Raw genomic sequence first — 115343 nt, 5'->3', positions numbered from 1 at the left:
ATCTGAAAAAATTTCATCCAGGTCATAGCAGACGAATTCTCCCAATTGATAAGGATTTGAAGAAACCCAGGCCAGTTTTTTCTGCGGTGAGAATATGACAGCATGGTGAGCCAAAAGCTGGTTAATGGCCTTTTCATTTCCATAGCCTATTTTTTCACCTTTTAAACCTGATCTTTCTCTCAGGATGGCTGCCATTTTCTCCGGATTCAGTTTTTTGTGGTTCCAAAGAAGCTCCTGAAGTTTTTCATATCGGTACTCGGAATGGCTTTCCCTGATATGTTTTTGGTTTCTTTTATCATCCTTATAAGCTTCCGACTGAAAATGATTGGTACAGAAAACCTTACCTGAGTTCTGGACTTTGTACACGCCAAAATTCTTCGGAGACACTTCAATGATCACTGCACTTTTATCATTGGCGCTTCCTACCAGAATAGATTCGGAGACAAAAACTTTTCTTCTTTTAGCAATGGCAATGGCTTCATCAATGGTTTTGGCATACTGTAGAATTTCCCTGGTTACCAGGGAGATTGGTGTTTTTGCTGTTAACGGGATCTTAGATTTTCCGGCATTAATGGTCACCGTAATTCCTTCTTTATTCATCCCCGAAACTACTCCTATCATCCCGGGCCAGCTTACGGACATATAAGGAATGCCTTGTTCCGGTTCTACGAATTCCACTAATTTATTTTTGGCAAAATCGTCGCCTACATAAAAATCAAAATTCCTTCCGATGAGCAGGTCTCCGTCTTCCGTATTTTCATTCCAGACTGCCAGTGAAGTACATCCTACCATCGCCAGGTCCTGCAATGCATGCCCGATATCGTGAGCACCGTGCAGGTACAGGCTCCTTAAGTATTTGGATGCAATAAAGTTATATTGATCTGATGAATATTGAGACAAGCCATATAATTCGGCCTGGTAATCTTCCCTTACATTAAGATACATTTTCCTATTGTACCATTTCAGGAAGCCTCTCAGAAGCTTCTGCTTAAATTTCGAGGGCACAAATCCTTCCACTTTGGAAAAGAAAATCTCTTCCTGCTTCTGCATCTGGTACTGAGTTAATGCGCCGTTATTATATCCAAGCTGCAAAGGGTTTCCTTTAATATAAAGCTCCCAAAGCTGCTGCCTGTTTTTGGTAAGATAATTCTCCTGATAACTGAAAGTGGAATCATTAATCTTATTGACCTTGGGGATTTCCAAAGCATATTTCTGAATATCAGGGACATGCTTTACAGATCTTGAAACACCACAGGAGATAAGATTGAGAATAAGGAAAAGACTGAGAGACAGCACTCTGAAATTTCTACTGAAGAGCCTTTCCTTGCAGAATTCTTCAGTCTGAGTTCCTGATCTCAGAATAACAGGTGTATAATTATTTGCTTTCACCTTGATCCACCATTTGTTTCAGACGTTCATCAATAAGTTCTTTTCCTAAAATTTCGGCACAGGTAATGAAAGCTCCTATGGTTACTCCCAGAATTCCGTGCATATTCACCGTTTGCCCTGTCAGGAACAGGTTATCAATTTTCGTTCTTGGGGAGACCATTGTTTTTAGGGGATTTTCTGAATTTTTAATGTATCCGTACATATTTCCGTCAAAACTGCCAATGTAATCACGGTATGACAAAGGAGATGATGTATAGATATTTCTGATTGCCTGTCTTAGACCCGGAATTTTCTTTTCCAGAGCATTAATCAATATCTCTGCTTTCTCCTGCTTGAATTTTTCGTACCGCACTCCTCTTTCATGCTGGTCAGCAACTGTATTTCCCGTATCTTCCCAAGCTTTGACCTCTTCAAAATCCATATAAGAAATAGCGGTTAAGCTTTCCGCAAATTCAGGATCATGCTTTGAAGGGGTAGATGAAAGCATATAGGTATCAGGCCATGTTTCCTGAGTGTAGCGATACGTACTCCATACATGTTCTTCGGAAGAATGGTGATAAATATTATAATTAAAAACCGGGATCGTATGAGGCTTCAAAACCAGGTAAACGCTGAAACACGAAGGTACAGGCTCCCAGCTCATCACTCTGTTCAGGAAAGATTTCTTTAATCTCTCTTCGCCCATCAGTTTAATGGTGGAACGGATCTCTATGTTTGAAATAAACTTTTTGGCTGAATATTCTTTTCCCGTTTTTGTTTTTACTGAGGTAAGTCTGTCGTTCTCATTGAAGATCATTTCAGAAACTTCGGAATGTTTGTGTACCTCAGCACCATACTGCCTCAGCTTTCTGATCAACAACTTGGAGATCTGGCTTCCTCCTTTTATGCATTTATAGGCACTCTGGATGTATGAATTCACCGTTAAAGCATGAACATAGAAAGGAATATTTTCAGAATCCCCTCCGTAAAGAAAGTTGGATCCCAGCAAAACCGACTGCAGCTTTTTATCTGAAGTAACGGATTCTATGAATCTTTTGGTGTTAAGATGAAGGATTTCACTGTCATAATTATCTTTTCCGATCACATTATATCTCGGAAACTGACTGCATACATACTGGATCTCTTCGCAGTAGCTTTCCAGATTTTCTTTTTCATTGGGAAAAAATTCAGCCAATTGCTGTACAAAATTATCGTATCCCTGGGCATGGGGATATTCAATTCCTTCATCTCCAAAGGTAATTTTGTCGTAGCCGTCTTCGTTCATTTTATGGATCTCCAGATCATCCATGATCTCGAGATAGGAAAAATACTGGTGAAGATTCTGGCCTTTGGAAAGCCCGCCCAGATAATGAACACCGGTATCAAAGATCAGCTTATCCCGTGAAAAGGTCTGCAAATTCCCGCCATACTGGTTATTTTTCTCCAAAATACAGACCTTCAAGCCTTCTTTCGCTAAAACAAGAGCTGAAACAAGGCCTCCTAATCCACTTCCGATCACAAGTATGTCGTATTCTTTTTTCAAAGGAGAATCAAATTTGTTAAACTCAAAGGTCGCAAAGATTTTTTTTAATGCTAACTGTTTTTAAGATCGCAAAGGCGTTATCACTTAGCAAAGAAAAACTTAATGATCTTAACTTCTAAGAATGTTTTATGGTTTTAGTTCACTTTAAGGCTTAAAATTAGAAAAATTAATCAATATCATCCCAAAAATCGAAATAATTGAACCATTGAAGGGGATATTTTTTTATCATGGACTCAAGGTTCTGAACATAGGAGTTTAAAAGTCCCTGTGCATCACGTTTTTTAACATTTTGCACCACTCTTGCAAACAGATGGTAATGGAGGTTTTTCTCTTTCATCACATACACATATACTACGGGAACCCCGAGCCGAGAAGCAATAAGAAAAGGACCTGCCGGAAATTTTGCCCTTTTGCCCAAAAGATCAGCCTCCAGATATTTTGAACCTTCGAAATATCTGTCCCCCGTAAAGCAGATCAGCTCATTGTTGGAAAGTGCCTGGTTAATATCAAAAATATGCGACATATCTTCTTTCACGTAGATGAATTTGATATTGCTTTTTTTAACGGCAACACTGTCCAGGTATTCTTTTATGACAGTAACTTCCTGATCTGTGGTTACTAAATTGATCTGGCAGTCAAAGTCGATATCGGCAAAAAAATGTTCAGCGATCTCAAAATTGCCTATATGAGCACTGATAAGGACACCGCCTTTTTTTTCATTTAAAAGATTTTTCAGGTTTTCAATCCCGTCAAATTCATAGGTAAAACGGCTTCTCAACCCTACTGAAATAGCTGTTTTATCGATGAGTACCTTCCCAAAAACAAAATAACTCCTGAATATTGATCTCTGAGATCTCCAAAAATCATATTTCAGTCTTTTTCTGAAATAATAGAAGATGTAACGGTTGCTTTTTTTAAGGAACAGAAAGTAGTAAGAGGCTACAAAGTACAGTACGGCATAGGAACTCCGGATGCCGATATTTCTAATACACCAGACAAATATTTTATATCCTAATATTGTCCCTTTAGATTTACCTTTCCACTTGTTCATACTTTAATTTAACAATTTAGCAATGTATCAATTTACCAATCTAGTGGCGTAAACAGAGTCTGAACAGTATTTTTATTGGTATATTCTTAGATCGTTATATTGGTAAATTTTCTAAGCGTTTTTTTCAGCGATTTTATTTTCGATCGTTGTGTAGAAATCATCAAAAGTGACCATTTTTTTAAAGTCCGCTTCTCCCAGTTTAACCCCGAAATTAGATTCGATCACCACAACCATATCAATATAATCCAGGCTGTCTAAGCCCAGTGTATTTTTAAGGTTTGCTTCATTGCTGATTTCGTCGCCGTCCACCTCGAATTCATTGATCAGAAAATCATTAACAATGGCAACAATTTTTTCCCTTTCCATGTATTTAATCAAATTTTTTAACAATTAATGCGGAATTGGTTCCCCCAAAGCCGAAAGAATTCGACAAAAATACGTCAATTTTTTGACTTTTCGTTTCGGAGATCAAATTTATCTTTTTCGCCTCATCATCAGGGTTTTCCAGATTGATATTCGGTGCTACGAAGTCATTCTGCATCATCAGTATAGAATAGATAACTTCGCTTGCCCCTGCCATCCAGCATTCATGTCCCGTCATAGATTTGGTGGAACTTACGGGAACTTCTCCGCCGAAAATCTCATAGATGGCTTTTGCTTCATTGGAATCACCAATCGGTGTAGAGGTTGCGTGGGCATTGATGTAATCTATATCGTCAGTTGCTAATCCGGACTGTTTCAATGCTCTGTCCATCGCCAAAGCAGGCCCGTCCACATTAGGAGTGGAAATGTGTCCGCCATTCGATGAAAACCCATAGCCTATAATCTCGGCAATAATAGGTGCGCCTCTTTTCTGAGCAGATTCTAAGCTTTCAACAATTAACGTTGCTGCACCACCACTTGGGATCAGCCCGTCTCTTCCTGAGTCAAATGGCCTTGATGCTTTTGCCGGCTCATCTTCTCTTACTGAAAAAACACCTAATCCGTCAAAACTGGCCATGGAATATGTATTGGTTTCCTGTGCACCGCCACATACGATCATATCCTGCATTCCGCTTTTGATCATCATATAGGCCAGCCCCAAAGAATGGGATCCGCTTGCACAGGCCGCACTGATGGTAAGGTTAATTCCTCTCAGCTTAAATATGGTGGAAAGATTCATTGTCACTGTAGAATTCATAGACTTGAAGATGGCTCCTGAACCCATCAATGTGGTATCTTTTTTTTCTCTGGCAATATCAATGGATTCTATCACTGCCTTGGAAACACTGTCGTTCCCATATAAAATCCCAACCTCATGGTTATCAAGATAATCCTGATCAAGACCGGCCTGCTTTAAAGCATCGATGGTAGCAAGATAGGCATACTCACTTTCTTCTCCCATGCTTATGCGCTGCCTCCTGTTCAGATGGTTTTTCAGGTCCGGTTTCGGGACAACGCCGGTAAGGCCCGATCTGAAACCAAACTCTTTTCTTTCTTCTACTAAAGCAATACCGGATCTTCCCTGGTAAAGGGAGTCTTTAACTTCTTCCAAAGAGGTCCCGATGCAGGAATAGATTCCCATTCCGGTAATTACAACCCTGTTTTCCATTCTGTTAAATTTAACAATCTATTTAAAATGTACCAATGTATCAGTTTACCAATGTATCAATGACATTTTCCTTCGTCAACGTGACAAGATTGGTAGATTGGTAAACTGATACATTGGTAAATTGTTACATTAATTAAGAGTAAATTCCGCCATTAATATTAATGACTTCTCCTGTGATGTATGAAGCTTTTTTTGAGGCTAGAAAGGCTACTAAATCTGCCACCTCTTCTGCTTCTCCAAATCTGTTTGCGGGGATCATTGCTTTCAGTTCATCTTCATTGAATTCCTGTGTCATATCTGTTTTTATGAATCCCGGCGCCACGGCATTTACCGTTATATTTCTTTTAGCTACTTCCTGAGCAAGAGCTTTTGTAGCTCCTACCAATGCTCCTTTTGCTGCTGAATAATTAGTCTGTCCTGCGGTTCCCTTCACTCCTGAAACGGAAACCATATTGATGATCCTGCCATATTTATTACGTAACAATTTCTGAATAAAGAAGTTCGTTACATTGAAAAAGCCATTCAGACTGGTATTGATCACACTGTTCCAGTCTTCATTTTTCATCCACATGAATAATCCGTCTCTTGTAATACCGGCATTATTTACAATAACCTCTACAATTGCATCTGAATTTTTCTCCTGCCATTCTTCCAGCACTTTTTGGGTTTCTTCGGCATTTCCTACGTCAAACTTTAAAATCTCTCCGGTAGCTCCAAGTTCTTCAACTTTCGCCAGTGTTTCTTTTGCGGCCGCTTCATTGGAAGTATAGTTGATCAGCAGATGATAATTTTTCTCTTCAGCCAATTTTATACAGATCGCTCTTCCTATACCTCTGGAACCTCCAGTTACAATTGCACATTTCATGGGTTAGTTTTTTTACTTTTTCAATCTTTTTATTACAGACAAGCTTCTTCAAAAGATAGTTACATGGTCTTTAAATATTTTTTTACTTCTTCAAGATAAGGATACATCACCATATCATCCGAGAAGGCAGGAATAATTTTTCTTATCTCATCATACAATGTTTTTGTAGAAGAAGATACTTTATCCTGAAAGCCAAGATATTCAATGGCCTGAATAATAGTAATGGCTTCGATAGTCAATACTTCAAAAGCATTTTCTATCACTTTTCTGCAGATCACCGCAGCATTGGTCCCCATGCTTACAATATCCTGGTTATCATTATTATTAGGTATGCTGTGGACATACATTGGGTTTGATAACATCTGGCTTTCAGCAGTAGTAGACGTTGCCGTAAACTGAACTCCCTGCATCCCGAAATTAAACCCTAATTTACCTAAATTTACAAAGGGGGGCAAAATTTCGTTAATTTTCGAATTTAACAGGTAATTTAGCTGCCTTTCAGCTAGCATCGTCAGCTTAGCAGCTACCAACTTCAATTTGTCCATCTCCAGAGAGATATAATCTCCATGAAAATTCCCGCCATGATACACATGCTGATCTTCCATATTGATGATCGGGTTATCATTGGCAGAATTGATCTCATTTTCAAGCACTTTCTCTGTATACTCAAGGGTATCCAGCACAGGCCCTAAGATCTGAGGGACACATCTTAAGGAATAATACTCCTGAACTTTATCTTTGAATACTTTTTCCTGCTCTTCAAAATGGGTATAAAGGTGATCTTCCCTTTTTCTGATCAGTTTACTGTCAGATAAATGAGCTCGCATTCTTTCCGCAATTTTCTGCTGCCCGTAATGCTTTTTTGTGCCATTTAACGCTTCTGATAAATGATCATCGTATGCCTGAACAATTTCATTGATGGCACAGGAAAGCTTTATGGAAATATCGATCAGCTGATTGGTTTTACAGGCATTTACTATTCCTATTCCTGACATCACCGATGTCCCGTTCATTAAAGCCAATCCTTCCCTGATCTCCACTTTTACAGGCTCTAAGCCTTCTGTATCAAATACTTCCTTTGTTGATCTTCTTTCTCCTTTATAGAAGACTTCGCCTTCACCAATAAGGACTAATGCCAGATGCGCCAACTGGACCAAATCCCCGCTTGCGCCTACTCCTCCATGCTCAAAGATCAATGGTGTAATATTTCTGTTAATTAATTCTTTAAGTAGATTAATGACGGAGACATGCACTCCTGAATTCCCTAATGATAATGTATTCAGTCTCGCCAGCATACAGGCTTTTACTTCTGCGGCAGGCAATGGGTTTCCGATTCCTGAAGAGTGGCTTCTGATCAGGTTATACTGTAACTGATGCTTGTCTTCATCATTGATCTTAAACTGAGCCATCGGCCCAAAACCGGTATTGACACCATATATTACTTTATTTGTTGAAAATTCTTTTAAAAACTGAAAACTCGCGTTCACTCTGGTCAAAAGCGCATCATCCAGTTCTATATTTTCATTTTCAATAATGATCTTCTGAAAATCCTTCAGCCCTAAAAATTTATTTATTTTCATCAATTAAAGTAATAATAGATAATTTTATAAGATATTAATTAATTGTCATTAATTTTGCGGCAAAGATATAAGTTATTATTAAAATAAAAAATCAAAGATGAACAAAGAATTTGTTGATGTTCTCGTAATTGGAGCAGGGCCTTCCGGATGCGTATCTTCTTCATACTTAAAGAAGAACAACGTCAACGTAAAGGTTGTTGAAAAAACAAAATTCCCCAGATTGGTAGTAGGCGAAAGCCTGATTCCAAGGGTAATGGATCATTTTGATGAGGCCGGGCTTTTCCCCGCTCTGGACAAAATGGGTTTTGAGAAAAAACTGGGTGCCCGCTTCCTGAGGGGTGACGAGGTCTGCATTTTTGATTTCAGTGATAAATTCGGAGAGGGATGGGACTGGACGTGGCAGGTACCGAGAGCTGATTTTGATAATACACTGGCACAAGAAGTCATTAATAAAGGAATTGATCTTGAATTCGAAACCGAGGTTACTGATATCAAGTTTAATAGCACCAATTCTATCACTACTGTGATCAATAAAAACGGGGAAGCTAAAGAAATCCATGCAAAATTTGTCATTGACTCCAGCGGCTACGGCAGGGTTTTACCCCGTTTGCTTAATCTGGAAAAACCATCTAAACTTTCTCCTCATTCCGCAATTTTTTCTCATGTGAATGACATTAACCGTGAAGAAGGTGTGGAAGGAACCCTTATCTCTTTTGATATCATTGAAACCGAAGTCTGGCTTTGGGTAATTCCTTTTTCGGACGGAAATACCAGTGTAGGAATTGTAGGTCCTACAGATTATATTGAAAAATTATCTGAAAACGGAGATACAACGGAGGCCTTGAGAAAAGCAATTTCTTTATCTGATTATTATGTAAAACGTTTCGGGGATGTGGATTTCCTGTTTGAACCAAAGCACCTGAAAGATTATTCGTGTTCTGTGAAGAAATTATTCGGAGACGGATTCGCATTAACGGGTAATGCTTCAGAATTTTTGGATCCTGTATTCTCTTCGGGAATGGCTTTTGCAACGGAATCGGGGATGCTTGCCGCAAAATTAGCCTTACGGCAATTGAACGGTGAAACCATAGACTGGCAAAAAGAATATTCTGATTATATATTATATGGAGTGGATGTTTTTACTACATATGTAAAAGAATGGTACACCGGAAATCTTCAGGAATTATTTTTCCACAGGCCTGAAAATGAGGATGTAAAAAGAAAGATCTGCGCCGTACTGGCAGGATATGTCTGGAATAAGGATAATCCGTTTGTAAAGAAACACGACACAGTCATTAAAAACCTTGCGAATCTCATTAGAATGGAGAAAGAACAACAATAAATAGTTTCGGCGGCCTTTGGCCGCCGAAACTATGAATTAAATCATCTTAAATCAATAAAAGTTACAGGTTTTCTGCTGTTTGGATTGTTAACAATTTTAAACAATGCTTCAAAATCTACTATCTCAATTTTAGGGCTCACTCTCAATTTGGCACGGAAATGATCCCTGATTTCATTCACAAATCCTTCATCTTCATTCTCCGTACTTACTTTAATAATGATCTCATCCAAACCGATCTCATTGGACTGAATAACGATCTGATAACATAAAATGGCACTGAAATCATTCAGAATATCATTCATGGCAGGCGGATATAAAGTAGTTCCCTTATATTTGATCATCTGTTGTTTCCTGCCAATCACCGGCCCCAGACGCATTGTATTTCTTCCGCATTGACAAAGTTCATGATGAGCTTTTACAATATCTCCTGTTTTAAATCTTAATAAAGGAATGGCTTCCACTCCTAAAGTAGTGATCGTCAACTCCCCGGAATCTCCTTCCTTTACGGGGTTTTCATTATCATCAAGGATTTCTGTAATGATCAGTTCCGGGTGATGGTGCCCGCCAACCTGAAACTCACATTCCGTAAAGGCCGTGCTCATTTCTGTAGAAGCATAGGTTGAAAAAAGCCTGATATTCCACTTTTCTTTTATCTTTTGCGAAAGGATATTATCCGTAAAATCCTGGTTCTTGATGCTTTCCCCGATGCAAACTGCTCCATAAACGCTCGAGTTTTTATAATCCAGCCCGTGCTTTTCAGCATAATCGATCATTTTCAATAAAAAAGAAGGAACCGTGATCAGGTATTTAGGCTTATATCTGAATATAGAGTCCCATTGAAGCTCCGGGATCCCGGGGCCCATTCTCACGACGCTGGCTCCCATTTTCCTTAATCCTAAAAAATAAGCAAGACCCGCCATAAACCTCTTATCGATAGTAGTGATCATCTGCACTACATCCCCTTTCTGTATTCCGGCACAGGCAAATGAAATAGCCTCATTATATGCCAGCCTTTCAAGATCATTATCTGATAAGCCGAAAGTAACCGGATCACCTAAAGTCCCTGAAGTTGTACTGTAGTCCACAATTTTTTCATCAGGAATACAGAAAAAGTCATGGTTATATTGCTGAAGATCGTTTTTCGTAGTGGTCGGGATTTTCTGCAGATCTTCTAAAGATTGAACATCCGAGATATCGATAGTATTCTCTTTAAATAACCTTTGGTAAAAAGGAGAATGGTTATCTAAATAAATTAAAAGTTCCCTGAGTTTTTCCTCCTGAAACTTTCTAATTTCCTGAATAGTTGATTTTTCAATTGATGGATAAAATTCCAATGGCTTTAATTTTAAGCAACAAATTTATTAAAACTTAAATATACTTCTTTTATTCTTTTCCCATAGATCACACGATTTCCACAGATAATTGTGTCTAAAATCTGCGCTATCTGCTCAATCTGCGAGATAAATAAAAAGCTGCTGTCAATATTAATCTCAACCTTTACAACCATTCTGGAAGTGAAGTTTTTAATAGACAGAACCTAAATAAAACATATATCATAAACCGACAAAATTCACTAAATTTGCAAACTTAATTAGTCATCGATTTTTGAGATATTTACAATGAGCCAATTTAAAGAATATAAAAACCTCAACCTTATTGATATAGCCGAGAATGTATCGGAATTCTGGAAACAAAATAAAACATTCAGTAAAAGTGTTGAAATTCGTGAAGGGAATCCTGAATTTGTATTTTATGAAGGTCCGCCTTCAGCAAACGGAATGCCCGGAATTCACCACGTAATGGCAAGAGCGCTGAAAGATATTTTCTGCCGTTTCCAGACCCAGAATGGGAAGCAGGTTTTCCGTAAAGCGGGCTGGGATACACATGGGCTTCCTGTGGAACTGGGTGTAGAAAAAGAATTAGGAATCACGAAAGAAGATATTGGCAAAAAAATCTCCATTGAAGATTACAACAAGGCATGCCGTGAAGCGGTAATGCGTTACACGGACGTGTGGAATAACCTTACGGAAAAGATCGGATATTGGGTAGACCTTGATGATCCGTATATCACCTACAAGTCAAAATATATGGAAACTGTATGGTGGCTGCTAAAGCAGTTGTACACTAAAGATCTTTTGTACAAAGGCTATACGATCCAGCCTTACTCTCCAAAAGCAGGAACAGGACTTTCTTCACACGAGCTTAATCAGCCGGGAACTTACCGTGATGTTTCGGATACTACCATTGTGGCTCAGTTCAAAGTAAAAAAAGAATCTTCAGAATTATTCAGTAATGTTGACGGAGAAGTAAGCATCCTGGCATGGACGACCACACCATGGACTTTGCCTTCCAATACTGCACTTGCCGTAGGAAGAGACATCGAATATTACCTGGTTAAAACATTCAATCAATATACTTTCGAACCTATAACAGTTGTTTTATCAAGAATGCTTTTACCAAAAGTATTCGGTAAAAAATATGCTGAAGGAACCGAGGAGGATTTTGCCGGCTACACTCCGGAAAGCAAGATTATTCCATACACAGTTTTAAAAGAATTTACCGGAGAAAAACTTGCCGGAACCCAATATGAACAGCTGATCCCGTGGTTTACTCCGGATGAGACTCCTGAAAAAGCATTCAGAGTGATCTTAGGAGATTTCGTAACGACAGAAGATGGTACGGGCATCGTTCACATCGCTCCTACTTTTGGTGCCGATGATGCCAGAGTGGCTAAAGAAGCCGGAATTCCGCCAATGTTGGTGAAAGATGAAAATGACAACCTTGTTCCATTAGTAGATCTGCAAGGTAAATTCATTGTTGGGGACAATGTCCCGGAAGTATTCTCAGGAAAATATATCAAGAACGAATATTATGATGAAGGAACCGCCCCTGAAAAATCCTGGGATGTAGAGTTGGCGATCCTTTTAAAAACTGAAAACAAAGCCTTCAAGGTAGAGAAATATGTTCATAGCTACCCACACTGCTGGAGAACTGATAAGCCTGTACTATATTATCCTTTAGATTCATGGTTTGTAAAAATGACTGCCGTAAAAGACAGGCTGGTCGACCTAAATAAAGAGATCAACTGGAAACCAAAGGCTACAGGAGAAGGACGTTTTGCGAACTGGCTGGAAAATGTCAACGACTGGAACTTATCCCGTTCAAGATACTGGGGAATCCCATTACCCATCTGGAGAACCGATGACCTGAAAGAGGAAATGATCATAGGTTCCGTAGAAGAATTATACAACGAGATCGAAAAATCTGTTGAAAATGGATTGATGGCGGAAAACCCGTTCAAAGGTTTTGTGACCGGAAATATGTCTGAGCAAAACTATGCTCTGGTTGACCTCCATAAAAATGTGGTTGACCAGGTAGTTCTGGTTTCGGATTCCGGAAAACCGATGAAACGTGAAAGCGATCTTATTGATGTTTGGTTCGATTCAGGAGCTATGCCTTATGCACAGTTGCATTATCCTTTCGAGAATAAAGAATTAATTGACAACAATAAAGCCTTCCCTGCGGATTTTATCGCAGAAGGAGTTGACCAGACCCGTGGATGGTTCTATACGCTTCATGCGATCGGAACTGCCGTATTTGATTCGGTGGCATACAAAAATGTAATGAGTAACGGGCTTGTTCTGGATAAAAACGGCCAGAAAATGTCAAAACGTTTAGGAAATGCTATCGATCCGTTCGAGACACTTTCCGTTTATGGGCCGGATGCAACGCGTTGGTACATGATCTCCAATGCAAACCCTTGGGAAAATCTGAAATTTGATATTGAAGGAATTGATGAAGTAAGGAGAAAATTCTTCGGAACGCTTTATAATACCTATTCATTCTTTGCTTTATATGCGAATGTTGACGGGTTTAACTATTCGGAGAAAGAGGTGGAAAACCGCCCTGAAATTGACCGTTGGATCCTTTCCGAACTCAATCTTTTAATTAAGGAAGTAAAAGCATTCTACGAAGATTATGAACCGACAAGAGTAGCAAGGGCGATCAGCACTTTCGTGAACGATAACCTGAGCAACTGGTATGTAAGATTATGCAGAAGACGTTTCTGGAAAGGAGATTATACGGAAGATAAGATCTCTGCTTATCAGACGTTATATACCTGCCTTGAAGTAGTGGCTAAATTATCAGCACCCATTGCTCCGTTCTTTATGGATCAACTGTATCAGGATCTGAATAAGGTAACCGGAAAAAAAAATTGCCAATCCGTACACCTCACAGACTTCCCTGTTGCAGATGAAAGCCTGATCGATCAGGATCTGGTTGAAAAGACGCATTTGGCCCAGAACATTACCAGTATGGTTTTCTCCTTAAGAAAGAAGGAAAACGTAAAAGTACGCCAGCCATTACAAAAAGTATTGGTTCCTGTATTGGATTCCAAAACGGAAGAGCAGATCCTGGCAGTTGCAGAACTGATTAAACAGGAAGTAAATGTAAAAGAGTTACAATTGATCAATGCAGAGGAAGCCTCTCATTTAATTGTAAAACAGATAAAACCTAATTTCAAAGCGCTCGGCCCTAAATTAGGAAAAGACATGAAAACGGTTGGAGGAGCAATTGCCGATTTTTCTCCGGAGCAGATCTCAAGCCTTGAAAAAGAAGGAAAAATAGATGTTCAGGGATATGAGATCACCCTTGAAGACGTTGAGATTTCCACTAAAGATATTCCCGGCTGGACGGTAACTTCTGATGGAAAAACAACTGTGGCATTAGATTTGACGTTAACTGACGAGTTAAAATCTGAAGGGATTGCAAGAGAGTTCATTAACAGAATTCAAAATCTAAGAAAAGACAAAGATTTTGACCTGACTGACAGAATTAATATCTTCATGGAAGAAAGCTCACCCTTCCTTCATGATGTTCAGAAAAATGAACAATATATTTCATCAGAAGTCTTGTCAAATAAAATAGAAATTGTATCTTCACTTTCAAATTTTAACGAAATCGAAATAGATGAAGTTACTTTTAAAGTAAATGTTGAAAAATATTAACGTTTAATTGTTGTATTTCAAATTCCATTTCATAAATTTATTAAAAAAGAGAAAAGAACATGTCAGACGAAAGAGTAAGATATAGTGATGCTGATTTACAGGAATTTAAGAAAATCATTCACGAAAAGATTGCAAAAGCAGAGAAAGATTTAACATTGATCAATGAAAGCTTTATCAATGACCAGAATAATGGGACAGATGATACTTCCCCTACTTTCAAAGCTTTTGAAGAAGGTGCAGAAACACTCAGCAAAGAGCAGAATGCAATTTTGGCAGGAAGACAGGAAAAATTTATTCGTGATCTGAAAAATGCTTTGATAAGAATTGAAAATAAAACTTACGGAGTTTGCAGGGTAACCGGAAAATTAATTCCTAAGGAAAGGCTTCTGGCTGTTCCCCATGCTACATTGAGCATTGAGGCGAAAAATATGCAAAAATAGCCGTAAGGCCAACAAATAATTTTGGGTTTATATTGTATTCTTTAAATACTTTATAAACCTGATTTTTAATATATATCCATGAGCGAATATTTGATTTTAGGGATCATCCTTGTTATTGTTTTATGGTTTTTCAACAGAGAATGGATCAAAAACAGATTCTTTCCGGACAAACAAAAGAACTATACGATCGATGATCAGTTTAACTCTGATAAACGTGAAAGAGAGAAAGAAATAGATAAGCTTTTAAGCAAAATGGGCAAAAACGGCATCAATGACCTATCTCCCAAAGACAGGAAAAGGCTTGATGAATTGTCTAAAATGTAAAAATCCAGACCGATAAAAATGGAATCTATAATCGTACACACCAAAAATGCAATGGAACTTAATGCTTTGAAAAGTGTTTTGAAAGAAATGAACATCCGTTTTGAAAAATTCCATACCAAAAATACTCATCATAATCAGAAGACAATCAAGAAAATTGTCGATAAGAAAAATGAGAAAATAGCAAAACCTTCTAAACCAAAAGGATTGTAATAAAATCGCAGAAAAAGGCGATTCCTTAAGACCTACAAAACAATTCTATTCTCCCTTATGAAAAAGATATTAGCTGTAACTTTCCTTATACTATTAATTGATCAGGCTTCAAAAATTTATATTAAAACCCATTTTAACCTGGATGACAGCATCTCTGTTTTTCCGGGCTTCAAGCTTACTTTCGTAGAAAATCCCGGTATGGCCTACGGACTTCATTTTGGGGGGATCATTGGCAAATATTTCCTTGTCATTGTAAGAATATGCCTGATTGGAGGGATGGTCTACCTTTTCAAAAAATGGCTTCAGAGAGGCGAATCGAATTATCTCCTGATTCCTATGGCAATGATCTTTGCAGGAGCAATAGGCAATCTCATCGACGGAATGTTTTACGGACTGATATTCGACAGCGGAACCGTCTATGATCCCAGCATCGACCGATGGATCGGCTATGGCGGAGTTTCTAAGTTTGTTCCTTTCGGAGAAGGATACTCTACCTTCATGAAGGGCTGTGTGGTTGATATGCTCCACTTTCCTCTGGTAGACTGGAATGTGCCTGAAAATGTACCGCTAATCGGCGGAAAGCATATTGAGTTTTTCAAATATATTTTCAATGTTGCGGACTCAGCAATCACCATAGGGGCAGCTTTATTATTAATTTTCAGAAAAAAAGCTTTCCCAAACGGCCTTGAATTTTAAAAGAATCCTCACAGATGAAAAGATTAATCAAAACTCTGTTTAAAATTTTCCTGCTTTTTATGATTGCAGGAATTATTTTTATTGCCTTCGCCAATTACAGCATCAAAAAACAAAGTGATCCGTTTGTATCTTTCAACATTTCGGAAATTCCCGTGGCTAAAACAGCTTTACTTCTCGGGACCAGCAAAACCCTGAGCAACGGAATGCCTAATGCTTATTTTTCTAACAGGATACAGGCTGCCACAGATCTGTATAAAAGCGGAAAGATCCAATACATCATCGTAAGCGGAGATAACAGTAGGAAAAATTACAATGAACCTGAAGATATGCAGCTGACTTTGATGCAGCATGGCATTCCACAGGACAGGATCTTTATGGATTTTGCAGGGTTCAGGACTTTGGATTCTGTGGTAAGGGCAAAGGAGATCTTCGGGCAGACAAACCTGGTCATTATTTCACAAAAATTCCATAATGAAAGGGCTGTGTTTTTAGCCAGAAAGAATGGAATAGAAGCTTATGGTTATAATGCGCCGGATGTTAATAAATATGCAGGGCTGAAAACCAATGTGCGTGAATATATTGCCAAAGCGAAGGCATATTGGGATCTTGTTCTGGGTGTTGAGCCTAAGTTCGGTGGGGATAAAATTCTGATTCCTTAATATTTTTTCTACCGCAGATCAAGCAGATTACGCAGATTTTTTGTCAACACTCATAAATTTATTGAATAATTTCAGCTTTATTTCATCCACAGATTTGCACAGATAAATATATACAAACATCTGTGTAAATCTGTGAGATCTGTGGGAGGAAAAAAGTATCCAAAACCATTTTTTTAATTAAAACATAGAAAATCCACGTAAACCCATTAAATTTGCAATTCATTAATTTTTATAAATAATTAAACAATGTCAAGAATTCTTACCGGCATTCAAGCCACCGGAACCCCACACCTTGGAAATTTATTAGGTGCTATTATTCCTGCAATTGAGCTATCAAAACAGGAAGGAAACGAATCTTTTTTATTTATTGCAAATCTGCATGCTTTAACGCAAATCAAAGATGCAGCGGTTTTAAAACAGTATACCTACGAAATAGCTGCGGCTTGGCTTGCTTGTGGGCTGGATACGGAGAAAACATATTTTTACAGACAAAGCGATATCGCCGAAGCCTGTGAACTCTCTTGGCATTTATCATGTTTTTTTCCTTACCAGAGATTAACGCTTGCTCATTCTTTCAAAGATAAGGCAGACAGGCTTCAGGATGTGAATGCCGGCCTGTTCACCTACCCTATTTTAATGGCTGCGGACATTTTATTATACGATGCAGAGATCGTACCTGTAGGGAAAGACCAGCTTCAGCATCTGGAAATTGCACGTGATGTAGCTGTGAAATTCAATAATCAGATGGGAGATATATTGGTACTTCCACAGGCTGAGCTTCAGGAAGACACTAAATATGTTCCGGGAACGGACGGGCAGAAAATGTCTAAGTCCAGAGGGAATATCATCAATATTTTCTTACCTGAAAAAGAGCTAAAAAAGCAGGTAATGAGCATCGAAACAGACTCTAAAACCCTTGAAGAGCCGAAAGACCCTGAGACTGATAAAGTTTTTGCGATCTATCAGCTGGTTGCTACTCCTGAACAGACCGAAGAATTAAGAGCAAAATATCTGGCCGGCAATTTTGGTTATGGACATGCCAAAGCTGAGCTTTTAAATTTAATTCTAACCCGTTTTGCCAAAGAAAGGGAAACATTTAACTATTATATGACCCACCTGGAAGAGCTGGAAGCAAAGCTCCAGGAAGGGGCAGAGAAAACAAGGCCGATCGCTTTGGAAACCATCAAAAGAGTGAGAGGAAGTTTAGGAATTTAATAGCTTCTTCTCGTTACCCATAAAAAAAAGCCTTTCCAATGGAAAGGTTTTTGTCTTCTATATCTTTTCGAACTCCCTCTTTTCTTCGGAAGTAAGATTCATATCATCCATGAGTTTATCTTTAGACGGCTTGAGGGTCACAAAATAAAACACTATAAGAGCGGATAGCATAAGAAATGCCAGGTTATATTCCATCATATAAAATATGACCCCGGACATCGCCGGCCCTTCAATAAGAGCAAACCTTATAATCAGTGCCTGCCGGATCTTTGTAATTTTAACTGACAAAGGATCTTTAAGCTCTATTCTATTTCTGAATGAGTGATACAGGAAATTACTGGCAAAAATACCGGCGATCATAAGTGTTACCATCAGAATGAGAAGCGGATTCCTGAAATCAAAATCGAAACTTTTTCCGGGTTCCATCATATACATCATCCCTCCTACTATCACCATACCAGCCAGCAGGGCAAAGAAAATCGTATTGGCTTGCTTTAAAAATGAAGCCGGGCTCATGTTATTATACTGAGTTTCCATATTATAAATAATTTTTTATCTGTAAAAGATGTTTAACAGTTTTCAGGCCTTCTTCCTGCCTGTTCTCATTTAAGGCATCAAAAAAAATCACATCTATCCCGTACCTTTGTGCGCCCACTACATCCGCAATCCAGTCGTCTCCTATCAGCATGCTCTCCTCTTTAGTAGCATTAGCCAGCTCTAAAGAATATTTAAAAATCGCAGGATCAGGTTTCCTTACGCCTACAGAATCAGCACTGGTTATGGTATTGAAGTATTTTGCAATTCCTGACAAAAGGCATTTTCTTTCCGTTACCTCCTGAAAACCGTTGGAAATTACATGCAATGTATAGTTTTTAGACTTTAAATATTCTAAAATAGATTCTGCTCCTTCCACCAGTTTGTTATGATTAAGAATCTTATCTAAAAAATGCTCTTCAAAGTACATCGAAAGTTCTTCATCATCTACGCCGAAATGTTTAAAAGTATCATAAAAACGATGTTTTCTTAAATATTCTTTATCAATAAGACTATCTCGTATCTTCTCCCAAAGGTTCTCATTGATATCATGATATACAGCATGGAATCCCTCAAAGTCGATGGCATACTTCAAGGTGATTTCCAGTTTTCCGAAAAGGTCTTTGATGGTAAGATAGGCATTTCTGCGGTGATCCCAAAGCGTATTGTCGAGATCAAAAAAAATGTGCTGAATTTTCATACAGCACAAAATTACTCAATTTAATTTTTGGAAATCGGATAATTCTTATTCCTGGTCTTTACTACTTCCAGGTTTTTCGAAAAACTGAGCAAAAAATCAACGGTTTGTTTTTTCGGTTTCAAAGTTTTCACTTTTAAGGAATCATTTTTTTTCATAGGCGAACGTATGTTTTTCCTTAAAACGAGAAATAATAAGAATTATTATCTTGTGAGTATAATATTATTCTCATCCATGATTTTTCTCAGGTTGATGAGGGCATACCGTACTCTTCCAAGGGTTGTATTAATGCTCATATCCGTATGGTCTGCGATTTCTTTAAAGCTTAACCCGTCAAAAAACCTCAGCTTGATCACTTCCTGCTGATTTTGTGGCAGAAACTGCAGCATTCTCAGGAGGTCTTCCTGGATCTGATTGGTTACCAGCTGATCTTCGATATTCTCCGAAGGCTCTCTTATCAGGTCGAAAATAGAATATTCATCCGTTTCAAAAGTTGTTTCTGAAACTTTGATATTTTTGGATCTCAATCTGAAATAATCAATAATAAGATTATGTGCGATTCTTTTTGCCCAAAGGATAAACTTTCCTTCTTCGTTATAACGCCCTTCTTTCAACATGATGATTATTTTCATGAAGGTATCCTGAAAAACGTCGTTGGCAAGGTCTTCATCATTAATTTTGTAAAAAATGAATGTAAACAGTTCTCTCTGATGACGATGAATAAGAGTTGATAATGCTTCTTCGTCTCCTTTCTGATAAAGGGAAATTAACAGGCTATCCGATTTTGATTTCATAACTTTCTTCTCAATATAATATACTTGTAGACAATTTAACTTCCAGATATTTTATCTGGCTTCAACTGCATATACAAAACAATTTTATAGAGTAAAGTCTAATCAATAGGCGGTACATTTATTTGTGGATGTAAATATAATAATTTTTTAATAACTGTTAATCAATTATTAAATTTTTCCAAAAAATATTTAAAAAAAATCATTTAAACATATCATGAATAAATACCGTTGGAATATTTAGTGTGAAATTAACATTTATACCTTTAAGCTGCTTGCCGTTCAGTTCAGCATTTCCGATAGGAAAAGCATACCCTCCGGTAAGATCCAGAATCCCGAAAAGAGTAACCCCAACCTTTGGTGCCAGATATTTATTAGTACCTTCCGCCCCTACTAAAAAATAATAGGAATGATAAAAATCCACATCTTTTTGAAAATTGAGCAATACATCCACCTGCAGTTTCGGCATGATCGCAAATTTGGAATTCGTAGAGCCCATTAACGCAGAACCACCCAATCTGTATATCACATCATCATTCTTAAGAAAAAGCAACTTCCCTCCCACTTCTCCAAAACTCTGATTCTGGTACACATATCCTGCACTGATCATTTTATGCATCGTATATTGGGCGTTTGAAAATGTTCCCAGGAAAAATACAAACAGAGCGGTTATTGCCAAACGAAAGTTCATCATCATAAATTTATTTAAGTGTAAAAATAAAAAAAACTGCCTTATCCGGTAGATAAAGCAGCCTTTTATTTATACTTTGTGAAGAAATTAAATTCCGAAAGAAGCTTTAATTTCGTCTACTTTGTCCAGTTTTTCCCAGGTAAAGAATTCAAGATCTTTCAGGGTAATCTCACTCTTTTGTCCTTTATTGAAGGTTCTGTCTGCCACATAATGCTCTCTCCCCATATGCCCGTAAGAAGCGGTTTCCTGATAAATAGGATTTCTCAGTTTTAGGTTTTGCTCAATAGCATAAGGTCTTAGATCAAAGATCGAAGAAACTTTTTTAGCGATTTCCCCATCATTAAGACCAACTTTTGAAGTTCCGTAAGTATTGATGTATAACCCACAAGGCTCAGCAACACCAATCGCATAAGAAACCTGTACCAAAACCTCATCAGCAACACCAGCCGCTACTAAGTTCTTGGCAATGTGCCTTGTTGCATAAGCAGCACTTCTGTCTACTTTTGAAGGATCTTTTCCTGAGAAAGCACCCCCTCCGTGAGCTCCTTTACCACCGTAAGTATCAACGATGATCTTTCTTCCCGTAAGTCCTGTATCTCCGTGAGGTCCGCCAATTACAAATTTTCCGGTCGGGTTGATATGGTATTTGATCTGATCATTGAATAATGCCTTGATCTCTTCTTTTTGCTTAGCAACCACTCTCGGAACAAGAATATTCTTGATATCCTCACGGATTTTGTTCAACATTTCTTCTTCACTCCCGAAATCATCATGCTGGGTAGAAACTACGATAGAATCAATTCTTACCGGCTTATGATCGTCAGAATATTCAATTGTAACCTGGCTTTTTGCATCCGGACGAAGGTAAGTGATGTCTTTATTTTCTCTTCTGATCGCAGAAAGTTCTTTAAGAATAGTATGTGCCACATCCAAAGCTAAAGGCATATAGTTTGCCGTCTCGTTTGTAGCATACCCGAACATCATCCCCTGGTCTCCCGCACCCTGTGCATTAGCTTTACTTTCAAAAGATTCATCCACTACTGCTCTGTCAACTCCCTGATTGATATCCGGTGACTGCTCATGGATCGCAGAAATTACCCCACATGAATCTCCATTGAACATGTATTCACCTTTTGTATACCCGATTCCGTTGATCACCTCTCTGGCAATAGTCTGCACATCAAGATAAGCATCAGATTTCACTTCTCCGGCCAAAACTACCTGTCCTGTTGTAACAAGGGTTTCGCATGCCACTTTTGAGCTTTTATCATATGCAAGGAAATGATCGATTAGAGCATCGGAAATCTGATCGGCGATTTTATCCGGATGTCCTTCTGAAACTGATTCAGACGTAAATAAATAAGACATATTATTCTTTGTTTTTAGATTAAAATTGATGAAGAAAAATGTGAATAAACTGCCTGGAAAGCTCAAAAAAGAAATACTGTTTTAGCATTTTTTTATAGAGGTTGCAATCAGGACAAATTTTTCCTCGTTAATAAACGTTGGCAAATTTAAGCACTATTTTCCTAATACTCAAAATTTTTGCGCGTTAATTATAATTTTCTTTAAATTAATGATTTATACCTTTTTGAAAGAAAAAAATTATTGCGGCTTTATGCTTACAAATTCCTTTGGATTTTCGTTATAATTCAGTTTTTCTTTCAAAGAAGCCTTAATAGAGCCTGATAATTCATCAATGATCTTTTGTTTAAATGTCGGCTTATAATAGATAATACTTATTTCTCTGTATGGAAAAGGTTTCTTAAACCTGAATACATTCTTTTTCTGTTCTTCGGACAGCTGGCTTAATGCTAATTCCGGCAAAATACTTATTCCCCCTACTTTGTCCACCATATGCACCAGTGTCTGGATATTGGATGCCAGGAAATCCAGATTTTTAGGCTTTAAAGTATTTTCTTTCAAATGACAGATATTTTCAAACTGGTTCCTTAAACAGTTTCCTTCTTCAAGAAGCCATACCTTTTCAACATTTAATTCTTCAGGAATGATGTAAGAATTTTTCTTATTGGCTTCCGTATTCGAACTGTAAATCATCAGTTCTTCATTGAACAGAAAATCCTGATAAAATTCGTCAGCACTGTCATAAGGAGTAGAAATAATTCCTGCGTCCAGCTCTCCGGCTTTCAGAGCCTTAATAATATTATCCGTGGTCATTTCCTTTACATTCATCTGGATTTTCGGATTCTCTTCCAAGAACCTGAAAATCTCGGTAGGCAATATAAAAGATGAAACCGTAGGAATGATTCCCAGGTTAATTGTTCCGCCTAAAATATTATTCAGCAGGTTGGCTTTATTCTTTAGTTCATTGACAGATTCTATAATTACCTTAGCCTGATCTATGATCTGCAATCCTACATCTGTAGTACGGATAGGGTGTGTAGTCCTGTCAAATACCTTTACATCCAGTTCATCCTCAAATTTTTGTATCATTGCACTCAGGGTAGGCTGCGTAATAAAACATGCCTGTGCCGCTTTACCAAAATGTTTATACTTATCTACGGCGATAAGATATTCCAATTGCTGAATGTTCATTTGATTAATATTATCTATTACAAAGATATGATGTTTTTGCTATTGGCAATTAAAAATTGAGGTAAATTTGAGAAATTATTATGTTTAATCACCCTCTTTAAAAGAGAAAGCAGTATTCAAATCATAACTATATGGATTCTAAAAAATTAACATCAGGCAGCGGCGCTCCATACTATGAGCACCAGGATTCCCAGACAGCGGGTCCAAGAGGACCGGTATTGCTACAGGATTTTATGCTGCAGGAGAATCTGGCCCATTTCGTAAGGGAAAGAATCCCGGAAAGAATTGTGCATGCTAAAGGAAGCGGGGCATATGGGAAATTCACCGTAACCCATGATATAACAAGGTATACCAAAGCAAAATTATTTTCAAAAGCAGGAAACACCTGTAAAATGTTTGCCCGCTTTTCTACTGTAGGAGGCGAAAAAGGAAGTGCAGATACGGCAAGAGATCCGAGAGGGTTTGCCTTAAAATTTTATACGGAGGACGGGAACTGGGATCTGGTAGGAAACAACACTCCGGTATTCTTTATTAAAGATGCTAAAAAATTCCCGGACTTTATCCACACCCAGAAAAGAATCCCTAAAACCAATCTGAAAAGCGCCACCATGATGTGGGATTTCTGGAGCCTGAATCCGGAATCCCTTCATCAGGTCTTAATCCTGATGTCTGACAGAGGTACCCCTTACGGATATAGGCATATGCATGGCTTCGGTTCCCATACTTTCTCCATGATCAATTCCGATAATGAAAGAGTCTGGGTAAAGTTCCATTTGAAAACAAAGCAGGGAATTAAAAACTTCACCAACGAAGAGGCCGTAAAAATGGCAGGCGAAAATCCGGACTTTGCCCAGGAAGATCTTTGCAATGCCATTGAAAATGGGGATTTTCCTAAATGGACCCTGTACATTCAGGTAATGACCGAAGAGCAGGTAAAAGAATTCAGATGGAATCCGTTCGATATTACCAAAGTATGGTTCCAAAGTGATTTTCCACTCATTGAAGTTGGTGAAATGGAGCTGAATGAAATCCCGGCTAATTATTTTGCTCATGTAGAGCAATCTACATTTTCCCCAAGCAACCTTATTAATGGTATAAGTTTTTCTCCGGACAAGATGCTCCAGGGAAGATTATTCTCTTATCCGGATGCACACCGGTACAGAGTAGGAGTCAACGCTCATCAATTAGAAGTGAACCGGTGCCCGTTTGTGGTCAACAATTATCAGAGGGATGGATTTATGGCCGACTCCCAAGATTATGGGGATCAGCCCAATTATTACCCGAACAGTTTTGATGATATCAAACCGGATCCAGCGTATAAAAGTTTTGATTATGAACTGGACAGCACTCATGTGGCTCATTATAACAGGAATGAAAATGATGATGATCACTATACCCAGCCGGGCCTTTTATATACAAAGGCAATGAATGCTGAAGACAGGGAACACCTCATTCATAACATCGTTGAAAGCATGAAAGGGATTGACGGGCCAAAGAAAAATGAGATCATCAACCGGCAATTATGTCATTTTTTCAGAGCAAACATTGAGCTTGGCATGAAAGTAGCTTTGCAACTAAATATTAATATAGATGCAAATATGATGAATCACGCAAAATAAGCATCTTGAATAATAATTCAAATTAAAAGGAAAAAAAGTCAACATTTTTTCCTTTTTTTTGTAAAAAATTCATAATTTGCAGACGAAAGGATTTTAAAGTGGAAAATGGACTACAAAAACACATTATTAAAAAAGGAAGATAAATTATCTATAATTACAATAAACAGACCTGAAAGTTTAAACGCATTAAATGCCGAAACCATTCAGGAAATCAGTACATTACTGGACGAATTGAAGGCCGATAACTCCTGCAGAGTGATCATCATTACAGGAAGCGGCGAGAAGTCCTTTGTTGCCGGTGCTGACATTAAAGAATTTAGTGATTTCGGACAGGAAAAAGCAGAAGAACTGGCCAGAAACAGCCAGAATATCCTGTTCAACAAAATTGAAAATATGTCTAAACCCGTAATTGCTGCCGTAAACGGATTTGCATTGGGTGGCGGACTAGAGCTTGCTATGGCGTGCCACATCAGATATGCATCTGAGAATGCCAAATTGGGGCTTCCGGAAGTTACTTTGGGATTAATCCCGGGGTACGGAGGGACTCAAAGGCTTCCGAAGCTTATCGGAAAAGGCCTTGCCAACGAATTGATCTTCTCTGCCAAGATGATCCCCGCTCAAAGAGCAAAAGAGATCGGACTGGTAAATGAGGTATATCCTATTGAAGAATTATTAACTAAAACAAAAGAATTAGCAACCCTTATTGCCAGAAATTCACCCATGGCAATATCCAAGGCAATAGATGCCGTAAACCTATCGGACACAGACAAAGGATTTGAAGCTGAAATCAAATATTTCGGACAGCTTTTTGAAATGGACGATAAAAAAGAAGGAGTTTCTGCTTTTATGGAAAAAAGAAAGCCGAACTTCTAAACCCTTAATACAAATTATTTCGAAAAAAACAATGCTGTGAGGTATGAATAAGTTTGACAAGGCTTATCTAAAAATGGCTCAGGAGTGGGCAAAACTATCCTACTGCAAAAGAAAGCAGGTAGGAGCTCTTATCGTAAAAGATAGGATGATTATTTCAGATGGTTACAATGGTACTCCTTCAGGATTTGAAAACTGCTGTGAGGATGAAGAGGGAAAAACACACTGGTATGTGCTGCACGCAGAAGCTAATGCAATATTGAAATTAGCAGCTTCTACGCAATCTGCAAAAGGTGCAACGTTATATTTAACGCTTTCTCCGTGCAAGGAGTGTAGTAAACTGATCTTGCAGGCGGGAATTACCAGGCTAGTGTACATCAATGAATATTCGGATGATGACGGAATATCATTTTTAAAAAACCATAACATTGAAATAGAACAAATATCAGAAAGTGAATTAAAAAAATAACACAACATGACTTGGGATGAAAAAATTAAGGATTTTGAAATCTTTCTTCGTTTCGAAAGAAATTTTTCAGAAAACACTCTCGACGCGTATGTACGAGACATCAAAAAACTAAAAGAATACGCAGAAGAAGATCTGGCAAACGTCGGCCCAGATATTATAGGGTATGAGAATCTGCAGGAGTACATCTTCAATCTTTCCAAACAAAAGTTCAGCGAAAGATCACAGGCAAGATGGATATCTTCCATAAAGGCTTTCTTCAAATTTTTACTTGAAGACGAGTACCGTGAAGATAATCCGGCAGCACTGCTTGAAGGACCAAAATTAGGATTGTATCTTCCCGATACTTTAAGCCTTCCTGATATTAATAAAATTATCAGTGCTATAGAGGTAAATTCGGATCTGGGAAAGAGAAACCAATGCATTATTGAGGTTCTTTACGGATGCGGACTTCGTGTCTCAGAACTTATTGATCTAAAAATTTCAAACATTAATTTCTACGAAAATTATATCAAAGTACACGGAAAGGGAAATAAGACCCGTTTCGTTCCTTTGGCTGATTATACTGCGGAATTATTGAAAAGCTATATTCAGGAAGTACGTTCCAAGAATAAAATCAATAAGAAATACGAAGACACTTTGTTTCTTAACAGCAGAGGGACATCTATGTCCAGAGTAATTGTATTTCTTATTATTAAGGAGCTTACAGACAAGGCGGGGGTAAGCAAAAAAATATCTCCTCACACCTTCAGGCATTCATTTGCCACCCATTTATTGCAAAACGGAGCTGATTTGCGTTACATCCAGGAAATGCTGGGACATTCGAGTATCACTACAACGGAAATCTATACTCATTTGAAAACAGAAGAACTCAGGGATGTAATTTTAAGCTATCATCCGAGAAATATTAATGTTACTCAATGAAAATATTAAAATACTGCCCCAGCTGCAGTAGAGATTCTTTACATTGGGACGGCGAAAAGAAATGGAGCTGTCCCAATTGTAATTTTACCTTATACAACAATGTTGCCGGAGCTGTTGCCGTAGTTATAAGATGCGGTGACGAAGTGTATCTTACCAGAAGAAACAGGGATCCTAAAAAAGGAAAACTGGATTTGGCAGGAGGTTTTGTGGATCCGAAGGAAAGCGCAGAAGAAACCTGCAAAAGGGAACTCTTCGAAGAGCTGCAAATGCATATTGACATTTCAAAACTGAGATACCTGGCAAGCTTACCAAATGTTTATCAATACAAAGAGATCGATTATAATACCATTGACCTGTTTTACGAATATAATGTTCCGGAAAAATTTGAGGTAAGCCTTGAACTTTCCGAAATTTCAGAAGCACAGTGGATTTCTTTAGCGGAAATTGACCTTGATGATATTGCTTTTGATTCTCAGAAGATATTTTTTGAACAGTATTTGAAAACCATATAATTTTCGGACCACAGATTTCACGGATTTACACAGATGTTTACGCATAGTTATCCGTGCAGGTTCATGAAATCTTTGATGGTTTTTGTTTTTGAATCCTTAATATTTTTTAAGGAATAATTCCGTTTGCCTAGGCATTACTTTTATATTCCCGCAGAATTTATACATGAACGTCTGTGTAAATCCGTGAAATCTGTGGTTTTTTATCCTTTAAATATCAGTACGTTTTTAAATTCAGCATTTCCTGAAAATAATTAATCAATAATATTCTTTCTGCTTCAGATAGGTTGGCCTCTGTATGATAGACTATATAACCCGGCATAGGCATTGCTTTGCTCCGAATGGACTGAATAGATTTATCAAGCATACTTTCTTTCAAATCCTTGTTATAAGTTTCCCAAATAGAAAAATTAAGATGTTCTCTACCTTCATTCACATGGTTTTTCACGGACCAGGAAACGGGAGCTATATAAGCATATTTGGGATAAACTGTTTCATTTGAATGACAGTCATAGCAGGCATTTTTCAGAAGTTTCGCTATATTGACTGGTGTTTTTTTAGAATCAACAAAATTGGCTGCATGATCGACCGGCTTATTCACCCTGTCAACCGGGATGAACTGAATCAATGCAAAAGCCACTACAATCCAAAGTGCAATTTGTCTTAATCTTTTCATACCAATTATTTCACAGGCTTTAAAACAGCTCTGTCTGATCTTACTCCGGTATTCGTATTATTAAGTCCCGGGCTTTGTAACGATCTGTCTTGGGTTCTGGCTGGCTGTGAGGTACTATTACTATTTTTAGAAGAAGTTGTAGTTTTAGGACTCTCCAAGGTTCTGGTGTCTTTCAAATCCCACTGTTCAATAGTATCCCATAATGGCCTTACGATTGCCACTTTATAAAAAACATAGGAATCTTCAGCAAAAGTAGCGTTTTCAAAATCCGCTTCATCCCAATATTTATTGCCATTATTATCCACAAGGATCCTTACAATATATTCTCCAGGTTTAAGGATATCAAACTTAACGGCATTTCCTGATGTATATTTCTGATATTGAACTTTTTCCGAAGAATCTAACAGCTGGATCCAATAATTTGCAGAAGGCCCATTCTGAAGGGTAAACGCCAGGCTTCCGTAATTTTCAACTTTATCAGCTTCAAAGTCAAATCGTTTTGAGACTGAGTTTTTAGCATAAAATGATGAAACTGTCTCTTTAGGAACTGTAAGCTGATATTTTTTCCCTGCTTCAAATTCAGACCGCACTAAAATTTCATAAGGATCAGTTTCCGAGATCTTTGCCGTAAATGAATGTGTGGTTAAGCTATCGCTTTTTAATACCCATTTTTCGGTGTTTATTTTATCAATGATATAATTGGAAGTAATCTTAAAATCGGTTTTTGGTGGTAATGCCGCTCCTTCGGTATTGACGAGGTCCATAGCATTTTTCGCATTGTACTTATAGAACAGGGAAGCCTCCTGCTTTTTGCCGTTATTACTGGTATCCGCATCAAAATCATAGCTGAACTTTAAGTTTTCTGTTACGGTTTGCCCTACATTATTTTTTACAGCATCAAACCAGATTCTTACTGTATCTGATTTGGAACGGTGTGTCACTTTAATATCCTGAAGCTTTTCATTGAGGGAAAGCACTTTCACCTCATCAGGTTTTCCTTCAAAGATCATTAAGGCACCTCCCGGAGATTCTTTCATTTCTATATACTTCAGAGGTTTTTTAGAAGGGTACACTTTTAAATTCAAACCTGAGATAGATTTCTCAAAATCTATGGTCTCTTTCTGGAAACCAATCTTTTCTTTCCCCACATCATATATAGAATTTCCGTTTTCATCTTCAAAAGCAATGATCTTGTATTTTCCCGGAGACAGATAATTAAGCTCATAATACCCGTCGTCATCAACTTTTGTAATATAATATGGCTTCTGTTTATAATTGATGGTATCTTTCACCTGATACAGCCCTACTGCAAGCTTATTTTCATTATTGGCAGTCTGCTTTTTTATGGCAAACGCATCCTTCACTTCACCGCTTATATAGAGATCATCCAGCTTTTCTCCGGTAGAGAAGGCAAAATTGAAGTATCGCAGGATATTCGCTTCATTGTTATCTGCAATAGAATTTCCGAAGTTAAAATTGTAGGTTGTATTGGCCTGCAATGTATCTTCCCATTGAATGATGACATACCTGTTGGCAATATTAGAGGGCAGAATACGTTTAATCTTCTCGATGGGAGGGGAAATGATCAGGTTTTTACTGATGTCTTTCAAAGTAATATATTCATCAAAATCAAGGCGCAGCTCTCTGATATCTCTGGGAACATTCACTCTTGTAGTATCAATATTTGAGCTTAAAAACCTCGGAGCCAGGGAGTCTTTCGGGCCACCTACAGGCGAACCGACCCTTGCACAGGATTGCACAAGAAAACCGATGACCAGTAATAAGAAGAATCTTTTCATGAATATATTTGAGCAAAAATAAACATTATTCTCCATAAACTTCATGTCCGCTTTTCAAAGAATCCTGCTTATCATTCATGATGCTGTGAAGCTTATCTTTCTGTATGGGAAAATCTTCAAAAAGCCCCGATAAGGCCAGTGCCGTATACACCCTGGCAGAATATTTATTCCCTATCGCAACAATAGTTACTTTTGATTTGAGTAAATGGGCAAAAACAGCATTGGTACCATGCCACCATCCGTTATGATATGTCAGTTTTTCCCCGTTGTCAAAAATCTTCATCCGGAATCCCAGGCCATAGTTATTCACTCCTGCCTTTTCATTGCTGTAAGGAGTAAAGACCATTTCCATTAGTTCCGGTTTTAAAAAGTCTTTGGAGAACATGGCTTTGGAAAAGTTATAAAGGTCTCCCGGGGTGGTATATACATTTTTATCACCGTAGATAAGATCCAGCCTGTCTAAAGGATATAATCTGTTCCCGCCATAATAAAAGGATTGTGCTGCTGTAGGGATATCTTTCTCCTGGAAGATATAGCTGTTATTCATTTTTAGCGGTGTAAAAACCATTTCTTTCATCACCTGTGGAAAAGGCATTCCCGTCACTTTTTCTATTAGTAGTGCCAGCAATGCAAAATTGGTATTACAGTACATAAATCCTGTATCCGTATCTCTGGCAAGCTCAGGCTTATACCGGATGATCATATCCAGTATATCCTGATTGGTTAGATAAGGTTTTGAAAGCTCTGCCGGGGCCGGCTGTATTTTCGTGATGAAATATTCATATTTCGGAAGACCGCTTCTTTGATCCAGTAAGGTCTGAACGGTAACATCCGGATAGGGAAATCCGGGAAAGTACTGGGTTAAATGATCCGACAACTGTATTTTTCCCGCTTCTACCAGTTTCATCATAGCCATAGCCGTCAGTGTCTTAGAAACCGAAGCCACATGCAAAGGAGTCGTTTTACCAATGGGCATCTGATTCCCTTCCCTTCCGAAGCCCCTGTAATTCTCATACAGGATATCATTCCCTTTCGCAACCAGTATTCCTCCGCTCAGATCGCTTCCCTCCCATATGGTCTTATAATACTGATCTATAAAATGAACAACCGAATCTTTATTAGAGAGATCGCTGTCTGCTTTTGTGAAAACTTTATCCAGATCTACATTCCCGAAATTAGGAAGACGGGTTTCTGCTACAGACTCATTGGATTCGGACTTGTTTTTACAGGAAAAAAGTAATACAACAGCTATTAAAACTGGTATAAGATTAAGCTTCTTCATGGGTTCAAGGAAATGAGCAGCAATTTAATAAAACTCAAAATAAATATTAAATAATGAGCATATATTATGAATTATTTAACATGACAGATGAGAAAGGGCAAAGGTAAATTTGTAAAATTGCCGAATCGTAAAAATGTAAAATCATAAAAGAGTAAAATCGCGAAAAGGCAAAAAGGCGAGATAGTGAAATGGCAAATAGTGTAGTTTAAAAAACTATTAACTGTTTTACAATTTTACAGTTTCGCGATTTTGCCTTTTAACCTTTAGCCAAAAGAAGCTAATATCTTATCTACAATAATTTGTGCCAGTTTTTCCTTGCTTTGATGGGTCCATCCGGCAATATGGGGAGTTACTATTACTTTTTCAGAATCCAAAAGGTATTTCAGATCGTCGTTTTCTGTTTCCAGATGTTCAAAAGAAGATTTTTCATATTCCAGGACATCCAGGCAGGCTCCTTTTATCTTTCCAGATCTCAGGCCTTCAACCAGACTCCCGGTATTTACATTTTTACCTCTTGCCGTATTGATGAAATAAAAGTCCTTCTTCATTCCGGAAATGAATTCTTCATCGACCAGATGATACGTTTCTGTCGTAAGCGGAATATGAAGGCTTACAATATCTGCTGAATTTTTTAGTTGGTCTAAGGTCACCTGGCTGGCAAATTCATCTGAAAGATCTGGCAGAATATCATGGAAGATCACTTTGCATCCAAAGCCGGAAAGCCTTTTCGCCGCTGCTTTCCCCATATTTCCATACCCGATAAGGCCTACCGTTTTTCCTAACAGCTCATCTCCTCTGTTCTCTTCGCGTTTCCAGATCCCGTCCTTTACTTCCAGGGAAGCAATAAACAGGCGGTGCATTAAAACCAACAGCATTCCTACCACATGCTCTGCAACAGAATCACGGTTTCCTTCCGGGGAATTGATCAATTGGATACCCAGCTGCCGCGCCGCTACAACATCTATATTTTCCATTCCGGCACCCACCCTTGCGATGAATTTCAGGTTTTTTCCTCTTTCAAGAAAATTCTTATCTAAAGGAATACGGCTTCTGATAATGATCCCGTCGTAATTTTCAATTGTATTGCAAACCTCATCATAAGAGGACGTAAAGTCTTCTTCCAAAGTAAAGTTTTTGGCTAGAAGCTGCTCTGTGATGAGAGGATGGTTTTTATCTAAAAGGAGAATTTTCATTAATTAGGTTTAGACTTATCAAAAATATGAACCACAAAACTCACAAAAGCTGTTTTAGACACCTAAGTTTTCATTGTAAGATCTTTAGAAGTATATTAAAGATCTCGTTAGCTTTTGAAAATCTTTGATTTTCATATCATGTGAACTCTTTAGAGTTTTTTTTCAAGCGTATTTTTAAAAACTTTTGTGACTTTTGTGGTTCATATTTCAAACGCAAAATCCGCAAGCCTTTTCAAATACAACAATGCTATTCGCAATTAACCTGGCTCCTGGAATAGTTTTTTAAGCTCCACAGATTCTAACGGCTTCATTCTTCCTGAAAGAATCAATGATAATTCTTTTCTTCGGAAAGCGGCAGCATATCTTTCTTTTTCCAGCTCTGTTTCAGGCTCCATCTCCGGGATCGGGATCGGGCGGTTGAATTCATCCACTGCCACAAAAGTATAGATCCCTTCATTGGTATGAATTTTCTTCTGATTGATCGGATCATCCAGCCAAACATCCACATACACTTCCATAGAAGTAGAAAATGCTCTTGAAACCTTGGATTCCAAAACCACTACTCCTCCTTCAGGAATAGGATGGTTGAAGGAAACGTGATTCACAGAAGCCGTTACTACTCTTCTTTCGCAATGCCTTGCAGCAGAAATGGATGCACATCTGTCCATCTTTGCCAGAAGCTCGCCTCCAAAAAGGTTTCTTAAAGAATTGGTTTCATTGGGAAGAACAATATTGGTCATGATAGTCAGGGATTCTGACGCTTTTTTTATTTTTGCCATGTAGCCTTAATGTTATTTTTATTGGTCTGAATTCCTGCATTTTTTGCAGCCGGATCAGCTAAAGAATCTTTTTTCAGGGAGTCTGATCTCTTCTGTTGAAGAGAATCATATTTTACCCTTACTACCTCTTTTACTTTCTCCTGAGTTCTTACCTGTGCAGAAGCTTCATCAAAGGATTTTTTTCCGAAAAGAAGCTCAGGCTGGGTATAGGTAAGGTAAAGTATTCCCAAAACCGGAACAATGAAAAGAAAAATCCACAAAAGAGATGTGTTGAACTGATACTCGTTTGCCATGTTATCCGTATGGGAATGATCCACATTCATATCAGAAATACGGATCTCTTCCAGTCCGTAAAAGTCCGGATGGTCAGACTCCAAGCGGTTTCCTTTAAAATGGGTTTTGCCATCTTCAATAAATATGGAGCCCAGATTCTGAATTTCAAGCATCTGATCTGCCTGAAGTTTTTTCTTCCAAAAATCAGTCTGTATGAGCAGCTCATTTTTTGAAGATTCTATAGAACTCTGTTTCTGGCTGCTTATAAATGCTGCCAGTTCATCAGACTTCACTCCATAATCAGGGGTAAAGGCTATCTGGCTGGAAGGCGGAAGAATGCTTCCGTTATCAGAATTGATAATTGCCTTAGAATTTTCCAGATAAAACACACCAAAGCCGGGAACCGTAACAGATCCAAACTGTTTGAGATATTCTAGAATGTATGCCGAAATATTCATTTGGCAGCAAATTTATAACTTTTTCACGATTTTTCCGGTTATTTATTAGATGAAAAAAGACCGCTTCGGCGGTCTTTTTTCATTTGTACTGATTATGATTAATATCTGAATTTTATAGTTTCTCTTATATTCTTATCCGAGACGGATAAAATATAGTTGCCTTTTTGTGGGATATTCAATTCTATAGGGTTTCCATCAGCATTTGTATTCTGGGTTTTTATCAATCTCCCGTTAAAATCAAAAACTGAAATTTCAAGGTTTCCTTTTTTGGAAGTGTACAGCTTTCCTTCTACGACAAAAGAGCTATCTTTTTGTTTTGAAGTGTCTACAGCGGACAAACTTCCCAATGTTGTCGTGGAAAGCGTAGTAAACTGATCTCCTGATTGTTTTGTTGCCCCGTTTTGCAGGTCTTTAAAAACAAAATTTAATTGGGTGACCGTAGTACTCGCCGGCATCGTGTTATTGGAATTTGTAAATAATTTCGAATTCAGATTTACATATCCTACATAGGCATTAGCAGCAGAATCCCAGTTCATGGTCACATTAGAATTGCTCCATGCATCTTCATACAGAATATTGGCAGAGTTCTGGCCGGCCTGTACCCATGTATGCACATAGAAGGTAGCCGTTCCGAACCCCGGATCATACGCTGAGTAATCGTTAGCTGCTCCATAAGTAATTTTATAAACTCCCGGACTTTGCACAGAAACCTGGATCTGCGCAGTAGCAAGGACTGCAAAGAACAGTACAGCCCATAATGAATAAAGTTTTTTCATTTTGTTTGTTTTTTAATTAAGTATACAAATATATTCTTTTCGGGATAATATCAAAATAGTGTGACATTTTGTTTTTGATAAAAAAAGACCGCCGAAGCGATCTTAAAAAAATTAAATCTAACTTGTTACCTTGTGGTAACGGAATTGATCAACTGATCATTGAATTTTCCAGCTTATCCCAAACATGAAATTGGTTCCGGCCTGTGAAAAATAATATGGGCTTGCATCATAAACATACCCGTTATTCACATATTTCTTATTGAAAAGATTATTCACCAGTAATTTTAAAGCAACCTCATTGTTGGCAATTTTGAACTGATACCGGGCATTAAAATCGGTAAGTAGATAGTCTTTTAATTGTAAATTTTTATCTTCCGTATTATCCAGGTATTGTTTTCCCACATATTGATTCATCAAAGAAAACTGGAAATTTTTGGCCGGGCTGAATTTCAGTCCCAGATTAGCAATTACATCCGGCGAAAAAGAGATCTGTGTATGTCCCATATCTTTTACTCCCTGTTCATTTTCTATTTTAAAATCCAGATTCCTGTTCTGGCTTACCGTTACATTCCCTGAAACTTCCCACTGTTCGGATAGTTTTGCCAATGCCCCGATCTCAACCCCTCTTCTGTAGCTTTTTCCGGAATTGGTCCTGATGAACGCCCCTACATTATTGATTTCACCATTCAGAACCAACTGATTGACATAATACATATAATATAGATTGGCAGTCAAAGACAAGATCCCGAACTGTTTTTCTACACCGGCTTCAAAATCATGAAGTTTTTCAGCTTCAGTATCCTTATTGGCAAACAGGTCATCACGGTTCGGCTCACGGTGGGCATGGGCATAGGACAGGAATACTTTTCCGTTTCCTATATTATAATTTACTCCAGCTTTCGGATTAAAGAACAGCCAGTTCTTATTTAAATCTGCTCCCTCATCATCACCTGCCATTAAAATTTTGGTATCATAGTCAATGTATCTTAGTTGCAGATCCCCGAAAAATTCAAAATCACGTATCTTCACCAAAGCTTTTGCAAATCCTGCTGCTTCATTTTTTATGGAACGGTTCCTGTAATACTCATGCCTGTTGATCTGAGGATAGAAAACCCCCGTCACATTTCCGAAGTGCCTTCCATAATACTGATTGGCTACCACTCCGAAATTAAGGTCCAGATGATCAAACTTTCCGTAAAGTGTGGATACTAAACCATAAAAATCATTATTCAACCATTTTTTTCTGATAAAGTCAGAGTACTCCACAGATTGCCCGCCTTCAACGAGATCCGGCAAGCTGTATCTTGAAAAAGGATCGCCCTGTTTATAATTCTCATAATAGCCTTTCCCTTTGGTATAATGTAAAGTGGTTTCTAAGTTCCAGTGGGCATTAAGTCCCTGCTCCCACAATAACTGATAATGATTCTGTCTGTAATTATCCGTTTCATTGTCATAGAATCCTGTGATATTTTCCCAATTTGAATCATAAATAGCTCCTGAAATATTGAATTTCGGATCTGTTTCCCAGGTCTTCCTGTCGATCCCGTTCCAAGCCTGATACGTTTTTTCTTTACCGCCGAAGGCCATCAGGCGAAGCTTTGTTTTTCCTTCTTCAAATAATGCGGTAAAGTTATAAGAATGCAGGTCTGATGAGGCCCTGTCAATATATCCGTCAGAATGAATACGGGTATATCTTCCCATCACAGAGAGACGGTTTTTCCAGAATTTCCCGGATCCGATCTCAGCAGAATATTTATAGGTATTAAATGAGCCGTAACTGTCATCTGTTTTAAAGTAAAACTTCTCTTCAGGTTCCCTGGAAACCACATTGATACTTGCTCCGAAAGCCGAAACACCGTTACTGGAAGTCCCTACCCCTCTTTGGATAACGATTTGTGAGGCGGAACTCGTCAAATCCGGAACATCCACAAAAAATGTCCCCTGGCTTTCGGAGTCATTGTAAGGAACCCCGTTCATCATTACATTGATTCCCCGTCCGGCAACTCCCCGGATCCTGAAACCCGTATACCCCACTCCATTCCCTGCATCTGATGTAGAGATAATGGAGGTTTGATTTTTCAGGAGAATAGGTAGATCCTGTCCAAGATTTCTGCTGTCCAAATCTTTCTGAACATTAATGATCTCTTTGGCAACAGGAAGACGCCTGGTAAAAATGACAGCTTCAATTTCCTTTGTTTTCAGGGAATCGGTAGTTTGGTTTTGTGCAAAACCCAGAGAGCTTACAGTAAGCCCTAAAAAAAATAATCCTTTCATTCTATAAATTTTAAAATTTAATGAATAAAAGGGGCGATTATGATAAGTAATTAGTAATTGGTAATAAGTAATATTTTAAAAATTACTCATTGCTCATTATCTATTGCTCATTTTTAATTTCCCTAAACAGCATTACCTGTTCCAGGTTCATCGGGTATAATCTCAGCCTGTTACAGCACCCCTTTATTTCAGCCGCGAAATTACAAAAAATATGTTAAACCTACAATTTAATAAGCTTTGTTATTAGCATCAATATAATAATAGTTCGTACCGTCTTTGGTCACTTCAAACATCCGGCCCAGTTTCCAGCTGAAATTTCTTTTGATATTAGAGTATTCAAAAGGGATGACAACTTTATTATTAACATCAATTACCCCAAACCGGTCATTATAAGAGGCCACGATCATTGGGTTGGAAACATCATCTCCCTCCATGATATGCAGATAGTGATATTGAGGATAAATATGGTAATCTCTGTAATCAGCAGCATTTACAAATTTTGCCTTTTCAATGATCCCGTAAAATCCGTTTAGAACATAAGCCTGATATTGCTGCTGCTTGAATTCACTTTTACATTTTCCCAGATCATCTGTTTTATATTCATACACTCTTTTGCCCGCCTGGTTTATCCTGTATGAAATCATATCCTTTTCTACCGTTGCATATTCTTTGGTTCCAAACTTTCTTACCTTTTCATTCGGTGAGTTCAAAAGATTACAGTCTTCGGCAAAGAAAACGGCAATGTGATATTCCGGTTGAATAAGGAATTTCCCTTTCTGATTGATGTACCCGAATTTATCCTCTCTCTTCTGAGGAATCAGTACGGGAACATCCTTATTAAGAATGATAAGGTCCGGGTTAGGCTTAGGTTCCTGTTTTTTTTTAGCAATAACCCTCGGGGGATTTTTTACAGGAGTTTTCTTCACAGATTTGGTCTGTGAAAAAAATGAAATTGAAATAAAAACCAATAAAAACGGAATCACTTTTTTCATACTCCTCATTTGTTTGCAAAATTACTGCCAAAAATAGAAAATATAAAAATCATATTTATAAAGAATCTAAATAATTTCATCTTTATAAAATAGTAAAATTTCGTAATTTTGGAAACATTTTTGATTGTTTGATAATTTTAAAAAAGCTCCATTACATTTCCCTTTGGGACAGACGATTATCCCTCATCAAAAAATAACCACACTGACTTCAGACCTATTAACAACCGTCTTATAGTCTGATTTAAAATTGAAAAGACTTCTATTATTATGAATATGTATCAGGATTACATCCAAGAAATTGAAGAAAGAAAAAACCAGGGGCTTCATCCAAAGCCGATTGACAGTGCAGAATTATTAAGTGAAATCATTGCACAGATCAAAGATACAGCTAACGAATACAGAGCTGATTCTCTTAAATTTTTCATTTATAATACTTTACCCGGAACCACAAGTGCTGCTGGTGTAAAAGCCCAGTTTTTAAAAGAAATTATTCTTGGGGAATCCGTAGTAGTAGAAATATCGCCAGCTTTTGCTTTTGAATTATTATCCCATATGAAAGGAGGTAAATCAATCGAGGTATTGCTGGATTTGGCTTTAGGTAATGATATTGAAACAGCGAAAGAAGCTGCAAAAGTTCTTAAAACACAGGTTTTCTTATATGATGCAGATACAGAACGTTTGAAAAATGCTTTCGAATCTGGTAACGAAATCGCTAAAGATATTTTGGAAAGCTATGCAAAAGCAGAATTTTTCACAGAATTACCGGAAGTTGCTGAAGAAATTAAAGTGGTTACTTTTATCGCTGGTGAAGGTGACATTTCTACGGATTTGCTTTCTCCGGGTAATCAGGCTCACTCAAGATCTGACCGTGAATTGCATGGTAAATGTATGATCACCCCTAAGGCGCAGGAAGAAATAAGAGCATTGCAGGCACAGCATCCTGATGCTAGTGTAATGCTGATTGCAGAAAAGGGAACAATGGGTGTTGGTTCCTCTCGTATGTCAGGTGTAAATAACGTTGCTCTTTGGACAGGTAAGCAGGCAAGCCCTTATGTACCTTTCGTAAATATTGCTCCGATTGTTGGAGGAACAAACGGTATTTCTCCAATTTTCCTTACTACAGTTGATGTAACAGGAGGTATTGGAATCGATCTTCAGAACTGGGTAAAAAAAGTAGACGAAAACGGCAACCCTGTTCGTAACGAGAATGGTGAAATCGTTTTGGAAGAAGCTTACTCTGTAGCTACAGGAACAGTTCTGACAATCAATACTAAAGAAAAGAAATTATATAAAGGAGATAAAGAATTGAAAGACATTTCAAAATCATTTACTCCTCAAAAATTAGAATTCATCAAAGCAGGTGGCTCTTATGCTATTGTTTTTGGTAAAAAAATCCAGACGTTTGCTGCAGAAACTTTAGGAATCACTGCTCCTGCGGTTTTTGCTCCATCTAAAGAAATTTCTATCGAAGGACAAGGCCTTACTGCCGTTGAAAAAATCTTCAACAGAAATGCGGTTGGTGTTACTAAAGGTAAATTATTGCACGCAGGTTCAGATGTTCGTGTTGAAGTAAACATTGTTGGTTCTCAGGATACAACAGGATTAATGACCGCTCAGGAATTGGAATCAATGGCTGCAACGGTAATTTCTCCAATCGTAGATGGAGCGTATCAGTCAGGATGTCACACTGCTTCGGTTTGGGACAAAAAAGCTCAGACGAATATTCCTAAACTGATGAAATTCATGAACGATTTCGGAGTCATCACAGCACGTGACCCGAAAGGTGAATATCACTCTATGACGGACGTTATTCACAAAGTTCTTAATGATATTACGGTTGACGAATGGGCAATCATCATCGGAGGTGACTCTCACACAAGAATGTCTAAAGGTGTTGCTTTCGGAGCTGACTCCGGAACAGTAGCGCTAGCTTTGGCAACAGGCGAAGCTTCTATGCCGATTCCTGAATCTGTGAAAGTAACTTTCAAAGGAGAGATGAAAGAGCATATGGATTTCCGTGATGTGGTTCACGCAACCCAGGCTCAGATGTTGAAGCAATTTGACGGTGAAAATGTTTTCCAGGGAAGAATTATTGAGGTGCATATCGGAACACTTCCTGCCGACCAGGCATTTACGTTCACAGACTGGACTGCAGAAATGAAAGCTAAAGCTTCTATCTGTATTTCTGAAGATGATACTTTGATCGAATCATTGGAAATTGCTAAAAGCAGAATCCAGATCATGATTGATAAAGGAATGGACAACAAAAATCAAGTTCTTCAAGGCTTAATTGATAAAGCAAACAAGAGAATCGAAGAAATCAAAACCGGTGATAAGCCTGCTTTAACTCCTGATGCGAATGCAAAATACTATGCAGAAGTAGTTGTTGACCTTGATGTAATCGTTGAGCCAATGATTGCCGATCCGGATGTAAATAACGAAGACATTTCTAAGAGATATACTCACGATACCATCAGAGACCTTACCTATTACGGTGGTGAGAAAAAAGTTGATCTTGGTTTCGTTGGGTCTTGTATGGTTCATAAAGGCGATTTGAAAATCGTTGCTCAGATGCTTAAAAACCTTGAAAAGCAAAATGGTAAAGTAGAATTCCAGGCGCCATTGGTTGTAGCTGCTCCTACTTATAATATCATCGATGAATTAAAGGCTGAGGGTGACTGGGAATTTTTAGAAAAATATTCAGGTTTTGAGTTTAACGATAATGCTCCAAAAGGTGAAGCCCGTACTCAATACGAAAATATGATGTACCTTGAGCGCCCGGGATGTAACCTTTGTATGGGTAACCAGGAAAAAGCTGAAAAAGGAGATACTGTTTTAGCCACTTCTACACGTCTTTTCCAGGGAAGGGTAGTTGAAGATTCTGAACGTAAAAAAGGTGAATCTTTATTGGCTTCAACCCCGGTAGTTGTACTTTCTGCTATTATGGGAAGAATCCCTAATATTGATGAGTATAAAGCAGCTGTGGAAGGCATTAACCTTACGACTTTTGTACCTTCTATTAAGGAATTGGTTGCAGTTGGCCATTAATAGAATTAAATAATAGTCAAAAGACTATTTTAAAGATAAGTAAAATGGAAGATTAAAAAAATCTTCCATTTTTTTGTTTAGAATCTTTCCATTTAAGACTGATAAGAATTATTTTAACCTTCATTAATATCAAAAAATTCATTTTTTCCTTAACTTCATAGTCATAAAATATTTTAATCATTCATCATATTTATCCTTCTACATAGAGTGTAGGAATAGATTTTGATGTATTGTACAGGTAAATTTCCTGATTAAAATCACGGAAAATCTATTGAAAAGAACAAAAATTACGTTTAGATATGACTTTTGATATTGATATGATCAAAAAAGTGTATGAGCGCTACCCTGAAAGGATTGCTGCGGCAAGACAGATTGTGGGAAAGCCTCTTACCCTTTCAGAAAAAATCCTTTATACCCATCTTTGGGAAGGGAATGCTACACAGGCATATGAAAGAGGAAACTCTTATGTAGATTTCGCACCGGACAGAGTAGCGATGCAGGATGCCACTGCTCAGATGGCACTTTTACAATTCATGCAGGCAGGAAAAGCTAAAGTAGCTGTTCCTTCAACAGCTCATGCGGATCACCTGATCCAGGCAAAAGTAGGTGCTGATAAAGATTTACAGGAAGGTATCAATAAAAACTCTGAAGTTTTCAACTTCCTGAGCTCTGTCTGTGATAAATATGGAATCGGCTTCTGGAAACCGGGAGCGGGTATTATTCACCAGGTTGTACTGGAGAATTATGCTTTCCCCGGAGGGATGATGATCGGTACAGATTCTCACACGGTAAACGCAGGCGGACTGGGAATGGTGGCAATTGGTGTAGGTGGGGCCGATGCGGTAGACGTAATGGCAGGAATGGCGTGGGAACTGAAAATGCCAAAATTAATCGGAGTAAAATTAACAGGTAAAATGTCCGGCTGGACTTCCGCAAAAGACGTTATCTTAAAAGTTGCAGGAATTCTTACGGTAAAAGGCGGAACCGGATGTATCGTAGAATATTTCGGAGAAGGAGCCCTCTCTCTTTCAGCGACAGGTAAAGGAACAATCTGTAACATGGGTGCTGAAATTGGAGCTACCACTTCTACCTTCGGATATGATGATTCTATGAGAAGATATTTGGCGGCTACCGGAAGACAGGACGTGGTGGATGCGGCTGATAAAATTGCGGAGCATTTAACAGGTGATGCTGAAGTATATACAAACCCTGAACAATATTTTGATCAGGTCATTGAAATCAACCTTTCTGAATTGACTCCTCATCTGAACGGGCCTTTCACTCCGGATTTAGCGACTCCTGTTTCTGAATTCAGAGCCAAAGCTAAAGCTAACGGATGGCCTTTGGAAGTTGAATGGGCTTTGATCGGTTCTTGTACAAACTCTTCTTACGAAGACCTGTCGAGAGCAGCCTCTATTGTTGAAGATGCAGTAGCAAAAGGAGTTAAACCTAAAGCCATCTTAGGGATCAATCCTGGTTCAGAGCAAGTGAAATTTACTGCTGAAAGAGACGGTTTTTTAGACTCTTTCAGAAAATTTGAAAACGCAAGGATCTTTACTAATGCCTGCGGGCCCTGCATCGGGCAATGGGACAGAGAAGGGGCTGAAAAAGGAGAGAAAAACTCTATCATTCATTCTTTCAACAGAAACTTCGCCAAAAGAGCAGATGGTAACCCAAATACACACGCATTTGTAGCTTCTCCTGAAATGGTGGCTGCTGTTGCGATCTCCGGAAGATTAGATTTCAATCCTATTACAGATACTTTAACCAACGAAGCAGGCGAACAGATCAAATTAGACGAGCCTAAAGGGTTTGAATTGCCTGCAAAAGGTTTTGATGTTGGAGATAACGGATATCAGGCTCCATCTGAAGATGGCTCCTCGGTAGTAGTAAATGTAAGCCCTACTTCAGACAGGCTTCAGTTATTAGAAGAATTCCCCGCTTGGGACGGAAAAAACATTGAAGGAGCTAAAGTTTTGATCAAAGCTTTCGGAAAATGTACAACGGACCACATTTCTATGGCCGGCCCGTGGTTGAAATACAGAGGACATCTTGATAATATTTCTAACAACATGTTGATCGGGGCTGTAAATGCCTTCAATATGGAAACAAACCATGTTAAAAACCTATTGACAGGTGAATATGGTGAAGTTCCTGCCGTTCAAAGAGCCTATAAAGCCGCAGGTATCCCATCTATTGTAGTAGGTGACCAGAACTACGGCGAAGGTTCTTCAAGAGAGCACGCTGCGATGGAACCAAGACATCTTGGCGTAAAGGCAGTATTGGTAAAATCATTCGCAAGGATCCACGAAACCAACCTTAAAAAACAAGGTATGTTGGGATTAACTTTTGCTAATGAAGCTGACTATGACAAAATTTTAGAAGATGATACTGTAAACTTCCTAGACTTAGACCAGTTTGCTCCGGGAAAACAGTTGACATTGGAATTTGTACATGCTGATGGTACTAAAGATATCATTATGGCCAATCATACCTACAATGATCAACAGATTGATTGGTTCAAAGCAGGATCTGCATTGAATTTAATTAAACAACAGGAAAAGAATTAATTGTTAGATTGATTAATCGTAAAAAAGCCGCTTCCAAGGAAGCGGCTTTTTATTTTGTCCTCTATCTCCTGATTTACGCCATAAAAATTTCTTTAATTTTATAAACCTAAAACGATTACCTTATAAAACCATTATAATCATTTTTATTCCACCCTGTCCTCCATCCCGATTATTTCCTGAATACTATTCCTGAAATAACAAGAATACCTTTATTAGCAACACGTGAAAAACCATGATACTTATCATTCCCATATCATTTTATCCGTTCGGATCCATCAGGAAGAAAAAGCCATGAAGGGGACAACGCTTTAGCAGTCATTTTAAAAATTCATCCAAAATAGAATCGGTACACATCTTTCGGTTTTTAAAGTATAGCCTTGTAACAAAACGTTTTTTTCCGCGTCTAACCGAATGTAGGAAAAAACATTATGAAAAAAACAATTATTGCTTTATCATTTTTAGGCTCTATCATTACTTATGCTCAAAATCAGGTAAAAGAAAAACAGATAGAAGCTGTTACCATAACCAAAACTAAAAAAGCAGTAGAACAAAAAGCCGATCGTACGATCTTCGACTTTTCTGAACAACCGCAACTCAATAACGGCAATGTATTGGAGGGAATTAAAAAACTTCCGGGACTCATTTCCACAGATATTGCAGGAATGATGTATCAGGGGAAAGCACTGGATGTATATCTTAACGGAAGGCCACTTAATATTTCCTCCAATGAACTGAATTCTTTTCTGGAAGGAATGCCAGCTAATTCAGTAGACAGAATTGAAGTTATTACACAGCCGGGGGCAGAATTCCCTGCCACTTCAGGAGGCGCCATCATGAATATCATCACGAATAAGAATGCCAATAAATATTTAACCGCTACTTATTCCGGGAACTTTTCTTTTACCAACTATGATCAATTCAGAAGCAGAACCACCAATTCCGTCAATTTAAATGCCCGTAACAAATATTTCGGATGGCAGCTGAATGTAGGCCAGAATTATCGTGAGAGCAACCTGAGATCGGCGCAGGATATCATATTCAGAAGTAATACTGACAGGATAGGGCGCGGATATTTTGCTAAGTCGGGACTAACTTTCGAATTAGGGCAGGATAGACTATTATTAAATTACGATATCTACCACAACAATAATGACAACTCTACTTTAAGTGCGGGTATGGCCGATGTTTTGGATCTGAACTCCAATTTGATCCGGGAAGTTGTTTTTGATGCCTCAGATGCCGCCCACACCAATAACCTGAGACAGGAAGCCGTAGTAACCTATCAAAAACGTTTTGACGATAAGTCTCAGAAACTGGATTTTCAGTTCGGATATACAAAATCTGACAGTAAGTTTTCCCAGGATAATTTTTTCCAGCAGGGGTATTACACGGATATTAATCAACCTTATTTTATAGCCGGCAGGAATGATGTATTAAACAATGAATCTGATATGAATATCGCAAACTTTAAAGTAGATTATGCCCAGCCGATCAACATCCTTGACGGTGGAAAAGTAAGTCTAGGAGGTTTGTATGAAAAGCAGAATTTCGACACGGAAAGCAAAGGCCTAACCAATCTTGAATATCAGAGACAGACTGCCGCCACTTATCTGGAATTTCAGGCGAAACTAAAAAAGTTTGACTTCACCTTGGGTTCACGTGCCGAGAATTATGATATTTCCGGAATTACCCGTTATTATGCAAAAAATGGGGATCTTATTCAGGATAACCTAATTCCTTTTAACAAATTCAAATTATTCCCTAATGCCAGTGTTCAGTATAATCTGATGAATCAGGTATATATTGCTGCCAATTATAATAAAAAGATCAGTTTACCCAGTATTTCCGCACTGAACCCCAACAATGTCATATTCTATGGTCCGAATACCCAGATAAACGGTAATCCTGAACTGCAGCCTACTATTTTTGATAATTATGAGCTGAAAATTTCAGCGTTCGATTATGCTTTTATCGGCTATAGTGTAAGTTCTGCAAAAGACCAGGTGGCACAGCTCGTGAGGAAAAGTGGTAAAAATCTTTTTAATGAACAGATCAACATTTCAAACATGAGGATCCACAACTTCAATGTAGGGCTTCCTGTTCCGTTCATGATCTTCAGCAAGCCGCTAAGCGAGGTAATGAAATTCAACTTCAATCCTGATAAGATCAACTTCATGTACATCTATGCAGGGTACCAGAAGCACGAGATCGACAATCTGAATAACAGGGGATTCTGGATCTTCAATATCATGACGCAGCTGATCCTGCCTAAAGATATCAAGATGACCGCCAATTACAGTTATCTGACCCCGAAAGCAGGATATTTCTACTTTACAGCAGAAAAACCATTCAATAATTCCTTCGATGTTACTTTAACGAAGAAGTTCATGAATAACCGTCTGACTCTTTCTGTTTTCGCCAATGATATTTTCAACGGACAAAAAATGCAGGTACGTTCTAATCCGCCGGAAGGGGAAAGTGTATTCATGAGTAATAAATACGATACCAGAAACTTCGGATTGTCTATCAATTATAAAATCCCAACCAAGAATAAACTGGCCAAAGAAGATCCTAATATCTTAAACGCCACTAAAAAAGAAGAAAACGGAGGCGTGATGCAGCAGGGACAATAAATCCGGGATATTATCATAAAAAAATCGGCTCATTCTGAGTCGATTTTTTATTCTTCACATGCTTTCCACACTGCATCATTTTGCGGAACAGGAGCTGTTATTTGTATTTTTTCTTTTGTAACAGGATGAATAAACTCCAGTTTTCTTGCATGAAGACTGATCCCACCGTCAGGATTGGAGCGTGGTGATCCATATTTAAGGTCTCCTTTTATCGGAGCCCCTATTTTGGACAACTGGGCACGGATCTGATGATGCCTGCCCGTTTCAAGGTCTATCTCAAGAAGAAGGTAATTATCCAGACTCTTTATGACAGTATATGTTAAAACAGCTTCCTTTGCCCCCTCTGTAGGTTTAGGAAACACAATAGCCTTATTGTTCTTTTCGTTTTTCTTTAAGTAGTGTATCAGCCTTTGATTTTGAGGGATCAGTTCTTTGCCTACAATAGCCCAATATGTTTTTTTCACCTCCCTGTTTTTCACCATCTGCGTCAGACGGGTAAGCGATTTAGAGGTTTTGGCATAAATTACCAGGCCGGAAGTCGGGCGGTCTATACGATGAACCAGGCCAAGAAAAACATTCCCCGGCTTAGCATCCCTTCTTTTAATAAAATTCTTGATGGATTCCAGTAAAGACTCATCACCAGTTTTATCACCCTGTACAAGCTGGCCGGCTTTTTTATTGATCACCATAAGATGGTTATCTTCATACACGATCTGATCTTCCGTCATCACTGAACCCGATTTGGCCTGTTGGTAAAGGAGAGAATGATCCCGGCCAGAAGCCCGATAGTCTTAATCCCCGAAAGCTTTGAGTCGACAGGCAGGAAAGCCCCGATAACACAAACGGCCGCAGCAGCATACATGGCATACGTAAAATTTCTGTTTGAAAGCAAAGGAGCCTGAAGAAAAAAGCTAATTCCTATCAAAACATAAAAGATCTTCCGGGAAAGAAGATTATTGATCTCCGGAGAAAAAAAATTGAACCATCCTGCAGCCAGGCATACCAAAGCGATAATAGAGATGATTCCCTGTAATGATTGTTGATTTTTCATAGGTTAATAGCTTTCTTTTTCGTTAGGGAAATCCACACTTTTTACATCTTTAACGTATTGGGCGACCGCGCCTGTAATTTCAGTATAGAGATCAAGGTATCTTCTTAAAAATTTAGGGGTAAAATCTTTATTCATGCCCACCATATCATGATACACCAGAACCTGTCCGTCACAATGAGGCCCGGCCCCGATCCCGATCGTTGGAATGGTAATACTTTCTGATACCGTTTTGGCAAGATCTGCCGGAATTTTTTCAAGGACGACAGAAAAACATCCTAATTCTTCCAAAAGCTTTGCATCACTGATCAGCTTTTCAGCTTCAGCTTCTTCTTTTGCCCTTACTTTATACGTTCCGAATTTATAGATCGATTGGGGAGTCAAACCAAGATGCCCCATTACCGGGATTCCGGCATTAATGATCTTCTTGATGGATTTTGAGATCTCTTTCCCGCCTTCAATTTTCACAGCATGAGCCCCGCCTTCTTTCATCATTCTCACCGCAGATTCCAAAGCCTTTTCCGGGTTGCTCTGATACGTCCCGAATGGCAAATCTGCTACAACCAGAGCTCTGTCAACTCCCCGAACAACACTTTGCGCATGATAAATCATCTGATCCAGCGTAATAGGCAATGTGGTTTCAAAACCTGCCATAACATTGGCTGCAGAATCCCCGACAAGAATCGTGTCAATACCTCCTGCATCTACCATTTTCGCAGTCGTAAAGTCATATGCCGTAAGCATGGTTATCTTTTCCTTATCGAATTTCATCTTTCGCAAGGTCTCTGTTGTAACTTTTTTAATTTCAGAATGAACAGACATAATTGTGATATGTTTAAAAGTTAAAAAGTCGGCTTCCGCCGACCCTTGTTTTGTATGAATTATAAAACTACGTGTCCCAGTTTCATTAGCTTGTCATGATTCAGGATTTTGATGTTTCTTCCATCAACCTCGATGAGATGATCCTGCTTAAATTCAGAGATCAATCGGATGGCACTTTCCGTTGCCGTGCCTATAATGTTGGCAATTTCTTCTCTTGTTAAAGAAATTTTAATGAATCCTTCAGGATCTACTCCTAATTTCTGCTCCAGAAGAAGCAAAATTTCAGCCAGCCTTTCCCTCACTGTTTTTTGCGCCAGAAAAGTAATGGTATTAGAGGATTCCCCAAGTTCATAAGCAATTTTCTGAAGCATTACAAAAGACAGCTGAGGATCAACTTCTAAAAGGTGCATAAACACCTCTGATGGCAAAAAAACGCATTCAATGTCCGTCATAGCCTCAGCTTTTGCCTGGAAGTTTTCACCGCAAAGCAACGAGCGGTATCCTATGATATCACCCTCTTTGATAAAACGTAAGATCTGATCTTTTCCGAAAGCGCCGGACTTTGATAATTTAGCGGCACCTTTCTCCAATACAAATACTCCTTTCGGGATTTCTCCGTCCTCAAAAATAGTATCGTGTTTCTGGAAGCTCAATCTTTTTTTTGCGTTGATGTATTTTTCAAAATCTGCGCTAGAAAGTCTTTCTTTGAATGATTTATCATTAAAAACTCTGGCAAATCTTTCTTCAATGGCTAACTGTTTTTCCTGCGGCATTTTATATGACATTTATCACAAAAATAGAACATTTTAACTCGATAAACAAAAAAAATTGTTATAATTTTGTATGTCAATATTTTATGAAGGTGAGCGAGAACTGTTATCATTGCGGACAAGGTATAGAAAAGGAAAGAATTCTTTTTGATGATAGGATTTTCTGCTGCAACGGCTGCAAGTCCGTCTACGAAATCCTGAATACCAACAATTTAAGTAATTTTTACGAATTAAATAAAAAGGCAGGAATCCGCCCAAGCGATGAAAACTCTTCTCAGTTCGATTATCTGGATACTCCTGAAATTTTTGAAAAGGTCACAGATTTTTCTGAGGGGGAAACCAGCCTTGTCACCTTTAAAATCCCTGTAATTCATTGCTCTTCATGTATCTGGCTCCTGGAAAGCCTTCATACCCTGAATAAGGACATTAAGTATTCCCAAGTTAACTTTACAAGAAAAACCCTGCAGATTGCATTCAATCATAATCAGCTAAAATTAAGCGAATTAGCTAAATTTTTAACTAACCTTGGCTACAAGCCTGTCATCAGCCTCGAAACTGCTGAAAAAAACGTGGAGCACCTGGACAAGTCCCTGCTGATCAAGCTGGCCATAGCAGGCTTCGCCTTTGGCAACGGAATGTTCCTTACTTTTCCGGAATATATTGGCGGCGAAGATTACTGGATGGATCACTACAAAGGACTCTTCAGGACTTTAATGTTTCTCCTGGCGTGCCCGGTGGTATTCTATTCTGCTTCAGATTATTACAAGTCTGCCTGGTATGGATTAAAAAATAAAATTGTCAACATAGATGTCCCTATCGTACTGGGGATCATTGTTCTTTTCGGAAGAAGTATTTATGAAGTCGTAACGGATTATGGTCCCGGATATTTCGACACGTTATGCGGGCTCTTATTCTTCATGCTTTTAGGTAAAACGTTTCAGAAAAGAACCTATAATGCTCTCTCCTATGACCGTGATTATAAATCGTTTTACCCTATTGCCGTCACAAAGGTAGATTTCAACGGAAAGCAGGAAAATATCTTACTTTCAGAGATCAAGGTCGGTGACCGCATTCTGGTAAGAAACCAGGAAATCATTCCTGTGGACGCAATCCTGATCAATGGGCAAGGGAATATTGACAATAGCTTTATCACCGGAGAAAGCGTAAGCATCAGCAAAAAACCGGGCGACAAGATCTTTGCAGGAGGAAAACAGATCGGCTCTTCTTTGGAGCTTGAAGTGATCAAAGATGTTGACCAGAGCTACCTGACACAGCTTTGGAATAAAGAAGCGTTTAAAAAGCACGAAACCGGATTGGATACCCTCACTAATAACATCAGTAAATATTTCACTTTCATCATCTTAGGCATTGCCTTAATTTCCGGGATTTACTGGTCATTTATTGATCTGGAGAAAATGTTCCAGGTGGTTTCCGCCATCCTGATCATTGCCTGCCCTTGTGCCCTTGCTCTTTCTGCACCGTTCACTTTCGGGCATATCATGCGGATTTTGGGCAGAAATAAATTCTATGTAAAAGATACTCTTACCATCGAGAAGATTGCAAAGCTTGATACGATTGTTTTTGATAAAACCGGAACCATTACCCACAGAAAGAAATCAAACATCAAATATGAAGGCTCTGAAATTCAGGAATTTGATTTGCTGAATATCAAAGCTTTACTAAAAAATTCCAATCACCCACTTTCAAAATCCTTATATGAATTTTTGGAGATCCCGGATGATTATTTTCCGGTGGACAGCTTCGAGGAAATTTCAGGAAAAGGCTACCAAGGCCAGGTAAGAGGAAGTCTTTATAAAATAGGTTCTGCCCGTTATAACAGACAGGAAGCCAAAAATCTTGAAACTGCTGTATATGTCAGCAAAAATGATGAGTTTTTAGGAAAATTCATCTTCAAAAATGAGTACCGCGAAAATCTTAAAAGTCTTTTTCAAAAGCTTACGCACTATAAGATCTTCATTCTGAGCGGAGACAACTCATCCGAAGAAAACCAGCTTAAGGAACTGATCCCGGCTTATCAGGAAATGGCATTCAATCAAAGCCCTGAAGACAAGCTAAACTACATCAGGAATCTTCAGGATAAGCACCTAAAGGTAGCCATGCTGGGAGACGGACTGAATGATGCCGGAGCATTAAAACAGAGCAATATAGGCATCGCTATCTCTGACGATACCAATACCTTTACCCCGTCATCCGATGTCATTATGAACGGTGATAAAGTGGTAGCTCTTGACAAGTACCTTAACGTCTGCAAAGGCTCGATAACCATTGTGAAAATGACATTCATAATCAGCTTTCTATACAATGTTGTGGGACTAAGCTATGCCGTTATAGGAAATATGCACCCTCTTTTTGCTGCCGTTATCATGCCAATCAGCTCTATTACAGTGGTTACTTTCACTACTCTTTCTACGTGGATACTGGGAAGAAAATATTTCAAAAAACCAGCTTAAAATGCCTTATTTAGACTGATTTTAAATTAGCTGAAATCAGCATTTCGTGATGAATGTCATTATTTTTCACTAAATTTGAACCCCGAAAATTGGTTAATTTTGTTGTCCAATGGATATTCTATATTTAATGATCTTATGCAGTGTTTCTTTAGCTGCAATTTTCCTGGTCGTTTTTATAGTCAATGCCAAAAAAGGACAGTTTGAAGATGATGAATCTCCAGCTGTAAGAATCCTCTTCGACTCTGATGAGATCAAAGAAGATGAAGAAAGCAAAGACGGCAAAAAGACAGACCAGAAAGAAAAAGGAGACGATAAAAAAATTGAAGAAAAAAGTGAATAGTTGATATATGGAAACACAAAAGTTTAGTTATGACAACAGTATTGTCCGTGCATTCCTCTATGCAACCATAGTTTTTGGGATCATAGGGTTTCTGTTCGGGCTTACAGCGGCATTAATGCTTTTCTATCCGGAGCTTCCGGAGTTCTTATTCGGAACAGATGATACCACCATTAACAGTTTAGCTTCAGGGAATATCCAGGGCTTGATCAACACACATGGGGCATTTGGGTTCGGTAGAATAAGAATGCTGCATACGAGTACTGTGATTTTTGCATTTGTATGTAATATCGTTTATACCGGTATTTATTACTCCCTGCAAAGATTATTAAAGGCAAGGATGTATAGTGATACTCTATCCTGGCTTCATTTCTGGACATGGCAGATCATGATTGTGGCTGTATTTATTACATTCTTTATGGGGATCAATACTTCTAAGGAATATGCTGAGCATGAATGGCCGATCGATATCTTAATCGCATTTTCATGGATCATCTTCGGGATCAATATGTTCCTGACCATCGCCAAAAGAAGGGTAAGACACCTGTATGTAGCCATCTGGTTCTATATTGGTACCTGGATCGCCGTGGCAATGCTTCATATCTTCAATAACCTTGAGGTTCCCCTATCCTTCACAGGATGGAAATCATACTCTGTATATGCAGGAGTGAAAGATGCTATCGTACAATGGTGGTATGGACACAATGCAGTAGCATTCGTATTAACAACACCAGTATTAGGTTTGATGTACTATTTCTTACCGAAAGCTGCTGACAGACCGGTATTCTCCTATAAACTGTCTATCATTCACTTCTGGTCATTAATTTTCGTATATATCTGGGCTGGCCCTCACCACCTTCAGTATACCTCGCTTCCTGCATGGGCCCAGGCCGTGGGAACAGGGTTCTCGATCATGCTTATCGCTCCGTCATGGGGAGGAATGCTGAACGGGCTTCTTACTTTAAGGGGAGCATGGGATAAAGTAAGGGAAAATCCTATCCTAAAGTTCTTCGTGGTAGCAGTTACCTGCTATGGGATGGCAACATTTGAAGGACCACTTTTAGCAACTAAAAATATCAACAAAATAGGTCACTTTACTGACTGGGTTATCGGACACGTACATTTAGGTGCCCTTGGATGGAATGGTTTCATGGCATTCGGGGTGATCTATTATTTGGTTCCAATCTTATGGAGAACCAAGATATGGTCTGTAAAATTAGCTAACTGGCATTTCTGGTTAGGTACTTTGGGGATTATCTTCTATGCTGTTCCGATGTATATTTCAGGATTCACTCAGGGGTTAATGTGGAAGCAGTTCAATCCGGACGGAACCCTGGTATGGAAAAACTGGCTGGATACGGTTTCTGCTATTATTCCTTTCTTTTGGGCAAGATTTGCAGGAGGATTATTCTATCTTTCAGGAGCCATTTTAATGGTGATCAATGTTTACAAAACGGCAAAGGCCGGTTCATTCCAGAAGGAAGTTCCTGCGGAGGCTCCAGCATTGGCTAACATCAGCAATCAACGTAAAGAAGGTGAAGGGACTCACCTTTGGTTAGAAAGAATGCCAGTATTATTGGGTATTTTATCTTTCTTAACTATTTCAATCGGTAGTTCGGTAGAGATCATCCCTACCCTGTCTCTTAAGAAAAGTGTACCTACAATTTCAGCAGTAAAACCATACTCTCCATTAGAGCTGGAAGGTAGAGATCTTTATATTCGTGAAGGCTGTAATGCTTGCCATTCTCAGATGGTAAGGCCGTTCAGAGATGAGATCGTAAGATTTAACGGTAAAAACGGGCAGTATTCAAAAGCCGGAGAGTTTGTATATGACAGACCATTCTTATGGGGATCTAAAAGAACAGGACCGGATTTACACAGAGAAGGCGGTAAAAATCCAAGTTCATGGCATTACAAGCACATGTATAACCCAAGATCTACTTCCGCAGGTTCCATCATGCCTCGTTATCCTTGGTTAATAGCCAACAACTTAGACAGATCTAAAATGGTAGACAAAATGAAACTGATGAAAAACTCATTTGACGTACCTTATACTAAAGCTGAAATAGACTCTGCGGATAAATGGGCAGATAACCAGGCAGCAAAAATCGTGAAAGACATTTTCTCTGAAGCAGCTGACTTGAAGGAGGAATATGCCAAGAGACCTGATGTAAAGCTTGAGAAAAAAGAAATTGTAGCCCTTATCTCTTATCTGCAAAGACTAGGTACGGATATTAAAACAACAGAAATAAAAACAGCAAGTAATAACTAAAAACATTAAAAGGTTCAAATGATTCCTCAGAACTTTAAAGATATATTATCCAATACTGAAAATGCTGGTTTTTACCAGACATTGGCTCTGATTTTCTTTATGCTGTTCTTCGTCGCTTTGGTCATCTATGTATTCAGCAGGCCTAAAAAGTATTATAAAGAAGAAGAAGAGGCACCACTTGGGGATGATGAAGACGATTTTAATTTAAAAAATTAAATACTTATTATGAAACAAAGAACACCGGTTTTTGTAAACATCTTAATAATAGTTGGACTTTTAATAGTTTTTTATTATCTGTTTGTTCAAAGTTATACGTTTTTATCTTCACCTTATTTCTGGGGAACTATCGTAATAGGCTGTATTTTGGCTTACATCCACAGTTCTATAGGAGATTTAATTGAGAACAATAAATTCAAGAAACTAAGCCCGGAAGAAAAAACGGCTTATTTAAAAGAAAAAAAGATCCCATATGTTAAAAGATTGTATGATAGTGCCTTTAAAAAGCAATCTGCAACTGAAGAAAAAGATATCCTTATCGATCACGGATTTGACGGGATCATGGAGCTGGATAACCAGTTACCAAAATGGTGGGTAGGTTTATTCTGGTTCGGGACAGCTTTCTGTATTGTGTATGTTGCTGCATTCTCCTTTACAGATTTTGCTCACCCGATCAAAGAATACGATACAGAATATAAAGAGCAAATGGCAGCTGTTGAAGCTTATTTGAAAGATCAGCCGGCGATAACCATAGAATCTGCGGCTTTCTCTGAAGATAATATTGCTGCCGGTGAAGAGGTCTTCAAAAGCAATTGTGTATCCTGTCACTCAGACGGAGGTAGAGGAGGTATCGGGCCAAACTTAACCGATAATTACTGGCATAACCAACCTGAAAAAACATTGTTTAAAAACGTTTTCCATGTTGTTGAAAATGGAGTTACGGGAACAGCGATGCAGGCTTGGGGTAAAAACGGGATTTTAACAGGAACTGATATTCAGAATGTTGCCGCTTATGTTTACTCCATCAACCAGATGAAGAAACCCATTACTCCTGCTGAAGGAGGTGCACCTCCTTACGGTGATGAAGCACATTGGGAAAAACAATAATTTAAAAATTGAAAACATATGAAAAAAACATAATTTGTTATTAGAAAAAATAGTAACGAATTATGTTTTTTCTTTTTTAAACAGTATACAAAATGTCAGACATAGAAGAAATAGAAGTGCGCGGCGGACAGGGACAGGTTCTGGACCCTGAGACTTACAGAGATTCTATAGGGACAATGGAGCAATCCGGAAAAAGAAAATGGGTATTTCCCAGAAAACCAAAAGGGAAGTATACCAACTATAGAAACATTGTAAGCTATGTTTTATTAATCATTTATTTTGCAGTACCGTTTATTAAGATCAGCGGTAACCCTTTAATTTTATTTAATGTCATTGACCGGGAGTTTTTCATCTTCGGACAGCCTTTCTATCCTCAGGATTTTTTCATCTTAACATTAGGAGCCATTGCCTCTTTAATATTCATTATTGTTTTTACGATCGCTTTCGGGAGGATTTTCTGCGGATGGATATGTCCCCAGACAATTTTCCTTGAAATGATCTTCCGTAAAATAGAATATGCTATCGAGGGTGACAGGAATAAGCAGATGAAGCTGGACAGGCAACCCTGGAACAGTGAAAAGATCTGGAAAAGAGGTTTGAAATGGTCTATTTATATCATTATTTCCTTAATTATTACCCATTTTATGTTCATGTATATTGTGGGTTACGAAGAAGTATTAAGGATCGTTTCCGAAGGACCTTTCGCCAACCCTACCAATTTCATAGTAATGATCCTGCTTACCGCAGCGTTTTACTTTGTATTTGCATGGTTCAGGGAGCAGGTATGTACATTGGTATGCCCATACGGAAGATTGCAGGGCGTTTTGATAGACAAAGATACCATTAACGTTTTCTACGATTTCAAACGTGGTGAGAATAGAGCCAAGTGGAGAAAAGGCGAAGACAGGAAAGAAGCAGGAAAGGGTGACTGTATCGACTGCCACCAGTGTGTTGTAGTCTGTCCTACAGGAATTGACATCCGTGACGGGCAGCAGCTTGAATGTGTAAACTGTACCGCATGTATTGATGCCTGTGACGAGGTAATGGAAAAAGTAGGCCTCCCGAAAGGGCTGATCCGGTATGCTTCCGAAAACGAAATAGAACAACAAACCTCATTCAAGTTTACAGGGAGAATGAAGGGATTTGCCGTATTTCTGGTATTGCTTACAGGATTCTTAGGCTATCTTCTATACAGCCGTGGAGAAATGGAGGCCAAGTTCATTAAACCTGCAGGAAGTACTTTCTTCGTGAGAGACGGTAAAATTACCAATACATACAATTATACTTTCTTAAATAAGACCAATGAGAAAAAGATCGTTACCATAAAAGTAATGGAACCAGCTCATGGGGAAATTATTTACAGTGCTTCAAGTAAAATAATAGTGGACAGAGATAAGATCTCGAAGGGAACTATTAACATCACTTTCCCTGAAAATGAGATGAGGCTTTCCAAACAGAACATCACCATTGGTGTTTATGATACCAAAGGTAAACTGATCGATTCTTATCAGACATATTTTGAAGGGCCGTTTAAATTACAATTTTAATTTTTAAAAACCTTCTTTATTCATAATCATCGAATAAGGTCAAGATCATGAGGAGTCCTGATGATCATAAACAAATAAAAAATCCGGAAAAAATGAAAAACTTTAGTTGGGGACATGGTATTGTAATTGCTTTATTTGCTTTCATAATATTTATCTTATCTATGCTGTTTCTTTTCCCTGCCGGGCAAAAGAATTCAGAAATGGTAACCGATAATTATTATGAAGAAGAATTGCAGTACCAAAATGTAATTGATGCCAAAAAAAGAGCAGATAACTTACAGGAAAAACCTGTATACAACCAATCTGCCGGCGGAATTAAAATCGCCTTCCCTAAAGAGTATAACAATGCCAATACTACAGTAAAATTTGTTTTAAACAGAACCGACGATCAGAATCTGGACATCAAAAAAACCGTACAGCTTGATGCCCAACAGTCATTCTTAATTCCTGCACAGGTATTGAAAAAAGGAAACTATACGCTCAGACTGATGTGGGCAAAAGACAAAACAGATTACAGAATGGATTATGATGTGATATGGAAATAGCACTTATCATATCGGCAATTGGCTTAGGCTTCGCTTCCGGATTCCATTGTATCGGGATGTGTGGCCCTATTGCTTTGTCGATGGGATTAACAAAAAAACAGGCCGCCAATTACTACCTTCAGAATCTTACCTATCAGTTCGGGAGAATTTTCACTTATGCCTTACTGGGGGCAATCCTCGGAATTATTGGCGAAGGTTTTGAAATGGCCGGTTTCCAGAAATACCTGACGATTGCCGTTGGGATTCTGCTTATCGTAATGGCCGTATTTTCTTTTGGGGGTAAAGATTTTGCTTCAAAGATCCCTTTCTTTTCCAAATTTCTGTTCTCGGTAAAATCTAATTTAGGAAAACTGCTTCAAAAAGCAGATTACCGTTCGAGATTTACAACAGGGATCCTGAATGGCTTTCTCCCCTGCGGAATGGTATACATGGCATTAACTGCCAGCCTGGCCAGCGGAGGAATATGGCAGGGAGCATTGTACATGGCTTTATTCGGGCTGGGAACCTTACCTTTCATGTTTGCGGTAGTGCTTGTGGGAAACCTTATGAACCAGGCATTCAGAATTAAAGTATTAAAATTAATTCCTGTCATTATGATCATCTTAGGCGGATTATTCATTGTTAGAGGGCTGGAGCTGGGCATTCCTTATCTATCTCCCAGAGCCGAAGCAATGGGAATCTCCAAAGACCACGGTTCCTGCCATCTGGAAGGAGATCACAGCAGGCATCAGCATGGCTCAGTAAATTGTCACTAACCCTCAATTCAATCATCATGAAAAAAATTCTATTTATTTTAACGGCATGTCTTCTGGCGCTGCAATCCTGTTCCGTCAATTCAGAGATCACCTATCATAAGGATTCAGCATCTACCACTGTGATGGATCTTGATATGAAAGATGCCATGGAAATGATGAAATCTATGGTTCCGGATTCTGCTAAAAATGGCAAAAAAGACTTTACCGAACTGGAAAAACTTCCCAAAACATGGACAAGCCTTTATGAACTGGAAAAAAAAGAAGGAAAATTAAAAACAGACCATCCGGATTCTATAAGGATCATGAAAAAGATCTTCATGAAATCCAATGTTGAAAATAATGAGATAATGGGCATATCCATGAAAATGGATCATTTCACTATGGCTGATTACCAGATCATAGGCAGTTCTTCCAAAAAAGATAAGCTCCCGCTGGACCAGATGGCTTTAAATTCCTGGGACGGAAAGACATTGACCATAGAAACGGAAAACCTGAATCTGAACGGATTCAAAGATGTCTTAGGCGGGAAAGATTTTGCCGGGGAAGACGATGAATCACCTGAAGAAGATTCCGAGAAATCCACAGGTATGATGAAAATGATGTATAAAAAGATCGGGACCACCTTAAAGTTTGAAAACAAGATCAAATCCATTACCGGAAAGCATGACTGGGTCACTAAGGTAGACGATTATTCCGTAAGGATCGATTATGATCTGGATACCCTGTTTGGTGACAGTGAAAAGCCTCTTAAACACTCAGATAAAAAAATAATTATCGTCACAGAATAGAAATAAAACCTCCAGAAAATCCTGGAGGTTTTTTAAATACTAAATCTGTTTAAACTTTTATTTTTTGAACCATTAAAATACAATAAGTTATTAAGGTAAACTTCGCTTGATGGTCAATCAGAATGATTAATCTTAATGATCCTTTATTCCTTAAATTTTCCTTAATGGTTTAAAATATTGGGTATTTTTTGATAAGCTTAAACAAGTTCACTGCATAAAAAATTAATTAATTTCTAATATTATTAAAAATATTATCTTTACGACCTATTTTTAAATTATTTATGAGAAAATTTTTATTGTCTATTGTTTTTATTTCGGGATTAAATTTACATGCGCAGAGTATTAACTCTGAAACCATAGACTTCCGCGTCTTAAAAACACCTCAGACTTCCATAAGCGAGAATGCAAGGACTTATAACGTTACTGTAAATTCGCCTTATAACCTGACCAAAGAAGATGTAATAAAACAGGCCAAACAGGAGCATCAGGATGCTGTTGCCAACTTCAGTAATACGATCGCGGAAAGCCAGAAAGATCATCAGCAGGCTCTTAAGGATTACAATGAAGATGTGATCAAAGCTAAAGAGAAATTTGCTCTTGAATCGGCAGAATTTAAAAAGCTTAGTCTTCTGGAACGTCTTACTTTACAGGAAAAAGGATTAAAGCCGCAGCTCCAGCTTCCTTCAAAACCTGTTTATATAAAGCCTTCGCCTCCTGTATACAGAGAACCGAATCTGGCTGATTATTTTATCGTTGATAATAATGTTCTGGCATCACAGATATTAATTGACGGCTACAAAAGAGGAAATCCTAATGTAGATGTAAATATTGATATGCAGACCGTTAATTTTCAGGATAACGCAGGACAAACCTATGCTAACCAGCCTACGAAGATCATTGTAAAGGAAAACGGTTCTGAAAAGATCAATACCACTATTTCCCAGGACTTCATTTTTGTATCTTCCCAGCCTTCCAACAATATCAACAGGCCTATGGAAGAGAAAAAATACCTTACGAATAACATCAAGGCCATCAATGCTTTCCTGAATGATAATTACGGTTATAAAACCCTTACAAAACAGGTGAAACTGGAATTCGTAAAAAATAAAGGTGAATATGACGACCTGGAAAAGGCCCATATTTATGTGACCACAAATCTTAGAAAGCTTCAGGCTAATTCTGACCCTGCGGGCAATACAGTTGCTTTTGCCAATATGAAAAAAGGGACCGATCTTTGGGACCAGGCTTTGAAAAAAGTGAATTATACAGACAAGAAAGCTCCTTATAATGCCAAGATCGGGAAATACCTTTTCTTCAACCTGATCAGGCTGAACGTCGCTCTTGAAAATAAAAAAGAAGCGGAAAAATATCTTAATGACATGCAGGAAAAGCTGGTTGAAATGGACTTATCATACAACGAAAAAGCAGAACTGAAACAGTTGGAAAAGGAAATCTATAAATAAAAACTATGAAATTTAAAATATTTACGGTATTAGCATTCTGTGCTTCAGCAGTTGCTTTTGCCCAAACACAATATAAATATGGGAACAAGTTTGATTTTGATCCCGAGCAGGAAAAAGATGTCAAACTTGTAGCAGGTGACAATAACAGTTATTATCTGCAAAGCAGTACCAACGAAAACAGTATCCGAAGTAACAATACCATTTACATCAGAAAATTCGATAACTCAAACAACCTGAAGGAAACTTTTTCCCATGAGATGCCTCAAATGGAAAAATATGCACCTATCAATTATCTGGGAAGCTTTGAGTCCGGGAACAAGATTGTTTTTATTACGGAGACCTATGCCGGAAAATTAAAAAAGAAAGACATCTATAAGGTGATTTTCGATAAATCTACATCGGCATTTACCGATGAATTATTGGTCTCCTATCCTATTGAATCTACGATGAAATCAGGAACCACCTACTTCGAGAAGTCTGAGAACGGAAGATATGGAGCTGTGGTTTTTTATAATCACTCTCCAAGAAAGGAACCTGAAAAAATTGACATCAACGTTATTGATTCCGGAAGCCTTAAATCTGCATGGAGCAAACAGGTAACGGCAGAAGCGGGAAGCTCTGATACGGACTTCTTTGTGACCAATTCGGGAAATGTAGGATTGTTAAGATCCGTTTCTCAAAATGCAATGCTTCTTTTTGTAACTCCTTCCGGGCAGGAAGAGAAATTCTTCACGGAAAAAATGAAAGTGATCAGTGAGACCGTAGTTTCTATGGGTTCGCAGGATTATTTATTAGCGTTTAACAGTACACCGAAAGCAGTGAAGTTCAATGCCAGTGATTTTGAGAACCTGATGCTTTATGATATTCAGGAAGGAAAGATCATTTCCAACAATGTGATCAAGGACTATAATGACGGGACCAAGATCGCTGATGTATACATCCCGTACACTTATTTAAGCGGTGACAAGATCTACCTGTTTACCGAAAGCAAAATAGACTCCGGAACACGAAAAGTAAAATCCCCTATGGGAACCATGACGTTTGATGAAACCTTTTATCGTGCAGGGGACCCAAGAATGGTTGTTTTAAATACTACCGGTACTATAGAATCCGTAACAAAACTGGAGTACCAGAAAAGACCGGCCAGTCCGGATATTCATTCTTTCGGGATTATTAATGTGAAAGGGAACTATATTGTAAAGAACGGCGGTGCATTTGGCATGAATCTCATCGATCTTGAAAATCCGGGCATGAAAATCCTGAACTCACTTCCACCAAATACATCCAAAGACCCGTATTATGAAGCGGGTGATGCGTATGGCCAGGGAGTGCTTTACCGGGCAGATACCAAAACATTACTGATTCCGAGGACTTTTAACGGAAATCAGGCAAGCATTATTGCTATCGAGAATTTTGAGGGCAAATAAATTGATCAAAATAAACAATAATCCCCGCCGGCTTTGCCGGCGGGGATTTATTTTAGCATAACCTGAATTCAGGCTAATATGAGGAAGCAATTAACTAATCACATCAAATTTTGCATATTCTGCCACCTTTTTAGGAAGCTTAATTCCTTCTGCGGTCTGGTTATTTTCCAGAAGGGCAGCCATAATCCTCGGAAGCGCCATTGCGGAGCCATTTAAGGTGTGTACCAGCTGAGATTTTCCATCAGTCTTATAACGGCATTTCAAACGGTTGGCCTGGAAGGTTTCGAAATTGGAAACAGAGCTCACTTCCAGCCATTTTTCCTGGGCGGCACTCCATACTTCAAAGTCATAGGTCATGGCAGAGGCAAAACCCATATCGCCGCCGCAAAGTCTCAGTATTCTGAAAGGCAGTTCAAGATCTGTCAGAATTTCTTTTACATGCTCTACCATTTCATCTAAAACTGCATAAGAATTTTCCGGCTTCTCGATCCTTACAATCTCTACTTTTTCAAACTGGTGAAGACGGTTCAGGCCTCTTACATGGGCACCGTAACTCCCAGCTTCTCTTCTGTAACATTGTGAGAATGCCGTATTTTTGATCGGAAGCTCTTTTTCTTCCAATAAAACATCCCGGTATAAATTCGTTACGGGAACTTCTGCGGTAGGGATCAGATACAGATCGTCTGCACCGATATAATACATCTGGCCTTCTTTATCAGGCAGCTGTCCTGTTCCGTAACCGGATGCCTCATTTACTACATGAGGAGGATTTACTTCCAGGTATCCCGCATCCACATTCTTATCTAAAAAATACTGAACTAATGCACGCTGCAATCTTGCTCCTTTTCCCAGATAGACAGGAAATCCTGCTCCCGCAATCTTCACTCCGAGCTCAAAATCGATAAGGCTATATTTTTTGGCAAGCTCCCAATGAGGAATAGCCCCTTCCCCCAATCCTTCAACATCATGAGACTGATATACGATCTCATTATCATCAGCAGAGGCTCCGTTTTTTACCTGCTCGCCAGGGATATTCGGAAGCTGATATAGAATATCTAATAATTTTTTTTCCTGTACATCCAGTTGGGATTGTAATTCTTTACTCGACTCTTTATATTGCGCTGTTTTAGATTTTGCAGATTCAGCCTCTTCTTTTTTTCCTTCTTTCATCAAAAGCCCGATCTCTTTGGAGATCTTGTTGACTTCGGAAAGCTGTGAATCTAATTCAAACTGGATTTTTTTTCTTTCGTCGTCAGTAGCAATAGCCTCGTCTACCAACTCAAGATTTTTGAATTGTCTTTTTTTCAGACCTTCTAAAACGCGTTCTTTGTTTTCGCGTAAAAAATTGACTTGTAACATTGTATTGAGATGTTAGTTATTAGATTGTCAGTCATTCACTAATGCTGACAGATTTGCAAATTTAAAATTATTTTATGACAGTAACGACATTGGGTGCCCCGGGTTCCTTTGTAAATTTAAGCTCATGGTTATAATATACTTTTGAGACCTGAAAGACCGATGGCGTCCATTCGTATTGAATTTCCAGTGTATCATTAATGGTATCGGCAACATTATTTACAGTTCTTTTCAGCTCCAATGCTATTTTGGAATGATAGGTCCTGTTATCCGGGCTTATCGAATCCAGTGTTCTTCTTTTCGCTCCGGCAATATATTCTATATAATACACGGAGTCCGAAGTCATCTTAAGAGAGCTGCTCACAGGAGCTGTCACCGTATTCCCGAAAGTATCGTTCATAGAATAGGAAAAAGAACCGGGCTTGCCCGTATTGAGCAAATCCTTGCCTGCGCCGTCTTTGATATAAAGATTAAATATCTGATCTATTTTCTGCAAAGAATCCTCATCATTTCTACAGCTTAGAAATGCAAAAAAAACAACCAGTATTCCAAATACAATATTCCTCATTCAGGCAAAGATAAAAACTTATTTTAATTCTCTCTACTATTTACAGGGAACCTAAACCCTGTTTTTTTACATTACGGATGTCTAAGCATATTTTATTTCCTCCATAATTTACCCCACAATATCTGAAACTCGGTTCCTGAAATAATAAAATCCCGGATGCGGAATTCCGTTATCTGATAAAACCTCCAGAATAATAATGCCGATGATAAGCAATAGGAAACAGAGGTCACAATACAGGCTCCGGAGATCCCCCAACGCGGAATGACATAAAAAGACGATACGATAGTAAAAGCAAGCCCTATCATGGATTTAACATTCAGGATTCTCAGTTTATTCATTCCCGCAAAATAATAGCCGACCACGTTGCTTACCGCTACGGCTAAAATCCCGGGAGATAATAGTAAGGTAATCTTTTTTGTCTCCTGAAAATCTTTTCCAAATATCAGCACATAGAACTGCGCAGGCAATACCAGAAGCACAATAATGAATAACAACGTAATAAAAAAACTTATTTTCAATGAGACCTTGGTCTTCCCGATCGCATCATTAGAATTTTTACTATTGACAAGATCTGAATATAAAACCAGGGATAAGCTTCTGCTGACCGTCCATATCGCCTCAGAAAATGCAATTCCGATGGAAAAGATCCCTACACTTATAATGCCTTTAAAGTATTCTAAAAAATAAAAGGACAGCCTGTTATTCAAAAACTGCAGGAAAGTACTTAACTGTATCTTCCAGCCATAATCGAACATGGTATTCCTGATCTTTTTAGAAAATGATATATTGGAAATATCGCAGTGACGCAGCAACTGAAAAGCGCTGATAAGAAATAACAAAGCATATCCTGCTATCTGTGCGATAAAGTAGGCCTTTACTGATGTAATTTTAACGATATAAATAACCGCTACAATAAAAACAATATGGACGACCTGCTGCAAAATGGTATACAGGTTAAACATCCGGATATTCTGCTGTCCTACAAACAATCCTATATTAGCCGTAAGAAGCGACGTTAAAAGCGATAATCCGATAAGGTGATAAAGATACTCCATCGGGCGGATGAAGCTAAAAATAACAGGGATAAAAATCCCTACTAAAACAGACCATAAATAAGCATACAGGAATATCTGTTCCGTTTTATATTTTGAGGCAAAATAGACCACACTGCTGCCTACGAATATATTACTGAAAAACCCTATGATCGTAAGGTCAGCAATAACCAAAGAAATCACTCCTTTTCCCCCGCTTCCCCACATATTGGTAGAATATATGACCAATCCGAAATTTAATATCAATATTAAAAACCGGGAAATAAAAGTTGTAAGGATCGTTTTTTGCTTCATCTTCTTAAGGCTTGTTGGACGAAGTCAGTGAATGAATTCCGTATGATATTCCAGTTGTACTTTTTCTCATACTCCTCACGGGCATTGCAGGCGTGGGTATGATACAATTCCGGATCTGCAATATATGCCGAAATAATCTCTGCAATGGAATCCGGATCTTTGGGATCTACTAAAAACCCGAATTCAGAGACATCTACGTGCTTCCTGGTTGCCTTTAGATCTGTGTAAATAACAGGTTTTCCCGAAGCTGCATAATAAAATATCTTGATCGGCAGACAGTGATCATTCTCATAGTTCAGTTCTCTCAGATCAAAACAGATATCCGCATCTGAATAGGCGTGGGTAAATGTTTCAAAGGAAGCCGGTCTTTCAATCCTGATATTTTCCCAGGCATACTGAGCCAGCAGCTTTGAAAAATATTCTTCGTCCTTCTTTTTTCTGGCACTTCCTATCAGGAGAATATCAACTCGTAATCCCGGTTGTTTTTTACGCAGCCGGTCAGCCGCTTCAAAGAAATTCCCGATACCTTTTTCTTCTGACATCTGCCCGGTATAACACAGTGTTATTTTACCCGGATCCAGCTTCCTGATATTCGTATGGATATAGCTGTCATCAGGAAAATAAGGCAAAATAATCCTTTTTTTGAAGGGGAAAACATAAGCTAAAGGAAATCTTTTGGTGTACTCCCCGAAAATAAAATGGGTACTTAAATACCCTGCATATAACTGGATCAGGAAAAACCTTATGGCATGGATGAACTTCAAAAAAAACGGGTATCTTTCAACCATCCTCATAGAAGGATACCATTCTGTGATATCATAGATAATACTGATCTTTTTCTCCTTTCTGATCTGTTTTGCAGCGACTACAGCCAAGGGTTCGGAACAGATGACACAATCCGGCTGAAAACGTTGGCAGGCTTCCTGAAGGGTTTTCATTTTCAATGCGATGCTTTCATCAATGATCGAATAGGATTCAATCTCAATGCCGTCAATACTTCCTTTATATTCCGCTGAAAGACTGCATATTTTCACTTCGTAACCCTGTTTTGCAAGTTCTTTCGCCTGATGATAAAAGATCCTATCATCATTATAGCTGTGCGAAGTGGTTAAAAAGAGTATTTTAGACATTATTTTCATCCGGTTCTCTACAAATATACTTTAAAAACAAAAAAAGTGGAAATCACGTTCCACTTTCTGTTTTTATTATGGGTAAAATAAATTACTTAATGGAAGCTGCCCAGCTTTTATCCAACGGCAGAAGAAAATGGCTTAAAAAGTCCAGATAAGTATTTTTAGAAAAATCAAAAACTTCTATATCCTTTGATAATTCTCCATTTCTAAGTTTAGCTTTAAAATCCTGAAGCTTCAGTGTTTTTACTTCTCCGTTTTCCACATAGCTGGCTTTCATCCTGTCGAATAACCCCAGCTGGTATTCTTCATCAATTTCTCTCATCACCTTTCCCAAAGCATCAATGCTGCACCCTGAGGCCATTTCTTTTTCTTCATCTACACAGATGATGATAAACTGATTTTTTTCAATTTTAAATGATGATGAAAGTGCTTTTCCGTGCGCTGCCCAGGTGGCCAGAAAATCAAATAATTTTTCTGTAATGGTCTTTGCCTCTCTGGTTGTAAAAGGCCTTGAAGCAGGATAGATAATGATCCTGTAATCGCTGGTTTCTACTATGTTTGATTCTTCGATCTTCATTTTAATAAAATTAAGAGATTTAGAGATTAAGCAATTAGGAATATCTGAATTCCTTAATCTTTTAATTCAATATTATAAATCTTCTGCTTCTGCAAGAAGTTCCACGATGTCTTTTACAGCCACTTCCGTATTCTTATTGAAGTGTTTTACCCCGTCCGTCATCATTGTATTGCAGAACGGGCATCCCGTAGCGATCACTTTAGGTTCAAAAGACAAAGCTTCTTCCGTTCTTTCTATATTGACATCCTTATTTCCTTTTTCAGGCTCTTTAAACATCTGGGCACCTCCTGCTCCACAGCATAAACCATTGGTTCTACAACGTTTCATTTCTACAAGCTCAGCGTCTAATTTTTCCAGAAGGATCCTCGGAGCTTCATATTCATCATTGGCTCTTCCCAGGTAGCAGGGATCATGGAACGTGATTTTCTTTCCTTTGAAAGCACCTCCTTCTATTTTCAGCCTGCCTTCTTCCATCAGGTTTTTCAGGAACTGGGTATGGTGCAATACTTCATAGTTTCCTCCCAGGTTCGGGTATTCGTTTTTAAGCGTATTGAAACAATGAGGACAGGCCGTCACAATCTTTTTTACTTCATACGCGTTAAGGATCTCGATATTGGTCAGCGCCATCATCTGGAAAACAAATTCGTTTCCGGCACGCTTCGCCGGGTCTCCCGTACAGCTTTCTTCCTGTCCCAATACAGCAAATTCAACCCCAATTTTATTCAGTATCTTGCAAAATGCTTTTGTAATCTTCTTGGCACGGTCATCAAAACTTCCGGCACAGCCCACCCAAAACAAAACTTCCGGTGATTTTCCTTCGGCAGCATATTCTGCCATTGTTTTTATATTGAAATCCATTTCTATTAAGTAATTTTGGATTATAAAAGATTCTTAATCATTTTAATATTACAGCGGGCATATTCCGATTTTTCCACCGGAACTTCAGAGAAGCCAAACTTTTTATACAAATGAATGGCAGGAGACAATTTAGTATTTGAATACAAAATAAGGTCTTTAGCTCCCATTTCTTTGGCTTTCTCTATGCAATGCTGAATCAGCAGGTTGCCATATCCTTTTCCTTGTGCAGATTCATCAACTCCCATTTTAGTAAGTTCTAACTCGCCATATTCATTGTACATTAAAGCAACGGTTCCTTTGGGAATTCCGCCTTCTGTAATAAAATAAATATCACCCCCCTTTTCCATGATATATTTTTCAGGATTGGAAAGTACTTCTATATCATAGGCTTCTGCTACAAAATATTTTTCCAGCCAATCCATATTGAACTGTTTAAAATAGGGTGCCCAATCTTTTCTATATCCTACTATTTCAGTCATTTTTATAAAATCTTCCAATGATCTTCTTTTAACAGCAGTTTCGCTGTTATTTTGCCTGTTCTTTTTGTTGAATTAAAAAATCTGCATAATATTCCTTAGCCTTCTCCATCACTTCTACCGGCATTATCGAGGCAAATAAAAAATTGGTTTCATCATAGTTCACATACTTCCAGACATTTCCGGTAGACTCATCATTAATAGCGATGATCATACTTTCTTTACTCAGCTCAAGGGTGCTGTCATCCAGAAACTTTGATTTCATTCCCTGCATTTCCATCATCCCGGTCATCATTTTCTTTTTCTCATCATCAAATTTTTCTTTCAGGAAAGTCATTTTCATTGTCATCGGATAAGTACAGAACGCATATCTGGTCTTTTCCTTTGTTGTGAAAACCTCAGAAACATTAAATGCATTCTTATCCGGATCTGTGATCTCTATTTTGAACTCTTCATTCCCTGCAAGCAACGCTTTGAAACCGCTGATCATGGTTTCCTTGTCTATTTTATCAAAAATCGCAGGATGAGTAAGGTTTAATATTTCATCATAATTTTTATCCTTAAGTAAAGTCATAAAGGATTGAGAGTCTTCAAGAATTTTTTTCTGATCCGCAGATTGTGCGATCAGAAAACTATACGAAAACAGTACAAAAACAAAAAACAGCTTTTTCATCTTTTTTTAACCATTAATCATTAGCCCAGTTCAAACGATCTGCCTGGTTATACTGCCACGGCGCGGCATTATTCTCCACATTCGTCATCATCAGATTCAGTTCCTGCGGAGCAGCCGACTGTTCCATCACCAGGAATCTTCTCATTTCAAAAATGATGGAAAGCGGGTCCAGCAATACAGGACATGCTTCTGTACAGGCATTACAGGTAGTACATGCCCAAAGTTCCTCTTTTGTAATATAATCGTTCAGCAGCTTTTTGCCGTCATCTACGAATTTTCCGTTCTTGTCGATATTTCTTCCTACTTCTTCCAAACGGTCTCTTGTTTTCATAAGGATCAGTCTTGGGGAAAGTTTCTTCCCGGTAATATTGGCCGGGCAAACAGATGTACATCTTCCGCATTCCGTACATGAATAGGCATTCAGCAGCTGAACCTGGTTCAGGTCAAATATATCTTCTGCCCCGAATTTCGAAGGGGCTTCTGCCTCTGCTCCTTCGGCAGGTGCAGCATACGGATCTGCATTAGGGTCCATCATTAATTTAATTTCTTTGGTAACGGACTCTAAATTGTTGAATTTCCCTTTCTTTTCCAGATTAGCATACCAAGTGCTCGGGAATGCTAAAATAATATGTAAATGTTTAGAGTAATAAAGATAGTTCATGAAGAATAAAATCCCCACAAAGTGGAACCACCATGCCGCTCTTTCTGCAAAAAACAGAGTTCCGTCTCCAAAGCTGTTGAATAAAGGCGCAAAAACGGTTGAGCTGATCGGGAAACTTCCATGCTCGGACAACAATCCTCTCTGCTGTAAAACCCAGTCTGAGGTGTTCATGGTGAAGAAAGCCATCATCAGGGCAAATTCAATGATCAGGATCCAGTTGGCGTCCTGTCTTGGCCATCCGAAAAGCTCTTTCATTGTTAATCTCTTAACCCCATAAAAATTTCTTCGGATAAAAAATATCACAACACCAATGACTACTAACAGGGCTAATACCTCTAAAGTAGCCGTGAAAAAATTATAAAAACCATATCCCATTATGGAGGCCAAGAAACGGTGTGTCCCGAATAATCCGTCAACAATGATCTCAATAAGTTCTATATTAATGATCACAAATCCGACGTAAACAAAAAGGTGCAAGATACCCGCAACAGGACGTTTTCCCATCTTACTCTGTCCCATGGCCACTCTTGCCATAGTGCTCCAACGTTCCGGTTTTCTGTCACTGCGGTTGATTTTCCTTCCTACCCTGATGTTCCTATAGATCTTCTGCAGGCTTTTGGCAAACAATCCGAAACCCGCAACCAATAAAACAAGGAAAATGATGTTATCGATATACTGCATAAGGTTATTTAGTCTTTATTGTTCTTACCAAAAACTGAGAAGTTGATATATCTCTTCGGATTAGCCTTCATATCCTCAATCAATGAATTCAGGTTAGTAGAAGCTGAATTCAGGTTATTGTAAAGCTGCTCATCTTTCATCAGTTTTCCTAAGCTTCCCTGTCCGTTGTCTATTCCACCGATCACCTGATTAAGTTTTCCAACTGTAGCGTCCAGACTTGCGATTGTAGCATTCAGCTTCTTGGTATCAATGCTTTCTGCCAGATTTCCGTATTTATCCAGTGTCGTTTTTCCACTCTGCATGGTAACGCTTGCGTCATCCAGAACTTTTTGAAGCTTCGGATCATTATGCCCCACCAGTGTGTTTACATTTCCTGCCGTAGTTTCCAGTGCACCCACGGTTTTGTTAAGGTTGGTAAGCAATGCCCTGATCTCTGCCCTGTTTCGCTCATCTACGATCTGATTGGCATTCGCCATTAAAGAATCCACTCTGTGTAAAACTACCTGTAACTGGTCTTTCACAGGGCCTACCTGAGAAGAAAGGCTGTTCATCATGGATAATTTGAAAGCACCTTCCAAAGTATCCCCGTCTTTGGCCGTTGCTCCTCCATAGGCAAGGTTTACCCTCATTTCTTTTCCGGACATTAACCCGGGTTCGAAGATCTCAAGGGTAGATTTTTTTGAAAATTCAAAATTATTATCAACAGTAATTTTTACTATAAAATGGATTTTCCCGTCTTTTGTGGTCTGAGGAATGATCTTATCTACCTGCCCTACCTTCAGTCCATTAATGGAAACAGGGGAAGACTGTGCTAATCCTTCTACATTATCATATTTTGCATAGAATATATTATCGGTAGTAAAAAGGCTTTTGCCCTTCATAAATTGGAATAATAATACAAAACCTACAATAGCTAAAAGTGCGATTACACCAGCCTTTAATTCTTTACTGAACTTCACTTGCTAAATTTTTTCTAATAAGCAAATATAATACATTTTAAATTAATGTTTTTCTTTATTGCTCTGCGTTAAATACAAAAAAAGCGGCAAAAATTCTGCCGCTTTTATATGAATAAAATTTAATTTTTTATTGCTGTTGTGTTCCGATCTTACCCCAGATCTCGATTCTGTAATCTTCGATATCTGCATTATCCTGCAAGCTCTTCATCCACGCCTGACCAAACATTCCGGCATTTCTCTGGGAAACGGATTCTGTGAACTGCTTAAGATCTCCAGGCTGCTTGTTAACTGTTTCGTTCTTTTTAACAAGAACATATACTCCTGTTCCTCCTTCAACCGGATTGGAAACCTTACCTTTTGCAAGGCCAAATGCAGCTCCTGCTACCTTAGGCTCCATAGCCCCTGCTACCGAAGGATTTAAGATATTAACCTGTGCAGACTGTTTTGTTGTGGCAAACATTTTAGCCACCTGATCAAGACCTGATGCTTTAGCGGCAGCAATCTTATCAGAGATCTGCTTTGCAGCCATTTTATTTTTAACAAGAACTTCGATCTGGTCTCTTACAGATTCCGGATCTGCAAGACCTTTCTCCTGCTTTCCGTTCAGGTAAACCACTATTTTATCTCCTGTTCCGTCTACCGTAAAGAATTCTGTATCTCCTTTTGATCTTTTCTTATCAAAAGCCCAGGTAAGGATCTCAGAATCCTTATCTGTTCCTAAACCTTGCAGCTGACCATCAAATCTTTTAGCTGATTTAGGATTAGAAAACTGATAGTTTGACTTTTTAGCAATATTTGCAAAATCGTTGAAAGATTTCCCCTGTATCTGCTGGATAAATCTTCTTGCTTTTTTATCTGTTTCAGCTTCTGTAGCTTCAGAAGGCTTCACTGCTTTCACTAAATGGGCTACTTTATATCCCATTGCCCCTGCTTTTTTATCCTCTACATTGATGATATGGTATCCGAATTGAGTTTCTGCCAATCCTGTAGAACCTTTCGCGTTGCTTGCCAGGAAGTTCAGATATCCTGGTGCAAACTGACTTTCAGGAGTTGTCCATCCCACACTACCGTTTCTTTCAACAGCATTAGGTTCATCAGAAAGCTTAAGTCCGTTTGCGAATGCTGCCGGATTAGCTTTGATGGACGCTAAAAGGCTGTCTGCAATCTTTTTTGCCTGCTCTTTAGTTCTTGTTGCTGTAGACCTTTCCGCTCCTTTATATGCGATCAGGATATGCTTAGATAGTGTAGAGTCCGTAGCTTTTTTACCTAAAAGCTTAGATACTACATAGAAGTTCTGTTCTTTATATGGTCCGAAAGTTTGTCCTACTGCAGCTGTAGCTATCTGTCCCTGTATCGTTTGTGGCAATTGATTAGGCTTAAAATACTGATCGCTGAAAGGCATATCAGAGTTGGCCATCACAAACATAGAGTCGTTGGTTGTATTCTGGAAATTCTCTTTTCCGCCGCTTGCATCCGTACCTCCTGAGAATAATTTAGTGATCTCTTTCTGAGCTGCCGCATCATCTGCCGCACTTGGCTTAGAAGGAAAATATACAATACCTATATTTCTGCTAGGTTCAGTTTTGAACATTACCGGATGCTGCTTGATATAGTTTGCAAGATCTTCCGTGCTTACATTTATTTTGGTTTTCTGAAGATACGCAGCATAGTCAACTTTAACAAAATCAATATCAGCAAGCTGGTCTCTCTCCTTCATTAATTCTTCAGCTTCTTTTTTACCAGTTGTGATCCCTGCTGAAAGATTAGTAAATACCTGTCTGGCCATCAGCCTGTATTCGATGGCTTTTCTGGATTTCAACCATTGGTTGTAACCTTCCGGGCTAGCATTTTTTAAATCTTCAATTTGTTTTTTAAGCTCCTGGGTCTTAAAATTTCCTTTTTCATCAAAGAACTGCTGGTTTTGTGCAAAAAGCTGGTCATACTGGATCTGATTCCAGAAGTAATCTTCCGTCATTTCAAAGCCCATTTTCTCAAACTGCTGCTTGATAAGCTTAGATTGTACCAATAGCTGCCAGGCCTGTTCTTCAAGACCTGACTTAGGCTGGCCCTGCTGCTCAGCCTGCTGCTGAAGTACGAAAAGCTGATCATTGAACTCTTCGCGGGTAATTTTTTCACCGTTCACTTTTCCAAAAACATCAGGATTTTTACCAAAAACCTTTTCAATACTGTCAGGATTCACCAGGAAGGCTAAAAGTGCCAACGCAATTACTCCCATCAAAAGCCAAGGTCTATTCCTAATCTGTCCTAAAATTGCCATTTTATATATTATAGTTTTTTATCAGTTTGCGAAAATACACATTTTTAAGAAATTACAGAAATCGAAGTTCCATATTTTAACGTTTTAAAATTCAAATTATATAAAAAAGGAAATTTTGACCATATTTTTTATAAAAAAACAAATGGCATAAGTCTTGTGCTCTATAAGATAATATGATATGAATGTTGTTCTTCAAACATATTATTATAAAATACCACTTTAACGATTTAAAATTGAAATGACAATTTGTCATTTTATTTAATTATGACAGAATTTGAAGATATTAGTTTAGAGGAAATGATCAATGACGGATTTGATATTGTCGCAGAAGAAATCAATCTTTCCGATCTTTCGGAAAGTAAAAAAAACTCTGAACAAAAAATATTCCCTATACTTCCCGTAAGAAACATGGTGATGTTCCCCAATGTTGTGATCCCTATCACAGCAGGCAGGAAAACATCTATACAGCTCCTTGAAGAAGCTCAGAAAAATGGAGACCTTATCGGGATCGTGAGCCAGAAAAACTCGGATCTGGAACAACCTGGCGAAAAAGACCTTTACCAGACAGGGACTTTGGCCAAGATCATCAAGATCATCAAACTTCCTGAGGGCAATATTACAGCAATTACCAAAGGGTTCCACCGGTTTAAGATTAAAAAAATTATTGAAACCAGCCCTTATTTTAAAGCTGAAATCTCTAAATTAAAGGATACCAAACCTAAGGATAAGGAAAAATATGAAGCATTGCTGGAAAACATCAAAGATCTGGCACTAAAAATCATTGAGCTTGATCCGAATATTCCCAATGCCGCCAATTTTGCCATAAAAAATATCAACAGCAATGATGATCTGTTAAATTTCGTCTGCACAAATTCCAATTTCTCCTCTCCCGATAAGCAAAAACTGCTTGAGGAGAAGAACTTAATGGAAAGAGCCAATATTTGCTATGAAATGATGCATGAGGATTTCAGGAAGCTGGAATTAAGAAATCAGATTCATCAGAAAACCTCAAAAGATCTTGACAAACAGCAGAGAGAATATTTTCTGAATCAGCAGATCAGGACCATACAGGAAGAATTGGGAGGCGGCCCGGAAAGTGATGTTGAAGATCTAATTAAAAAAGCAGGAACCAAACCTTGGAATTCCGAAGTGGAAGAGCATTTCCAGAAGGAGATCGGCAGGCTACAACGCCAAAATCCCAACTCTCCGGATTATAATGTTCAGAGAAATTACCTTGATTTCTTTACCGATCTTCCTTGGGAAACTTATACCAAAGATATTTTTGATATTGCCAAAGCTGAAAAAATATTAGATAAGGCTCACTTCGGACTGGAAGATATCAAGAAAAGAATTTTGGAGCACATGGCTGTTCTAAAACTGAAAAATAACATGAAATCTCCTATTCTTCTGCTGGTAGGGCCTCCGGGTGTGGGTAAAACTTCATTGGGAAAATCTATTGCTGACGCTTTAGGCAGAAAGTATGTAAGATTGTCTTTAGGAGGGCTTCATGATGAAAGCGAGATCCGTGGGCATAGAAAAACATACATTGGAGCCATGGCCGGGAGAATTCTTCAGTCCATAAAAAAATCCGGAACCTCTAATCCCGTTATTGTTTTGGATGAGATCGATAAGATAGGACAGGGACTTCACGGAGATCCGAGCTCTGCACTTTTAGAAGTTCTGGACCCTGAACAAAACAAGTCTTTCTATGATAATTTTTTAGAAATGGGCTACGACCTGTCTAAAGTGATGTTCATTGCTACGGCAAACTCTCTTTCAACGATACAAACCCCTCTTCTGGACAGGACGGAGATCATCCAGATCGCGGGCTATACACTGGAAGAAAAGATAGAGATTGCTAAAAGACATCTTATCAAAAAGCAGCAGGAAGAAACCGGACTGGACACCAAATCATTCAAACTGGGAAATGCTGAGCTTAAACATATTATTGAAGCCCATACCTCTGAAAGCGGAGTAAGAAGTCTGGAAAAGAGAATCGCATCCATTGCCCGCTGGGTAGCCTTACAAACCGCCTTATTAAAAGAATACGACCCCAAAATCTCCCTTGAAAAAACAGATGAGATCCTTGGAGTACCAAGGCCGAAAAGCCTGTCTGAAATTACCGGAGTACCGGGAGTGGTAACAGGACTGGCATGGACAAGTGTAGGAGGAGACATCCTGTTTATCGAGAGCATTTTAAGCAATGGAAAAGGTGCTCTTACAATGACCGGTAATCTGGGAACGGTAATGAAAGAGTCTGCCACTATTGCTTTGGAGTACATCAAGGCAAAACATGACGAGCTGGGTATAGATCAGGAAGAGCTGGACAAGAAGAACATACACGTTCACGTTCCGGAAGGTGCTACCCCCAAAGACGGGCCTTCTGCAGGAATTGCCATGCTGACATCCATGGTCTCTTCATTTAAAAATAAAAAAATAAAATCTCATCTTGCAATGACGGGTGAGATCACCTTAAGAGGCAAAGTGCTTCCCGTAGGCGGAATTAAAGAGAAACTTCTTGCCGCAACCAGAGCAGGAATTAAAGAGGTGATCCTTTGCGAGGCCAACAGAAAAGACGTGGAAGAAATTAAAAAAGATTACTTAAAGAATCTGAAAGTACACTACGTAAATCGCATGGAGGAGGTGATTGATATCGCCATTGAAAAATAATTATAACTTTTCTCATCAATAAAAATAAAACCTCATCCAATTAATGGTGAGGTTTTATTATTTTTATGCTGAATAATTTTTAGCATGAATTTCTTCAGATTACCCTTCTTAGTCAAGCTTACCCTTGTTGTCATCTCGATCATAGGCATCGGGTATCTTCTGGCATTGGGTCAAAGCATTTTGGCCCCTTTCTTTCTGGCATTTTTAATGGCTATGCTGTTTTTACCTGTTGCCACGTTTATGGAAAGAAAATTGAGATTACCAAGGTCTCTGTCTACCATGGCTTCCGTAATGATCATGACAGCCATTTTAACGGGGCTTATCTATTTCTTCGGGTCACAGTTTTCCAGTTTCAGTAAAGACCTGCCTCATTTGAGAATGCAGTTTGATGTGGTTTTCAAAAATCTCCAGGAGTGGGTTTCTGATACATTCCATGTTAAAATTGATGAACAACTTAATTATCTTGATCAGGGACTGAACAAGCTTCTTTCATCATCAGGAGTGATCTTGGGATTTACCTTCGGGATCTTTTCATCAGGCATCGGATTCATGGTATTCTTTGTACTGTTTTTCATCTTTATTTTAAATTACAGGAGGGTATTGAATAATTTCATTGTAACTGTTTTCAATGAAAGACATAAAGCCAGCGTACAGGAAGTAGTATCAGAGGTTCGGGTCATGACCAAAAAATACATCATCGGGCTTTGCCTCCAGGTTCTTATCGTGTCTGTCCTCACTTCCGTTTTCCTTTCTGTCTTGGGTGTAAAATATGCTATTCTGCTGGGAGTTTTAACGGGGCTACTGAATGTAATTCCTTATCTGGGAATATGCATTGCCCTTTTGATCTCCTGCTTCATTGCCTTTGCCACAGATACACCGGCCACTTGTATCTATGTAGTTCTCGGCTATATCGGTGTTCATATTATTGACGGAAATATTGTTCTTCCTTTTGTAGTGGGTTCCAAAGTAAAGATCAACGCCTTATTTTCCTTTATAGGAATTATTATTGGGGAACATCTTTGGGGAATTGCGGGTATGTTCCTGTGCATTCCTGCAATTGCCATCATTAAGATAATTTTTGAACGGGTGGAAGGCCTTAAACCGTGGGGAAAATTACTCGGTGAAGAGGAAAAACCTGACAAAAAGAAAAAAAGCTATAAGATTTCAAAGAATATCACTTTAAAGGAAAAGGATTAAAAATATCTTTACTGGGAAAGAAACCAATAAAATTTTTATTTAAATTTGATAAAAATCCATTTCTCATGAAAATTGTAAAATTTATCCTGTGCCTGCTTTTCGGGCTTATGTTTATTAATGGCGGATTGAGCAAATTCATTACTTACATGCCCGCACCGGAAATGACTCCGGAACAGATGAAAGTGTATGCTGCTTTTGGAGAAATCAGCTGGCTAATGCCCCTGGTTGGAATTGTAGAAATAATTGGTGGATTATTATTTATTTTCCCAAAAACAAGAGCCTTAGGAGCCATTGTTATTTTACCCGTAATGGTAGGAATTGTGGTTCACGTTTTTACATTGGATAAATCTGCAATGGGAATGATAATTGCCGGAATTCTTTTACTGATCAATCTTTGGGTAATTATTGATAATAAAGAAAAATACAGTGCGCTGGTAAGCTAATGCTTTTGATGTGAATGGTCAATAGTGAATTTTGCTGCGCAAGTGAATTTAAAAAATTCGACAACGAAGTCAATTGACTATTGACCATTTACTATTATACAAACGCACTGAATCCTGTAATAGACCGCCCTACTATCAATGAATTGATCTCTTTTGTTCCCTCATAAGAATAAATAGCTTCTGCATCGGCCACAAATCTTGCAACATCATATTCCAGAAGGATCCCGTTTCCACCCATCACTTCTCTCGCTCTGGAAACAATATCTCGTGTTCTCAGCGTGCAGAACACTTTAGCCAGAGAAGCATGCTCGTCTTTCAGAATCCCTTCATCCTGCATTTCGGATAGCCTGAAAACCATTGTCTGCATAGCTGTCAGGTTAGAAAGCATTTCCACCAAATGCCCCTGGATCATCTGAAAAGAAGCAATGGGCTTCCCGAACTGTTCCCTTTTTCTGGTATAATCCAATGCGCTTTCATAAGCTCCCCTTGCACATCCGGTGGCCATCCATGCTACGCCGGCCCTTGTCATTCTCAGTACTTTTCCGGTATCTTTGAATGAATTGGCATATTGCAGCCTGTTTTCTTCGGTAATCAAACATTCTTTCAAGGTGATCAGACCGTTCTGCACGATTCGGAGTGCCATTTTTCCTTTGATCTTTTCAACGGAATAACCCGGATTGTCTTTTTCTACAATAAATCCTTTTACTTCACCATCATCCAGATCTCTTGCCCAGATGATCACCAGATCTGCAAAAGTGGCATTCCCGATCCATTTTTTCTGCCCGTTAAGAATCCAGCCTTCAGGAGTTTTTTTACAGGTTACCGTTAAGCCGCCCGCTGCTCCGGAACCCACTTCCGGTTCCGTAAGCCCGAATGCTCCTATTTTTTCAAATTTCTGCATTTGCGGAAGCCATTTCTGTTTCTGCTCTTCGGAACCACAGATATATATTGACCCCATTGCAAGACCCGACTGCACCCCAAAGAATGTAGCAATAGAAGCATCAATCCTTGCCATTTCCATAGCAATAACACCTTCCATTAAAAAGGGCATCCCGGGACAGCCATACCCTTCATACGTTACCCCACAAATATTCAGCTCCCGGAATTTTGGAATTAATTCGAACGGAAACTCATCCCTAAGCCAGTAATGATTGACCAGAGGCTTCACCTCTTTCTCCATAAACGCTCTTACTTTCAGCTGAATTTCTCTTTGTTCAGGGGTCAGAGTATGGTAAATATCATAAAAGTCACCATCAATCGGCGGCAGCTCTTTTTTAGATTTATCCGGATCAAGCATTTTCATTAATCCGCTCATCTGTTTATCATCCAGTTTTGAAAAGTTCTGCATCAACTTTGGCAGATCTACTTTCTGAGAAATAGCACTTAACTGATCAAAGTCTATGGCTCTGAATAATTCTATTACGCTTCTGATTTTAGAAAAAGGATTTGACATTGTGAATTGTTTATGATTGGTTTTGTAAAAGACAGCAAAAATCACTCCGAAACCAATCCTTTGAACTCACACTCATTTTACAAAACACTGATTTACAGAATATTATTTCCCACCCATTCTTTACAAGTGTTTTCCTGTCATTTTTCAAACATTACAAAAAATTCAGGCTGAACTTTGAGGTAAGCAAAACATTAAAAATCAACATTATGAAAACTACTTATATCAAATTATCCTTAGCATCTGTGATCTTATTAGGCATTTATTCATGTAAAAAAGGAGAAGTGGCAGAAAGTAACTATAAAATGGAGGCAACAGCAGATTCTGCTTCAGCTGTAGTTTCCGACAGTGTATCTTCTGCAGCTACCATGACCGTAAAAGATAAACAGTTCATCAAAACGGCAGACGTTAACATGGAAGTCAAAGATGTGTATGAAGCAACGATCGCTATTGAAAAATCGGTTCAGGATCTGGGCGGATTTGTTACTCACAGTAATTTACAAAGTAATGTAGTTTCAGAAAATACCTATACTACCTCTGACGAAGAGGCCACGCTGATCAAAAAGTACCAAACGGAAAACACCATGCAGGTACGGGTACCCACGGAAAAGCTTGGTGAGCTTCTTACGCTGATCAACAATAAAAAGCTATTCTTAAACTCAAGGATCATTAACGCCGAAGATGTAACTTCCAGCATAAAATATGCTGAACTGGAAGGTAAGAGGATCCAGAAAACAGATGAAAACATTTCCCAGCTTAAGACCAATAAGGATAAGGTAAAAATGGACGATGAAAATATGGCGGAAGGCAATCTTCAGCAGCTTGCCAATATGGATGTTACAGATAACCTGAAGTATAGCAAAGTTGATATTTACATCAAAGAGCCTCAGCTTCGCATTGCTGAAATGGCGGTTACCAATACTAAGAACATTGATAATAAATATCAGTTCAATTTCATTTACGATATCAAAAATGCCTTTGTAGAAGGATTTTACCTGATCCAGAAAATTATTGTGGGACTGGTTACCATCTGGCCGATACTACTGATTATTGCAGCAGCCCTTTATTTTATCAGAAAAAGAAAATCCCCGAAAACCAATGACCAGACTCTTTCTGAATAATACATAAGCTATCCTAACCTTAGGGTTATCATCATAATTTTAGATTTTACCAGCCTCCGATTTTTCCGGAGGTTTTATTTTTCCGTAAATTTGCACTTTAATTTCAAGATCCTTAATAAAACCATTGATTTTTCAACTTGAATTTTAAATTTTGAATATACTATGCTATCAAAAATAAATCCTATACAAACCCACAGCTGGAAAGCACTTGATGAACACTTCGAAAATAATGATTTTGATCTGAGAAGCCTTTTTCAATACAATCCGGATCGTTTTGAAGAATTTTCCGTGAAAAGAAGCAATTTTCTTTTTGATTATTCTAAAAACCTGATTGATTCGAGGACAAAAGAGCTTTTATTAGATCTGGCCGAAGAATGCCAGTTAAAAGACGCTATTTCCAGGATGTTTTCGGGGGATAAGATCAATGAAACGGAAGGAAGGGCCGTTCTTCATACCGCATTAAGAGACTTTTCCGGTAAGGAAATCCTCGTTGAGGGCGAAAATATCAAGCCTCAGATCAAAAGAGTACTTGAGCATATGAAGTCTTTTTCTGAAAAAATCATTTCAGGAGAGCATAAAGGTTTCAGCGGAAAAGAGATTACCGATGTTGTGAATATCGGAATCGGGGGTTCAGATTTGGGACCTGTGATGGTTTGTTCGGCTTTGAAACATTTTAAAACCAGGTTAAATGTTCACTTTGTTTCCAATGTAGACGGAAATCATATTGCTGAAGTCGTTAAAAACTTAAACCCGGAAACCACTTTATTCATCATTGCTTCTAAAACATTTACCACACAGGAGACGATGACGAATGCCCTTTCGGCAAGAGACTGGTTCCTGAAAGCAGGAAAACAGGAAGATGTAGCCAGGCATTTCGTAGCTTTATCCACTAATATTCAAGAAGTTAAAAAGTTCGGAATTGCAGAAGAAAACATCTTTGAATTCTGGGACTGGGTTGGTGGCAGGTATTCTCTTTGGAGTGCGATCGGATTAAGTATCGTACTTGCCGTAGGATATGAAAATTTTGAAGAACTTTTAAAAGGAGCTTATGATACAGACCAGCATTTTCAATCAGCGGATTTTTCCGAGAATATTCCTGTCTTAATGGGACTTTTAGGGATCTGGTACCGTAATTTCTATGCTGCAACAAGCTATGCAATCCTGCCATACTCTCAATATCTGGACAGGTTTACAGCCTATCTTCAGCAAGGAGATATGGAGAGTAACGGAAAATGTGTGGACAGAAGCGGCTCATTTGTAGAATATGAGACAGGGCCTATCATTTGGGGAGAGCCGGGAACAAACGGGCAGCATGCTTTTTACCAGCTTATTCATCAGGGAACTGAACTGATCCCGGCAGATTTTATCGCTTATGTAAAAAGCTGTAATGAAGTATCTGACCATCAGGAAAAGCTGTTAGCTAACTTTTTTGCTCAGACTGAGGCACTTGCATTCGGTAAATCTGAGGATGAAGTGGAAGAAGAACTGAGAAATGCAGGAAAATCCGATGAGGAGATCGACAGGCTTCTGAACTTTAAGGTCTTCCACGGGAACACCCCTACTAATTCATTATTATTCAAAGAATTAACTCCTTTTTCATTGGGCCAGCTAATTGCCTTGTATGAACATAAGATCTTTGTACAGGGTGTGATCTGGAATATATTCAGCTTCGACCAGTTCGGCGTGGAATTGGGAAAAGTTTTAGCCAATAAAATATTGCCTGAGCTTGAAAGCAATGAATTAATCGGTTCCCATGACAGTTCTACCAACGGACTGATCAATTATTATAAAGGAAATAAATAAAATACGATCATAAGCTGATGTGATGATAATGAAAGTATAAATCTCATCTTCTAACATATGACTTCTAAATCTAAAACTCTAATAAAAGTAATAAAAAAGTAAAATGGCAGAAATTCTTGACGGACTTAAGGTATCCAAAGAAATAAAAGCTGAAATCAAGGCTGAAGTTGAAAAAATTCTTGAAAACAAGAGAAGGGCACCCCATTTGGTGGCTATTCTTGTAGGAAACAACGGAGCCAGCAAAGCTTATGTAAACAGTAAGGTAAAAGATTGTGAAGAAGTAGGATTCCGTTCTACGCTTTTAAAATTCCCAAGTACTGTTTCGGAATCGGAATTGCTGGAAAAAATTGATGAACTGAACAAGTCTAAAGCAGTTGACGGATTTATCGTTCAATTACCGTTACCCGGCCAGATCGACCAGGAAAAGATCATTTTGGCTATTGATCCCAGAAAGGATGTGGATGGCTTCCATCCTGAGAATTTTGGGAAAATGGCTCTGGAAATGGACACTTTTTTGCCGGCAACACCGTTTGGAATTCTGACGTTACTGGAAAGATATAACATTGAAACCAAAGGAAAAGACTGTGTAATCATAGGAAGAAGTAAAATTGTAGGAAGGCCTATGAGTATCCTGATGGGCCGAAAGGATTTCCCGGGGAATTCTACCGTTACCCTTACCCACTCTTATACCAAAGATATTGAAGAATATACAAAACAGGCTGATATTGTGATTACAGCCTTGGGAGATCCTAACTTCCTGAAAGGAGATATGATCAAAGAAGGAGCTGTAGTGATTGATGTAGGAATTACAAGAGTGGATGATGACTCTGAAAAAGGCTATCATCTTGCAGGTGATGTGGATTTTGACAGCTGTGCAACGAAAGCAGGATGGATCACTCCCGTACCCGGAGGCGTAGGGCCTATGACGAGGGCAATGCTGATGAAAAACACCCTCATTGCCTACAAAACTTCGGTCTATAATGACTAATTACAATGAACAAAGAAGAAGATATTTTATTAAAAGAAGGTAAAATGCTCCCTGTGATGGAGCATTTTTACACTTTACAGGGTGAAGGCGCCCATACCGGAAAAGCAGCTTATTTCATCCGGTTAGGCGGCTGCGATGTTGGTTGCCACTGGTGTGACGTGAAGGAAAGCTGGAATCCGGATCTGCATCCCCTGATGAATGCTGAAGAGATTGCCGATATTGCGGCAAGACACTGCAAAACAATTGTTTTAACAGGCGGCGAGCCATTGATGTGGAATCTGGAAGTCCTGACCTCACGGTTAAAGGAACAGGGATGTACCGTTCATATTGAAACTTCAGGGGCGTACCCTATGAGCGGTCATTTGGACTGGATCACTCTTTCTCCTAAAAAAACAGGCCTTCCCAAGGAAGAAATATATCAAAAGGCTGACGAACTGAAGGTGATTGTGTTCAATAACCATGATTTCATATTTGCTGAAGAGCAGGCCGCCAAGGTTTCTGAAAATTGCAGGCTTTATCTTCAAAGCGAATGGAGCAAGCGTGATGAAATGTATCCTAAAATTACAGATTTCATCCTGACTCACCCGGAGTGGCAGGCCTCTGTTCAGACACATAAATACCTGAATATACCATAAAAATACTTATTTTAGCTATTCGTATCGTTTATAATAGTAATAGATGCAAAGAATTCGATATTCAAGATATTTAAAATCGATTATCATTTTGCTTGACCTGGTGGTTATTGCATCTATTTTCATGTTTTTTTTTATCAGCCGGAATAAAGAGCTGAAATACAGCCCGGAAACCTGGTATCAGAATATTTTCTCTTTACTTTTATTATTTTTATTCTGGATGCTTTTAAGTGGCAGGACAAAAATTTATAACATCCCGAGGAACTTAACTTATACCCTGTTTCTTGAACGTCTTTTAATTCATTTCCTGCTATTTACCATTGGCGTCTTGTTGATTGGAAAGGTAAGTTACAATGCTTTTTTTAATTCAGATACGTACTGGCTTTCCTTTTATTTGTTTTTCTTTATATTTCTTATCAAATCAATCATTTATTTTGGTATTAAATCTTTCCGAAGTCTGGGAGTCAATTACCGGAATGTGATGTTTTTGGGAGAAAACAGCTCAACAGAAATCTTAAGGAACATATTCACCGAAAGGAAGGATTACGGATACAGGATCTTTGATTATAATGAAGCTAATATCAGCATAGAGGATCTGGTAGGTTTTTGGAAGGAGAATGGGATTCACACCCTGTTTCTATCTGCAGAAAATTCATTTGGCGAGAATACCGAAAGTGAGATATTCAGGCTGGCGGAAGCCAATAAAGTACATATTTCATTGATCCCGAGTATTACCCAAAGTGATTTTTTCCTTTATGACCTTGCTTATATACAAACCCAGCCTGTTCTGAACCAGGCAAGATATCCCCTGGATTATTATGCCAATTTTTTAGTGAAAAGAACTACGGATATTGTCTTTTCTGTTTTTGTACTGGTATTCATCTGTTCCTGGCTGTTTCCTATTATTGCCATTCTGATAAAGGCCACCACCAAAGGCCCGGTCTTTTTCCTGCAAAAAAGATATGGTTTTCATGAAGAAATTTTCACCTGTATCAAATTCCGGACGATGGTTGTGAATGAAGAATCTTCTACCAAAACTACCGAAGAGAATGACTCCAGGATCACCAAAATAGGGAAATTCCTCAGGAAAACCAGTCTGGATGAAATGCCGCAGTTTATCAATGTACTCAGAGGCGAGATGTCTGTAGTAGGTCCCCGCCCTCATATGCTGGCTGTTGACAATTATTATAAGCCGAAAATAGGAAGATACAGTCTGAGAAGCATGGTAAACCCGGGAATCACTGGCCTTGCCCAGGTAAACGGATTGAGAGGGGATTTCGGCAATGCCGAAGTGGAAATGAACAAACGCGTTCTGGCGGATTCCTTTTATGTAAGGAACTGGAGTTTTGTCCTGGATCTGGTGATCATTTTAAAAACCGTTTTATTGGTTATAGGCGGAGATAAAAACGCAAAATAAAGAACGCTTTAATAAAAAAAGTTTAATTTTGCTGCATGTTAAAAAAGTTTTTCACAGCTGTAGGAGAATACATTATCCTTCTTGGTAAAGCCATCCAGAAACCTCAGAAAATGAGAGTATTCTGGAAGCTGTTCATGAGAGAAATCAATGATCTTGGTGTCAACTCATTCGGATTAGTTATTTTCACCTCTATATTCGTAGGAGCGGTAGTTGCCATCCAGATGTTTAATAATTTTGATGCTTCTTCATTTCCTATTCCGCCTGCATTTGTGGGATATGCTACAAAAGCCGTATTGATCCTGGAGTTCTCTCCCACTATTATCAGCCTGATCTTAGCCGGCAAAGTGGGCTCATATATTGCTTCAAGTATAGGAACGATGAGGGTTTCTGAACAGATTGATGCATTGGATATCATGGGTGTGAATTCTCCCAATTTTTTAATTCTTCCCAAAATAATTGCCTGTATCATTTTTAATCCCTTGCTTATTGCCATCAGTATTGTATTTGGTATCGCAGGAGGATATGTTGCGGGAATTTTAACCGGAAACTGGACGGAAGCAGATTATATTACGGGTATCCAAATGTATATGCCCAATCTTTTTATTTATTACGCATTCACTAAAACAACTGTTTTTGCCTTCATTATCGCTACGGTTCCTTCTTATTTTGGTTATACCGTAAAGGGAGGCTCACTTGAAGTAGGAAGGGCTAGTACACAGGCCGTGGTTTGGACTATGGTATTCATTATCATTTCCGAATTAATTTTAACCCAATTAATATTAAGCTGATGATTGAGGTAAAAAATCTTAAGAAGAGTTTTGATGACGTTGAAGTACTTAAAGGAATTTCAACCACTTTTGATAAAGGAAAAGTAAACCTGATTATCGGGCAGAGTGGTTCCGGAAAGACTGTTTTTCTTAAAAGCTTATTAAATGTCTATCAGCCATCTTCAGGAGAGATCCTTTTTGACGGACGAGATATCAACATCATGAACAGGGAACAGAAGCAGCATCTGAGATCTGAAATAGGCACTCTATTTCAGGGGAGCGCTTTGTTTGATTCCTTAACGGTGGAAGAGAACATTATGTTTCCGCTGGATATGTTTACCAATCTGACATTCAGGGAAAAGAAAAGAAGGGTTTTTGAGGTAATAGGCAGGGTACACCTGGATAAAGCCAACAGAAAATTTCCGTCTGAAATTTCCGGAGGAATGCAGAAGCGTGTAGCTATTGCAAGAGCTATTGTGAACCATCCCAAATATTTATTCTGTGATGAGCCTAACTCAGGACTGGATCCCTATACATCCAATGTGATTGATGACCTGCTGCTTGAGATCACAAAGGAATACAACACTACAACGATCATCAATACCCATGATATGAATTCAGTAATGACGATAGGTGAAAAAATTGTTTACCTGAGATTAGGCATTAAAGAATGGGAAGGCAACAAAGACATCCTGATCACGGCAGGCAATAAAAACCTCATCGATTTCGTTTATTCATCAGAACTGTTTAAGGAATTGAGAGAATATTTACTGGAAAATAACAAGACCATAGATAATACAATCACAAAATTAGACGACAATGAAAAAGGTACTTAGTATAGCATTAATAAGTTTTTCCATGTTCGCTTCTGCACAAATTTCTCTTGCAGGTAAAGCTAATTTAATTTTTCCTACAGGTTCTCCTTCATGGAAGAATATTAAAGGAACTGTGAACCAAGCTATTGAAGGGGAAGGAAAAAACAATGTAGGATTTAATGCGGGACTTTCGTTAAAAGTAGGACTTCCTGTAGCATTTTATGTAATGCCGGAATTATATTATACTACTTTCAAAAATGAATTCACGGATCCTGTTTCCAATACAACTTTTGATATCAAAAACAACCGTATAGACATGCCTGTCCTGTTGGGTTATAATGTTCTGGGGAATATGTTGGGCATTTTTGTAGGCCCGGTTGCCAGCTATAACCTCAGCAAAGAAGATACTTTCAATGATTTTAAGGAAAATGCCAGGGATAATTTTACTGTAGGTTATCAGTTTGGCGCACAGCTGGAGATCAAAAAGCTGATCGTGAATGCAAGATATGAAGGAGCGTTCAGTAAAGACCAGAGAAATTTCATTAACCGTATATCCGGTGAAGAGATCCGATATGACAACCGTGCCAACTTATTTATGGTAGGTATAGGTTATAAATTCTGATCAAAAGAAAATAACAACTATAAAAAAATCCTCAGTTTAAACCTGAGGATTTTTATTTTGATTGTCCAGTTCTGCCTGACGTTTTGCAATCTCGGCAGCCTGTTTTTCCAATTCTACTTTATCTTTTTGGAGCTGCTTAAATTCTTTTCTTTTCTGCTCTTCTTTAATGGCACTGCCTTTACTTATATATCCCACCATTCCGCCGATAATAAGCCCAAGTCCTACCCCGGCCATCATTCCCATAATATGATTAAGCTTGATTTCTTCCACCGCAAAGTTCGTTGTAAGATAAAAAAGTAATGCTGATACAGCTAAAAGAATAAGTCCGGTAAATGATAAACTCTTCATAATGTTGTGTTTAATAAAATTAAAAAGCCTTATCAAATGTAATAAAAATTTAATAAGGCTTCATCAGGATTAAAATTCTAATAGCTATATTTTTCCACCGGCAGCCTTATAATATTCCAAAGCTTTTGGCAGGTCTTTCTGGATATCTGAAATTCTTGTTTCAGGATTCGGGTGGGTAGATAAAAACTGAGGTGGCCTGCTACTTCCTGCAGAGGCTGCTTCCATTCTGTTCCAGAATGGTATCGCCGCCCTCGGATCATACCCTGCCATACCCATTAAATATAATCCCATTTTATCTGCTTCGGATTCCTGGTTTCTTCCGTATTTCAATAGGGCAACCTGTGATCCTATAGGATATACCTGCTCGAAAATTCCTGCCCATTGAGAATTGGATATGGTGCTTCCCAAAATGGCTCCTCCATATTGTGCTACCATAGCTTGGGAGATCCTTTCGTTTCCGTGGCCTGCCAATGCGTGGGATACTTCATGCCCCATTACTACCGCCAATCCGTTTTCATCTTTGGTTACCGGTAATATTCCGGTGTATACAGCCACTTTTCCGCCAGGCATACACCATGCGTTCAGCTCATTGCTCTGTAAAAGATTAAATTCCCATTTATAATTAGCTAAGTCTGCTGATCTTCCTATACTCTGATAGTATTTTTCGGCAGCACTTTTTATTCTGGTTCCTACATTGGCCACTCTTTTTGCATCCGCTGTTCCGGTAATCACCTTACCTTTGGACAGGGTTGTTTTATATTCCTGTGCAGACATCGTCATGATTTCTGAGTTGTTGGCGAGCTGCAAAGAAGATCTTCCCGTGATCGGGTTTGTGGTACAGGCTGCAACAGACATTACCATTGCTCCTATTCCTAATAGATGTGTTATTTTCATAGTTTAGAGTGTTATTAATTCAACCTTAACAATTTTTATTCCAAAAAATATTCCGGAAGAAGATTTGCATACATTTTGCTATCTAAATTTAATAATTATTAAGGTCATGAAAAAGTATATTTCAATTCTATTTGTTTTTGGATTTTTATTTTTCTTTCAAAGCTGCTCTTCTCAGAGTACAGTGGATTCAAAAACGGTAGATGCATGGGTCAGTTCTCAGGAATTTACCTTCCATGCGCAAAGGGCTAATCCTACCAATTATGATGTGATCAACCTGATGAATTCTATGCCGAATGCCACTTCCACCAGGATGTTGGAGCTGGATGCCAATTATACGGTAGAATTAAGAAGTAATACCCTGGATGTTGTTCTTCCGTATTTCGGCAGATCCTTCAGACCTAATTATAATAATGATAACAGCTATAGATTTGTTTCCAAAGATTTTACAGTGAACAAATCTCAGAATAAAAAAGGGAACTGGGTGGTAAGAATAAAACCCAATGATGTAAAAGATGTTACGGAAATTATCATAGAGGTCTTTAAGAACGGAAAAGCCTTTACTTCAATGAGAAGTACCGATAGGCAGCCAATATCTTATGACGGATATATTTCTATGAACGAAACCAAACTTTAATCCTGATCTTTAGAAAGAAATCTTTCAACAAATAATTTTGCTTCGGTACTGGGATTTGAGATCATGGCCGAGGCATTTTTTTTGTGCTGTATATAAGCCTCTTCTACAGAATTACTCTTTTTCATCACAGATAAAATGTATTCCTGCACCCAATAATCAAATCTTTTTTCTGCCTGCCGGGTCCTGACAGCTTCAAAGCTCCCGGTTTTCTTTTTCAGGCTGATGAACTGATCAATAGTGGTATAGACTTCTTCTAGCCCTTCACTGTGCAATGCAGAACCTAAAAGCACCGGGACTTTCCAGTTTTTTTCCTTCGGCGGGATAAAATCCAGGGCTCTTTTGAGCTCCAGACGGGTATTTTTTGCTTTGTTGAGATTATCCTCTTCCACTTTATTAATAAAAATCACATCCACCATTTCCATGATGCCCCGCTTTATTCCCTGAAGCTCATCTCCGCCACCGATAATTTTCAGGAATAAAAAAACATCGGTAATATCGGCCACCAAAACCTCGGACTGCCCTACTCCCACTGTTTCTATAAGAATATAATCGTATCCTGCGGCTTCACAGATCATCATGGTCTCGAAAGTGGTATTGGCAACCCCGCCTAAGAAACCGGAGCTTGGTGAAGGACGGATAAAGGCATTTTCTTCTCTGGCCAGTTCTTCCATCCGTGTTTTGTCTCCTAAAATACTGCCTTTATTAATGGCTGAGCTTGGATCGATGGCTAATACCGCCACTTTTTTGCCGTCAGAAATAGCCAGCCTTCCGAAATTTTCTATAAATGTAGATTTTCCGGCACCGGGTACGCCAGTTACGCCTACTCTTATGGAATTGCCCGTAAGGGGCATTATTTTTTTCAAAAGTTCTTCTGCCTGCTGCCTGTGCTCTGCTTTTTTACTTTCCACCAGGGTAATAGCTTTTGCGATCAGGCGTTTATTGCCGGATTGTATTCCTTCTATTAGCTCTTCTGTAGAAAATTTCATCGAATCAAAAATAATAATTAAATGTGAGAAAGTAGATGGTGAATAGTCAATTGTGAATAGTGAATTTTACTTCACAAACGAATTTCTAGAAATTGACAAATAAAATGAATTCACAACCTTATGTGTTGTTACTTTTATTTCTTCTAAATTAAAACTACGTTCTCTTTTCTTAATGGCAGGAGGAATTTATTACATTTGTTTTCAATCAAATTTTAAACTCATGAAAAAATTCATTGCTGTAGCCTCATTTACTGCTGTTTTGCTGGCTTCCTGTACACCAAAAGCCACAACTCCTACTGCCTCTGCGGGACCTGCAGTGTCTACAGCTGAACAACTTGCCCAAGGGAAAACTATTTTTGAAAACTCATGCGGTAAATGCCACGAGCTGCCAAAGCCAACGGCCTATACTTCTGTACAATGGGTAGGGATCATGAATTCTATGGCTCCTAAAGCAAAACTGACAGAGGAGCAACACCAGTGGGTTTATGATTATGTTGTTTCTGTAAAGAAGTAATTTAACAGATTGGTTTAAAGCCAGTCAAAGCACCTCAATACGGTTTAGATTGACTTCGTCGAACTACTTCGTTAGGTTTCTACGGAATGACAATACTAAATTATTCTTGTTCTGGGTATGGTGTAAGTGGATGAATTAAGCTTACATGAGATTCCTCCTTCACAGGAATGGCAGTCGGGGATGCTTAATTAAAATTTATCTTTAATCTATTTTCTCCCGCAGATTGGGCGGATTTAACTGATGATTATGTTTTAAAGTTTGTATAGTCTGATTAATTTGTAAGGGTTTTTATTTATTTTGTATTCAGCTTTTGTTGTTATGATGAATAAAAGGCCGGTTTTTCTCTTCATCAGGTTTTTTGAGAGTGTTCTACTTCAAGTCTATTCCCAAACCAGGTTTGCCGGATAGTATTATTTTCCCGTTCTCCACAAAATTTCCGGTGGCATAATCATTGGAAATAAGATTGGCTCCATCCAGGTCTGCATAATCTGTAAGGCCTGTCAGGACGCATCCGGCAGATATTCCTACAGACGATTCTGTCATGCATCCGACCATGATCTTATAGCCTAGTTCCTTTGCTTTACGGATCATTTGTAAAGCCGGTGTTAGGCCTCCGCATTTCATCAGTTTTATATTGATGCTTTTATAGTAAGGGATCAACTCATCCAGTGATTCTATATTCTGGCAATCTTCATCTGCCATCCAGTTGGCAAAACGGTCTTTTCTTAAAATCCGATATTGGTCGATTGGCCTTGGCTGTTCCAGATACAGGAATTTCTGAATACCCGCATTTTCCTGCAACCAGATACAGTCTTCATCCGTAAAACTCGCATTGGAATCCAACGCGATATTCCTATCGGAAAGTAAAAGCTTTTCAACATTGTTTTTATCTAATCCTTTGCATTTTACTTTAAATTTATTCCATAGGCTTTCTTCAATTTTCCGGATCTGTTCATCAATAGTGTCTACGGAAATGGTTATTGAGCTTTCCGTCAAATGTTCGGCAGGAAGCCGATTAAGCTCAATAAAACTTTTATTCTCCAGTTTTCCAAACAGATCCCAATACGCACAGTCTAAAGCGGAGAGTAAAAAAGGATGCAGATTCAAGCTCAAAAGAAACTGAAAAAATTCTTTCGGGTGGACGATTTTGTGAGCTTCAATTGCTGATTGGATTTCCTTTAATTTTAAGACAAAGTTTTGAAGACTGATGTGATAATAATCTATCTCTACACATTCCCCGTATCCTTTGCTGTCCAGATAAGATAATTCTACGAGCAACGCCTGTCTTTTATCATAGTTTCCGTAAGCAATGGAAAATGTTTCTTTTAGTTGGAGCTGTTTTATTATAAAATTGATCTTCATATTCTAGCTTATCCAGTGATCAAACGATTTTATTTCTGTCCATTTCCCATTGATTTTTTTATAAATTGCAGTATACCCGTTCGCGTTTAAATAACCACAGGAGATCGAGTTTTGAACAATACACATTGTTTTATCTTTGTTAAAAAAGGGCACAGAAAAACTACGAATACATTTTCTTCCATATTTTTTCTCAAATTCGGTCCAAAAATCATCACCTTTATTATGATCTAATTTGTGAAGTTCCTCATCTGTAGCATACTGTAATTTTTGATTAATTCTGGTTTTATCAAATCCAAAACCTAAAATTATTTTTTCCTGATTCCTATAATAAGCAGAATCCTTTTGAGAGAAAATCGAGTCATATTTTAAGGTTATTCCAATTGGTTTTGGTTCATCACTCTCATTTTCATAAAGATAAACCCTTCTTAGTGTAGTAATATATAGGAACTTATCCATTGCATAGGTTGAAGAATCACTCTCAATCAATTGATTCAAAACTTCATATCTTAAATCCAAATCTGTATCTTTTTGAAGAATTTTGATCTGAGGCTCTGCCTTTTTACACGAAATAATTATCAATAAGATTAAAAAAATAAAGTGTTTCATAGATTAAAGCTACAAAAAAGGAGACTTATTTCGTCCCCTTCTTTTTTTTATTTTTCTTTTTCGGCATTTTATCTTTCACAAACTTCTCTCTGGCTTCCAGGAAATCGGTCATGTTCTTATTATAGCTAAATTTTCCAGCTTCCTTTATTTGCTCCAGAGCCTTATCATATTCTCTTCTTTTTTCAAACAGAAGAGATTTCCAATACAGGATATTCGCTTTATCTATTCCTTTTATTTTCAAAGCAAACTCTATTAATTTTTCCGCTTCTTCATAATCTTCATTATTTAAAAGGCAGTGAATATAATATTTGGGAGTACTGATGTTATTAATATTACTCTGCATAGCTTCTTCGAAATAGGTCTTTGCCGTTTCATAGTCATTCAGAATTTCAGTATGCAGTCTCCCCATCAGGCATAGGCTGTCCGCATCTTCAGGATCATAGGACAACGCATAGTTCAATGCTTCCAGGCATTGTGGAAGGCTGTATGGGTAGTTGTCCAAAGCCTCAAAGTAGTATTTATTTTTAGTTAAGGTCATTTTTATAATTTTTAAGTTCATTTTTCAGGATACTTCTTTGTTTTTTGAAAGATTTATCCTTATTATTCTTTTTAAAATCTGTCCCGGTAAATGTCCGGACAGGGTTTCCTCTCTGTACCTGCAGGTGATTGTTCCACGTTTCCTGCATCTTATTTTCCAGCTGCTGAATATGCAACCCCATTATTTTTTCTTTTAAGCGAATAATGGAAAGCTTTTTATTCTCCAGTTGTGAACGTGAATCCTGCACAAAAACGCTTTGTCCCGTTGGTACATGGGTTGCCCGAACAGCTGTATTTACTTTATTTACATTCTGTCCTCCGCTTCCCTGGCTTCTCGTGGTCTGAAACTGAATCTCTTTTTCATTAAAGTGTATTTCCTCCAGTCCCTCCAGCTCAAAAACACCAATATACCAATTGCTTCTTTTATGCAGCTTTCTGAACGTGCTTTTTCCAGTCCAGCAGATACTTCCCAACCATCCTTTTAAAAATTGAGATAGGTCTTTTCCTTTTAAAAGCAGGGTTACGGATTTCAGGGTCAGGTTTTCATCCCCGTTTTCTCTATGGATGATCCCGTATTCTATTTTTTCCTGTTTTGCTTCCTCAAGGAAAGCCTTCAGAACTTTGGCAACCACCCACTGGCATTCCAAAGGCCCTCTTCCTGAGGTAATTTGTATGATTTTTTCCATTTTTTTTCGTTGACTGTTGATCGTTAATAGTTGTCAGCATGAAGTAATCTATCAACTGACAACTCTCAACTATTAACCAAATTACTTATCCATTCTCACGATCCTTGGCTGAAAGGTTCCGAGGATATCCACCAGTTCGCTTTGTGCATTCATGACTTCATTAATGTCTTTATAAGCCATCGGGGCTTCTTCGGCATTTCCACCCATCAGGATAACATTTTTAAGCTTCAATTCTTTTTTGATGTCATTCTGAGTGAAAAGGCTTCTGCATTCTCCTCTTGAATACGCTCTCCCTGCACCATGTGAAGCGGAATTCAATGATTCAGGATTTCCTTTACCGCGGACGATAAATCCTTTTGCCGTCATGGATCCGGGAATCATCCCCAATTCGTTTTCATTGGCGGGAGTGGCCCCTTTCCTGTGAACGATCACTTCTTTCCCGTTATGGATCTCTTTCCATGCAAAGTTGTGATGGTTTTCGATCCTTGCTTTCACTCTTCCTCCAACGGCTTTCACCAGCCTCCTGTGGATATCATCATGACAGGCCGAAGCGTAATCTCCTGCTAAATTCATTGCTGTCCAATATTCTAATCCAAGGTGAGTGTTCAGATCCAGCCACGCAAAGTTTTGTGCTTCTTTGGGCAAAGGACATTGCTCCATTGCTACCCTGGAGTAGTATTGGGCAATTTCCGCTCCTAATCCACGGGAACCGCTGTGTGAAAGGATTCCCAGGTATTTCCCTTTTGGAAGCCCGATCTGGACATCCTCTTCCGTAATTTCCACTTCCCCGAATTCCACAAAATGGTTTCCGCCACCGGAAGTTCCCATCTGCTTAATGGCTTTTCCTTTGAGTCTTCTCAAAATCGGGATCAGATCGAATGTATCTCTGTCAAAAATTTCATGTTCCCCATGAGATTTATGCGTTTCGTACATCCCGAATTTGGTATGCTCCGCGAGTGCTTTTTCATATTTATCTTTTGCACCGTCCAGGTATGAAATTGGGGTATCCAAAATACTGAGACTCATTCTGCAGCCGATATCCATTCCCACTCCATAAGGGATCACGGCATTTTCCACGGCAAGAACCCCGCCGATCGGAAGTCCGTAACCACTATGGGCATCGGGCATTAAAGCACCCTGAACCGACACCGGCAATTTTAAAGCGGTGTATAACTGGTTCTTCGCTTCTTCTGAAATATTGTTCCCGAAAACCTGAAAAGAAGCACGCTGTGTATTCAGCATTCTTTTTTCTGTTTTCTTTGACGAAAGCAGTGCTTCCGCAATCTGCCCAAAGGCCAGGTCTTTTTCAAAGTTTTCCGGACTCATCAGTATTTCTTTTAAAAGAGATTTGACATGATGAATATTTTTAGTGGCAAAATTCCTTTTCATGACCTCCAAAGCAATGTTTACACTCTGATTGTTCGGATAGCCCAGTTTTAATATATCTTTTCCTTTAAGTTTTAAATTTCCCATTGTTTTTGTTTTAGATATGAGATGTCAGATGCCAGATATTAGATTTTTAGCATAAAACATCATTCAACTAAAATTTTAGTTGATTATTGCCATTTTGATCAATATAACAGGAAGAGATTCTTTTGAACTATGTTCGCAAACCTTCAGTCTGTGTTCAGAATGGCATGATTAAAAAAAGATTTCGGGGAAACCAAGTTTGAAATATTGCGCAATAAAAAACCCGAAATCTGTGCGACTTCGGGTTTTGATATTTCATTATACTATTATTCTAAGAATGTACCAAACCACGAAGCCTTACCACCATAAGCGGTAATCCAGCCGGAGAGTCTTGATTAAATTTGAACATTTGCTTCGTTGTTTTTAAATGGTTAAACTTTATTTTCAGGTGCAAATATAAATTATTTTTTTAATCTGCAAAATATTTTTTCTATTTCAAATGGATCAGGCTCAGAAAAATACCGTCGATCACCTTTGCCATTCGTGGAAGATCCAATGTATCTAAAGTATCTGTAGTCTCATGATAGTTTTTGTTCCTGAAGAATGATGTATCTGTAATCATTAAAGCGGAATAACCGAATTTCCAATAATTAAGATGGTCTGAAAAGTCTACCCCTGTTACAAATTTTGGGGCCGGAAAAGTTTCGGTTTTTATTTGCTGTGAGCTTTTGAAATTACTTATAAAGTTTTTTACAAACGGACCTGCGCCACTGAATCTTTTAACGAGAGTTATGAAATCGCCCTTGTTACCATAGATCCAGGACAATATTCCTACGGGAAATTCCTGAGAGCCTTTTTCTTCACTGAAATATCCTATCATTTCCACACTTGCCATTCCATATACAGCGATATTGTTGTCTTTTAAATACCTGGCATGAACATAACTTCCCATATTCTCTGTCCTGAAATAGGGTGGTTCTTCCAAGGTATAAGCTACCAGGTCTATTCTGTAATTCAGTTTCTGGCCTTTGAGCATTCTGGCCAGTTCCAAAAGTGCTGTAACTCCTGTTGCATTATCATCAGCTCCTTTCTGATCTCCGCAGACATCGTAATGAGCTCCGATAATTATTCTTTTTGTATGTTCTGTTCCGAAAGAACTGATCACATTTTTATAAGTCTGGCCATTGACTTTATATTCCTGGAAGCCGGTACTATCACCGTATTTATTAAAATCATGTCTGATATATTCTGCAACGGCATTAAGCTGATCTATATTTTTGTGGTTTCTAAACTGAGGGGTTTCAACTATTGACTGCAAATGTTTTTTCATCAGAACAGTATCCGCTGAAATATTGGATTTTGCAATGGCCTTTTCATTTTTAAAGAAGCCTGATACGATAAAAAATGCAAAAAATAAACCCATAAAAAGAATAATCTTTCTCTTCGAGGATTTAAATATGCTTTTGAGGTTCATCAGAGATAATTTATTTTTTTAAGAATTTTTCTAAAATATCTACTGCACATTTTGGAAGATTTGTTCCGGGGCCAAAAATAAAATCTGCTCCATTAGCATACAGGAATTCGTAATCCTGTTGGGGAATTACTCCTCCAACGACGATCGTAATATCTTCCGCACCCAGTTTTTTAAGCTCTTCCACCACCTGCGGAACCAAAGTCTTGTGCCCTGCTGCCAGAGAGGATACTCCCAGAATGTGAATATCGTTTTCCACAGCCTGTTTTGCCACTTCTTCCGGAGTCTGAAATAATGGGGCTACATCAACATCAAATCCCATATCGGCAAATGCTGTTGCCACTACTTTTGCACCTCTGTCATGCCCGTCCTGTCCCATTTTGGCAACCATAAGCCTCGGGCGGCGCCCTTCTTCTTCTTCAAATTTTTGGGTCAGATGAAGTGCTTTTTCAAAATATTCGTTTTTACCGGCATTCATAGCATATACTCCTGAAATTGTTCTAATGTTGGCTTTGTATCTTCCGAAGCTTTCTTCCATCGCATCGCTCATTTCTCCTAAGGTCACTCTTCTGCGGGCAGCTTCTATGCATAATGCCAAAAGGTTTCCTTTTCCTGTTTTTGCACTTTCACGGATCTCGTTTAGGATCTGCCCGACTGCTTCGGCATTTCTTTCTGCTTTTATGGTATTTAATCTTTCGATCTGCTTTCTACGAACTTCGGTATTATCGATGTCCAGAATTTCTATTTCATCCTGTTTTAAGGCAGACCTGAATGAATTCACTCCAATAATGAATTCTTCTCCACTGTCTATTTTTGCCTGTTTTCTGGCAGCAGCTTCTTCGATCCTCATTTTAGGAATTCCGGCTTCGATCGCTTTGGTCATTCCTCCTTCCTGCTCTACCTCATCGATGTATTTCATGGCTTCTTCGATCATCTGCTGGGTAAGGCTTTCAATTAAATGGCTCCCACCCATCGGGTCTACCACATCACAAATTCCGCTCTCCTGCTGTAAAATGATCTGTGTATTTCTTGCAATTTTCGCGGAATAATCTGTTGGAAGAGCAATGGCTTCATCCAACGCATTGGTATGTAAGGATTGTGTTCCCCCCAAAGCGGAAGACAATGCCTCAATGGCTGTTCTTGTGATATTATTGAAGGGTTCCTGCTCTGTTAAAGACCATCCTGAGGTCTGGGAATGTGTCCTTAATGCCAGAGATTTAGGATTTTGAGGATTGAATTGTTTTAAAAGGGTAGCCCAGATATATCTTGCAGCTCTCATTTTGGCAATTTCCATGAAATGATTCATCCCAATTGCCCAGAAGAATGAAAGCCTTGGAGCAAAATCATCAACATTCATTCCTGCTTTTATCCCAGTTCTTACATATTCCAAACCATCTGCCAATGTATATGCCATTTCCAGAACCGGCGTGGCTCCGGCTTCCTGCATATGGTATCCTGAAATGGAGATGGAATTAAATTTAGGGATATTCCGGGAGGTATATTCAAAGATATCTGCAATGATCTTCATGGAAGGAGCCGGTGGATAGATATAGGTGTTTCTCACCATGAATTCTTTCAGGATATCGTTCTGGATGGTTCCGGAAAGCTGTTCCTGCTTCACGCCCTGCTCTTCCGCCGCCACAATATAAAAAGAAAGGATGGGAAGAACCGCCCCATTCATCGTCATAGAAACAGAGATCTGATCCAGCGGGATCTCATTGAACAAAATCTTCATATCCTCAACGGAGTCAATGGCAACTCCTGCTTTACCGACATCTCCCACTACTCTTGCATGATCCGAATCATACCCTCTGTGCGTTGCTAAATCGAAAGCTACGGAAAGTCCTTTTTGCCCGGCTGCCAAATTCCTTCTGTAAAAAGCATTGGACTCTTCGGCAGTAGAAAATCCTGCGTACTGACGGATCGTCCAGGGTTTCTGAACGTACATGGTAGAATATGGTCCTCTTAAGTAAGGAGCAATCCCCGGAGAGGTCTGCGTTAAGGATTCGTTCTGAACATCTTCTGCATTGTAGGATGACTTTAATTGTAAGCCGTCTTTTTCGAACGGATAAATTTCTGTGTTGCGACCGGTGATGGTAAATTGAGGAGTTTTGTTTTGAATTTCCCTTCTCATTCTTTCGGATTTATTAGACCGTTAAAATTACGGATTTTTGGGATAATAATTTGTGTTTGTTTTTAAGGTAAAAAGGCGAAATTGTAAAACTGTAAAATCGCCCTTATCATTGAGTTAAAAAATATTTTTCGAGTGTCTGTTTTTAAAGCAAAAAGGCGAAGCTGCAACACTGCAAAATCGCCTTTATTATCGTCGAGTTATAAAATTTATCTTTTCGCTTTTTTGCGATTCAGCTCAATTATTTTCCTAATTTTTTGATTCCCATTTCATATAAGGCAAAGGAAAGAAGGTCAGCATTCTCACTGATCACCTGTTCTGTTGATCTTCCTGCTCCGTGTCCTGCATTTTTTTCTATTCTCAATAAAACCGGGTTGCCACATGTTTGCTTTTCCTGAAGCTCAGCTCCAAATTTAAAAGAATGGGCCGGAACTACCCTGTCATCATGATCGCTGGTGATGATCATTGTTGAAGGATAGCATACTCCTGCTTTCACATTATGCACCGGGGAGTATGATTTTAAATATTCGAACATTTCTTTGCTGTCTTCTGCTGTTCCGTAATCGTATGCCCAACCGGCTCCGGCCGTGAATTTATTGTATCTCAGCATATCCAGCACTCCAACTCCGGGGAAGGCCACTCTGGCCAGATCAGGACGTATGGTCATAGTCGCTCCTACCAGCAATCCTCCGTTTGATCTTCCTGAAAGTGCCATGTAATCCTTAGAGGTATATCCTTTGCTTTGGAGGTATTCTCCGGCAGCAATGAAGTCTTCAAAAACATTTTTTTTCTGCATTTTCGTTCCTGCATCATGCCATTTTTTCCCATATTCTCCTCCTCCACGGATGTTCGGAACGGCATAGATCCCGCCGTTTTCCATCCAAATGGCATTGACTACTGAGAAAGCCGGCTGTAAGCTTATATTGAATCCTCCGTAAGAGTACAGGATGGTAGGGTTTTTACCATCAAGCTTTATTCCTTTTTTATAGCTGATCATCATAGGAACTTTTGTTCCGTCTTTGGAGGTATAGAATACCTGTTCAGAAACATAATTGTCCGGATTGAATTTCACTTTAGGTTTCTGATAGATTTCAGATTTCCCGGAATCTGCATTGAATTTGAAGGTAGTTCCCGGTGTAATATAGTTGCTGAACGAAAAGTAGAGTTCTTTTTCTTCTTCTTTCCCGCCGAAACCTGAAACATTTCCTTTTCCGGGAAGGGCAATCTCTCTTATTAATTTTCCGGTTTTATCATATTGTTTTACCTGATCAATAGCATCAATCATATAGGTTGCAAAGAAATAACCTCCGCCAGAAGAAACCCCTAATACGTTTTCTGTTTGCGGGATGACGTCTTTCCAGGTTTCGGGAGCAGGATTTTTAATGCTTGTCTTTACCAAACGCATATTGGGAGCGTCTTTGTCTGTGAAAATGAAAAGATCGTCTCCCTGTGTATCGACAATGCTTACGTTGATGTCAAATCCTTTGTTGATCTGCACAAAATCTCCCCCGTTCTTTAAATCTTTGATGTATAATTCATTTCCGTTGGTCGCATTGGCTGTAGAAACGATCAGATATCTCTGATCTTCTGAAACTCCTGCCCCGATATACCGGCGTGGTGTTTTTTCTCCTCCGAAAATCAATTGATCTTCTGACTGTTTTGTTCCTAATTTGTGGAAATACACTTTATGTTTATCTGTCATTCCGGAAAGTACGGTTCCTTCTTTTGGCTTATCGTAGCTTGAATAATAGAAACCTTCATCTCCCTGCCAGGAAATTCCGCTGAATTTTACATCCAGCAAGGTCTCGTCGATCTGTTTTTTGGTGATGGCATCAAGGATAATGATCTTATTCCAGTCGCTTCCGCCTTCAGAAATGGAATAGGCTGCCAGATTACCTTTTTTGTTAAATGACAGATTGGAAAGGGATGTCGTTCCTTTTTCTGAAAATTTATTCGGATCTAAAAACACTTCTGTTACTTTGGTCTTGTTATTAGTCCTGTATAAAACAGACTGGGCCTGTAACCCGTCATTTTTATAATAATAGGTGTAATCTCCTTCTTTGAAAGGTGCTGAAATTCTCTCAAAATTCCAGATGTCTTTCAACTGGCTTTTAATCTGTTCTCTGAAAGGGATCTTTGAAAGGTAGTTCTGGCTATAGGCCACTTCTTCATCTACCCATTTTTTAGTGGGTTCGGAGTCATTCTCCAGGTCCCTGAAAGGATCTGCAACGGCAGTCCCGAAATAAGTATCTGTCTGATTTCCTTTTAATGCTTTAGGATAATTCATTTTTTGGGAATAAAACATTGCTGAAAATAAAACTCCAGCCGTTAATAAGATAGGTTTAATATTCATATTAATTAATGATTTCGCCAAAAATACGCAATGTATACCAATAAAAAAGTTACAAATCCAACAACTTCTAAATTATTTTAGTCGTATTATCTTATTGATATATGAAGGATTCCTTTCCTAAACTGTAAAAATAAAAACGCTGTAATTCGGAAACAATTCTGTCCCCACTCAAACTAAAATAGAAAGTTTTTCCTTCTTTTTCTCTTTGATATAAAATAGTTTCTTCATCTTCCGTCGTGACAATTTTATCTGCATTTTTTAATTCTTTTATTGCCTGAATCAAGAAGTTTTTCAATCTGTCCGGCTTTATACTTTCAGGATCTTCAAACTCAAAATCAGACAGTCTAGAGGGTACTTTAAATTTTACAGAATAAATAATTTCCACCGTTGTCATATCTGCGCGTTCGTTCTTCACATGCTTGATACTTTTAATATTCAGCTTTCCATTTTTAAAATTCTCATTTATTGCATTAAAAAATTCCTCGGCTTCTTTTTTACATTCAGTAACCGTATTTTCAGGGAATGCATCTAAAAATCCTTTAAGATAATCGTCTTTGCTTTCATTATCTACCACATATATATTCTCTTCATCCATAAACTGGCCACTATAATCATTTAGATTCTTTAAACTAATCGGATCATTTTTAACAAAAGTATCAAAAAGGATTGTAAAAAACTCTTTAGGCCCCTTTACTTCTGTTTGTGCATTAAGATTTTGAATGAATAACAAGAGAAAAACAAATATTGTGGTTTTAAAATTTTTCATAGTTTTAATGTTTAATTCCATATAAAAAGTCCCTGAATAACAGAGATTTAATAGTTTTCTTCTTCCCCTTTCATTTTTTCTGCATTTTCTGCCATGATCACGGCATCGATCATCTCAGAGATATCTCCATTCATATAGGCATCAAGATTATACATGGATTTGTTGATCCTGTGATCTGTAACTCTTCCCTGCGGATAGTTGTATGTCTTGATCTTTGCGGAACGGTCTCCGGTAGAAACCATCGTCTTCCTTTGTGCTGCAATATCTCCCTGAACTTCCTGTAATTTAATATCATATAATTTGGCACGAAGCATTTCCATGGCCAGTTCACGGTTGGCTAACTGGGAACGGGCTTGCTGACAAACGACCACCAAACCTGAAGGCTTGTGCGTTAACTGAACTTTTGTTTCAACTTTGTTAACGTTCTGTCCTCCGGCTCCCCCTGAACGTGAGGTCTGCATCTCGATATCTGCCGGGTTGATCTCCACATCCACTTCTTCGGCTTCCGGTAAAACTGCAATGGTGATTGCTGACGTGTGGACTCTTCCCTGAGATTCGGTTTCAGGAACACGCTGTACGCGGTGAACTCCTGATTCGAACTTCATGATCCCGTAAACGCCTTCTCCTTCTACTTTCATGATCAATTCCTTATATCCTTTTGCAGCTTCATTGGAGTCCGTTACTTCATGTCTCCATCCTTTTGTTTTGAAGTACATGGAGTACATCCTGTAAATGTCTTCTACAAAGATAGCAGATTCATCACCTCCTGTTCCGGCACGTAATTCTACGATCACATTCTTGTCATCTGCAGGATCTTTCGGGATCAACAGTACTTTTAATTCTTCTTCCAATCCCGGAATTTTTTCCTGGGCGTCCAACTTTTCCATTTTTGCCAGATCTACCAGATCCCTGTCCGAACCATCGGCAATGATTTCATCTGATTCTTCAATGGTATCCAAAGCTCCTTTGTACTGATCATATACTTTAACAATTTTTCCCAAGTCACTGTATTCTTTATTCAAAGAAGAGTATTTTTTCTGATCTGAAATGACATCCGGCTGTATAATAAGGTCCGCCACCTCATTATATCGTTGTTTTATAGCTTCCAGTTTTGGAATTAATGACTTAGACATTGTAGAAATTTTGTGGGTGCAAAGATAGGGATTATAAATTCAATTTGAAAACTCTATAGCGACCTGATCCTGAAAGTCTTTTGTATGAATCGTGATTATCAAACAAAAGAGAGACAATTTTACAATTATCTCTCTTTCTTATTCTTAAAAATCGGTTTTATTTATTTGATCTGCATTTTCTGAATGGCAATCCCGTTATCCGATCTTAAGTGAACCAGATAGGTTCCTGCCGGATAATTGGCTTTCAGCTCGTAAGTTCCGTCTTCGCTTTTCAGTTTAAAGGAATCCATTTTTTTACCTGTCATATCATAGATCATAATTTCTCCGTTTTTAGCTTTGTAATAAATTAATTTTGCCAATCCGTTCTTCACAGGGTTATCGGCTATCTGAAGAGATAATTTATTTTTTGCATTTTCATCCATTACAGACAGAGTACCGGAATAGTTACCGAATATCCTGAATTCTCCCGGCTGAAGGTTGATAGGAGCTGTGGTAGATGTCACATTGGAAATGGTATTATCCATCAGATTCTGCCACTGGCCTGTATAGGGGAAATAAGGTACCACATCTTTAGGAGCGGTAGTATAGTTAGCCAAAACTACAATATTTTTTATCCCCGTAGCCGAAGGGTCATATACATATATCCTTGTGATGAGCCCATTCGGGTCATTGGTCAGGTTATTGGATTCTATACTGTATGTTTTTGACTTAAATACCGGGTTGGCATTTCTGATGCTTAAAATTTTAGCCCAGGTATCATACACTGCTTTTCTGCTGGCATTGGTATCATACCCCAAAGTGAAAGCTATAGGTTTCTCATCTGTTCTGCATCCGCTGTTGATAGATCCGTCCGGACATCTGTTGATGCTGAACTCATATCCCAGTTCTCCGAACTGCCAGATCATTTTCGGTCCCGGAATGGTAAAGAAAGTTGCTCCGAAAGTTTTCATTCTTTCCAATGCCGTATTTAAGTTTTTAACGTCATAAGCCCCTTCTACAGCTCCATATGCCAGGTTTTTAAACATTAATCTTTCTTCATCGTGGCTTTCTCCAAAACCAACGGCATGCATATTGGTAAATCCGTGCAGCTCATGATCCATTCTGTCAAAACTGTCCTTATAACCCATTGTATTTTCGTTATATGGATGTGTCATTTTATTCCAAAGCATTACTCCTTTTCCTTCTGCAATTCTATAGTTTGCCCACTGTTGCTCTTCTGCATCGGTTCCCAAATGCTCAAAGATCATATATGAGTTAGGATCAATTGCCCATTGCTTGTCTGCGTAATATTTCAAAACATCTACCCTATCCTGTTGGTATGAATTTGTACATGTATCATCAATATCATTAGTACTACAATTTTGAGTAAATCCTTTTGTTAAATCCCAACGGAAACCATCAATTCTAAACTCAGTAAGCCATTGCTGTAAAGATCTTTCAACATAATATCTGGTTGCCACACTGGAATGATTAAAATCATGGAATACATTATATTTATGTCTCGGAATTTGATTGAAATATGGGTTATTGGCGGCTATTTCTCCATATCCGTCACCATCTGGATCAATATTCCAAAGCCTTACTAATGGTGAACGTCCCGTAGCATGATTAAAGGCAATATCCAATATTACCGCAATACCATTCTGGTGGCACAGATCCACAAATTCTTTGAATTTTTCAGGGGTTCCGTATGCTTTATCTATCGCATAGTGGAATGAGGTATTATATCCCCAGGATAAATTCCCTTCAAATTCCATGATGGGAAGAAGCTCAATAGCGTTGATATTTAAGCTTTTCAGGTAAGTAATCTTATTGATCAATGACTGCCAGTTTTTCTCCTGGGTGAAATCTCTCAGCAGCAGTTCATAAATCACCAAATCTTCTTTATTAGGTCTCTGGAAATTGGTAACCTGCCAGTTATATGGGGTTTGCCCTGTTTTAAACATGGAAACTTCAAAACCCTGCCCTGCAGGAAATGCAGGTAACCCCGGATAGGTAGTTGCAGAGATCCACTGGTCATCATAAGAAGAAAGGATCTCCGGAGAGAAAGGGTCTGCCACTTTTTTCAGATCATTGGTTTTGTATTGAAAAGTATATAATTGTGCCGGAGTAAGGCCACTCAATTCGATCCAGTATAGATCCGGGGCTGTGGCGTCTCTCTTCATTAAGTAAGCATCATTCACAGTCCAGCTATTGAAGCTTCCGATGACATGAACGAAATTTTTATACGGAGCATACAAAGCTAATCCCACCTTTGTATTATCAGTAGGATGGTAGTTGATCCCCTGCTTTATCCAGCTTGGAATTGGTTCAGAAACAACACTTCTTGTTTTATTTGTAATAAAGGTTGCATTCTTAGTAATTGAAGTAGAAGCATCTGTTGCGATTAATTCCATGAAAGAATCATCCGCAAGATAATTATAAGAATAGGAAGTAGAAGGTGTTGATGTAGAATTTACGACTACTCCATTAGCTTTTAACTGAAATGTAGCATTTACATTGGTTGTGGCTGCAATATTAATTGAATTTCCTGCCGGAACGGATGCTATACTATTTGATAAAGGATTGGTCATGGTTAAACTAAGCACCCCTACATTTACAAAATGATCAGCTGTCTGATGACCTCCTGTTTTATCCTTTAACAAAAATCCAAATCTTCCGATCCCTATTCTGCTGAAGAAAGTGGTTGGAGTGAATGTAAGAGAGTAAGTGTCCGTACCTGAATTATAATTGAGTTTATTTAAATCATCAGAATTATCCCAAGCCCCATTAGTTGGACAATTCTGGCTATTATTAAAACTTGTATCTAATGACCATGCCCAAATATAGACCGCATTATTAACAACTCCCCAAGCTGTTTCATCAATTTGATTTCCCGGTATACTTAATGTGATCTGATCCGTTTCATTAAACGGACTAGGTGTAATGGTATAACTTATCTGTCCGAAAACCAGAAAAGTGACAAACAACATTACACTGAGATAAAATTTCTTCATAAAGGTTTGTTTTTTCATTAATTGTATACGAAAATAGTTTATTTTTTGAAAATATTTGAGCTTCACATAAAAAATCAATAAAATAAAAAATTGCTCATTTCTGAACAGTTTTTATCATTTTGATTTATATAGTGTAATTTACTTCCATAAACCATCTATTTTTCTCCTAAAATAAAAAGAAAAGTTTTTACATATTTGATTTTCCTCATATTTATACAAGTGTTTTTATCCCTATATTTTTTGCAAAATTCATAATCCCCCTTTATTTTGTGTTTTAATTTTCACTCTTTCACAACATAAGATATTGAAACTCATATTCTGATTAAATCTCAATATCAAAAGTTGTCCAGTTTTCTTTAGGGTAAAAATATTTTTGCAATACTTCTTCAGGAATTGGAAGCCATTTTTTATAGAACGCCCATTCATACAATTCTATAATCGCCTTTAATATATTATCTTTGGTTACTGAATGGAGAATAACCAGATTATCTTCTAAATAGCATACTTTGTTTTTTTCAAATTCATTGTTGACCCTTTCAATTGTAATAAAAAAAGGATTATAGAGGTTTCCTTGTTCATCACTAATAAGCACATCCGTTCTTAAATCTCTTGTGAGAGATTCTATGTCATCATCATAACCATCAGCGAAAATAACTTTGTATTTCATTGGCCAACTGTTATATGGTTTTGTTGTTGTATACTACCCCAAAAACATCTAGATGATGTAAAAATATCTTTATTCATAAAATAATTATTTTTTTACTAAATACTATTTTATTTCTCATGTTTATTGCTTGATGATATATAATGTAACATTTGATAAATACCTTTATATGGAGAACCTTTTTCCACATCAATAACTATTGATGATTTATTATTAAGATTTAGTAAAAGTTTTGTAAAATCACTAGCCTTATTACCCATTTTGATTTCCTCAGCCAAAGCAGGTTTAACATCTATAAGTTCATCATAACATACATTTATTTGTTGATTATTTTCATTTATAACAATCCTTGCATCAGTAAATAATATCCATAACTCATTATAAACAAAATATAGTAAAATTGGGCTTTCATTTTCATATATATTATAATTAATTTTACTAAATAAATTAAAATGTTCTTTAATTAGTTTTGTATTAGCCCCTTCTCCTCCCTTTCTCTTAAAAATAGATGTCAATATTGTTTTTCTTATCATACTTTTTATTTTAGTGTTTTCTGTAATATCGCTCCCTCTCCTATTTTTTCAAAAGAATATCCAAAACGTCTTGCTATATTTGGATTTAAAAAACCCTCATTTATAACAGCCGCTCCATAAATAGAAATCTTATTTGCTCCACTTTTAACAGCTTGTTTTTCCATTGTACTAATTGTAGACCTTAGTCCTGACAGACTTTTATTAGAGGTTTCCATTAAAAAGATATTTCGTGTGTAGGTATTACCAACTAACCCTTGTGTCCCATAAATACTATATTCACCAATTCGTTCAGGTAAATTACGTGCAGCCTGATTTAATGTTTCTTCTGCCATCGGAACAAGATAATTTTTTGCTTCCTTTTCTGCCAATTCTCCAGCAATACCCATCGCCACGTCTTTCGTAGCTTTCTCTATTCCTTCTTTGGCTAAGCCTTTAGCTCCTCCTGCAATAATACTTCCTGCGCCTAAGGTAGCAACATCTAATGCTAAACCTCCAATTCCTAAGCCGAACTGTACCCAATTTCCGTCTCCCCCTAAATCTTAGCTCTTGTCCTTCTGGAATCTTATATTCAACAATATTTATAAATCTTGCATGGTTTTGTCACAAAAATCATTTTTAGTGATTAAAAATTTTATTAGAACAAATCTTAATGAGGAATAGATACTAATATCTCGTCATGATGTAAGTTTAAATCATGATTAAAAACTCTATCCTCTCGAACCCATTTATTCCTGCCAATAATTAAACTATCCGCAATTATATAATATTTTTTCTTACCTGATAATATTTCAAAAATCTTTCCTCTAAATGAGTCAAATTTTTCTTTTAAATCGACGGATAATTCTTCTTTTTCCATAATTGATATTGAGATAGAATCCAATGCTGATTTTACTTCTATATATTCAACAAATAAAAACTCCATATCAATATTATAAGAAGTTTCATTTGAGTATCCTTCTTCATCAGGAAATTGCAGATAGCTTCTTAATAATAGGGAATTATGGCTTACTGTGTATGCCCATAATTTAAATTTTCTTTTCGAATGAAATATCATAAATCTATTTAATAAAAGGAGAATAATTATTTAAAATTTGATAACTACCATCAGCCGCTTTATTATAAAAAGTCGTTTTATTTAATAATGAAGGATTGTTAAAGATTGTATGCATTTCCCAATTTGTATAATTCCTAAACGAAAGTGGTCCATTCGGGTTGAATCGAGAAAAATTAATTTTACCAAATCCTGTAGTATTAAAGTGTATATTATCATATTCATTCATAGCATCTAAAATTTTATTTTTATTAAACCCTGAAGAGAAATCCCTATATGTATTATACCCATGATGCTCTGCAAAATTAAACAAATCATCACCTAATCCTAAAGCTAAATCTTTACTTTCTTTTTCCGCTAATTCTTTAGCAACATCTTTTGCTACTTTTTCAATTCCCTCTCTCACTAAACCTTTAGCTCCTCCTGCAATAATACTTCCTGCACCTAAAGTAGCAACATCTAATGCTAAACCTCCAATTCCTAAACCGAATTGTACCCAATTTCCGTCTCTCGCTCCTTCATATATATCTAGTCCGCTTCCAACTCCCGGAACAAACCCTAATCCAAATCTTACTGCTTCGCCTACTTCTGAATCAAAAATGCCTGGTTCAGCATCCGCATCCACTCTTAAATCACTTTCAGATTTTTCCCTTGATATGGTAACTCCTTCTATGTCTTCTGTCCCTAATGTAAATACTGGAATTTCATCAATAATATCATAATGTGCATCAGGGTGCCTCTCCAAGATATCCTGTATCTGCTCATCACTCATGGGTATATATTCTAAACCTTCTAACTCCCTTCCATCCGTCACTCTGTTTTCCGAGAAGTTGTAATGACTTTGATAAGCATACTTCTCACTTAACGGATCAATGTTAAAGAATCTTCCTATACCGGGGTCGTAATTCCGCCACTTGAAGCTGTACCATCCCGTTTCTTTCTGCAGCTCCTGCTCCTGAAATTTGTATTGATAATTAGAATTTCCAATCTGGGTATTATACTTTTTGTGTTCTAAACCAAAAGGATAATAGTTGCTTTCATTGTCTATAACAAGAGAATTCGTATTCTGATCTTTATAATAATTTAATCTGGTATTTCCTACCTGATCCTTATACTGATAAATATATGCAGGAACAGCTGGTGCATAAGGGTTTACCATTATATTTATATTATTATTATAGTAACCTTCTGCTGTCGGAAAAAACAAAAGCTTAGGAGAAGGAGTAGAACCTCCATAACTATCCCCTTGGTATTGAAAACCATCTAAATATTCTATTACTTCATTAGATGAACTACCTGCTCCTGCATAATAAGTAACTTTTGTTTTTCTTATTTTGGTACCATCTGCCCTATAGGCATAATATATTTTATTATTATCTGAGAATATTATTTCTGTAGGAAGGTCCAAATAATTGTATTTTATAGATGATATTTTTTTATTATCATCTCTTATCATATTACCATTAGAATCATATGCATAATCGTCCGATGAATCGTATCCTCCAGATACAATATCATCTTTAAAACCATCATAATTACCACTAGAATCAAAAACCCTTGTCAATTTATTGCCATTATATGTATAATTTAACCTATCAATTAAAAGGGGTGTTGTTCCTGTTTCCGGCTTTTGATACCTTTCAAGCTTAGTTATATTACCATTAACATCATAAGTCAAATTTTCATTATAAAATTCATTTAACGGAAGATCTGTACCTGGTTCCTGAAAGACCGCCTTTTTTAAACGATTAAGCTGATCATACTGATATCCATACCTTCTTAGTACTTCGTCATTAGAGGTTTTCCAATTTACCTCCGCAATATTTCCGTTGTATTTTTTAGGAGCGACACTTTCGTTAGCAGGGTTATTGTATTCGAGTTCATATCCAAACAAATCGTATCCAAGATTATCAGGATCATTGATTTTAGTAAGCCAACCACGAATGTTGTAGGCATAATCTATGGTTTGAAGTGGGGTTGCAGTATTAATTCCTCCCACCTTTTTAGTTTCCAATTGAGAAAGCTCATTATATTTATTTTGAGCCAAAACCTCTTCTGTATTATTGTCTACCTTATGTTTGTGAACGAGTAATCTGTTTTGATAATCATAAGTAAATGTTTCTGTGATCACTCTTTCAGTATCGGCATTCAATCTTTTATGTCTTGTAATTACCTGTTTCGGAGTGCCTGCAAAATCCAGCCCGGATTCTATTCTGGTATATCCACCTAAATAATTAATGGAATGAGCCCCTATTATTCTACCTTTTTTATCATAATAAGTATAATTTTTTGTCCAGTTATCATCTTCTATATTCTTAATCAAACTCAATACGGGAAGGCTTTTTGTACTTTCCCCATTAATCGCAGCGTTATCAGTCAAAACGGGAGCTCCCAAAATAGATGCTGGAAAAGATGGATTAAAGCTATATTCAGGATATGTATCATAGTAATTTAATGATAATAAGGTAACCCAATTAGGAGATTTAGGATAGCTGTTTTCAGGGTTATCATAATAAACATCTATTCCTTGTCTATTAAAATATACAGTATTAATCCTGTTCACATTATTTAAACCTTGTAAGTCTACTAAGCCCTGTTCTATATTTCTTGTGTTCCCTGTAGAGATTCCTGTAATTGCCACTCTTCCAAATTTGTCGTATTTAGTGTACAACCATTGTCCTTTTTCTCTTAAATTAGCATCTTGGATAGCTACCTGTCTGTCTTGCTTATCATATAACATATATTCCCAACCTTTTCCCGGAAGTTTCTTTTCAACCAACCTATTTTGATCATCATACTTATATTGATAACAAAGATTGTCTAAAGTAGTCTGATTAACAGATCCTGAAATTTCCGTTAATGGCGGAATAATATAGGATAATTGATTATACTCATTATACACGTAATAGGTATCAATATACTTTGTTCCCTCATTCTTTCTTACAAGAACAATATGTCCTAATTGATCTTTATATATGTATTCGGTATTATTGTCCTCATTGGTTACAGAATATTTATAGAGATCACTATTCCCATAATTTCCGGTATAAGAAATTGACGAAACAAATATTTTATTGCCAGCGTCCCAATTGGTAGTAGTTGTATATTTTTTTACATTGTCTGTAGATTTGCTTATATCATAATCATATCTAACCGTATGTCCTGAATTTTTTTTCCAATCCTCTCCAGGGAAAGCAGATTGTTTTACTCTTCCAATAGAATAGCTTTCTAATTCTTTTTCTGAATAAGCATTAGATGTAACATAGTATGAATTAATATCTGACTCTCCAACTTGATGAATATTTCCGTTTAGAGTGTTCTGTGGTATTGGAAGAAAATTCTTCATATTTCTACCAAAAGCATCATAAGTTGAAGGAATTACTAAATCCCCTCCATTTGGAGTTGATTTTATTGATACCTCTTGCTTTTTCCTCCCTAATCCATCAAAGTATTGTACCCCTTGAATTTGCTTTGCATTAGGACTTTCCGTAGTTACCGGTTCCAGATATACTCTACTATAAATATAATTTTCAGCAGAGGGTAGAGTTTGCGAAAAAAGATTACTAAAAAATAAACAGATAAAACCTATTGATAATATTTTTCTCATAATATTTATTTTATTGTTTATAGTTATATTTAAATTCTTTAATAATATTTCCATCCTTATCTACTATTTTTTCTAGTCTATTAGATGAATTATATTTATAAATTTCTCTTAATCCTGATGGGGAGGTGACACTTGTCACCCCAATCAATGGATCGTAAGTATAGGTGGTAATTTCCACATTATTAAAAATTGGATTGGTTCTAAAAATATCTAAGGCACTAATAAGATTATTTTCAGAATTTAAATCTATATCCATATTAGATTTATATATTATATCTGAAATATATCCTGATACCTGACTATATGTAGCTCCAACAATTTTTACGATTGGTAAGGTATCATTGTACCCCCATACTGTTACAGCAGGAATTCCGTTCATTAAAGTTTCAATTATTTTGCCTTTACTGTTATAAGATAATATTTTAAAGATATTATCTTCAGCCCCGCTTAGGGTTTCTTTATATAATTCAGAGGGCTTAGGGACAGTATTATTACCTATTAAAAAATTATTGTATTTAACAACTTGTTTGTTAATTGTCTTTCCATTTACTGTCGTTTTTTCAGATTCAGTTGCATAAATATCATTAAACTGATATTGTAAATTAGCTTCGGGGCTACCTATTGGATAGTTGCTGTCAAAAAGATATTTTTTTTCAGTAATTATTCCATCACTTTTTTCTACTTTTCTAAGTTTGTTTGAATAATTATCAATATATATATAGGTTGCTGTTTCAGATTTGTTTCCGGACGGGTAATAATCTGTCTTTGTAGAACTGATTACATCATTGAAATATGATAAATACTTTACTCTATATGTTCCATAATTCCATGAATGTAATCCTTGGAAATTACCCTCATCTGGATTAATTCTTCCAAAAACCGTAGTACTAGGATATGCAGCCTTTAAGGTTGTAAATTGATTGTTTCTATAGCTGTTTGCTATTCTCTTGATAAGGGTCCCGGTATTATTATAGATACTTTTTGTTAACAAATTCCCATTTCCGTAGCTATCAAAATTTTTATACTTTATTAAATCTGCGCTATTATTTACTTTAAAGTCCCCATAAATGTAATCATTGGGAGTATTAGGAAAAACAGAGTCAGATGAAAAATGTTGAGAAACTAAATCATAATTTTGATTATCATTCTTAAAGACAAATTCTTCATAAGAGCCATCATCATATTTTTTAGTAACTCTTCCGTATCCCACAATAGAACCATTAATAATATCGGAATTCGAATTGGTTTTATTGTATAATGAAAAATACATCGAAATTGTCGAATTCTGTTCATCCATTATTTCCGTAAAATTTGAACCCATATCAAATGTCATTAAGGGATAACCAATAAACGGAGGTGCTAATAAAAGTCCAGAAGATTTATTATTTGACTCTTTGTACTCATACCTGATTCTCTTTTCAATAGTATTCTGATCTTTTAAATAAGTTTCTTTTATTCTCAATCCAGCACCCTGAACTTCATACTTTCCAAATAAAAGAAAATCATTCATCTCATATTGAAAACTCTGTTCTCCTCCAGTAGGAAACTTTATTTTTTCCAAAATTCCTGCTTTAGCATAATTAGATGATGGCAAAACCTTCAAATCATATGGTGAAGATTGATCATTATTGAAAATCTTAATTTTCTGCCTTTCAAACTGCCCGTCCGGAGTCATCGGAGGAATAGGTAAATCATAGGGTAGTATTGACCATTCTTTTTCTCCTGGATAATAGTAAAGACCTTTACCATTATCATTAATTTGTCCGTCGGTATGATAGCCTAAAAAATCGTGTCTTGATGTTGTATAGCTGTACAGAGGCAAATTATTATAAAAAAACTCATACTTTCCTTTATTACTTTCTCCTAGAGATATAAGCTTAAGCCTCTGTTGGCAGACATCCAGGTCATTTGTGTTATTTACACAATCAAAATATGAATAATTAAATGTAAATTTTTTTATTGATCTATTTTGTTTATCAAACTGTTCAATACTTTTTAAGATATAATCAGGGTTTGAAATATCATAATTAAACACCAAACTGCCATTACTATATATTATTTTAGAAATATATTTTTTTGACTCCAATATATTCACGTTATAGTTAACCGCAAATTTATATGTCGCTGATGCAGCACCCGTAGATGGCAAAATAATACATTTTTCACAAGTTACATCAGGATTTCCATAATATCCTGTAAAAAGACTACAATTTGCATATGAATTTTCAGAGGACGAAGGATAAGATTCACTATTGTTATTTATAATGTATTCAAAATCAATCGCAGTATTATTTAATACATCTTCAATTTTAGAAACCTTCCAATCAGACACAGAGATAGGTTGACCATGGAAACTTGAAGTGGAAGTCGTCAACTCCATTGTTTCACTGGAAGTTTTTCTAAAGCCTCCATTTATAAAGGTATACTTTAAGCCATCATTATCAATAATTCTGAACTCATTAAAGTCTTTAGGCAGAAAATTTGAAAAATTAGGAAAGTTTGATGTCAATGCCTGAATTTTTAAGCCCGTTTTCGTTAATTCTTCAGGTGAGTTTTCGTCAGTAAATATAAACTTCCTCATTCCACCTTTTAAACTCACATAATACTCATCTGGTAAGGATTCTGTCAAATGAACTGTCCCTCCATATAATGATATAGGCAAATTTTCACGAATTTTCCTAAAATATCCTATTGGTTCAGGAAGACGTGGATTATATGTTGGTATAGTTCCATTAGTTTCAAACCAGTCATTGATAATATTAATTTTTCTATTGATTTGAGGTCCTTTTATTAAAGACCACCCTAAACCAACCTCACTTGCTTTCTGATCTACTTTTATACCTGTTGTATGATAAGTTAAAATAATAGGAATTGTAATATCTCCTTCCTGAATTGAAAATAAAGGTATCTTAATATCCTGAGTTCCTGTATATAAATCATTATTGAATTGTTCAATTCTGAATATATCATTTGATTCGGCCGAAGACGTCAAACTATTGATTTCATCATAATAATAATCATTATGGTTGATTGGATTTTGAGCTAAATTTGAAGTTTTTGACTGTAAGCCGCTATCATTTATTTTTTGTGAATTATATTTTTGATAATTAGCATCAATGACTTTTTGTTTTAAATTAATCTGGCTTTGTATAGTGTCTGATTTTATCTGGCAATATATAATTGTGGATTGCAAAACCAGAATTAAGGGTAAGTTTTTTAGTAAATTCTTTATCATTTTTTTATTTCTTAATGATTTTAGCACTTGCAGATTGGTTGGTATCGGTCTTGATGCTCACCAGATAGGCTCCCTGTATTAAAGGCTGGGTATTGATTTTGGTCACCTTGTTTTTGGTTTTGGTCTGCTGCAAAAGCTTACCACTCATATCATACAAAAGAATATCTGCTTCCTTGAAATCATATCCTATTTCTACGTAGGTGTAATCCTGTACAGGGTTGGGATAAACCCTGATCTCCTGTTTCTCAATCAATTGATCTACCTGACTGTCTCCAAGCTTAAC

Annotated in this window: 100 protein-coding genes and 1 riboswitch (1 of these 101 running past the window's edge); of the genes, 40 read left to right on the top strand and 60 right to left on the bottom strand. The window is 37.9% G+C overall.

Translation table 11 applies throughout. The features are described 5' to 3' along the window. The 7 genes from HNP38_RS16530 to hutH all read right to left on the bottom strand — a co-directional run. A protein-coding gene (locus HNP38_RS16530) for a C45 family autoproteolytic acyltransferase/hydolase (RefSeq protein ID WP_184191670.1) crosses the window boundary here: on the bottom strand, window positions 1–1296 show its 5' portion. The gene continues 351 nt to the left of window position 1, outside the view; 1296 of the gene's 1647 nt are visible here — the first part of the coding sequence; the start codon lies at window positions 1294–1296; its stop codon lies beyond the left edge, outside the window. Between the two features lie 79 nt (window positions 1297–1375). Then, window positions 1376–2911 carry a phytoene desaturase family protein gene (locus HNP38_RS16525; protein ID WP_184191564.1) on the bottom strand — a complete coding sequence of 512 codons (1536 nt, stop codon included), beginning with the start codon at window positions 2909–2911 and terminating at the stop codon, window positions 1376–1378. 166 nt (window positions 2912–3077) lie between these two features. After that, window positions 3078–3962, bottom strand: coding sequence for a lipid A biosynthesis acyltransferase (locus HNP38_RS16520; protein ID WP_184191562.1), 885 nt, complete (start codon window positions 3960–3962; stop codon window positions 3078–3080). A gap of 111 nt (window positions 3963–4073) precedes the next feature. Further along, window positions 4074–4328, bottom strand: a complete 255-nt coding sequence (locus HNP38_RS16515; RefSeq protein ID WP_184191560.1) for an acyl carrier protein — start codon at window positions 4326–4328, stop codon at window positions 4074–4076. Between the two features lie 4 nt (window positions 4329–4332). After that, a complete protein-coding gene (locus tag HNP38_RS16510) occupies window positions 4333–5553 on the bottom strand; it encodes a beta-ketoacyl-[acyl-carrier-protein] synthase family protein (RefSeq protein ID WP_184191558.1) in 1221 nt (406 codons plus the stop codon). A 133-nt stretch (window positions 5554–5686) separates the two neighbouring features. Beyond that, complete coding sequence (gene fabG, locus HNP38_RS16505; protein ID WP_184191555.1) at window positions 5687–6418, bottom strand: 3-oxoacyl-ACP reductase FabG; 732 nt, start codon at window positions 6416–6418, stop codon at window positions 5687–5689. 59 nt (window positions 6419–6477) lie between these two features. Next, complete coding sequence (gene hutH / locus HNP38_RS16500; RefSeq protein WP_184191553.1) at window positions 6478–7998, bottom strand: histidine ammonia-lyase; 1521 nt, start codon at window positions 7996–7998, stop codon at window positions 6478–6480. A gap of 97 nt (window positions 7999–8095) precedes the next feature. Here hutH and HNP38_RS16495 point away from each other — a divergent pair, with 97 nt between their 5' ends. After that, window positions 8096–9340, top strand: a complete 1245-nt coding sequence (locus HNP38_RS16495; protein ID WP_184191551.1) for an NAD(P)/FAD-dependent oxidoreductase — start codon at window positions 8096–8098, stop codon at window positions 9338–9340. Between the two features lie 41 nt (window positions 9341–9381). On the opposite strand, the gene HNP38_RS16490 is transcribed toward HNP38_RS16495, so the two are convergent. Then, a complete protein-coding gene (locus HNP38_RS16490) occupies window positions 9382–10674 on the bottom strand; it encodes a phenylacetate--CoA ligase family protein (RefSeq protein ID WP_184191549.1) in 1293 nt (430 codons plus the stop codon). A 285-nt stretch (window positions 10675–10959) separates the two neighbouring features. On the opposite strand from HNP38_RS16490, the gene ileS reads away from it, so the two are divergent. The 7 genes from ileS to trpS all read left to right on the top strand — a co-directional run bounded on the left by ileS (window position 10960) and on the right by trpS (window position 17893). Then, the gene (gene ileS / locus HNP38_RS16485; protein WP_184191547.1) at window positions 10960–14349 is read left to right on the top strand and encodes an isoleucine--tRNA ligase; all 3390 of its coding nucleotides are present in this window, start codon (window positions 10960–10962) and stop codon (window positions 14347–14349) included. A 59-nt stretch (window positions 14350–14408) separates the two neighbouring features. Next, window positions 14409–14789, top strand: coding sequence for a TraR/DksA family transcriptional regulator (locus HNP38_RS16480; protein ID WP_184191545.1), 381 nt, complete (start codon window positions 14409–14411; stop codon window positions 14787–14789). A 78-nt stretch (window positions 14790–14867) separates the two neighbouring features. After that, complete coding sequence (locus tag HNP38_RS16475; RefSeq protein ID WP_184191543.1) at window positions 14868–15113, top strand: DUF6576 domain-containing protein; 246 nt, start codon at window positions 14868–14870, stop codon at window positions 15111–15113. A gap of 18 nt (window positions 15114–15131) precedes the next feature. Continuing rightward, the gene (locus HNP38_RS16470) at window positions 15132–15323 is read left to right on the top strand and encodes a DUF2683 family protein (protein WP_184191541.1); all 192 of its coding nucleotides are present in this window, start codon (window positions 15132–15134) and stop codon (window positions 15321–15323) included. A 57-nt stretch (window positions 15324–15380) separates the two neighbouring features. After that, window positions 15381–16019 carry a lipoprotein signal peptidase gene (locus tag HNP38_RS16465; protein ID WP_184191539.1) on the top strand — a complete coding sequence of 213 codons (639 nt, stop codon included), beginning with the start codon at window positions 15381–15383 and terminating at the stop codon, window positions 16017–16019. 14 nt (window positions 16020–16033) lie between these two features. Next, on the top strand, window positions 16034–16678 hold the full coding sequence (locus HNP38_RS16460) for a vancomycin high temperature exclusion protein (RefSeq protein WP_184191537.1): 645 nt from the start codon (window positions 16034–16036) through the stop codon (window positions 16676–16678). Between the two features lie 246 nt (window positions 16679–16924). After that, window positions 16925–17893 carry a tryptophan--tRNA ligase gene (gene trpS / locus HNP38_RS16455; protein ID WP_184191535.1) on the top strand — a complete coding sequence of 323 codons (969 nt, stop codon included), beginning with the start codon at window positions 16925–16927 and terminating at the stop codon, window positions 17891–17893. 57 nt (window positions 17894–17950) lie between these two features. Here trpS and HNP38_RS16450 read toward each other — a convergent pair whose 3' ends face one another. The 6 genes from HNP38_RS16450 to HNP38_RS16425 form a co-directional block, all read right to left on the bottom strand. After that, window positions 17951–18430 (bottom strand): hypothetical protein, encoded by a 480-nt coding sequence (locus HNP38_RS16450; protein ID WP_184191533.1) that lies wholly within the window; start codon window positions 18428–18430, stop codon window positions 17951–17953. A gap of 1 nt (window position 18431) precedes the next feature. Then, complete coding sequence (locus HNP38_RS16445) at window positions 18432–19127, bottom strand: YjjG family noncanonical pyrimidine nucleotidase (protein WP_184191531.1); 696 nt, start codon at window positions 19125–19127, stop codon at window positions 18432–18434. 200 nt (window positions 19128–19327) lie between these two features. Then, window positions 19328–19918, bottom strand: a complete 591-nt coding sequence (locus HNP38_RS16440) for an RNA polymerase sigma factor (RefSeq protein WP_184191529.1) — start codon at window positions 19916–19918, stop codon at window positions 19328–19330. 199 nt (window positions 19919–20117) lie between these two features. Further along, window positions 20118–20609 carry a hypothetical protein gene (locus tag HNP38_RS16435; protein WP_184191666.1) on the bottom strand — a complete coding sequence of 164 codons (492 nt, stop codon included), beginning with the start codon at window positions 20607–20609 and terminating at the stop codon, window positions 20118–20120. 84 nt (window positions 20610–20693) lie between these two features. Next, window positions 20694–21974 carry a methionine adenosyltransferase gene (gene metK, locus HNP38_RS16430; protein ID WP_184191527.1) on the bottom strand — a complete coding sequence of 427 codons (1281 nt, stop codon included), beginning with the start codon at window positions 21972–21974 and terminating at the stop codon, window positions 20694–20696. 237 nt (window positions 21975–22211) lie between these two features. After that, a complete protein-coding gene (locus HNP38_RS16425; protein ID WP_184191525.1) occupies window positions 22212–23162 on the bottom strand; it encodes a LysR substrate-binding domain-containing protein in 951 nt (316 codons plus the stop codon). A 131-nt stretch (window positions 23163–23293) separates the two neighbouring features. Between HNP38_RS16425 and HNP38_RS16420 the strand changes: the two genes are divergently transcribed. From HNP38_RS16420 to HNP38_RS16400, 5 genes are all read left to right on the top strand, one after another. Further along, window positions 23294–24781: a catalase gene (locus HNP38_RS16420; RefSeq protein WP_184191523.1), complete on the top strand. Its 1488-nt coding sequence runs from the start codon at window positions 23294–23296 to the stop codon at window positions 24779–24781. A gap of 105 nt (window positions 24782–24886) precedes the next feature. After that, window positions 24887–25654 (top strand): enoyl-CoA hydratase/isomerase family protein, encoded by a 768-nt coding sequence (locus HNP38_RS16415; protein WP_184191521.1) that lies wholly within the window; start codon window positions 24887–24889, stop codon window positions 25652–25654. A 43-nt stretch (window positions 25655–25697) separates the two neighbouring features. Next, window positions 25698–26120 (top strand): deoxycytidylate deaminase, encoded by a 423-nt coding sequence (locus HNP38_RS16410; RefSeq protein ID WP_184191518.1) that lies wholly within the window; start codon window positions 25698–25700, stop codon window positions 26118–26120. A 6-nt stretch (window positions 26121–26126) separates the two neighbouring features. After that, window positions 26127–27041 carry a site-specific tyrosine recombinase XerD gene (xerD, locus tag HNP38_RS16405; protein WP_184191516.1) on the top strand — a complete coding sequence of 305 codons (915 nt, stop codon included), beginning with the start codon at window positions 26127–26129 and terminating at the stop codon, window positions 27039–27041. Further along, window positions 27038–27553: an NUDIX hydrolase gene (locus tag HNP38_RS16400; RefSeq protein WP_184191514.1), complete on the top strand. Its 516-nt coding sequence runs from the start codon at window positions 27038–27040 to the stop codon at window positions 27551–27553. Before xerD ends, HNP38_RS16400 begins: the two co-directional genes overlap by 4 nt. Before the next feature lie 214 nt (window positions 27554–27767). On the opposite strand, the gene HNP38_RS16395 is transcribed toward HNP38_RS16400, so the two are convergent. The 9 genes from HNP38_RS16395 to HNP38_RS16355 all read right to left on the bottom strand — a co-directional run bounded on the left by HNP38_RS16395 (window position 27768) and on the right by HNP38_RS16355 (window position 38052). Next, window positions 27768–28226 (bottom strand): heme-binding domain-containing protein, encoded by a 459-nt coding sequence (locus HNP38_RS16395; RefSeq protein WP_184191512.1) that lies wholly within the window; start codon window positions 28224–28226, stop codon window positions 27768–27770. Window positions 28227–28231: 5 nt separating this feature from the next. Then, window positions 28232–30025 (bottom strand): Ig-like domain-containing protein, encoded by a 1794-nt coding sequence (locus HNP38_RS16390; protein WP_184191510.1) that lies wholly within the window; start codon window positions 30023–30025, stop codon window positions 28232–28234. A gap of 25 nt (window positions 30026–30050) precedes the next feature. Then, complete coding sequence (locus tag HNP38_RS16385; RefSeq protein ID WP_184191508.1) at window positions 30051–31307, bottom strand: serine hydrolase domain-containing protein; 1257 nt, start codon at window positions 31305–31307, stop codon at window positions 30051–30053. A 263-nt stretch (window positions 31308–31570) separates the two neighbouring features. After that, window positions 31571–32500 (bottom strand): 2-hydroxyacid dehydrogenase, encoded by a 930-nt coding sequence (locus HNP38_RS16380; protein WP_184191506.1) that lies wholly within the window; start codon window positions 32498–32500, stop codon window positions 31571–31573. A gap of 257 nt (window positions 32501–32757) precedes the next feature. Next, window positions 32758–33279 carry an acyl-CoA thioesterase gene (locus tag HNP38_RS16375; protein WP_184191504.1) on the bottom strand — a complete coding sequence of 174 codons (522 nt, stop codon included), beginning with the start codon at window positions 33277–33279 and terminating at the stop codon, window positions 32758–32760. Continuing rightward, window positions 33267–34010, bottom strand: coding sequence for a hypothetical protein (locus HNP38_RS16370; protein ID WP_184191502.1), 744 nt, complete (start codon window positions 34008–34010; stop codon window positions 33267–33269). Before HNP38_RS16370 ends, HNP38_RS16375 begins: the two co-directional genes overlap by 13 nt. Window positions 34011–34108: 98 nt before the next feature. Next, complete coding sequence (locus HNP38_RS16365; RefSeq protein ID WP_184191500.1) at window positions 34109–34786, bottom strand: T9SS type A sorting domain-containing protein; 678 nt, start codon at window positions 34784–34786, stop codon at window positions 34109–34111. A gap of 156 nt (window positions 34787–34942) precedes the next feature. Further along, window positions 34943–37060 (bottom strand): TonB-dependent receptor, encoded by a 2118-nt coding sequence (locus tag HNP38_RS16360; RefSeq protein ID WP_184191498.1) that lies wholly within the window; start codon window positions 37058–37060, stop codon window positions 34943–34945. A 102-nt stretch (window positions 37061–37162) separates the two neighbouring features. Next, a riboswitch (TPP riboswitch) is annotated at window positions 37163–37251 on the bottom strand. Between the two features lie 36 nt (window positions 37252–37287). Beyond that, complete coding sequence (locus HNP38_RS16355) at window positions 37288–38052, bottom strand: WG repeat-containing protein (RefSeq protein WP_228461084.1); 765 nt, start codon at window positions 38050–38052, stop codon at window positions 37288–37290. Between the two features lie 267 nt (window positions 38053–38319). Between HNP38_RS16355 and HNP38_RS16350 the strand changes: the two genes are divergently transcribed. From HNP38_RS16350 to HNP38_RS16340, 3 genes are all read left to right on the top strand, one after another. Next, the gene (locus tag HNP38_RS16350) at window positions 38320–41100 is read left to right on the top strand and encodes a bifunctional aconitate hydratase 2/2-methylisocitrate dehydratase (RefSeq protein ID WP_184191494.1); all 2781 of its coding nucleotides are present in this window, start codon (window positions 38320–38322) and stop codon (window positions 41098–41100) included. 299 nt (window positions 41101–41399) lie between these two features. After that, entirely contained in the window at window positions 41400–43670 is a 2271-nt protein-coding gene (locus tag HNP38_RS16345) for an aconitate hydratase (protein WP_184191491.1), read from the top strand. 428 nt (window positions 43671–44098) lie between these two features. Then, window positions 44099–46303, top strand: coding sequence for an outer membrane beta-barrel family protein (locus tag HNP38_RS16340; protein WP_184191489.1), 2205 nt, complete (start codon window positions 44099–44101; stop codon window positions 46301–46303). A gap of 47 nt (window positions 46304–46350) precedes the next feature. On the opposite strand, the gene HNP38_RS16335 is transcribed toward HNP38_RS16340, so the two are convergent. The 4 genes from HNP38_RS16335 to HNP38_RS16320 are packed head-to-tail and all read right to left on the bottom strand — an operon-like array spanning window position 46351 to window position 48946. Then, entirely contained in the window at window positions 46351–47031 is a 681-nt protein-coding gene (locus HNP38_RS16335) for an RluA family pseudouridine synthase (protein WP_184191487.1), read from the bottom strand. After that, window positions 47031–47354: a hypothetical protein gene (locus HNP38_RS16330; RefSeq protein WP_184191485.1), complete on the bottom strand. Its 324-nt coding sequence runs from the start codon at window positions 47352–47354 to the stop codon at window positions 47031–47033. Before HNP38_RS16330 ends, HNP38_RS16335 begins: the two co-directional genes overlap by 1 nt. Before the next feature lie 3 nt (window positions 47355–47357). Next, the gene (gene panB / locus HNP38_RS16325) at window positions 47358–48173 is read right to left on the bottom strand and encodes a 3-methyl-2-oxobutanoate hydroxymethyltransferase (RefSeq protein WP_184191483.1); all 816 of its coding nucleotides are present in this window, start codon (window positions 48171–48173) and stop codon (window positions 47358–47360) included. Window positions 48174–48232: 59 nt separating this feature from the next. After that, window positions 48233–48946, bottom strand: coding sequence for a Crp/Fnr family transcriptional regulator (locus HNP38_RS16320; protein WP_184191662.1), 714 nt, complete (start codon window positions 48944–48946; stop codon window positions 48233–48235). Between the two features lie 89 nt (window positions 48947–49035). Between HNP38_RS16320 and HNP38_RS16315 the strand changes: the two genes are divergently transcribed. The 11 genes from HNP38_RS16315 to HNP38_RS16265 all read left to right on the top strand — a co-directional run bounded on the left by HNP38_RS16315 (window position 49036) and on the right by HNP38_RS16265 (window position 61652). After that, a complete protein-coding gene (locus HNP38_RS16315) occupies window positions 49036–51414 on the top strand; it encodes a heavy metal translocating P-type ATPase (protein WP_184191481.1) in 2379 nt (792 codons plus the stop codon). Window positions 51415–51523: 109 nt separating this feature from the next. Next, window positions 51524–51754, top strand: coding sequence for a cbb3-type cytochrome oxidase assembly protein CcoS (gene ccoS, locus HNP38_RS16310; RefSeq protein WP_184191479.1), 231 nt, complete (start codon window positions 51524–51526; stop codon window positions 51752–51754). Window positions 51755–51761: 7 nt separating this feature from the next. Further along, on the top strand, window positions 51762–54023 hold the full coding sequence (gene ccoN / locus HNP38_RS16305; protein ID WP_184191477.1) for a cytochrome-c oxidase, cbb3-type subunit I: 2262 nt from the start codon (window positions 51762–51764) through the stop codon (window positions 54021–54023). 18 nt (window positions 54024–54041) lie between these two features. Beyond that, a complete protein-coding gene (locus HNP38_RS16300; RefSeq protein WP_048512090.1) occupies window positions 54042–54239 on the top strand; it encodes a cbb3-type cytochrome oxidase subunit 3 in 198 nt (65 codons plus the stop codon). Between the two features lie 9 nt (window positions 54240–54248). Next, on the top strand, window positions 54249–55127 hold the full coding sequence (locus tag HNP38_RS16295; RefSeq protein ID WP_184191475.1) for a c-type cytochrome: 879 nt from the start codon (window positions 54249–54251) through the stop codon (window positions 55125–55127). Window positions 55128–55219: 92 nt separating this feature from the next. Beyond that, window positions 55220–56674, top strand: coding sequence for a cytochrome c oxidase accessory protein CcoG (gene ccoG, locus HNP38_RS16290; RefSeq protein ID WP_184191473.1), 1455 nt, complete (start codon window positions 55220–55222; stop codon window positions 56672–56674). A gap of 92 nt (window positions 56675–56766) precedes the next feature. Then, the gene (locus HNP38_RS16285; RefSeq protein WP_184191471.1) at window positions 56767–57219 is read left to right on the top strand and encodes a FixH family protein; all 453 of its coding nucleotides are present in this window, start codon (window positions 56767–56769) and stop codon (window positions 57217–57219) included. After that, window positions 57210–57974: a sulfite exporter TauE/SafE family protein gene (locus HNP38_RS16280; protein ID WP_184191469.1), complete on the top strand. Its 765-nt coding sequence runs from the start codon at window positions 57210–57212 to the stop codon at window positions 57972–57974. Before HNP38_RS16285 ends, HNP38_RS16280 begins: the two co-directional genes overlap by 10 nt. A 17-nt stretch (window positions 57975–57991) precedes the next feature. Continuing rightward, window positions 57992–58762 carry a hypothetical protein gene (locus HNP38_RS16275; RefSeq protein WP_184191467.1) on the top strand — a complete coding sequence of 257 codons (771 nt, stop codon included), beginning with the start codon at window positions 57992–57994 and terminating at the stop codon, window positions 58760–58762. A 281-nt stretch (window positions 58763–59043) separates the two neighbouring features. Further along, window positions 59044–60225, top strand: a complete 1182-nt coding sequence (locus HNP38_RS16270) for a hypothetical protein (protein WP_184191465.1) — start codon at window positions 59044–59046, stop codon at window positions 60223–60225. Window positions 60226–60230: 5 nt separating this feature from the next. Then, window positions 60231–61652, top strand: coding sequence for a hypothetical protein (locus tag HNP38_RS16265; RefSeq protein ID WP_184191463.1), 1422 nt, complete (start codon window positions 60231–60233; stop codon window positions 61650–61652). 90 nt (window positions 61653–61742) lie between these two features. Here HNP38_RS16265 and serS read toward each other — a convergent pair whose 3' ends face one another. From serS to HNP38_RS16210, 11 genes are all read right to left on the bottom strand, one after another. After that, on the bottom strand, window positions 61743–63011 hold the full coding sequence (gene serS / locus HNP38_RS16260) for a serine--tRNA ligase (RefSeq protein ID WP_184191461.1): 1269 nt from the start codon (window positions 63009–63011) through the stop codon (window positions 61743–61745). 67 nt (window positions 63012–63078) lie between these two features. Then, window positions 63079–63576: a hypothetical protein gene (locus HNP38_RS16255; protein ID WP_184191459.1), complete on the bottom strand. Its 498-nt coding sequence runs from the start codon at window positions 63574–63576 to the stop codon at window positions 63079–63081. A gap of 92 nt (window positions 63577–63668) precedes the next feature. Then, window positions 63669–64922 (bottom strand): polysaccharide biosynthesis C-terminal domain-containing protein, encoded by a 1254-nt coding sequence (locus HNP38_RS16250; protein WP_184191457.1) that lies wholly within the window; start codon window positions 64920–64922, stop codon window positions 63669–63671. After that, complete coding sequence (locus HNP38_RS16245; RefSeq protein WP_184191454.1) at window positions 64919–66052, bottom strand: glycosyltransferase; 1134 nt, start codon at window positions 66050–66052, stop codon at window positions 64919–64921. The genes HNP38_RS16250 and HNP38_RS16245 overlap by 4 nt, the downstream gene beginning before the upstream one ends. Before the next feature lie 91 nt (window positions 66053–66143). Then, a complete protein-coding gene (locus tag HNP38_RS16240; RefSeq protein WP_184191452.1) occupies window positions 66144–66632 on the bottom strand; it encodes a hypothetical protein in 489 nt (162 codons plus the stop codon). Window positions 66633–66704: 72 nt separating this feature from the next. After that, window positions 66705–67490, bottom strand: a complete 786-nt coding sequence (locus HNP38_RS16235; protein WP_184191450.1) for a (Fe-S)-binding protein — start codon at window positions 67488–67490, stop codon at window positions 66705–66707. A 20-nt stretch (window positions 67491–67510) separates the two neighbouring features. Next, window positions 67511–67969 (bottom strand): GNAT family N-acetyltransferase, encoded by a 459-nt coding sequence (locus HNP38_RS16230; RefSeq protein WP_184191448.1) that lies wholly within the window; start codon window positions 67967–67969, stop codon window positions 67511–67513. Between the two features lie 46 nt (window positions 67970–68015). Further along, window positions 68016–68639, bottom strand: a complete 624-nt coding sequence (locus tag HNP38_RS16225) for a hypothetical protein (protein WP_184191445.1) — start codon at window positions 68637–68639, stop codon at window positions 68016–68018. Window positions 68640–68652: 13 nt separating this feature from the next. Next, window positions 68653–69981 (bottom strand): (Fe-S)-binding protein, encoded by a 1329-nt coding sequence (locus tag HNP38_RS16220; protein WP_184191443.1) that lies wholly within the window; start codon window positions 69979–69981, stop codon window positions 68653–68655. Window positions 69982–69989: 8 nt separating this feature from the next. Further along, window positions 69990–70940 carry an MlaD family protein gene (locus tag HNP38_RS16215; RefSeq protein WP_184191440.1) on the bottom strand — a complete coding sequence of 317 codons (951 nt, stop codon included), beginning with the start codon at window positions 70938–70940 and terminating at the stop codon, window positions 69990–69992. A 127-nt stretch (window positions 70941–71067) separates the two neighbouring features. Then, window positions 71068–73218, bottom strand: a complete 2151-nt coding sequence (locus HNP38_RS16210) for a peptidylprolyl isomerase (protein ID WP_184191438.1) — start codon at window positions 73216–73218, stop codon at window positions 71068–71070. Window positions 73219–73482: 264 nt separating this feature from the next. Here HNP38_RS16210 and lon point away from each other — a divergent pair, with 264 nt between their 5' ends. The 3 genes from lon to HNP38_RS16195 all read left to right on the top strand — a co-directional run bounded on the left by lon (window position 73483) and on the right by HNP38_RS16195 (window position 77528). Continuing rightward, entirely contained in the window at window positions 73483–75888 is a 2406-nt protein-coding gene (lon, locus tag HNP38_RS16205) for an endopeptidase La (RefSeq protein ID WP_184191436.1), read from the top strand. An 84-nt stretch (window positions 75889–75972) separates the two neighbouring features. Continuing rightward, entirely contained in the window at window positions 75973–77085 is a 1113-nt protein-coding gene (locus tag HNP38_RS16200) for an AI-2E family transporter (RefSeq protein ID WP_184191434.1), read from the top strand. Between the two features lie 65 nt (window positions 77086–77150). Then, window positions 77151–77528 carry a MauE/DoxX family redox-associated membrane protein gene (locus HNP38_RS16195; RefSeq protein WP_184191432.1) on the top strand — a complete coding sequence of 126 codons (378 nt, stop codon included), beginning with the start codon at window positions 77151–77153 and terminating at the stop codon, window positions 77526–77528. Between the two features lie 94 nt (window positions 77529–77622). On the opposite strand, the gene HNP38_RS16190 is transcribed toward HNP38_RS16195, so the two are convergent. Continuing rightward, window positions 77623–78981: an acyl-CoA dehydrogenase family protein gene (locus HNP38_RS16190; protein WP_184191429.1), complete on the bottom strand. Its 1359-nt coding sequence runs from the start codon at window positions 78979–78981 to the stop codon at window positions 77623–77625. A gap of 206 nt (window positions 78982–79187) precedes the next feature. On the opposite strand from HNP38_RS16190, the gene HNP38_RS16185 reads away from it, so the two are divergent. From HNP38_RS16185 to HNP38_RS16150, 8 genes are all read left to right on the top strand, one after another. Then, window positions 79188–80099 carry a DUF4349 domain-containing protein gene (locus HNP38_RS16185; protein WP_184191427.1) on the top strand — a complete coding sequence of 304 codons (912 nt, stop codon included), beginning with the start codon at window positions 79188–79190 and terminating at the stop codon, window positions 80097–80099. 162 nt (window positions 80100–80261) lie between these two features. Beyond that, on the top strand, window positions 80262–81902 hold the full coding sequence (gene pgi, locus HNP38_RS16180) for a glucose-6-phosphate isomerase (RefSeq protein ID WP_184191425.1): 1641 nt from the start codon (window positions 80262–80264) through the stop codon (window positions 81900–81902). Window positions 81903–82005: 103 nt separating this feature from the next. After that, a complete protein-coding gene (locus HNP38_RS16175) occupies window positions 82006–82890 on the top strand; it encodes a bifunctional 5,10-methylenetetrahydrofolate dehydrogenase/5,10-methenyltetrahydrofolate cyclohydrolase (protein ID WP_184191423.1) in 885 nt (294 codons plus the stop codon). Between the two features lie 5 nt (window positions 82891–82895). Beyond that, complete coding sequence (locus tag HNP38_RS16170) at window positions 82896–83525, top strand: 7-carboxy-7-deazaguanine synthase QueE (RefSeq protein WP_184191421.1); 630 nt, start codon at window positions 82896–82898, stop codon at window positions 83523–83525. Between the two features lie 43 nt (window positions 83526–83568). Then, window positions 83569–84939 carry an exopolysaccharide biosynthesis polyprenyl glycosylphosphotransferase gene (locus HNP38_RS16165; RefSeq protein WP_184191419.1) on the top strand — a complete coding sequence of 457 codons (1371 nt, stop codon included), beginning with the start codon at window positions 83569–83571 and terminating at the stop codon, window positions 84937–84939. A 35-nt stretch (window positions 84940–84974) separates the two neighbouring features. After that, window positions 84975–85727 (top strand): MlaE family ABC transporter permease, encoded by a 753-nt coding sequence (locus tag HNP38_RS16160; RefSeq protein WP_184191416.1) that lies wholly within the window; start codon window positions 84975–84977, stop codon window positions 85725–85727. Continuing rightward, complete coding sequence (locus tag HNP38_RS16155; RefSeq protein WP_184191414.1) at window positions 85727–86542, top strand: ABC transporter ATP-binding protein; 816 nt, start codon at window positions 85727–85729, stop codon at window positions 86540–86542. The genes HNP38_RS16160 and HNP38_RS16155 overlap by 1 nt, the downstream gene beginning before the upstream one ends. Further along, on the top strand, window positions 86526–87143 hold the full coding sequence (locus tag HNP38_RS16150; RefSeq protein WP_184191412.1) for an outer membrane beta-barrel protein: 618 nt from the start codon (window positions 86526–86528) through the stop codon (window positions 87141–87143). The genes HNP38_RS16155 and HNP38_RS16150 overlap by 17 nt, the downstream gene beginning before the upstream one ends. Before the next feature lie 36 nt (window positions 87144–87179). On the opposite strand, the gene HNP38_RS16145 is transcribed toward HNP38_RS16150, so the two are convergent. Continuing rightward, on the bottom strand, window positions 87180–87491 hold the full coding sequence (locus HNP38_RS16145; RefSeq protein WP_184191410.1) for a hypothetical protein: 312 nt from the start codon (window positions 87489–87491) through the stop codon (window positions 87180–87182). 84 nt (window positions 87492–87575) lie between these two features. Next, the gene (locus HNP38_RS16140; protein WP_184191407.1) at window positions 87576–88385 is read right to left on the bottom strand and encodes a M48 family metallopeptidase; all 810 of its coding nucleotides are present in this window, start codon (window positions 88383–88385) and stop codon (window positions 87576–87578) included. 106 nt (window positions 88386–88491) lie between these two features. Between HNP38_RS16140 and HNP38_RS16135 the strand changes: the two genes are divergently transcribed. After that, complete coding sequence (locus HNP38_RS16135; protein WP_184191405.1) at window positions 88492–89019, top strand: DUF4251 domain-containing protein; 528 nt, start codon at window positions 88492–88494, stop codon at window positions 89017–89019. On the opposite strand, the gene meaB is transcribed toward HNP38_RS16135, so the two are convergent. After that, window positions 89016–90005, bottom strand: coding sequence for a methylmalonyl Co-A mutase-associated GTPase MeaB (gene meaB, locus HNP38_RS16130; RefSeq protein ID WP_184191403.1), 990 nt, complete (start codon window positions 90003–90005; stop codon window positions 89016–89018). The genes HNP38_RS16135 and meaB overlap by 4 nt on opposite strands. A gap of 220 nt (window positions 90006–90225) precedes the next feature. Here meaB and HNP38_RS16125 point away from each other — a divergent pair, with 220 nt between their 5' ends. Next, complete coding sequence (locus HNP38_RS16125) at window positions 90226–90519, top strand: cytochrome C (RefSeq protein WP_184191401.1); 294 nt, start codon at window positions 90226–90228, stop codon at window positions 90517–90519. Between the two features lie 369 nt (window positions 90520–90888). On the opposite strand, the gene HNP38_RS16120 is transcribed toward HNP38_RS16125, so the two are convergent. The 18 genes from HNP38_RS16120 to HNP38_RS16035 form a co-directional block, all read right to left on the bottom strand. Then, on the bottom strand, window positions 90889–91881 hold the full coding sequence (locus HNP38_RS16120; RefSeq protein ID WP_184191399.1) for an enolase C-terminal domain-like protein: 993 nt from the start codon (window positions 91879–91881) through the stop codon (window positions 90889–90891). A 3-nt stretch (window positions 91882–91884) separates the two neighbouring features. Next, window positions 91885–92487: a hypothetical protein gene (locus HNP38_RS16115; protein ID WP_184191397.1), complete on the bottom strand. Its 603-nt coding sequence runs from the start codon at window positions 92485–92487 to the stop codon at window positions 91885–91887. A 25-nt stretch (window positions 92488–92512) separates the two neighbouring features. Further along, window positions 92513–93025: a tetratricopeptide repeat protein gene (locus HNP38_RS16110; RefSeq protein WP_184191394.1), complete on the bottom strand. Its 513-nt coding sequence runs from the start codon at window positions 93023–93025 to the stop codon at window positions 92513–92515. Further along, a complete protein-coding gene (gene prfH, locus HNP38_RS16105; protein ID WP_184191392.1) occupies window positions 93012–93710 on the bottom strand; it encodes a peptide chain release factor H in 699 nt (232 codons plus the stop codon). The genes HNP38_RS16110 and prfH overlap by 14 nt, the downstream gene beginning before the upstream one ends. An 81-nt stretch (window positions 93711–93791) precedes the next feature. Next, window positions 93792–95183 (bottom strand): RtcB family protein, encoded by a 1392-nt coding sequence (locus tag HNP38_RS16100; protein ID WP_184191390.1) that lies wholly within the window; start codon window positions 95181–95183, stop codon window positions 93792–93794. Window positions 95184–95610: 427 nt separating this feature from the next. Continuing rightward, window positions 95611–96543: a M28 family peptidase gene (locus HNP38_RS16095; protein ID WP_184191388.1), complete on the bottom strand. Its 933-nt coding sequence runs from the start codon at window positions 96541–96543 to the stop codon at window positions 95611–95613. Window positions 96544–96604: 61 nt separating this feature from the next. Then, entirely contained in the window at window positions 96605–98725 is a 2121-nt protein-coding gene (gene scpA / locus HNP38_RS16090; RefSeq protein ID WP_184191386.1) for a methylmalonyl-CoA mutase, read from the bottom strand. Window positions 98726–98963: 238 nt separating this feature from the next. Beyond that, the gene (locus HNP38_RS16085; protein ID WP_228461086.1) at window positions 98964–101027 is read right to left on the bottom strand and encodes a prolyl oligopeptidase family serine peptidase; all 2064 of its coding nucleotides are present in this window, start codon (window positions 101025–101027) and stop codon (window positions 98964–98966) included. 139 nt (window positions 101028–101166) lie between these two features. Then, on the bottom strand, window positions 101167–101841 hold the full coding sequence (locus HNP38_RS16080; RefSeq protein ID WP_184191381.1) for a hypothetical protein: 675 nt from the start codon (window positions 101839–101841) through the stop codon (window positions 101167–101169). A gap of 47 nt (window positions 101842–101888) precedes the next feature. Continuing rightward, complete coding sequence (gene prfA / locus HNP38_RS16075; protein WP_184191379.1) at window positions 101889–102974, bottom strand: peptide chain release factor 1; 1086 nt, start codon at window positions 102972–102974, stop codon at window positions 101889–101891. A 161-nt stretch (window positions 102975–103135) separates the two neighbouring features. After that, entirely contained in the window at window positions 103136–105970 is a 2835-nt protein-coding gene (locus tag HNP38_RS16070; RefSeq protein ID WP_184191376.1) for an alpha-amylase family glycosyl hydrolase, read from the bottom strand. 322 nt (window positions 105971–106292) lie between these two features. After that, on the bottom strand, window positions 106293–106637 hold the full coding sequence (locus tag HNP38_RS16065) for a hypothetical protein (protein ID WP_184191374.1): 345 nt from the start codon (window positions 106635–106637) through the stop codon (window positions 106293–106295). Window positions 106638–106744: 107 nt separating this feature from the next. After that, the gene (locus HNP38_RS16060; protein WP_184191372.1) at window positions 106745–107167 is read right to left on the bottom strand and encodes a hypothetical protein; all 423 of its coding nucleotides are present in this window, start codon (window positions 107165–107167) and stop codon (window positions 106745–106747) included. Between the two features lie 5 nt (window positions 107168–107172). Continuing rightward, window positions 107173–107553, bottom strand: a complete 381-nt coding sequence (locus tag HNP38_RS16055; RefSeq protein WP_184191370.1) for a hypothetical protein — start codon at window positions 107551–107553, stop codon at window positions 107173–107175. Window positions 107554–107813: 260 nt separating this feature from the next. Further along, the gene (locus tag HNP38_RS16050; protein WP_184191368.1) at window positions 107814–108221 is read right to left on the bottom strand and encodes a hypothetical protein; all 408 of its coding nucleotides are present in this window, start codon (window positions 108219–108221) and stop codon (window positions 107814–107816) included. 4 nt (window positions 108222–108225) lie between these two features. Continuing rightward, on the bottom strand, window positions 108226–111879 hold the full coding sequence (locus tag HNP38_RS16045; protein WP_184191366.1) for a DUF6443 domain-containing protein: 3654 nt from the start codon (window positions 111877–111879) through the stop codon (window positions 108226–108228). Next, a complete protein-coding gene (locus tag HNP38_RS16040; RefSeq protein WP_184191364.1) occupies window positions 111836–115060 on the bottom strand; it encodes a hypothetical protein in 3225 nt (1074 codons plus the stop codon). Before HNP38_RS16040 ends, HNP38_RS16045 begins: the two co-directional genes overlap by 44 nt. Before the next feature lie 4 nt (window positions 115061–115064). Next, window positions 115065–115343: T9SS type A sorting domain-containing protein (locus HNP38_RS16035; RefSeq protein ID WP_184191362.1), on the bottom strand; the 279-nt coding region annotated here is incomplete at its 5' end.

This window comes from Chryseobacterium defluvii (assembly GCF_014204415.1).
GTDB classification, from domain to species: Bacteria; Bacteroidota; Bacteroidia; order Flavobacteriales; family Weeksellaceae; genus Chryseobacterium; species Chryseobacterium defluvii_A.
Note: the sequence above shows the minus strand (reverse complement) of the source record. Positions and strands in the feature narration are given on the sequence as shown.

What these genes read in the sequence shown, in the direction of transcription:
- serS (WP_184191461.1), bottom strand. Translation starts at nt 63,011, where the DNA reads ATGTTACAAGTCAATTTTTTACGCGAAAACAAAGAACGCGTTTTAGAA.
- HNP38_RS16480 (WP_184191545.1), top strand. Translation starts at nt 14,409, where the DNA reads ATGTCAGACGAAAGAGTAAGATATAGTGATGCTGATTTACAGGAATTT.
- HNP38_RS16495 (WP_184191551.1), top strand. Translation starts at nt 8,096, where the DNA reads ATGAACAAAGAATTTGTTGATGTTCTCGTAATTGGAGCAGGGCCTTCC.
- HNP38_RS16065 (WP_184191374.1), bottom strand. Translation starts at nt 106,637, where the DNA reads ATGAAATACAAAGTTATTTTCGCTGATGGTTATGATGATGACATAGAA.
- HNP38_RS16265 (WP_184191463.1), top strand. Translation starts at nt 60,231, where the DNA reads ATGAAATTTAAAATATTTACGGTATTAGCATTCTGTGCTTCAGCAGTT.
- fabG (WP_184191555.1), bottom strand. Translation starts at nt 6,418, where the DNA reads ATGAAATGTGCAATTGTAACTGGAGGTTCCAGAGGTATAGGAAGAGCG.
- HNP38_RS16375 (WP_184191504.1), bottom strand. Translation starts at nt 33,279, where the DNA reads ATGGCAAAAATAAAAAAAGCGTCAGAATCCCTGACTATCATGACCAAT.
- HNP38_RS16250 (WP_184191457.1), bottom strand. Translation starts at nt 64,922, where the DNA reads ATGAAGCAAAAAACGATCCTTACAACTTTTATTTCCCGGTTTTTAATA.
- ccoG (WP_184191473.1), top strand. Translation starts at nt 55,220, where the DNA reads ATGTCAGACATAGAAGAAATAGAAGTGCGCGGCGGACAGGGACAGGTT.
- HNP38_RS16330 (WP_184191485.1), bottom strand. Translation starts at nt 47,354, where the DNA reads ATGAAAAATCAACAATCATTACAGGGAATCATCTCTATTATCGCTTTG.
- ileS (WP_184191547.1), top strand. Translation starts at nt 10,960, where the DNA reads ATGAGCCAATTTAAAGAATATAAAAACCTCAACCTTATTGATATAGCC.
- HNP38_RS16195 (WP_184191432.1), top strand. Translation starts at nt 77,151, where the DNA reads ATGAAAATTGTAAAATTTATCCTGTGCCTGCTTTTCGGGCTTATGTTT.
- HNP38_RS16380 (WP_184191506.1), bottom strand. Translation starts at nt 32,500, where the DNA reads ATGAAAATTCTCCTTTTAGATAAAAACCATCCTCTCATCACAGAGCAG.
- prfA (WP_184191379.1), bottom strand. Translation starts at nt 102,974, where the DNA reads ATGTCTAAGTCATTAATTCCAAAACTGGAAGCTATAAAACAACGATAT.
- HNP38_RS16445 (WP_184191531.1), bottom strand. Translation starts at nt 19,127, where the DNA reads ATGAAAATTCAGCACATTTTTTTTGATCTCGACAATACGCTTTGGGAT.
- HNP38_RS16165 (WP_184191419.1), top strand. Translation starts at nt 83,569, where the DNA reads ATGCAAAGAATTCGATATTCAAGATATTTAAAATCGATTATCATTTTG.
- HNP38_RS16470 (WP_184191541.1), top strand. Translation starts at nt 15,132, where the DNA reads ATGGAATCTATAATCGTACACACCAAAAATGCAATGGAACTTAATGCT.
- HNP38_RS16350 (WP_184191494.1), top strand. Translation starts at nt 38,320, where the DNA reads ATGAATATGTATCAGGATTACATCCAAGAAATTGAAGAAAGAAAAAAC.
- HNP38_RS16040 (WP_184191364.1), bottom strand. Translation starts at nt 115,060, where the DNA reads ATGATAAAGAATTTACTAAAAAACTTACCCTTAATTCTGGTTTTGCAA.
- HNP38_RS16365 (WP_184191500.1), bottom strand. Translation starts at nt 34,786, where the DNA reads ATGAAAAAACTTTATTCATTATGGGCTGTACTGTTCTTTGCAGTCCTT.
- HNP38_RS16300 (WP_048512090.1), top strand. Translation starts at nt 54,042, where the DNA reads ATGATTCCTCAGAACTTTAAAGATATATTATCCAATACTGAAAATGCT.
- HNP38_RS16520 (WP_184191562.1), bottom strand. Translation starts at nt 3,962, where the DNA reads ATGAACAAGTGGAAAGGTAAATCTAAAGGGACAATATTAGGATATAAA.
- HNP38_RS16085 (WP_228461086.1), bottom strand. Translation starts at nt 101,027, where the DNA reads ATGTTTTATTCCCAAAAAATGAATTATCCTAAAGCATTAAAAGGAAAT.
- HNP38_RS16345 (WP_184191491.1), top strand. Translation starts at nt 41,400, where the DNA reads ATGACTTTTGATATTGATATGATCAAAAAAGTGTATGAGCGCTACCCT.
- HNP38_RS16190 (WP_184191429.1), bottom strand. Translation starts at nt 78,981, where the DNA reads ATGTCAAATCCTTTTTCTAAAATCAGAAGCGTAATAGAATTATTCAGA.
- HNP38_RS16235 (WP_184191450.1), bottom strand. Translation starts at nt 67,490, where the DNA reads ATGGATTTCAATATAAAAACAATGGCAGAATATGCTGCCGAAGGAAAA.
- HNP38_RS16270 (WP_184191465.1), top strand. Translation starts at nt 59,044, where the DNA reads ATGAGAAAATTTTTATTGTCTATTGTTTTTATTTCGGGATTAAATTTA.
- HNP38_RS16135 (WP_184191405.1), top strand. Translation starts at nt 88,492, where the DNA reads ATGAAAAAGTATATTTCAATTCTATTTGTTTTTGGATTTTTATTTTTC.
- HNP38_RS16390 (WP_184191510.1), bottom strand. Translation starts at nt 30,025, where the DNA reads ATGAAAAGATTCTTCTTATTACTGGTCATCGGTTTTCTTGTGCAATCC.
- HNP38_RS16225 (WP_184191445.1), bottom strand. Translation starts at nt 68,639, where the DNA reads ATGAAAAAGCTGTTTTTTGTTTTTGTACTGTTTTCGTATAGTTTTCTG.
- HNP38_RS16240 (WP_184191452.1), bottom strand. Translation starts at nt 66,632, where the DNA reads ATGAAGATCGAAGAATCAAACATAGTAGAAACCAGCGATTACAGGATC.
- HNP38_RS16320 (WP_184191662.1), bottom strand. Translation starts at nt 48,946, where the DNA reads ATGCCGCAGGAAAAACAGTTAGCCATTGAAGAAAGATTTGCCAGAGTT.
- HNP38_RS16340 (WP_184191489.1), top strand. Translation starts at nt 44,099, where the DNA reads ATGAAAAAAACAATTATTGCTTTATCATTTTTAGGCTCTATCATTACT.
- HNP38_RS16170 (WP_184191421.1), top strand. Translation starts at nt 82,896, where the DNA reads ATGAACAAAGAAGAAGATATTTTATTAAAAGAAGGTAAAATGCTCCCT.
- HNP38_RS16420 (WP_184191523.1), top strand. Translation starts at nt 23,294, where the DNA reads ATGGATTCTAAAAAATTAACATCAGGCAGCGGCGCTCCATACTATGAG.
- scpA (WP_184191386.1), bottom strand. Translation starts at nt 98,725, where the DNA reads ATGAGAAGGGAAATTCAAAACAAAACTCCTCAATTTACCATCACCGGT.
- lon (WP_184191436.1), top strand. Translation starts at nt 73,483, where the DNA reads ATGACAGAATTTGAAGATATTAGTTTAGAGGAAATGATCAATGACGGA.
- HNP38_RS16140 (WP_184191407.1), bottom strand. Translation starts at nt 88,385, where the DNA reads ATGAAAATAACACATCTATTAGGAATAGGAGCAATGGTAATGTCTGTT.
- ccoS (WP_184191479.1), top strand. Translation starts at nt 51,524, where the DNA reads ATGGATATTCTATATTTAATGATCTTATGCAGTGTTTCTTTAGCTGCA.
- xerD (WP_184191516.1), top strand. Translation starts at nt 26,127, where the DNA reads ATGACTTGGGATGAAAAAATTAAGGATTTTGAAATCTTTCTTCGTTTC.
- HNP38_RS16475 (WP_184191543.1), top strand. Translation starts at nt 14,868, where the DNA reads ATGAGCGAATATTTGATTTTAGGGATCATCCTTGTTATTGTTTTATGG.
- meaB (WP_184191403.1), bottom strand. Translation starts at nt 90,005, where the DNA reads ATGAAATTTTCTACAGAAGAGCTAATAGAAGGAATACAATCCGGCAAT.
- HNP38_RS16185 (WP_184191427.1), top strand. Translation starts at nt 79,188, where the DNA reads ATGAAAACTACTTATATCAAATTATCCTTAGCATCTGTGATCTTATTA.
- pgi (WP_184191425.1), top strand. Translation starts at nt 80,262, where the DNA reads ATGCTATCAAAAATAAATCCTATACAAACCCACAGCTGGAAAGCACTT.
- HNP38_RS16295 (WP_184191475.1), top strand. Translation starts at nt 54,249, where the DNA reads ATGAAACAAAGAACACCGGTTTTTGTAAACATCTTAATAATAGTTGGA.
- HNP38_RS16355 (WP_228461084.1), bottom strand. Translation starts at nt 38,052, where the DNA reads ATGAAAAAAGTGATTCCGTTTTTATTGGTTTTTATTTCAATTTCATTT.
- HNP38_RS16155 (WP_184191414.1), top strand. Translation starts at nt 85,727, where the DNA reads ATGATTGAGGTAAAAAATCTTAAGAAGAGTTTTGATGACGTTGAAGTA.
- HNP38_RS16425 (WP_184191525.1), bottom strand. Translation starts at nt 23,162, where the DNA reads ATGAACATTCAGCAATTGGAATATCTTATCGCCGTAGATAAGTATAAA.
- HNP38_RS16125 (WP_184191401.1), top strand. Translation starts at nt 90,226, where the DNA reads ATGAAAAAATTCATTGCTGTAGCCTCATTTACTGCTGTTTTGCTGGCT.
- HNP38_RS16045 (WP_184191366.1), bottom strand. Translation starts at nt 111,879, where the DNA reads ATGGAAATATTATTAAAGAATTTAAATATAACTATAAACAATAAAATA.
- HNP38_RS16360 (WP_184191498.1), bottom strand. Translation starts at nt 37,060, where the DNA reads ATGAAAGGATTATTTTTTTTAGGGCTTACTGTAAGCTCTCTGGGTTTT.
- HNP38_RS16465 (WP_184191539.1), top strand. Translation starts at nt 15,381, where the DNA reads ATGAAAAAGATATTAGCTGTAACTTTCCTTATACTATTAATTGATCAG.
- HNP38_RS16335 (WP_184191487.1), bottom strand. Translation starts at nt 47,031, where the DNA reads ATGACGGAAGATCAGATCGTGTATGAAGATAACCATCTTATGGTGATC.
- metK (WP_184191527.1), bottom strand. Translation starts at nt 21,974, where the DNA reads ATGTCTTATTTATTTACGTCTGAATCAGTTTCAGAAGGACATCCGGAT.
- HNP38_RS16070 (WP_184191376.1), bottom strand. Translation starts at nt 105,970, where the DNA reads ATGAAGAAATTTTATCTCAGTGTAATGTTGTTTGTCACTTTTCTGGTT.
- HNP38_RS16050 (WP_184191368.1), bottom strand. Translation starts at nt 108,221, where the DNA reads ATGATATTTCATTCGAAAAGAAAATTTAAATTATGGGCATACACAGTA.
- HNP38_RS16060 (WP_184191372.1), bottom strand. Translation starts at nt 107,167, where the DNA reads ATGATAAGAAAAACAATATTGACATCTATTTTTAAGAGAAAGGGAGGA.
- HNP38_RS16110 (WP_184191394.1), bottom strand. Translation starts at nt 93,025, where the DNA reads ATGACCTTAACTAAAAATAAATACTACTTTGAGGCTTTGGACAACTAC.
- HNP38_RS16280 (WP_184191469.1), top strand. Translation starts at nt 57,210, where the DNA reads ATGGAAATAGCACTTATCATATCGGCAATTGGCTTAGGCTTCGCTTCC.
- HNP38_RS16145 (WP_184191410.1), bottom strand. Translation starts at nt 87,491, where the DNA reads ATGAAGAGTTTATCATTTACCGGACTTATTCTTTTAGCTGTATCAGCA.
- HNP38_RS16210 (WP_184191438.1), bottom strand. Translation starts at nt 73,218, where the DNA reads ATGGCAATTTTAGGACAGATTAGGAATAGACCTTGGCTTTTGATGGGA.
- prfH (WP_184191392.1), bottom strand. Translation starts at nt 93,710, where the DNA reads ATGGAAAAAATCATACAAATTACCTCAGGAAGAGGGCCTTTGGAATGC.
- HNP38_RS16175 (WP_184191423.1), top strand. Translation starts at nt 82,006, where the DNA reads ATGGCAGAAATTCTTGACGGACTTAAGGTATCCAAAGAAATAAAAGCT.
- HNP38_RS16255 (WP_184191459.1), bottom strand. Translation starts at nt 63,576, where the DNA reads ATGAGGAATATTGTATTTGGAATACTGGTTGTTTTTTTTGCATTTCTA.
- HNP38_RS16515 (WP_184191560.1), bottom strand. Translation starts at nt 4,328, where the DNA reads ATGGAAAGGGAAAAAATTGTTGCCATTGTTAATGATTTTCTGATCAAT.
- HNP38_RS16510 (WP_184191558.1), bottom strand. Translation starts at nt 5,553, where the DNA reads ATGGAAAACAGGGTTGTAATTACCGGAATGGGAATCTATTCCTGCATC.
- HNP38_RS16460 (WP_184191537.1), top strand. Translation starts at nt 16,034, where the DNA reads ATGAAAAGATTAATCAAAACTCTGTTTAAAATTTTCCTGCTTTTTATG.
- HNP38_RS16410 (WP_184191518.1), top strand. Translation starts at nt 25,698, where the DNA reads ATGAATAAGTTTGACAAGGCTTATCTAAAAATGGCTCAGGAGTGGGCA.
- HNP38_RS16100 (WP_184191390.1), bottom strand. Translation starts at nt 95,183, where the DNA reads ATGGGAAATTTAAAACTTAAAGGAAAAGATATATTAAAACTGGGCTAT.
- HNP38_RS16055 (WP_184191370.1), bottom strand. Translation starts at nt 107,553, where the DNA reads ATGGGTATTGCTGGAGAATTGGCAGAAAAGGAAGCAAAAAATTATCTT.
- HNP38_RS16245 (WP_184191454.1), bottom strand. Translation starts at nt 66,052, where the DNA reads ATGTCTAAAATACTCTTTTTAACCACTTCGCACAGCTATAATGATGAT.
- HNP38_RS16440 (WP_184191529.1), bottom strand. Translation starts at nt 19,918, where the DNA reads ATGAAATCAAAATCGGATAGCCTGTTAATTTCCCTTTATCAGAAAGGA.
- HNP38_RS16415 (WP_184191521.1), top strand. Translation starts at nt 24,887, where the DNA reads ATGGACTACAAAAACACATTATTAAAAAAGGAAGATAAATTATCTATA.
- HNP38_RS16220 (WP_184191443.1), bottom strand. Translation starts at nt 69,981, where the DNA reads ATGCAGTATATCGATAACATCATTTTCCTTGTTTTATTGGTTGCGGGT.
- HNP38_RS16120 (WP_184191399.1), bottom strand. Translation starts at nt 91,881, where the DNA reads ATGAAGATCAATTTTATAATAAAACAGCTCCAACTAAAAGAAACATTT.
- ccoN (WP_184191477.1), top strand. Translation starts at nt 51,762, where the DNA reads ATGGAAACACAAAAGTTTAGTTATGACAACAGTATTGTCCGTGCATTC.
- HNP38_RS16080 (WP_184191381.1), bottom strand. Translation starts at nt 101,841, where the DNA reads ATGAAAAATTTTAAAACCACAATATTTGTTTTTCTCTTGTTATTCATT.
- trpS (WP_184191535.1), top strand. Translation starts at nt 16,925, where the DNA reads ATGTCAAGAATTCTTACCGGCATTCAAGCCACCGGAACCCCACACCTT.
- HNP38_RS16395 (WP_184191512.1), bottom strand. Translation starts at nt 28,226, where the DNA reads ATGAAAAGATTAAGACAAATTGCACTTTGGATTGTAGTGGCTTTTGCA.
- HNP38_RS16095 (WP_184191388.1), bottom strand. Translation starts at nt 96,543, where the DNA reads ATGGGTTTATTTTTTGCATTTTTTATCGTATCAGGCTTCTTTAAAAAT.
- HNP38_RS16450 (WP_184191533.1), bottom strand. Translation starts at nt 18,430, where the DNA reads ATGGAAACTCAGTATAATAACATGAGCCCGGCTTCATTTTTAAAGCAA.
- HNP38_RS16275 (WP_184191467.1), top strand. Translation starts at nt 57,992, where the DNA reads ATGAAAAAAATTCTATTTATTTTAACGGCATGTCTTCTGGCGCTGCAA.
- panB (WP_184191483.1), bottom strand. Translation starts at nt 48,173, where the DNA reads ATGTCTGTTCATTCTGAAATTAAAAAAGTTACAACAGAGACCTTGCGA.
- HNP38_RS16435 (WP_184191666.1), bottom strand. Translation starts at nt 20,609, where the DNA reads ATGATGAACTTTCGTTTGGCAATAACCGCTCTGTTTGTATTTTTCCTG.
- HNP38_RS16230 (WP_184191448.1), bottom strand. Translation starts at nt 67,969, where the DNA reads ATGACTGAAATAGTAGGATATAGAAAAGATTGGGCACCCTATTTTAAA.
- HNP38_RS16285 (WP_184191471.1), top strand. Translation starts at nt 56,767, where the DNA reads ATGAAAAACTTTAGTTGGGGACATGGTATTGTAATTGCTTTATTTGCT.
- HNP38_RS16400 (WP_184191514.1), top strand. Translation starts at nt 27,038, where the DNA reads ATGAAAATATTAAAATACTGCCCCAGCTGCAGTAGAGATTCTTTACAT.
- hutH (WP_184191553.1), bottom strand. Translation starts at nt 7,998, where the DNA reads ATGAAAATAAATAAATTTTTAGGGCTGAAGGATTTTCAGAAGATCATT.
- HNP38_RS16115 (WP_184191397.1), bottom strand. Translation starts at nt 92,487, where the DNA reads ATGAAACACTTTATTTTTTTAATCTTATTGATAATTATTTCGTGTAAA.
- HNP38_RS16200 (WP_184191434.1), top strand. Translation starts at nt 75,973, where the DNA reads ATGAATTTCTTCAGATTACCCTTCTTAGTCAAGCTTACCCTTGTTGTC.
- HNP38_RS16150 (WP_184191412.1), top strand. Translation starts at nt 86,526, where the DNA reads ATGAAAAAGGTACTTAGTATAGCATTAATAAGTTTTTCCATGTTCGCT.
- HNP38_RS16370 (WP_184191502.1), bottom strand. Translation starts at nt 34,010, where the DNA reads ATGAATATTTCGGCATACATTCTAGAATATCTCAAACAGTTTGGATCT.
- HNP38_RS16160 (WP_184191416.1), top strand. Translation starts at nt 84,975, where the DNA reads ATGTTAAAAAAGTTTTTCACAGCTGTAGGAGAATACATTATCCTTCTT.
- HNP38_RS16385 (WP_184191508.1), bottom strand. Translation starts at nt 31,307, where the DNA reads ATGAAGAAGCTTAATCTTATACCAGTTTTAATAGCTGTTGTATTACTT.